This is a genomic window from Paenibacillus sp. 1_12 (genome assembly GCF_900114475.1).
Lineage (GTDB): Bacteria > Bacillota > Bacilli > Paenibacillales > NBRC-103111 > Paenibacillus_S.
Map to the genome: position 1 here is coordinate 659,333 of NZ_FOTE01000001.1, position 115,343 is coordinate 774,675.

At 44.8% G+C, this 115,343-nt stretch carries 101 protein-coding genes, 1 pseudogene and 1 other annotated feature (2 of these 103 running past the window's edge); of the genes and pseudogenes, 34 read left to right on the forward strand and 68 right to left on the reverse strand.

The annotated features are described in order from the left end of the window. The 7 genes from BM210_RS02910 to BM210_RS02940 form a co-directional block, all read right to left on the reverse strand. Nucleotides 1-303, reverse strand: partial view of an aldo/keto reductase gene (locus BM210_RS02910; protein WP_091164227.1) — the start only. 588 nt of this gene lie to the left of the window's left edge; the window shows 303 of its 891 coding nt (coding positions 1-303); the start codon lies at nucleotides 301-303; its stop codon lies off the left edge, out of view. A 47-nt stretch (nucleotides 304-350) separates the two neighbouring features. After that, nucleotides 351-1,847, reverse strand: coding sequence for an extracellular solute-binding protein (locus BM210_RS02915; RefSeq protein ID WP_091164229.1), 1,497 nt, complete (start codon nucleotides 1,845-1,847; stop codon nucleotides 351-353). 45 nt (nucleotides 1,848-1,892) lie between these two features. Beyond that, nucleotides 1,893-2,774, reverse strand: a complete 882-nt coding sequence (locus BM210_RS02920; RefSeq protein ID WP_091164230.1) for a carbohydrate ABC transporter permease — start codon at nucleotides 2,772-2,774, stop codon at nucleotides 1,893-1,895. Between the two features lie 30 nt (nucleotides 2,775-2,804). Next, nucleotides 2,805-3,719 (reverse strand): ABC transporter permease, encoded by a 915-nt coding sequence (locus tag BM210_RS02925; protein ID WP_256223210.1) that lies wholly within the window; start codon nucleotides 3,717-3,719, stop codon nucleotides 2,805-2,807. A 171-nt stretch (nucleotides 3,720-3,890) separates the two neighbouring features. Beyond that, nucleotides 3,891-6,221, reverse strand: a complete 2,331-nt coding sequence (locus BM210_RS02930) for a response regulator transcription factor (RefSeq protein ID WP_091164232.1) — start codon at nucleotides 6,219-6,221, stop codon at nucleotides 3,891-3,893. A gap of 125 nt (nucleotides 6,222-6,346) precedes the next feature. Next, entirely contained in the window at nucleotides 6,347-7,174 is an 828-nt protein-coding gene (locus BM210_RS02935) for a phytanoyl-CoA dioxygenase family protein (protein ID WP_091164234.1), read from the reverse strand. 23 nt (nucleotides 7,175-7,197) lie between these two features. Then, the gene (locus tag BM210_RS02940; protein ID WP_256223211.1) at nucleotides 7,198-8,769 is read right to left on the reverse strand and encodes an extracellular solute-binding protein; all 1,572 of its coding nucleotides are present in this window, start codon (nucleotides 8,767-8,769) and stop codon (nucleotides 7,198-7,200) included. 136 nt (nucleotides 8,770-8,905) lie between these two features. On the opposite strand from BM210_RS02940, the gene BM210_RS02945 reads away from it, so the two are divergent. Then, nucleotides 8,906-9,739 carry a helix-turn-helix domain-containing protein gene (locus BM210_RS02945; RefSeq protein ID WP_091164235.1) on the forward strand — a complete coding sequence of 278 codons (834 nt, stop codon included), beginning with the start codon at nucleotides 8,906-8,908 and terminating at the stop codon, nucleotides 9,737-9,739. A gap of 80 nt (nucleotides 9,740-9,819) precedes the next feature. Then, on the forward strand, nucleotides 9,820-10,758 hold the full coding sequence (locus BM210_RS02950; RefSeq protein WP_091164236.1) for a hypothetical protein: 939 nt from the start codon (nucleotides 9,820-9,822) through the stop codon (nucleotides 10,756-10,758). A gap of 164 nt (nucleotides 10,759-10,922) precedes the next feature. On the opposite strand, the gene BM210_RS02955 is transcribed toward BM210_RS02950, so the two are convergent. The 3 genes from BM210_RS02955 to BM210_RS02965 all read right to left on the reverse strand — a co-directional run bounded on the left by BM210_RS02955 (nucleotide 10,923) and on the right by BM210_RS02965 (nucleotide 15,293). Next, the gene (locus tag BM210_RS02955; RefSeq protein ID WP_091164238.1) at nucleotides 10,923-13,037 is read right to left on the reverse strand and encodes an ABC transporter ATP-binding protein; all 2,115 of its coding nucleotides are present in this window, start codon (nucleotides 13,035-13,037) and stop codon (nucleotides 10,923-10,925) included. After that, nucleotides 13,034-14,842, reverse strand: coding sequence for an ABC transporter ATP-binding protein (locus tag BM210_RS02960; protein ID WP_091164240.1), 1,809 nt, complete (start codon nucleotides 14,840-14,842; stop codon nucleotides 13,034-13,036). Before BM210_RS02960 ends, BM210_RS02955 begins: the two co-directional genes overlap by 4 nt. A 121-nt stretch (nucleotides 14,843-14,963) precedes the next feature. Continuing rightward, nucleotides 14,964-15,293 (reverse strand): hypothetical protein, encoded by a 330-nt coding sequence (locus BM210_RS02965; protein ID WP_091164242.1) that lies wholly within the window; start codon nucleotides 15,291-15,293, stop codon nucleotides 14,964-14,966. A 176-nt stretch (nucleotides 15,294-15,469) separates the two neighbouring features. On the opposite strand from BM210_RS02965, the gene BM210_RS02970 reads away from it, so the two are divergent. Then, on the forward strand, nucleotides 15,470-16,450 hold the full coding sequence (locus BM210_RS02970; RefSeq protein WP_091164244.1) for a metal-dependent hydrolase: 981 nt from the start codon (nucleotides 15,470-15,472) through the stop codon (nucleotides 16,448-16,450). Between the two features lie 167 nt (nucleotides 16,451-16,617). On the opposite strand, the gene BM210_RS02975 is transcribed toward BM210_RS02970, so the two are convergent. After that, nucleotides 16,618-16,848, reverse strand: a complete 231-nt coding sequence (locus BM210_RS02975; RefSeq protein ID WP_076236572.1) for an alpha/beta-type small acid-soluble spore protein — start codon at nucleotides 16,846-16,848, stop codon at nucleotides 16,618-16,620. Nucleotides 16,849-17,001: 153 nt separating this feature from the next. On the opposite strand from BM210_RS02975, the gene BM210_RS02980 reads away from it, so the two are divergent. Next, nucleotides 17,002-17,181, forward strand: a complete 180-nt coding sequence (locus BM210_RS02980) for a DUF5325 family protein (RefSeq protein WP_091164721.1) — start codon at nucleotides 17,002-17,004, stop codon at nucleotides 17,179-17,181. Between the two features lie 63 nt (nucleotides 17,182-17,244). Here the strand turns inward: BM210_RS02980 and trpS are convergent, their stop codons facing one another. Beyond that, nucleotides 17,245-18,228 carry a tryptophan--tRNA ligase gene (gene trpS, locus BM210_RS02985; RefSeq protein WP_091164246.1) on the reverse strand — a complete coding sequence of 328 codons (984 nt, stop codon included), beginning with the start codon at nucleotides 18,226-18,228 and terminating at the stop codon, nucleotides 17,245-17,247. A gap of 65 nt (nucleotides 18,229-18,293) precedes the next feature. After that, nucleotides 18,294-18,570, reverse strand: a binding site (T-box leader). 197 nt (nucleotides 18,571-18,767) lie between these two features. On the opposite strand from trpS, the gene BM210_RS02990 reads away from it, so the two are divergent. The 5 genes from BM210_RS02990 (at nucleotide 18,768) to BM210_RS03010 (ending at nucleotide 23,872) form a co-directional block, all read left to right on the forward strand. Next, entirely contained in the window at nucleotides 18,768-19,931 is a 1,164-nt protein-coding gene (locus tag BM210_RS02990) for a permease (RefSeq protein WP_256223212.1), read from the forward strand. A gap of 12 nt (nucleotides 19,932-19,943) precedes the next feature. Next, nucleotides 19,944-20,888, forward strand: coding sequence for a TIGR03943 family putative permease subunit (locus BM210_RS02995; protein WP_091164248.1), 945 nt, complete (start codon nucleotides 19,944-19,946; stop codon nucleotides 20,886-20,888). Between the two features lie 131 nt (nucleotides 20,889-21,019). Then, nucleotides 21,020-21,973: an aldose 1-epimerase gene (locus BM210_RS03000; protein ID WP_091164250.1), complete on the forward strand. Its 954-nt coding sequence runs from the start codon at nucleotides 21,020-21,022 to the stop codon at nucleotides 21,971-21,973. 169 nt (nucleotides 21,974-22,142) lie between these two features. Further along, a complete protein-coding gene (locus BM210_RS03005; RefSeq protein WP_091164252.1) occupies nucleotides 22,143-22,901 on the forward strand; it encodes an IclR family transcriptional regulator in 759 nt (252 codons plus the stop codon). Between the two features lie 206 nt (nucleotides 22,902-23,107). Then, nucleotides 23,108-23,872, forward strand: coding sequence for a fumarylacetoacetate hydrolase family protein (locus BM210_RS03010; RefSeq protein ID WP_091164254.1), 765 nt, complete (start codon nucleotides 23,108-23,110; stop codon nucleotides 23,870-23,872). Nucleotides 23,873-24,002: 130 nt separating this feature from the next. Here the strand turns inward: BM210_RS03010 and BM210_RS03015 are convergent, their stop codons facing one another. Beyond that, a complete protein-coding gene (locus tag BM210_RS03015) occupies nucleotides 24,003-24,554 on the reverse strand; it encodes a DUF420 domain-containing protein (protein ID WP_091164255.1) in 552 nt (183 codons plus the stop codon). Between the two features lie 133 nt (nucleotides 24,555-24,687). Beyond that, nucleotides 24,688-25,170 carry a hypothetical protein gene (locus BM210_RS03020; protein ID WP_256223213.1) on the reverse strand — a complete coding sequence of 161 codons (483 nt, stop codon included), beginning with the start codon at nucleotides 25,168-25,170 and terminating at the stop codon, nucleotides 24,688-24,690. Between the two features lie 158 nt (nucleotides 25,171-25,328). Here BM210_RS03020 and BM210_RS03025 point away from each other — a divergent pair, with 158 nt between their 5' ends. The 5 genes from BM210_RS03025 (at nucleotide 25,329) to BM210_RS03040 (ending at nucleotide 30,241) form a co-directional block, all read left to right on the forward strand. Beyond that, the gene (locus BM210_RS03025) at nucleotides 25,329-26,801 is read left to right on the forward strand and encodes a stalk domain-containing protein (RefSeq protein WP_091164259.1); all 1,473 of its coding nucleotides are present in this window, start codon (nucleotides 25,329-25,331) and stop codon (nucleotides 26,799-26,801) included. A 71-nt stretch (nucleotides 26,802-26,872) separates the two neighbouring features. Beyond that, a complete protein-coding gene (locus BM210_RS03030; RefSeq protein ID WP_076236594.1) occupies nucleotides 26,873-27,100 on the forward strand; it encodes an alpha/beta-type small acid-soluble spore protein in 228 nt (75 codons plus the stop codon). Nucleotides 27,101-27,274: 174 nt separating this feature from the next. Then, nucleotides 27,275-28,885: a catalase gene (locus tag BM210_RS03035; protein ID WP_091164260.1), complete on the forward strand. Its 1,611-nt coding sequence runs from the start codon at nucleotides 27,275-27,277 to the stop codon at nucleotides 28,883-28,885. Between the two features lie 148 nt (nucleotides 28,886-29,033). Beyond that, nucleotides 29,034-29,150: a sporulation protein YjcZ gene (locus BM210_RS35315; RefSeq protein ID WP_218184886.1), complete on the forward strand. Its 117-nt coding sequence runs from the start codon at nucleotides 29,034-29,036 to the stop codon at nucleotides 29,148-29,150. Between the two features lie 191 nt (nucleotides 29,151-29,341). Next, complete coding sequence (locus BM210_RS03040; protein WP_091164726.1) at nucleotides 29,342-30,241, forward strand: SDR family oxidoreductase; 900 nt, start codon at nucleotides 29,342-29,344, stop codon at nucleotides 30,239-30,241. 93 nt (nucleotides 30,242-30,334) lie between these two features. Here BM210_RS03040 and BM210_RS03045 read toward each other — a convergent pair whose 3' ends face one another. Beyond that, on the reverse strand, nucleotides 30,335-30,586 hold the full coding sequence (locus BM210_RS03045) for a DUF7667 family protein (protein WP_091164261.1): 252 nt from the start codon (nucleotides 30,584-30,586) through the stop codon (nucleotides 30,335-30,337). Nucleotides 30,587-31,010: 424 nt separating this feature from the next. Here BM210_RS03045 and BM210_RS03050 point away from each other — a divergent pair, with 424 nt between their 5' ends. Further along, on the forward strand, nucleotides 31,011-31,376 hold the full coding sequence (locus BM210_RS03050) for a hypothetical protein (RefSeq protein ID WP_091164262.1): 366 nt from the start codon (nucleotides 31,011-31,013) through the stop codon (nucleotides 31,374-31,376). A 375-nt stretch (nucleotides 31,377-31,751) separates the two neighbouring features. On the opposite strand, the gene BM210_RS03055 is transcribed toward BM210_RS03050, so the two are convergent. The 4 genes from BM210_RS03055 to BM210_RS03070 form a co-directional block, all read right to left on the reverse strand. Further along, nucleotides 31,752-32,069, reverse strand: coding sequence for a nucleoside triphosphate pyrophosphohydrolase (locus BM210_RS03055; protein ID WP_091164264.1), 318 nt, complete (start codon nucleotides 32,067-32,069; stop codon nucleotides 31,752-31,754). Between the two features lie 19 nt (nucleotides 32,070-32,088). Then, entirely contained in the window at nucleotides 32,089-32,811 is a 723-nt protein-coding gene (locus BM210_RS03060) for a peptidylprolyl isomerase (RefSeq protein ID WP_256223214.1), read from the reverse strand. 346 nt (nucleotides 32,812-33,157) lie between these two features. Further along, complete coding sequence (locus tag BM210_RS03065) at nucleotides 33,158-33,541, reverse strand: O-methyltransferase (RefSeq protein ID WP_091164267.1); 384 nt, start codon at nucleotides 33,539-33,541, stop codon at nucleotides 33,158-33,160. A gap of 170 nt (nucleotides 33,542-33,711) precedes the next feature. After that, on the reverse strand, nucleotides 33,712-34,101 hold the full coding sequence (locus BM210_RS03070; RefSeq protein ID WP_091164269.1) for a VOC family protein: 390 nt from the start codon (nucleotides 34,099-34,101) through the stop codon (nucleotides 33,712-33,714). Nucleotides 34,102-34,305: 204 nt separating this feature from the next. On the opposite strand from BM210_RS03070, the gene BM210_RS03075 reads away from it, so the two are divergent. After that, nucleotides 34,306-35,565 (forward strand): methyl-accepting chemotaxis protein, encoded by a 1,260-nt coding sequence (locus BM210_RS03075; RefSeq protein ID WP_091164271.1) that lies wholly within the window; start codon nucleotides 34,306-34,308, stop codon nucleotides 35,563-35,565. A 120-nt stretch (nucleotides 35,566-35,685) separates the two neighbouring features. Here the strand turns inward: BM210_RS03075 and BM210_RS03080 are convergent, their stop codons facing one another. Then, a complete protein-coding gene (locus BM210_RS03080; protein WP_091164273.1) occupies nucleotides 35,686-37,476 on the reverse strand; it encodes a M3 family oligoendopeptidase in 1,791 nt (596 codons plus the stop codon). Between the two features lie 157 nt (nucleotides 37,477-37,633). Here BM210_RS03080 and BM210_RS03085 point away from each other — a divergent pair, with 157 nt between their 5' ends. Genes BM210_RS03085 through BM210_RS03095 form a run of 3 tightly spaced genes read left to right on the forward strand, consistent with a single transcriptional unit; the run spans nucleotide 37,634 to nucleotide 39,204 of the window. Continuing rightward, nucleotides 37,634-37,822: a YycC family protein gene (locus BM210_RS03085; RefSeq protein ID WP_091164275.1), complete on the forward strand. Its 189-nt coding sequence runs from the start codon at nucleotides 37,634-37,636 to the stop codon at nucleotides 37,820-37,822. After that, nucleotides 37,819-38,058, forward strand: a complete 240-nt coding sequence (locus BM210_RS03090; RefSeq protein ID WP_091164277.1) for a hypothetical protein — start codon at nucleotides 37,819-37,821, stop codon at nucleotides 38,056-38,058. Before BM210_RS03085 ends, BM210_RS03090 begins: the two co-directional genes overlap by 4 nt. 48 nt (nucleotides 38,059-38,106) lie before the next feature. Further along, nucleotides 38,107-39,204 carry a GGDEF domain-containing protein gene (locus BM210_RS03095; RefSeq protein WP_091164279.1) on the forward strand — a complete coding sequence of 366 codons (1,098 nt, stop codon included), beginning with the start codon at nucleotides 38,107-38,109 and terminating at the stop codon, nucleotides 39,202-39,204. Nucleotides 39,205-39,261: 57 nt separating this feature from the next. Here the strand turns inward: BM210_RS03095 and BM210_RS03100 are convergent, their stop codons facing one another. Together BM210_RS03100 and BM210_RS03105 are read right to left on the reverse strand one after the other, a co-directional pair. Next, nucleotides 39,262-39,960, reverse strand: a complete 699-nt coding sequence (locus BM210_RS03100; protein WP_091164281.1) for a DUF2225 domain-containing protein — start codon at nucleotides 39,958-39,960, stop codon at nucleotides 39,262-39,264. Nucleotides 39,961-39,971: 11 nt separating this feature from the next. Continuing rightward, entirely contained in the window at nucleotides 39,972-40,370 is a 399-nt protein-coding gene (locus BM210_RS03105; protein WP_091164282.1) for a globin domain-containing protein, read from the reverse strand. Nucleotides 40,371-40,750: 380 nt separating this feature from the next. Here BM210_RS03105 and ylbJ point away from each other — a divergent pair, with 380 nt between their 5' ends. The 4 genes from ylbJ (at nucleotide 40,751) to BM210_RS03125 (ending at nucleotide 46,379) form a co-directional block, all read left to right on the forward strand. After that, the gene (gene ylbJ / locus BM210_RS03110) at nucleotides 40,751-41,998 is read left to right on the forward strand and encodes a sporulation integral membrane protein YlbJ (protein ID WP_091164284.1); all 1,248 of its coding nucleotides are present in this window, start codon (nucleotides 40,751-40,753) and stop codon (nucleotides 41,996-41,998) included. Nucleotides 41,999-42,032: 34 nt separating this feature from the next. After that, nucleotides 42,033-44,591 carry an alpha-glucan family phosphorylase gene (gene glgP / locus BM210_RS03115; protein WP_256223215.1) on the forward strand — a complete coding sequence of 853 codons (2,559 nt, stop codon included), beginning with the start codon at nucleotides 42,033-42,035 and terminating at the stop codon, nucleotides 44,589-44,591. A gap of 162 nt (nucleotides 44,592-44,753) precedes the next feature. Next, nucleotides 44,754-45,431, forward strand: coding sequence for a PilZ domain-containing protein (locus BM210_RS03120; RefSeq protein WP_091164287.1), 678 nt, complete (start codon nucleotides 44,754-44,756; stop codon nucleotides 45,429-45,431). 120 nt (nucleotides 45,432-45,551) lie between these two features. Beyond that, a complete protein-coding gene (locus BM210_RS03125) occupies nucleotides 45,552-46,379 on the forward strand; it encodes an NAD kinase (RefSeq protein ID WP_091164289.1) in 828 nt (275 codons plus the stop codon). A 157-nt stretch (nucleotides 46,380-46,536) separates the two neighbouring features. Here BM210_RS03125 and BM210_RS35535 read toward each other — a convergent pair whose 3' ends face one another. Both BM210_RS35535 and lipA read right to left on the reverse strand, forming a co-directional pair. Further along, nucleotides 46,537-47,046 (reverse strand): YutD family protein, encoded by a 510-nt coding sequence (locus tag BM210_RS35535; RefSeq protein WP_256223216.1) that lies wholly within the window; start codon nucleotides 47,044-47,046, stop codon nucleotides 46,537-46,539. Between the two features lie 105 nt (nucleotides 47,047-47,151). Then, a pseudogene (lipA, locus tag BM210_RS03135) lies at nucleotides 47,152-48,030 on the reverse strand (lipoyl synthase); the annotation flags it as partial. Between the two features lie 153 nt (nucleotides 48,031-48,183). Here lipA and larB point away from each other — a divergent pair. Both larB and larC (BM210_RS36100) read left to right on the forward strand, forming a co-directional pair. Then, on the forward strand, nucleotides 48,184-48,975 hold the full coding sequence (gene larB, locus BM210_RS03140; RefSeq protein WP_091164291.1) for a nickel pincer cofactor biosynthesis protein LarB: 792 nt from the start codon (nucleotides 48,184-48,186) through the stop codon (nucleotides 48,973-48,975). 2 nt (nucleotides 48,976-48,977) lie between these two features. Then, on the forward strand, nucleotides 48,978-50,147 hold the full coding sequence (gene larC, locus BM210_RS36100; RefSeq protein ID WP_091164292.1) for a nickel pincer cofactor biosynthesis protein LarC: 1,170 nt from the start codon (nucleotides 48,978-48,980) through the stop codon (nucleotides 50,145-50,147). Between the two features lie 169 nt (nucleotides 50,148-50,316). Here the strand turns inward: larC (BM210_RS36100) and larC (BM210_RS03150) are convergent, their stop codons facing one another. Continuing rightward, nucleotides 50,317-50,790 carry a nickel pincer cofactor biosynthesis protein LarC2 gene (gene larC, locus BM210_RS03150; RefSeq protein ID WP_091164293.1) on the reverse strand — a complete coding sequence of 158 codons (474 nt, stop codon included), beginning with the start codon at nucleotides 50,788-50,790 and terminating at the stop codon, nucleotides 50,317-50,319. Between the two features lie 186 nt (nucleotides 50,791-50,976). Here larC (BM210_RS03150) and BM210_RS03155 point away from each other — a divergent pair, with 186 nt between their 5' ends. Beyond that, nucleotides 50,977-52,014, forward strand: coding sequence for a M23 family metallopeptidase (locus BM210_RS03155; RefSeq protein ID WP_091164294.1), 1,038 nt, complete (start codon nucleotides 50,977-50,979; stop codon nucleotides 52,012-52,014). A gap of 21 nt (nucleotides 52,015-52,035) precedes the next feature. Here BM210_RS03155 and yunB read toward each other — a convergent pair whose 3' ends face one another. The 20 genes from yunB to BM210_RS03255 form a co-directional block, all read right to left on the reverse strand. Beyond that, nucleotides 52,036-52,824 carry a sporulation protein YunB gene (gene yunB / locus BM210_RS03160; RefSeq protein ID WP_256223217.1) on the reverse strand — a complete coding sequence of 263 codons (789 nt, stop codon included), beginning with the start codon at nucleotides 52,822-52,824 and terminating at the stop codon, nucleotides 52,036-52,038. A gap of 243 nt (nucleotides 52,825-53,067) precedes the next feature. Then, nucleotides 53,068-53,880 carry a sugar phosphate isomerase/epimerase family protein gene (locus BM210_RS03165; RefSeq protein ID WP_091164295.1) on the reverse strand — a complete coding sequence of 271 codons (813 nt, stop codon included), beginning with the start codon at nucleotides 53,878-53,880 and terminating at the stop codon, nucleotides 53,068-53,070. 411 nt (nucleotides 53,881-54,291) lie between these two features. Beyond that, nucleotides 54,292-55,164, reverse strand: a complete 873-nt coding sequence (locus tag BM210_RS03170) for a carbohydrate ABC transporter permease (protein ID WP_091164296.1) — start codon at nucleotides 55,162-55,164, stop codon at nucleotides 54,292-54,294. Between the two features lie 34 nt (nucleotides 55,165-55,198). Next, nucleotides 55,199-56,131: an ABC transporter permease gene (locus tag BM210_RS03175; RefSeq protein ID WP_256223235.1), complete on the reverse strand. Its 933-nt coding sequence runs from the start codon at nucleotides 56,129-56,131 to the stop codon at nucleotides 55,199-55,201. 343 nt (nucleotides 56,132-56,474) lie between these two features. Next, nucleotides 56,475-57,644 (reverse strand): mandelate racemase/muconate lactonizing enzyme family protein, encoded by a 1,170-nt coding sequence (locus tag BM210_RS03180; RefSeq protein WP_091164298.1) that lies wholly within the window; start codon nucleotides 57,642-57,644, stop codon nucleotides 56,475-56,477. 32 nt (nucleotides 57,645-57,676) lie between these two features. After that, nucleotides 57,677-58,579: a dihydrodipicolinate synthase family protein gene (locus BM210_RS03185; RefSeq protein ID WP_091164299.1), complete on the reverse strand. Its 903-nt coding sequence runs from the start codon at nucleotides 58,577-58,579 to the stop codon at nucleotides 57,677-57,679. A gap of 68 nt (nucleotides 58,580-58,647) precedes the next feature. Beyond that, nucleotides 58,648-59,328 carry a GntR family transcriptional regulator gene (locus BM210_RS03190; protein ID WP_091164300.1) on the reverse strand — a complete coding sequence of 227 codons (681 nt, stop codon included), beginning with the start codon at nucleotides 59,326-59,328 and terminating at the stop codon, nucleotides 58,648-58,650. A gap of 174 nt (nucleotides 59,329-59,502) precedes the next feature. Further along, the gene (locus tag BM210_RS03195; protein ID WP_091164301.1) at nucleotides 59,503-61,818 is read right to left on the reverse strand and encodes a helix-turn-helix domain-containing protein; all 2,316 of its coding nucleotides are present in this window, start codon (nucleotides 61,816-61,818) and stop codon (nucleotides 59,503-59,505) included. Nucleotides 61,819-61,972: 154 nt separating this feature from the next. After that, complete coding sequence (locus BM210_RS03200; RefSeq protein WP_091164302.1) at nucleotides 61,973-63,499, reverse strand: extracellular solute-binding protein; 1,527 nt, start codon at nucleotides 63,497-63,499, stop codon at nucleotides 61,973-61,975. Between the two features lie 328 nt (nucleotides 63,500-63,827). Continuing rightward, nucleotides 63,828-64,904 carry a lactonase family protein gene (locus BM210_RS03205; RefSeq protein WP_177237594.1) on the reverse strand — a complete coding sequence of 359 codons (1,077 nt, stop codon included), beginning with the start codon at nucleotides 64,902-64,904 and terminating at the stop codon, nucleotides 63,828-63,830. Nucleotides 64,905-65,053: 149 nt separating this feature from the next. After that, nucleotides 65,054-66,502, reverse strand: a complete 1,449-nt coding sequence (locus BM210_RS03210; protein WP_177237595.1) for a DUF5605 domain-containing protein — start codon at nucleotides 66,500-66,502, stop codon at nucleotides 65,054-65,056. A gap of 26 nt (nucleotides 66,503-66,528) precedes the next feature. Further along, nucleotides 66,529-68,010, reverse strand: a complete 1,482-nt coding sequence (locus BM210_RS03215; protein WP_091164304.1) for a DUF5605 domain-containing protein — start codon at nucleotides 68,008-68,010, stop codon at nucleotides 66,529-66,531. Nucleotides 68,011-68,052: 42 nt separating this feature from the next. Continuing rightward, complete coding sequence (glpK, locus tag BM210_RS03220; RefSeq protein ID WP_091164305.1) at nucleotides 68,053-69,600, reverse strand: glycerol kinase GlpK; 1,548 nt, start codon at nucleotides 69,598-69,600, stop codon at nucleotides 68,053-68,055. A 12-nt stretch (nucleotides 69,601-69,612) separates the two neighbouring features. After that, nucleotides 69,613-70,551 carry a transketolase family protein gene (locus tag BM210_RS03225; protein WP_091164306.1) on the reverse strand — a complete coding sequence of 313 codons (939 nt, stop codon included), beginning with the start codon at nucleotides 70,549-70,551 and terminating at the stop codon, nucleotides 69,613-69,615. Then, nucleotides 70,544-71,407, reverse strand: coding sequence for a transketolase (locus BM210_RS03230; protein WP_091164307.1), 864 nt, complete (start codon nucleotides 71,405-71,407; stop codon nucleotides 70,544-70,546). Before BM210_RS03230 ends, BM210_RS03225 begins: the two co-directional genes overlap by 8 nt. Before the next feature lie 16 nt (nucleotides 71,408-71,423). After that, a complete protein-coding gene (locus BM210_RS03235) occupies nucleotides 71,424-72,860 on the reverse strand; it encodes an L-fucose/L-arabinose isomerase family protein (RefSeq protein ID WP_091164308.1) in 1,437 nt (478 codons plus the stop codon). Between the two features lie 3 nt (nucleotides 72,861-72,863). Beyond that, nucleotides 72,864-74,360: a DUF5605 domain-containing protein gene (locus BM210_RS03240; protein ID WP_091164309.1), complete on the reverse strand. Its 1,497-nt coding sequence runs from the start codon at nucleotides 74,358-74,360 to the stop codon at nucleotides 72,864-72,866. A gap of 54 nt (nucleotides 74,361-74,414) precedes the next feature. Further along, nucleotides 74,415-75,257: a carbohydrate ABC transporter permease gene (locus BM210_RS03245; protein ID WP_091164310.1), complete on the reverse strand. Its 843-nt coding sequence runs from the start codon at nucleotides 75,255-75,257 to the stop codon at nucleotides 74,415-74,417. Between the two features lies 1 nt (nucleotide 75,258). Next, nucleotides 75,259-76,206 (reverse strand): carbohydrate ABC transporter permease, encoded by a 948-nt coding sequence (locus BM210_RS03250; RefSeq protein WP_091164311.1) that lies wholly within the window; start codon nucleotides 76,204-76,206, stop codon nucleotides 75,259-75,261. Between the two features lie 258 nt (nucleotides 76,207-76,464). Further along, on the reverse strand, nucleotides 76,465-77,796 hold the full coding sequence (locus tag BM210_RS03255; RefSeq protein WP_091164312.1) for an ABC transporter substrate-binding protein: 1,332 nt from the start codon (nucleotides 77,794-77,796) through the stop codon (nucleotides 76,465-76,467). Nucleotides 77,797-78,159: 363 nt separating this feature from the next. On the opposite strand from BM210_RS03255, the gene BM210_RS03260 reads away from it, so the two are divergent. Then, nucleotides 78,160-79,218 (forward strand): LacI family DNA-binding transcriptional regulator, encoded by a 1,059-nt coding sequence (locus BM210_RS03260; RefSeq protein ID WP_091164313.1) that lies wholly within the window; start codon nucleotides 78,160-78,162, stop codon nucleotides 79,216-79,218. Nucleotides 79,219-79,325: 107 nt separating this feature from the next. On the opposite strand, the gene BM210_RS03265 is transcribed toward BM210_RS03260, so the two are convergent. From BM210_RS03265 to BM210_RS03370, 22 genes are all read right to left on the reverse strand, one after another. Then, on the reverse strand, nucleotides 79,326-80,489 hold the full coding sequence (locus BM210_RS03265; protein WP_091164732.1) for an SAM-dependent methyltransferase: 1,164 nt from the start codon (nucleotides 80,487-80,489) through the stop codon (nucleotides 79,326-79,328). Nucleotides 80,490-80,770: 281 nt separating this feature from the next. Then, nucleotides 80,771-81,949 carry an S-layer homology domain-containing protein gene (locus BM210_RS03270; protein WP_091164314.1) on the reverse strand — a complete coding sequence of 393 codons (1,179 nt, stop codon included), beginning with the start codon at nucleotides 81,947-81,949 and terminating at the stop codon, nucleotides 80,771-80,773. Nucleotides 81,950-82,051: 102 nt separating this feature from the next. Next, complete coding sequence (locus BM210_RS03275; RefSeq protein ID WP_091164315.1) at nucleotides 82,052-83,554, reverse strand: sulfatase; 1,503 nt, start codon at nucleotides 83,552-83,554, stop codon at nucleotides 82,052-82,054. Nucleotides 83,555-83,582: 28 nt separating this feature from the next. Next, nucleotides 83,583-85,949 carry an AraC family transcriptional regulator gene (locus tag BM210_RS03280; protein WP_091164316.1) on the reverse strand — a complete coding sequence of 789 codons (2,367 nt, stop codon included), beginning with the start codon at nucleotides 85,947-85,949 and terminating at the stop codon, nucleotides 83,583-83,585. Nucleotides 85,950-86,076: 127 nt separating this feature from the next. Continuing rightward, nucleotides 86,077-87,594, reverse strand: coding sequence for an extracellular solute-binding protein (locus BM210_RS03285; RefSeq protein ID WP_091164317.1), 1,518 nt, complete (start codon nucleotides 87,592-87,594; stop codon nucleotides 86,077-86,079). A 38-nt stretch (nucleotides 87,595-87,632) separates the two neighbouring features. Continuing rightward, entirely contained in the window at nucleotides 87,633-88,505 is an 873-nt protein-coding gene (locus BM210_RS03290) for a carbohydrate ABC transporter permease (protein ID WP_091164318.1), read from the reverse strand. A 1-nt stretch (nucleotide 88,506) separates the two neighbouring features. Further along, on the reverse strand, nucleotides 88,507-89,481 hold the full coding sequence (locus BM210_RS03295) for an ABC transporter permease (protein ID WP_091164319.1): 975 nt from the start codon (nucleotides 89,479-89,481) through the stop codon (nucleotides 88,507-88,509). Nucleotides 89,482-89,776: 295 nt separating this feature from the next. Further along, complete coding sequence (locus tag BM210_RS03300; RefSeq protein WP_091164320.1) at nucleotides 89,777-90,601, reverse strand: metallophosphoesterase family protein; 825 nt, start codon at nucleotides 90,599-90,601, stop codon at nucleotides 89,777-89,779. Between the two features lie 98 nt (nucleotides 90,602-90,699). Continuing rightward, on the reverse strand, nucleotides 90,700-91,509 hold the full coding sequence (locus tag BM210_RS03305; protein WP_091164321.1) for a histidinol-phosphatase: 810 nt from the start codon (nucleotides 91,507-91,509) through the stop codon (nucleotides 90,700-90,702). Nucleotides 91,510-91,840: 331 nt separating this feature from the next. Continuing rightward, nucleotides 91,841-93,166, reverse strand: a complete 1,326-nt coding sequence (locus tag BM210_RS03310; RefSeq protein WP_091164322.1) for a sulfatase-like hydrolase/transferase — start codon at nucleotides 93,164-93,166, stop codon at nucleotides 91,841-91,843. Continuing rightward, complete coding sequence (gene uidA, locus BM210_RS03315; protein ID WP_091164323.1) at nucleotides 93,163-94,911, reverse strand: beta-glucuronidase; 1,749 nt, start codon at nucleotides 94,909-94,911, stop codon at nucleotides 93,163-93,165. Before uidA ends, BM210_RS03310 begins: the two co-directional genes overlap by 4 nt. Nucleotides 94,912-94,962: 51 nt before the next feature. Further along, entirely contained in the window at nucleotides 94,963-96,531 is a 1,569-nt protein-coding gene (locus BM210_RS03320) for a response regulator transcription factor (protein ID WP_091164325.1), read from the reverse strand. Then, entirely contained in the window at nucleotides 96,531-98,291 is a 1,761-nt protein-coding gene (locus BM210_RS03325) for a cache domain-containing sensor histidine kinase (RefSeq protein WP_091164326.1), read from the reverse strand. The genes BM210_RS03320 and BM210_RS03325 overlap by 1 nt, the downstream gene beginning before the upstream one ends. Nucleotides 98,292-98,396: 105 nt before the next feature. Next, on the reverse strand, nucleotides 98,397-99,719 hold the full coding sequence (locus tag BM210_RS03330; protein ID WP_091164327.1) for an ABC transporter substrate-binding protein: 1,323 nt from the start codon (nucleotides 99,717-99,719) through the stop codon (nucleotides 98,397-98,399). Nucleotides 99,720-99,816: 97 nt separating this feature from the next. After that, entirely contained in the window at nucleotides 99,817-100,653 is an 837-nt protein-coding gene (locus BM210_RS03335; RefSeq protein ID WP_091164328.1) for a carbohydrate ABC transporter permease, read from the reverse strand. Between the two features lie 26 nt (nucleotides 100,654-100,679). Continuing rightward, complete coding sequence (locus BM210_RS03340) at nucleotides 100,680-101,621, reverse strand: carbohydrate ABC transporter permease (RefSeq protein WP_256223218.1); 942 nt, start codon at nucleotides 101,619-101,621, stop codon at nucleotides 100,680-100,682. 208 nt (nucleotides 101,622-101,829) lie between these two features. Then, the gene (locus BM210_RS03345; RefSeq protein WP_091164330.1) at nucleotides 101,830-102,804 is read right to left on the reverse strand and encodes a diaminopimelate dehydrogenase; all 975 of its coding nucleotides are present in this window, start codon (nucleotides 102,802-102,804) and stop codon (nucleotides 101,830-101,832) included. Nucleotides 102,805-102,949: 145 nt separating this feature from the next. Then, nucleotides 102,950-104,440 (reverse strand): L-arabinose isomerase, encoded by a 1,491-nt coding sequence (araA, locus tag BM210_RS03350; protein ID WP_091164332.1) that lies wholly within the window; start codon nucleotides 104,438-104,440, stop codon nucleotides 102,950-102,952. A gap of 417 nt (nucleotides 104,441-104,857) precedes the next feature. Further along, nucleotides 104,858-106,528 carry a ribulokinase gene (locus BM210_RS03355; RefSeq protein WP_091164334.1) on the reverse strand — a complete coding sequence of 557 codons (1,671 nt, stop codon included), beginning with the start codon at nucleotides 106,526-106,528 and terminating at the stop codon, nucleotides 104,858-104,860. Between the two features lie 19 nt (nucleotides 106,529-106,547). Continuing rightward, on the reverse strand, nucleotides 106,548-107,243 hold the full coding sequence (araD, locus tag BM210_RS03360) for an L-ribulose-5-phosphate 4-epimerase (protein WP_091164335.1): 696 nt from the start codon (nucleotides 107,241-107,243) through the stop codon (nucleotides 106,548-106,550). A gap of 327 nt (nucleotides 107,244-107,570) precedes the next feature. Further along, complete coding sequence (locus BM210_RS03365; RefSeq protein WP_091164337.1) at nucleotides 107,571-108,662, reverse strand: GntR family transcriptional regulator; 1,092 nt, start codon at nucleotides 108,660-108,662, stop codon at nucleotides 107,571-107,573. Between the two features lie 199 nt (nucleotides 108,663-108,861). Further along, entirely contained in the window at nucleotides 108,862-110,031 is a 1,170-nt protein-coding gene (locus tag BM210_RS03370; RefSeq protein WP_091164338.1) for a hypothetical protein, read from the reverse strand. Between the two features lie 330 nt (nucleotides 110,032-110,361). On the opposite strand from BM210_RS03370, the gene BM210_RS03375 reads away from it, so the two are divergent. Next, nucleotides 110,362-111,183 carry a DUF975 family protein gene (locus BM210_RS03375; protein WP_091164344.1) on the forward strand — a complete coding sequence of 274 codons (822 nt, stop codon included), beginning with the start codon at nucleotides 110,362-110,364 and terminating at the stop codon, nucleotides 111,181-111,183. A 128-nt stretch (nucleotides 111,184-111,311) separates the two neighbouring features. On the opposite strand, the gene BM210_RS03380 is transcribed toward BM210_RS03375, so the two are convergent. Continuing rightward, entirely contained in the window at nucleotides 111,312-111,653 is a 342-nt protein-coding gene (locus BM210_RS03380; protein ID WP_091164346.1) for a DUF3992 domain-containing protein, read from the reverse strand. A gap of 321 nt (nucleotides 111,654-111,974) precedes the next feature. Between BM210_RS03380 and BM210_RS36160 the strand changes: the two genes are divergently transcribed. The 6 genes from BM210_RS36160 to BM210_RS35320 all read left to right on the forward strand — a co-directional run. Next, nucleotides 111,975-112,151 (forward strand): hypothetical protein, encoded by a 177-nt coding sequence (locus tag BM210_RS36160; protein ID WP_371263405.1) that lies wholly within the window; start codon nucleotides 111,975-111,977, stop codon nucleotides 112,149-112,151. Further along, on the forward strand, nucleotides 112,118-112,381 hold the full coding sequence (locus BM210_RS36165; protein WP_371263406.1) for an S-Ena type endospore appendage: 264 nt from the start codon (nucleotides 112,118-112,120) through the stop codon (nucleotides 112,379-112,381). The genes BM210_RS36160 and BM210_RS36165 overlap by 34 nt, the downstream gene beginning before the upstream one ends. Before the next feature lie 83 nt (nucleotides 112,382-112,464). Further along, the gene (locus BM210_RS03390) at nucleotides 112,465-112,731 is read left to right on the forward strand and encodes a hypothetical protein (RefSeq protein WP_091164349.1); all 267 of its coding nucleotides are present in this window, start codon (nucleotides 112,465-112,467) and stop codon (nucleotides 112,729-112,731) included. After that, entirely contained in the window at nucleotides 112,721-113,020 is a 300-nt protein-coding gene (locus BM210_RS03395) for a hypothetical protein (RefSeq protein WP_091164350.1), read from the forward strand. The genes BM210_RS03390 and BM210_RS03395 overlap by 11 nt, the downstream gene beginning before the upstream one ends. Next, on the forward strand, nucleotides 113,001-114,920 hold the full coding sequence (locus BM210_RS03400; RefSeq protein WP_091164352.1) for a motility associated factor glycosyltransferase family protein: 1,920 nt from the start codon (nucleotides 113,001-113,003) through the stop codon (nucleotides 114,918-114,920). The genes BM210_RS03395 and BM210_RS03400 overlap by 20 nt, the downstream gene beginning before the upstream one ends. A 117-nt stretch (nucleotides 114,921-115,037) precedes the next feature. After that, nucleotides 115,038-115,343, forward strand: the 5' portion of a protein-coding gene (locus BM210_RS35320; RefSeq protein ID WP_143100983.1) for an S-Ena type endospore appendage. The gene runs 39 nt beyond the window's last position; only the first 306 of its 345 coding nucleotides appear in the window; its start codon is at nucleotides 115,038-115,040; its stop codon lies off the right edge, out of view.

The following is a 115,343-nucleotide window of genomic DNA, read 5'->3' on the forward strand; positions in this document are numbered from 1 at the left end:
GACTGCAGCCATATCCATGTCTCCTCGATATGAGACCTTAGTAGCCACATAACAATCCTGACGTCTCGTTTTCAATACGTCCCCAATAATACCTTCGCTGTGTCCGCTGCCATAACCAGCGGCTGTATCGATATAATTGATGCCTGAATCCAATGCTGTATGAATTGTGCGAATTGCCTTCGCTCTTCCATCCGGGCTGTAAGGGTCCCAGCCTTGCGCTTTATTAACGCCTGAGAACGGATAGCCTCCTACGGCAATACGGCTCACTTTCAATCCTGTATTTCCTAATACGGCATATTTCATTGTAAAACACTCCTTATAGTTGGATATAAATCAACATCAATGCCCGCTTATTTCTTTTTCTCTTGATAAGCCTTATTCATTTCCATAACTATTTTTTGATACTGAGCATCCTCCTTAAGCTTACTGACAAAGGAATCCCACGCTTCTATCGTTTCTTTCCCCATGATGACCTTTATTTTCATGTCGCTAATTTTTTTATTATATTCTCCACCTACCTGAATCCCGGTTTGCGATATTAACCCGATAGAAGGATCGGCAATGCTGACCTTGGATCTCTCATCCACAATCTTTTTGTTGCGCTCAAAAATTTCCTTCGGCATGCCCGGCGCATAGGCCCACAAGTATTTATCAAATCTTTCAAAAACTTTTCCAAAGGAGCTAACCGAAATGCTGTCCACATCCGCCTGCTTCATAGCGACCTTGAATCCATCCACCTCCTTGTAATGAACATCCTTGATACCGTTTATGGCCAGTGAAGCTCCCTCCTCGGACGCTCCAAAATCCATCAATGCCAAAATCTTTTTCACCTTAGCTTCAGGAACCTTTTTCGGTATCAGATATACGCCCAAAAATCCGGGAGATTGCAGGGCCACTCCGTTCAGTGTAGTAAGAGCCAAAAAGTCAGCACTTGGATTGGTTTTCATTGGAATGTCAATCTGTCTCCACAAGCCAAGAATGGTGTCACTTGTAAAACCCGATTTACTCGATGTCGCCAATTCTTCAGCTTGTGAGGTTTTCATGACTGAAAAATCTCTCGGTATTAATTCATCCTTGTAAGCCTTGTTTAAATAAACCAGCATTTCACGTGTGCCCGGTTCTGAAGCGACATCGACAAGCTTGCCGTCCTTCAGCTTCCATTTTCCGTTGCTTTTATTAAAAATGTTGTCCATCATGGGTGACCAGTCCCTCATGTTGTAGCCAAATGTATCCTTCTTTCCGTTCCCATCAGGGTCACTGTCCGTAAAAGCTTGCCATACTTTATACATCTCATCAGTAGTTGTAGGCACCTGCAAGTGTAATTTGTCTAACCAATCCTTTCGTACAGCTGGAAAGCCTCCCCCTTCAATCGGGCGTACGGAGTGTATAGCGAAATTTTTATCGTTTATTCGAGTCGACTCCCATACACTTTTGGGGTATTCCATCAAGTGAGGATAATTTTGAATATAAGGCGTCAAATCCCAGAATGCCCCTTGATTAACCATTTGCTGCATAAGCGGGTTCGTAATATCCGAGATTTTCATTAAATCCGGTATATCGCCCGAAGCCAGGGTGACACTTTGTTTCTCATCCCAGTTATTGGGTGAAACCCAGATCATATTGATTTTGGTGTTCGTGCGTTTCTCAATCTCTTTTAATACAGGATTATCTGGCCCTGGCGGCTCAGGAGTATGGAATTCGGTTATGATGCTGATTTCCGTCGGAGGACCATTCTCTGCTTTTCCTGACGCTGGAGCAGATGAAGATGAGCCTCCTGACGAGCAGGCCGCTGTTACGAGGGACATCACACACAAAGCCGATATGGCCCCACACCTTTTGCTTTTCATTACTTTAAACCTCCTTTATATTGAGAAGCTTGTTAACGGCAGCAGTTAGCCTTTTACCGACCCAAGCATGACTCCTTTATTAAAATGCTTTTGCAAAAACGGATATACCAGTAGAATCGGGAAGGTCGCGATCACGACAGCCGCCATTTTCAAGGTCTGTGCCGGGATTTGTGCTTCAGACATCATCTCGGCCGCAACCGCGCCTCCAACAGCCGTAGAGGACTCAATCAGCATATTGCGAAGAACAAGCTGCAAAGGCCATTTCGTATAATCATTGATGTAAAGAACGGCATTAAAGAACGTGTTCCAATACGACACGGCATAGAACAGGCCAAACGCAGCAAGTGCTGGCAAGGACAGAGGAAGAATAATTCGGCAGAAGATCGCTGCATCATTGCACCCGTCAATCATCCCTGCTTCCTCTAATTCAACCGGTATACTGTCAAAAAAACTTTTCATCAATAACACGTACCAGCCGCTGGTGAGGATCGGAAATATTAGAGACCATACGCTGTTGATCAGCCCCAAATCCCGAACGAGCAAATACGGAGGAATAATGCCAGGGTTAAACAGAATCGTAAACAAGATGAGCACCAAGAAGGCTTTTCGACCCTGCAGCCTTTTTCTGGATAGTCCATAAGCCAAAGCAGCTGTGACGATTAAACTTAATCCGGTTCCCACCGTTGACAGAAACAAACTGACCCATGTCGCATTTTTAAAAGAAGGCGTTGATAACAAATATTCGTAGGAACGAATCGTCCAATGCTCAGGGAATACAACAAACCCTTGCTTCTGTGCATATTCGATCGGGTCGGTAAAAGAAATCACAAAAACGTAATATAAAGGGAAAATCGTCACCACGCATACCAAAGCCAATATTGTAATATTGATCCAATTAAAAAACCGATCACCTAAGCTTTCACGCATTCTTTACAAGCCTCCCTGACCCATGCCATGTTAATAAACGCCTTCTTCTCCGAATTGCTTGGCAAGCCGATTGACAAGAATGACCAGGAACAAGCCGACAAACGATTTAAACAAGCCGACTGCTGTACTGTAGCTGAACTGACCGCTTTGAATACCGACTCGATAAACATAAGTTTCAAACACATCGGCCACCTCGGAAACCGCTCCATTCATCATAAGAAATACTTGTTCAAAGCCAACATCCATAATTTGACCGATCCGAAGGATGAACAGAACTATAATGACGCTGCGGATAGCGGGAAGCGTGATATGCCACGATTGACGGAGTCGATTAGCCCCATCTATTTTGGCTGCTTCATACAGCTGAGGGTCTATGCCCGCTATGGCAGCCAGAAAAATAATCGTGCCCCAGCCCGTTTCTTTCCAAATGTTTTGCGCAGTCAGCATGCCCCAAAAAATATTTGCATTCGACAAGAAGTCAAATTTGGAAAACCCCATATACGCCAACAGCATATTAACGATACCGGATGATTGGGAAAATAAGAGAAAGGTGATTCCAACCACAACTACCCATGATAAAAAGTGAGGTAAATAAACAATCGATTGTACGACTTGTTTAAAAACAGGATGACGAATTTCACTTAATAACAAGGCTAAAGCAATAGGAATAGGAAAAAAAAAGCACAAATTCAATAAACTGATCATCATCGTATTGCGAAAAAGAATGAAAAAATCAGGGTTCATGAATAAACGTTCAAAATGCATCCATCCCACCCATTGGCTATGCAGTACACCCATATATGGAGAATAGTCCTGAAAAGCGATGATAATCCCCCACATCGGGATATATTTAAAAACAAGGAAAAATATAATGCCCGGACCCATGATCAGGTATAGAAACCGGTCTCGTTTGATTCCGTGCCAAACTCTAGAAATTGACGCCATCCATAAGTTCCTCCTCATCCAGCTCTGCTCATCTGCAACTTTACCGAGCAGCTTCATTTCCGGCAATAGTAACCTTTTCAACTGCTATTCAGATGAAGATTAGCTTATATAACAAGTGAATTTCCTTGCATAATACTTTTTTGACTTGCACATAAACTGCTTATTTGCCGCTTAAATGCTGCTGGTATATTTCTCGCGATACTGCCCGGGGGTCATTTTTTCACTCTTTTTGAAAATCCGGATTAAATACGAGGGCTGGTAGCTCAGCACATCAGAAATTTCATTAATTTTTAGATCGGAATGGATAAGCAGTTCCTTACAATGCTCCAGCTTGAGCCTGACGATGTAATCGATAAAGTTCTCCCCTGTGAATTGTTTAAATACCTTGCTCAGCCTGGAAGGGCTCATCTCTAGCTTTTCCGCGCAAGCATCCAAAGAAATATTGGATAAATATTGATCCTTCAATTCGGACAAAAGCTGTTCAATTTTCGTTCGCAGGTTGGCGTCATACGTGATTGATAATGTTTTGACAAACGGATGAATCAGCTTATGTTGAAACCAGTGCAGCATTTCATTAGGTTCATGGATATGCATAAGCTGCTCATACAAATGAACACCATCGTAAATATCATATAGATTCATGTCATAGCGAATAATCAGATCCTGGATAGTACCCAGCAGCTTCATCATTCCTTGATGTACGATAACCTCCGTTCCATTGCTTTGCTCCACCAAGGCCGTCAAAAACTGCTTGATCAAATCCATTGCTTCATCCTCTAGCCCGCTGCTTATCGCATGTACAATTCCTCTTTCCAGCTCAAAAGAATATTTCATTTTATGATGATGGTTATGGATCAAAAAGTGATTCATGTCCAAAATTTGATTCGAGTTGTCCAAGTCACGAAACCTCAGCGCTTTGCGTGATTGCTCAAGCAGCTTAGGCGCTTCCATAATGGACTCTGTGATTTGGCTAATGACAACCGTTGCTTTCATTCGTATAACGTTGTTGACCGTGGATATGAACGCAGAGCCTTGTTTGTTCAATTCCTGATGAAGCTGCTCCCGATTGTCATTTTCCTCTGTTATGAAAAAAGCTCCTACCGATAAGTCCTGAAAATTGATCACGTGCACCATCTTCGTGTTTTGGGAACACAGCTCTAATAAGATGTTGGAAGCGGCAAAGGTAAGCAGCTGTGTATCTCTGTCCGAATACATCCCACCTCGATCATTGATGCCGTGCAGCTGTGCCACCAGAAAAGCACAATGTTGATTTTGAACATCCCACTCCAAACGGCCAAGCTGGTCTATGATTTCAAGCTCACTGTGAAAATATAGATTGCCCTGCAAAAACTGAAGCAAAAAGCTGTCACGCAGCATAGGTATCGATTGCTTCATTCGCAGCTGAAGAGCCTCCTGCTCATCCAGATGCCGTCTCCATTGATTTTCGATATATACGATTTCATCTTTTTCATCGTCTTTCTCTTGTTTGCCTGACTCAAATATATTTTTCACTCTCAAAATGGGGGCATATATTTTATGGGAAGCGAACCATGACATTAATAATCCGATCACCAAACAAACAACGCTAATTAAAATAATAAGCCGCGAAATAAAGGTTACCGGCGCAGCGATTTGCGAATCGGGTGTAGCGGATATAACAGTCCACTTTCCACCTAATTTGGCGATGCTTCCATAGGATACCGAATACGACTGCTGCTCCCATTCCATTTTAAAGGTGCTTTCACCTTGATGTTTTTCATTCATGTGTTTGACTAAAGCTTGCTTAAAGGGCAGCTGGTCATTAGACTCATTCGAGAGAAATGTCGTTAAGTCCTGATCGTTTTCATTGATAAGAAATGAGATTCCTTTTCCTGTAGCCAGCTTTTGAACCATCGAATTCAGCTTGTTTTGATCGAGATAAATAAGAAAGGCGCCGAAGGAATCGTTTAGCCTGCCACCAGGGAGCTTGACTACCACCGTTTTATAGGAAGAATCAGGCTTATTAATTTGTTTTAAAGAGTAATGCAAATAAATGTTTTGGTCTTTGTCCAGAAGCGAATTAAAGAGCTTGCGGTCCGATTCCGTTTGAATAGACCGAATCCCTGACTCATCACTTATCAACTTATCAGCCTCACGCAAATATAAGGTTACGCTGCTGATCAAAGAATTGGACTCCTTCATCAAGGAAAGAGATTTAATCAGATCATTAGTTTTCTCAAATTCCCAGGCCAAATCCATTTGGTTTAGCGATGGATCGAAGCTTGGATCCAGTGAGATTCTAACAACAAACTTTTCGAGTGCCGTTAAATAATCATCCATTTGCTGGATCGATTGATCCAAATGCGATTTGTGAGCTTTGGTTACCTCGGTTCCAATCACATCCGTGCCTAGATAAAATAAGATCACACCCACAATAATCAAGGGAATACAGGTAACCAGCATCACGATTCCGGTGGTTTTCCAAAATACGGTTCCACGAATTCGCATTTTTCTTTTGGACATTTTTCATTGCCCCCCTTACTCCTCCACTATCCTTTTGAAACACACTCTATGAGTTGAACGAAAATAGGCGGCCGGAGAAATATACCGGCAGCCTAAATCGCTTTTTACATTCTTTTTGTCTCCCGCTATACGGTCAAGCCCTGCTTTTCCAACCAAATTTTTAAAGGAACGTCTCCATCCGTAGGTGTATAATATCCGTTGCAGTTTAAACCGTCCCCAAGCATCTGACGAGCGATCGGATCGGATTTTTCCAACAAACCGTCCATCGTCATATCGTCTTTTCTGCGAATCCACCGATATCCGTAACCGTAGAAAAGCACCTTCCGGGTCACATCAGACCAGTTCGTACTGGCCGCATGCCACAACCGGCGATCAAAAAATACGGCTGTTCCCGGTTTTACGCAAACCGGAATGGCTCCCTCAGGCTGACCTATCTTATCCTCGGATAGAGGCATCGTGTCCATCAGATGACTGTTGGGTACGATCCAGAAATTGCCTCGACCCGCTTCGGACAAATCTGACAAGAAATAAGCTACTTTTAAGGAAAGCCGTGGACGCGGATGAGACTCCATTTCCATATTCACTCGGCCGCTATCCTGATGCCAGCCAAAGGTCCGGTCACTCTGTTCCTGCCCTGATGGAGGCGTGACAATCATATGCGTATGATACATGTAAATATTCCAACCCAGAAGGCCCCATACCTTCGGAAGTGTTTTTTCATACGTGACCAGATCGAGGAACAACTGGTGGTCCTTTACGAAATCTGTATAAAATAAAGCTTTTTTCGTATCATGACCTTCGTTGTATTTAAGCTCGCTAATCCGGTCTACCTCCACCGTCAAGGCTTCTACCTGCTCTGGGGAAAGCGCATTTTCCACAATCAAATAACCTGTTTCATTAAAATGGCGACGTTCTTCCTCGGTTAAGCTGTATTGCAAGCATGATGTTTCCATGAATACCTCCTGAGTTATTATAGTTATTTATAAAAGCTGAAAGCTTTAGCAAATTCCTTATAGGCCTGTTTGAATTCCGGAAGATTATTTAGCTTGTTTACATAGGCCTTGTACTCATCCATGGAGATTTGCCCGACAATCGCCTTGGTCATCATGGCCGTCCATTCCGCAGAATATTTCGTCCATGTTTTGAGCCACGTATCAGAAACCAGCCAGGTGAAAATATTATAGATCCCTACCTTTTCATAATCCGCTACTTCTTTTCTTTTTTGTTCTACATATTCCTTAGGGGCTCCGGGGTTATCGACTTTTCCCCATTTCACATAGGCCAGTACGGCCGCTCCCAGGCTTGTTGTGTTGACCTCTTTCAAAGAAAGCTCTGTCGGCACCTTTAGTCCGTTGACTACGTTGTAGTGGACTCCCTCAATACCGCTGTAGGCAAAATCCGTAAGCTCCTGAGAAGCCGTTGCGTCAAAATATTTGAGCATTTGCTTTAATTTATCCTCAGGTACTTTCTTAGATATGAAGATGCCTCCGTTCACGCCAGTAGATAACTCGACTGCATAACCACCTGGACCCTTTAAAGGAGGCAGCGCGATGATTTTCGCATCAGGCTGAACTTTTTTGGCCTGCACTTCAAAATCATAGTGGTATCTGGTGCTTCGCATGTAAGTTGCCGCTCTTCCAGTCGAAATTGCTTCCTCCATCTGTGTTCTTTTCATCGCCATGTATTCCTTGGGCATGCTGCCTTCCTGATATAGCTGTCTAAACCAATCCACCATATCTGTATATTGATTAGTCAACTCATGCCATATGAGTCCCCCATCACTATCATAGTTCGGCGATAATGCGCCAAAAGCAGCCTCAAACGTACTAACACCCTCATTGGTTCCGACCAAACCCATCGTATCCTTTTTACCGTTGCCGTCCGGGTCCCCATTAGCCATCAACTTCAACGCATTCCGATACTCATCAATAGTGGTCGGGACAGCCAGACCCAGCTTATCCAGCCAATCCTTCCGAATATTGACGGAGCTGTCAATCAGGGACCTTGAACGTGGTAAGCCATAAATTTTGCCATCAATAGATAAATATTTGGTCCAGTTGGGAGGCGTGTTGTTTTTGAGGTTCGGATATTGGCTCATATCCCCTAGAAACGGAGTCAGATCCCAAAAGGCCCCGCTTCGGATGGCATTGATCATAGATGCAGTTAACCCCTGATTCGGATAAGCGATCACCTCGGGAATATCACCGGAAGCCAGAATCAGATCAAGTTTCGTGATTACGTCCCCGGAAGGAACCCAATTCGCATCAATCTTTACATTTAACCTTTTTTGATATTCCGTCCAAAAAGCATTATTCATATCCGGCATCTCATTGTACAGTCCACCAAATATTTGGATCGGGAGCGGTTTGCCTGTGTTAGCAGAAGCTTCATTGCTTTTATTTGGAGTTGTACCACTTCCACTTCCACTTCCACTTCCTTCTTGCATCGTATTGTTGTTTGCTGAACATCCGCTTGTCAGAACGGCCAACAAACAGCTAATCGTTACAACGAACCTTGTTCTTGACTGCCAATATGGTCTCAATATCACATCGAATTCCCCCCAAAGCGTTGTAAGCGCTTCATATATGGATATACGTCAATTTTAGAATATCCCTCTGTGATTTGCTATTAACAGATCAATGTTCTTTTGAACGATTCAATGATAATGAAAAGGATTGCAGTCGATGATGAAGAATATGGTTATGAAAGAAAATCAAATTCATGACAATGGCGGGGAGGGGCCCATGCTTAAACTGCATTCTTGTTACGAGCTCACTCTTGAAAATTGGCACATGGATCGTGCGGAATCACAATATAATGTTTTGGTGTTTATCACCTATGGCAAGATCTCATACTGGGTTAATAATGAAACCGTTTGCTTAGAGGGAGGAGATGCATTGCTTATACCTGTCGGATCCATACGAGGCGGATTTTCTGAACATTCTTCCACTCATCAGCGGTACGCTACCCATTTTAGCAGCACAGGCTCCGAGCATCTGCTTCCTCTTCTTGGGTGCAAGGATTATTCAAAAACAAAAATTCATAGTGCAGATTACTTTAAACAAAGATTCTCCTTATTAAGCCATCATTGGATGATGAAAAGTTCCTTTCAATCCTCTCTTTGCTTCTCCATACTTTTGGAAATGTTAAGTATTATGAATCATGATCTCAATCATGAACAATTCCCGTCAAAAAAAATAAAGTTAGTAGAAAATATAAAAAAATACATATTAGAGCATTATCAAGAACCGATTAAACTGCTTGATATTTCCGAATACCTGGAGAGAACTCCCACTTATATTACTAATATTTTCAAAGAAGTTACCGGATTTTCACCTATTGAATATTTACATCATGTTCGTATCGATAAATCCAAGGACCTTATGTTCTATACCTCAATGTCTATTAGAGAAATAGCCGATCATACGGGATTTTGCGATCAGGCTTACTTTAACCGGGTGTTCAAAAAGGTAACCGGATATTCGCCCACCTCTTTTTTAGGTGATAAAAGAAACTGATCAGCTGTGAAAAGTAGAAATAAACATGCAATATATGATACCATTATATGGATAATTTTATTTGGAATAGGAGAAGCTTTATGACCTCAAAAAAAATTTATGCCATCCTGATAGCCGGTCTCATTAGTTTAGCCCCACAGCTTCAGCTCACTGCCTCTGCACAATCCCTAACAGAGATGACCCCAACCCAGATTAGTCATATAGAAGACGTTCACGTTGAAAAATACGAGAAAATGCGTGACCTCCCTAGTCCTTACTCTGACGAGGGAAAAGAGTGGATGAAGAAAATGCTCACGCCCAAAACGGAAAAGAACGAAATTCAACTACTAGATTATGATTACAGAGCGGATATATATGAACAGCTCGTTCAATACGAAAAAGAACATCCTACTGCCCACCCACGGGACGTGTATGATTTTTTTATTCAGCTATGCAAATCATACAATCGTCAATACATGCAGCATCCCGTAAAGCAGGCTGATCCGATTAAGTCTGATTGGTTCTATCCCGTAGATAATGGCAGGGTAAAGCTGGATGCGGATTTAACCCGTTTTTACAATAGTGACCCGGTTGCAGGATTCAAATCGCTGTTAGCCCGCGAGGAAGCTGTGAAGACTACGGTTTCGCTATTCAAGCAAATCGGACATCATGATCATTCCGAGGCTTTTCTGGAAATGGCAACCAACGTTTATTTGGTTCATTATACGAACAGCTACTCGTGGTCGAGATATTGGGCTATTTATCCGGCATCGTCTATAGACGAGACTAATTCGGAGCACCGAAGCCAGCAGATTAATGCGATGAATTTCAATAATGCAGTTGTTGGAAGATTGGCTGCTGCGAATAACAATATTACAACCAAAAGCTCCCTCAATGAGATCAAAATTTTGCTGTTCCGAGTTTACTACGGTGGGCAACTAATGAAGCTTTATAAAAGCAACATAGACAGCCAAGATTATACCAAAATTTTTACCGGACATTTTGAAGATTTTTCGGTCACACAAATTACTTCCAATTAATGTAAATTACATTTCGACCATAGAACATATATAAAATCATATCATTTAGTGAGAATGACAAAGGAGCTGCAGCAGCAGCTCCTTTGTATTTGTATAAAGTCCATTATAAGAACGTATCCAGCGGACAGTTTTGCTCAGGAAAGGTATCCAATACTTAATACCCACTATCTTGCGGTCAGCAAAGGCTTGGTCTCTTTAAATTGAAGCTCATACAAACGGTGATAATAGCCACGCTGCGCCAATAATTGATAATGATTGCCGATTTCCCGCAGCTTACCCTTATGCATCACGATAATTTGATCTGCATGCTGAATCGTGGACAATCGGTGCGCAACAATTACGGTTGTACGGCCAGCAGAAATATTATGCAGTGCATCCTGTACAACCAGCTCAGTCTCCGTATCAATATTGGAGGTTGCCTCGTCGAGGATCAAAATTTGCGGCTTGAAGGCAATAGCCCGAGCGAACGATAACAGCTGCCGCTGTCCGAGCGATAGATTGATACCCCGCTCACCCAATATCGTCTGATAGCCATTAGGCAGAGTTCGAATATAATCATCCATATGAACCATCTTCGCTGCTTGGACAACCTGATCTTCTGTAATATCCTTATTGTTCAAGCGGATGTTGGAAGAAATATCTCCGGTGAACAAAAATACATCCTGCTGTACAATACTAATACAATGACGAAGCTCATCCAACGGGATATCGCGAATGTCAATGCCATCCAGACGAATGCTGCCCTTTTGAATATCGTAGAAACGATTGATGAGCTGAATTATCGAGCTTTTGCCCGCTCCTGTCGCACCTACGAAGGCAATTGTTTGTCCAGGATGAATGGTGAAGCTGACGTCTTTCAGTACCCAATCCTCATTATTGTAGGCGAACCATACATGCTCGAACGTAATTTCACCGCGTACCGATGTCGGCAAGCTAGTAGGTTTCACGGCATCAACGATGGATGGTTTTTCATCCAGCATCTCGAAGATCCGCTCCGCACCTACCATAGCGGTCTGGATTTGGTTGTATTTCTCGGCGAGACTTAACAGCGGCTGGAAGAACTGTCGGACATAATGTGTAAAAGCATACACGATACCAAACGTAATACTGCCGTCGATCACGCTGCCGCCTCCGTACCATAGAAGCAGGGCGATCGATAAGTTGCCCATAAACCCAATGGTGGGCTGAAATATGGAGTTAATTACCGTTCCGCGCATACCCGCACGATAGTAATCATTATTATGTTTATCGAACTGCTCCCCTTGCCGCTCCTCACGGATAAACAGCTGGGTAATGCGGATACCGGACAGGTTCTCCGCCAGAAATGAATTCAGTCTGGACAAAATGACCCGGCTTGTTCGCTGCGCTTCCCTCATCATACGACGGAACCAGAAAGTCATAACAGCCAGCACAGGTATGACGGCAAAGGAAAGCATCGCCAGCTTCATGCTCATCTGCATCATAATCAAGACAATTCCGAGCAATGTAATAACATCTTTAATCAGATTTACGATAACCTGTGAGTAAAGCTGGTTTAATGCCTCCGTATCCTGAGTAACCCTTACTACAAGCCGACCCACTGGATTCCGGTCAAAATAGGACATCGACATCCGGCTCAAATGCTTGAACAGCATATCGCGGATATTAAAAATAATTCGCTGGCCCGTATACTGGAGCAGGTTGCTTTGCAAATAGCTGAGCAAAGCCGCAGCAGTGACCGTGAGCAAAAACAAAACTCCTATTTTGGCAAAGCCGATATAATCCTGCTTGCGGAACAACCCCATCGTAGCTTCATCGAGCAGAACCGCTTCGTGGATTTGGTTTTCGGCCGAAACCTTGACTTTACCGCTTCCATCATCAGGAAGAAGCTTGACTTCACTCTCTTGGGTCGTCTTCCACCCCTCAATCATATAATCCTTATTGTCCACACTTACAATCTGAGCCTTCGCTGCCCCCTGCGGGAAGCTTCCTGCTTCAACCGCTGAAGGCTCCATTCTTACATAATCCCGCCCGTTCCATGTCGTGACAGTATCGAATACCTGCAGTTGCTGCCCTTGTGAACTTTCCATGGATATCATCGGCTTATTTAAACCATTAATATGTCCATCAATCGCTATTTTCATCAAGTAAGGCCTTGCCAAATCGGAGACGACAATCAAAAAAGCAAGTATGATACAAAACACAATCATTTTCCAGTAAGGCTTAGCGTATGACATCAGTCTGGACAAAAGCTGGCTGTCCTTCGTATTCTTGAGATCTTGCTCTGCATGGATATTCATAGGCTGGCCCCTTCCTGTATGGCGGCTTGCAGCCGTTCAATATCCTGTCCATCTTGACGTTCTGCTTCCTGATCAAGCTGCTGCTTATGATGTAAATCCGCATATAGTCCATTGCGACGGAGCAACTGCTCATGCGTACCCCGCTCAACTATTTTCCCATCATCCATGACGACAATCTGATCAGCTCCCTGTACCGACGATATCCGGTGTCCGATAATAATCGTTGTCCGTTTGTTCATCACTGATTTCAAGCCTTCTAGGATCAGATCCTCTGTGATCGTATCGACGGCCGACAAGCTGTCATCGAATATGAGGATCGACGGTTTTTTAATAATCGCCCTAGCGATACTCACCCGCTGACGCTGTCCTCCTGACAGCGAAACGCCACGCTCCCCAAGGGTCGTATCAAACTGATCCGGAAACTCCACAATATTCTCATATACTTGAGCTATCTTGGACGCTTCCACAACCTGCTCGTCCGTGTACGGTTTGGGGTCAAATCCGATATTATCGCGAATTGTCGAGGAAAACAGGAATTGATCCTGCGGTACAATACCGATCTGTCCGCGAAGCGTTGTTAATGGAATTTCATGAATGTCATGGCCATCTATGAACAAGGTCCCCACAGGTGGATTATGCAATCTGACTAATAAATTGGTAAGCGTACTTTTACCGCTTCCGACTCGGCCTACGATGGCGAGACTGCTTCCTTTGGGCACCTTTAATGATATATTTTTCAGCATTGGTCGGTCTTCTTCCTCTGGATAAGCAAAGGTCAAATTACGAAATTCAATTTCACCTTCTATATGCTGAATCTCTTGATTAGCAACCATATCATCAATAACCTGCGGCTGTGTATTAAAAATCTCCATGATGCGGATTTCCGAAGCTTTACCCCGCTGCATCAGGTTCACGACCTTGCCTAAATTCTCAATAGGTCCCATCAGCAGTGAAAGATAGGTGTTGAAGGCTACGAATTGACCGAGCGTAATCACATGATTGAGCACCATCACTCCACCCATTACGACCGATACCAGAAAGCTAAAGCCAACAATACCCGTACTCAAGGAGCCAAATAAAGAGTTCGTCCGGACAAAAACACGGTTCATTTTGACAGCGTGTTCATTATCCTTTTCAAACAGTTTATGCTCCTCCCTTTCTTGGACATAAGCCTTGACGACTCGGATACCTGCTGTAAACTCCTGAACACGACTCGTCAAATCGGAGATCGCGCTTTGCATATCCGCTGATTGCTTTTGAATGCGGCCATTAAACCGATAAGCGAGAATACTAAGCAGCGGCAAAGGAAGCATCGTTACCAGTGTCAACCAAGGATTAACTGTCGTAACCATAGCAACAACCGAGACAACAATCAGCAAAATCGCTTCCATAATATTAAAGTATCCCTGCATCGTTACCTCACGAATCACGCCGACATCACTGATAGCATGTGACATCAGGTCGCCGATTCGCTGATTATTAAAATACTGTGCCGACAGCTTTTCCCAATGCTTGAACAAATCACCACGGACACGTGTCTCCAGCATTCGGGATAAACGGAACAAATAAATACGGCTCGTTGAACGAAAGAAGGCAATTCCAAGTCCAATCACGACCATCCAGACAGCAAATTGAATCGTTTCTTGGACATTTAAAAGCGAGCTCTGCAGCTTATCCGTAAATTGCCCCAAAAGCACAGGTATTAACAATTGCAGCAAGCTTGAAATGGACAATAATGCAAATCCAATCAGGTAGGACCACCGATAATTCTTAATATGATTCCAAAAAATACTTGTTCTCTCCATCTGTATCCCCCCGCGAGTTCCCACCATTATCAGCTACTTTAACCGATCCATTAATTGACTATAGTAAGATTACCGCGATTAATATAAAGTTACCATGGATTTATTGATCTCATATTATGGACTATCTAACTTTTTCAAAATGCCAAATATTTATTTTGGAAACACCCCCTTGAATCCAAGGATCCATCGATTGCCATTCAATCGCGCGATATCGGGCTATCGCCTCGTTCTCCGACCCTGCCAATGAATTCGTGCCACTCCTTCTCATTTGCTTCATTTGCAAATAGGTTTCACGTGACCACCCACTCCAAACCTCGATAAACAAGCCCGGCTGGTCCACACCCTCGAGCAGCTCCAGCTCAGGGCATTTGTCACTGACAATTTGAATCCAATGTGAATAAACTGACCTATGTTGGGGTAATATGTGATATTCAACAAATACTTTAGACATTTTTTTCACCTCTATAGCTTTATTTTAAAGTAAAAAATGATACACTAAAATGAAATTGTGCTTACGAAGTCAGTGTTCCTGAAGGAACACTCGAAGTCAGTTTTGCCTACGCAAAACTCAAGCTTATGCTTACGAAGTCAGTGTTCCTGAAGGAACACTCATAGGAGGAAAACCCCATGGATAGTGGAACACATCTAGTGATCGGATTCGGGTTGGCCGGATTGGCTCATATTGATCCTGTTGTAGCGGCTAATCCTATGCTTTCCACAGCCATTCTTATTGGGACTGTAGTCGGGTCGCAAGCACCCGATATGGACACGCTTTTGCGTTTCAAGAGCAATGCCGCTTACATCAAAAACCACCGCGGACGCTCACACTCCATCCCTGCTGTGCTCATTTGGACGGCTCTTATTACGCTGGTGTTGATGCGTATATTCAATGGCTTGCCCTTAGCACATGTTGCCCTTTGGGTATTCATCGCTGTTGCTTTTCATGTATTTACAGATTTATTCAATACATATGGGACGCAGGCATTCAGGCCATTTACGGAAAAATGGATCGCTTGGAACATTATCCATATATTTGATCCTTTCATTTTCTTCTCTCACATCGTAGCGATTTTAATGTGGGCTGTCCAACTCGCAGCGCCTGAGAAAATTTTTCCTATTTTATATGCGTGTCTAGCAGTGTATTATATATGGAGATCGTGGTGGCATCATCGTTTGGAATCCAATCTGTTTCACAAGGATCCTATTTACGAAATAGGCGATCGGTACATGTTGATTCCATCCTTTAACCTCAATTTTTGGCAGATAGTCAAAACAAAGTCCGATGGACGGTATGTACTAGGCGAATACAAAAACAATCGGATCAAATGGATCGATGAAGTTTCCTGCACCTCACATCCAGCTGTTGAAGCATCCAGGCAGCATAGTGACATCGCCGCGTTTTTATACTTCACTTCGTTCGCCTGCTCAGATTTGCGCAGTCATGACTGGGGCTACGAAGTACGATGGGCCGATGTCCGCTACCGTCACCGCAAGCAGTACCCCTTCGTCGCTGTATTGCTGTTGGACAATGAACTGAAGCCGATTGATTCCTATGTCGGTTGGGTCAACGATACACGCCTGGAGAAGAAGCTGCGGGTTAACACCTGATTTCTTGTTCTTAGCTACTTCTGTATGTTACTCTCACCAGGACTTTATGACTTCTGGGCTGCTGCGGCAGCCCTTTCGTTATGATGTCTCGGCTCACAACTTCTCAAGAAACGATAAAAAGCCCAAGGATACAAGATCCTTGAGCTTCTATTGAAATGAGATACTGACTATGAGCGAGATTGTCCGCCTGCCAAAGATTGCTCTGCAATTTGTACCAGACGGCGAGTAATATGGCCACCAATAGCGCCTGTATCACGAGTTGCCATGTAACCGTAGTAGCCATCCTGAGGAATTTGGATACCCAACTCTTGCGCAACCTCATACTTTAATTGCTCCAGTGCAGAAGATGCCTGCGGTACCACCAATACATTACTGTTACGGGATTGTCCTTGTGCCATGATAATCAGCACTCCTCTCAAATCTGAATGAATAGCTTTGATGTATTTGCAAGCTTGCAAACTTATTATGTGATTTCTAATAAAAAGTATACGCACCTGCTGAAAAATGTTTTTAGATTTTCAAATATTCATAAAAGAGGCGGAATTTTAACCATGAACAAAGGCTTGGCACTCGTTTTTGCTGTAATCGGCACCCTGCTACTAACTGCAATCAGCTACGCTATGAGTACAGGTAACCTCTGGCTTGTAGGATTGTTCTCCATCCTCTCACTCGGATTTATCGGTTTTGGCTTTATTGTGAAGGCCAAATTAAGAAAACGAAATGGCGGCTGAACTTCAGCACCATTTCGTTTTCTTTTTTGAGCTTGCTATGCATAGCGCACCTGCGCAAATTACTTAGAGTACAAGAAATCCCATTTTTTCTTTGGCGACTCGTAATACTTTCTCAGCCTGCTCAGCCGCCCGGTCTGAGCCTTGTCGAAGAATATCATACAGCTCGCCGGATTCGCGAATTTCGCGGTAACGCTGCTGCAGAGGCTCCAACAAAGCAACTACACGCTCAGCCAACTCTTTTTTGAAGGGACCGTAGCCCTGCCCCTCATACATCGCTTCAATCTCGGCTATTGTCAGATCAGAGCAATTCGCATAAATACTCATTAAATTACTGACCTCTGGCTTGGCCTGAGGATCAAATTTCACTTCACGGCCGGAGTCGGTAACCGCTCGGCTGATTTTTTTGCGAATCACATCAGGCGAATCCAATAGAGTAATAAAACTGCCCGCGTTCGGACTGCTTTTACTCATCTTTTTGGATGCATCGTCCAGTGACATAATCCGTGCTCCTACTTGAGGTATATACGGCTCTGGTATTGTGAACGTATCGCCAAAGCGCTGATTAAAGCGCTGGGCCAGATCACGCGTCAGCTCCAAATGCTGCTTCTGATCATCACCAACAGGCACCAAATCCGCATTGTACAGCAGAATGTCTGCAGCCATTAGAGAAGGATACGTAAGCAAACCGGCTCCCACGGAATCCTTGCCTTCCGATTTGTCTTTGAACTGCGTCATCCGCTCCAGCTCACCCATATACGTTAATGTGGTAAACAACCAGCCCAGCTCAGCGTGCTGTCTTACGTGTGACTGCATAAACACCGTGGCCTTCGCCGGATCAATACCCGCCGCGATATACAAAGCCGTCACCGATTCACTTTGCTCCTTTAACGCTGCCGGCTCCTGAGGGACCGTAATTGCATGCAAATCTACTACCATAAAGTAACAATCGTGAGTGTGCTGTAGTGTCACATAATTTTTCAAAGCCCCAATATAGTTGCCCAATGTCAATTGACCGCTGGGCTGCATACCCGATAATACACGTTTCATTTGATTTCCTCCTCCATGAACTGCCTGATTCAACACATATTCCTGAAACGCAAAAAAGCCCCATTGTCAGGGACGGAAAACCGTGGTGCCACCCTATTTCGCTGATGAACGACCAAAGAATCACATTCGTCTCGTCATCAAGCCTTTATCTTCTGTAACGGGAAGTGCCCGGACCAGCGTTGGACTCCGTATGGCACACCCGCATCACACAGGTTTTCCGTCCGAGTCGTTCAGCCGTCAGCTCAAGGATCCATTCAACGCAAGCTATCTACCGGTTCACAGCAGCCACCGGCTTTCTGAAAGATATCACTCTCGTTTACTTGTTCCTGTCATTGCCTGTACCCTCATTTGCTAACCATCAGGAATGCTTTGAAATGAGGCAACATACTTTTGTACAGTATAAGATTTCAGTATGGGAATGTCAACAAGCCTATAATTTATGTAATTATGAAGATTTTTTGTGCGCGGCATGTCCTATATACGTGTATCGCCTCATAAGTTATAATAATAATTACGATTTAGAAAGGGAGATATGTCCATTGCAAACGCCATTACTTCGATGGAGCACCAATGTGCTCACGCTCATTTGCCTGGTTATGCTGTTTCTCATTTTTACGCAAAAACAAACGCCAGATCTCTCCTTCCTGGACAGCACGACCGCGCAAAGCTTCAAGACGATATTTTTAAGTATTATTCTGGAAGCCTTCCCTTTTGTTCTGCTCGGGGTGCTCGTTTCCGGATTACTCCAAATGTTTGTCAGCGAGCAGACGATCCGCCGTATGATCCCCAAAAATCCAGTGCTTGGCATTCTGTTTGCCTGCCTGGTCGGTATTATTTTTCCATTATGTGAATGCGGCATGATTCCGGTTATCCGTCGTTTAATGCGTAAAGGAATGCCTGTGTATGTGGCAATCGTCTTTATACTGGTCGGTCCGATTATCAATCCGGTCGTCTATGCTTCCACGTATATGGCCTTTCGCAGTCGTCCGGAAATCGCATATTCCCGTATGGCATTGGCATTTATTGTGGCACTGGTCATCGGCTTGATCATTTATAAGTTTTTCACAAGCAATCCGCTTCGCGACCTGTCCTACCTGAAAGCTTCTACCGTAACGCATCAGCATGATCATAAGCATAACCATAACCATAATAACCATGAGCATAATCATGAACATGATCGCCACGTCGCCAATTCTAGCCATGCACATAATACTATCCTTCACGACAACAACCATGATCACAGTCATCATGAGCATAATCACGATCATATCCATCCCGTTCCCACAACGATTGTCGGCCGTATTTTCGGTGTGCTGGGTCATGCATCAGACGAGTTTTTTGATATGGGTAAATATTTGTTGTTTGGTGCAATCATAACAGCTATTATTCAGACACTCGTAAACAGGGACAGCCTGGTTTCCATTGGTCAAGGTGAATTCACCTCACATTTGTTTATGATGGCCTTAGGTTTCGTGCTCTCGTTGTGCTCTACATCCGATGCATTTGTCGCTTCATCCTTCACTACAACCTTTTCCACAGGCTCGTTATTAACGTTTCTCGTTTTTGGACCTATGCTGGATATAAAAAGTCTGCTGATGCTGCTGTCTGCATTTCGTACACGCTTTGTTCTGGCTTTATCTGTCCTGATTATCGTTGTTGTGCTTGTATGCTCGCTTATTTTCGAAAAAATCGTATTTCCATAGGAGTGTGCTGTCGTGAGTACAAAGTGGTTAAGCGTGCATCATTTTATTAAAGCGTTGATTCTATTCGGGTTTGCGATGTACATTGCTTATCTAGTCAAAACTGACAACATTTTATATTATATCGCCCCTCGCATGGTGGATTATGTGAAATGGTCCGCCGTTGGCTTCTATGCGATTGCTGTTTATCAAATTTATCAAGCCATTCGCAGTCTCTGGGGCTCAGTCGCTGCATGCGATTGCGATCATGATCATACCCCCTCATCCTCTGTATTGAAAAATACTATGATCTACGGGTTGTTCTGCTTCCCTCTGCTGCTTGGCTTCTTACTTCCTGACACCTCTATGGGAAGCAGTCTTGCTGCTAAAAAAGGGATGAATCTGAGCAGCGCGACAGCTGTCAAGAAGGACACAACGTCAACTCAGGCTGCGACTCCTGCGCCACTTTCACCTCCTGCGGCTGCTCCAGCACCAGATCCAAGTCCTAAACCCAGCACCGCTCCAACCGATAAGCAGGATGAAATGTTCCCATCCGATAAATTCACCAAGCACTATGCCGCTTATGCCAAGGAGTTGTATGGGGAAAGTGTAATTCCGGTCAAAGAGGATTTGTATATGGAAACACTGACTACCGTGGATTTGTACCTCGACAAATTTATCGGCAAAAAAATGCAGCTCACCGGCTTCGTTTACCGTCAGGACGATATGAAAGCCAGTCAATTCGTTGTCGGACGTTTTGCCATTCAGTGCTGCTCCGCCGATGCTGCTCCTTACGGGGTGCTCGTCGATTATGAGCGTGCCCAGCAATTTCCGAGTGATTCGTGGGTAACCGTAACTGGGACGATTCAACAAACCAAATTCAATGACATGGAAATTATGCTTTTAAAGGTCGAAAAAATTACCAAAGCAGAGCCTGCAAAGGCACAATATGTGTATCCGAATTTTGATTTTGGAACTTAAAAACAGCCAACGGGCTTCTTCTTAACTTCATCGTCGCACTTTATGCTACAATATAGCTGCAATAAGGCAGCAATATTTGCCGTCATTACCTGATAATTATTTAAATCCACCCCCAGTAAGGAGCTGATCCAATGATCAAGCAAATCGACTGGCAGGGTACTCCTGCCTATGTACTTGAAAATGAACAACTGATCGTCTCCATCTGTCCCGGAATTGGCAACAATGTGTACAGTATATGGGACAAGAAGCTGCAGCGCGAAATGCTGCGTACCCCTGAAGGTCCAGCTGCCTTGTCCGAGCAGTTCGTTCAATTTGGAACACCGATCCTAATGCCGCCTAACCGTATCGACAAGGGACGGTTTACATTCGAAGGCCGCGACTATCAGTTTGACATCACCCATCCGGCAACAGGCAATCATATTCACGGTCTAGTCCGTCAGCAGCCTTGGGTCGTAAAGCAAGCAGGAGAAAAGGAAAACGGGCAATTATTCATTACATCTTCCATCAATTTGGCTGAGGATGAAAATGTACAGCGCCAATATCCACATGCATTAGAGCTGGAAGTAACCTATGTATTGGATGGCAGCCGACTTACCCAAACGCTCAAGGCTGCGAATACAGGAAATAATACTGCACCATTTGGCTACGGCTTACATACATGGTTCCTGCTAGATGGCAAACCCGAAAGCTGGAAGCTTCAGCTGCCCGTTGAAGGCATCTGGGAGCTGAATGAAGTCAATATCCCTACTGGTCATGTGGGTCCGCTAGGTCGCTATGAAGCACTGATTGAAGGCGAAACGCTAGCAGGCCACAATATGGATACCGTTTTTCAGATTGGCAGCAATCCGTGTACGGCTATCTTATCCAACGATCAGGTAGAAATTCGCTACAGCGGCTCCGAATCATTCAAGCAATGGGTCATTTTCACCAAAGGAGAAGCCCATGACTTTATTTGTCTGGAGCCTTACACTTGGGTTACCAATGCGCCTAATATTGATCAGCCTGCTGAAGTGACAGGGCTACAGGGCATCAAGCCCGGAGCCACGCTGCAATTGGAAGTTACCCTGGAAATTAATCACCGTTAAAGCTGCAACCGTCCAAACCTCCTGAAGCTGTGCAGCAGCTCTGGAGGTTTTGCTGTTTACAGAAAGAACTCCGATTGACTCCTTCATACCCCGATGCTAAGATAGCCTCATACTAACGTAACCTTATGAACTTATTTCCATATACGATATACGCAGGAATGGAGTAATTATGGACAAAAAATATTGGGTACCCGCTCTTGAAAAAGCACATGCCGTCATTCGGCTTGTCGCCGAGGAGCCCTCAAAATTAAAGCTGACCGAGCTATGCAAACGTTTGGAAATCAGCAAAAGCTCTATGTTTTCTTTATTGCAAACGATGGAAGCCTTGCAATGGATTACTCGTGATCGTTCGGATGCTTACACACTAGGTATGCATTTTGGACGAATGGGTCATGCATTTTTTAGTCAGTATGATTTAATCGATGCTTTTCGGGCGGAGGCGCCCGCCTTTATGCATGAAATTAATGAATCCATTCAGCTCGCCAACCGGGATGGCAGCGAGGTCGTATATCTCGCCAAGGAAGCAGCACCGTCACTTGTTCAAATGGTTTCCGGTCCAGGCACCCGGCTGCCTGCTCATGCGACCGGGCTTGGCAAGTTACTGCTATCAGCTCTGGAGGATTCAGAGCTGCAGTTGCTTTATACCGAAGAGAACTTATCCAGCCTGACCCCTTTTACCCTTCGAACCAAACGTGATTTGTTCGAGCAATTGGACCTTATACGCAAGCAAGGTTATGCTATCGATCTGCAGGAAGGTGTGATGGGCTTCAATTGCCTTGCAGCGCCAATCTATCACAGTGGCGGCCATATGATTGCCGCGGTCAGCTTCTCTATGCCTCTACACCACTGGGAGGAAAAACGTGAGAAAGCCCTGATCGGTGTTCTTAATCTGGCTAACAAGCTATCCTTCAGCTCTCCCAAATCATAAACAGACTGTAAGATAGCAAGCCCTTTTGTTCCTTAATTGGAATGGAGGGCTTTCTTTTTTGGACTGCACTGCTTATTTAGGCGTACGCATTTATGCATTGACCGATTTTTTATGAGGTGCTACAATTGGATTATATTTGTTGAACTCAGTTCATTATATTGAACTTTTATTTAAATACCCTATAACCGATAAGGAGTCCATTACCGATGAAATTTGCACGTTTTGCCTTAAAAGCCGACGGTTCCATTAAGCAAGCTGTCCTAAGAGAGCAAACCCTTTACGTTATCGAAGGGGATATGTTCGGTCTTTGGAAATACAAAGGCTCGTCTTACGATCTAAGCGAAGTGACACTGCTTGCCCCCTTAGAACCGCACTCCATCATCGGAGTCGGCAAGAATTACATCGCCGCTGGAGAAACTAAACCTGAGCAGCTGCCGAAGATCCCTGTTTTATTTTATAAGCCTGTTACCTCTGTCATTGGTCCTGAAGCCGATATTGTGATTCCGGCGGGGATCACTGAAGTCAAATTTGAATCCGAGCTGGCCGTAGTCATAGGCAAAGAAGCCTACAACATTCAGGAGCAGGAAGCAATGGATTATGTGTTTGGTTATACCATTGCCAATGATGTGACTGCATCGCAGTTTAATCACCCTGACGGTCATTGGATGGTCAGCAAATCCTTCAATACGTTTACACCACTTGGACCTTTTCTGGAAACCGAGCTGGATCTGCAGCAGGTAAGGGTTCAAGCCCAGCATAAAGGGCAACGTAAGCAGGACAGCGGGCTGGAATTGATGATTCTTTCCATTCCGTTTCTAATTTCCTACTTATCCCGCGTACTGACTTTGCTGCCTGGCGACGTGATTTTATCCGGTTCACCTGCAGGGGCTGACTTTATGTCGGCTGGAGAGTTGATTGAATGCCAGATCGACGGAATCGGTATTTTAAGGAATTCAACGGTAAGCCCATAACCCTTTTGAAACTAGCTGTTCTAACAGAACTACCTAAAGAACCGTCCGGAGATCCGGACGGTTCTTTGTGCTTTCGATCATCTAGACAGGCTGCTGAACAAACGAAGTTGACCAGGCCTGTCCTTTGCTTTTAATAATAAGGGGAAATCAATAAGTACACGATAACACCAGTCAGACTCACATACAACCAGATCGGCATGGTCCAACGGGCAATTTTGCGGTGACGTTCAATTTGCATATTCAATCCGCGTGTTACAGATAAAAGCGCAAGCGGCACATTCACAATCGCCAGGCTCACATGCGTTATTAATATGAAGAAGTACACATAACGCATCACTTCACTGCCACCAAACCGTGCAGGCTCAGTTAGAAAATGATATGTTACATAAGAGATCAAAAAAAGCGTAGTTGATCCAAAGGCCGCCATAATAAAGCTTTTATGCAGCGGAATATTTCTTTTTTTGATAGCAACCAAAGCCAACACCAAAACAATGAACGTGAAGCAATTGAAGATGGCATTCAGTAATGGGAAAATCGTAACATCAAAATCAAGATGCCCGTCATACCCTGGCAAGAAAAACAATAAGGCTATAATCGACACCAGAACAATCGAAAAAATCAGAATAAAAGGTGTATAGTTTCGCTCCTTTACGAGCTTATTGCGATTGTATTCCTCGCTCATTAATGAACCTCCAGCTGCTGTATTTTGGATGAGTGAAACTTATCCAACGCGGTCTAGCTATACCATAAAGGATACGGAAGTCGACAACAAGTAGCTGAGGTTTATTTTTATAACAATATTCCGAACTATTTGATCAAGTCTCCATCTGCTGCAACAGCCGTTCAACTACCTGAACCGTACCCGCATAGTATGGCCGATAATCCAGTCCCTTAATATGGGAAAGAAACTGCTTAGCTATGAAGGCAACCTCAGTCTGATATTGTTGTAATGCAATAATGTAAGAATGATGCTCCCTCGGTTCCCCATGCTCCCTTTCCTCAAGCTCTGTTAGCTCCAGGCTCTGCTCATGGGTATGTCGGACACGGAAGGAAAAAGCCCTGCATTCCGGATCACCGCATCCACAGCAAAAAAATGGCATCCGCTCCCACTCATCCGCCTTCCCCCAGCGGTTTGGCTCCACATCGTGGGTCACACTAAATAATAAAGCCGGAAGCCCTACATCCACACAAAGCGGCTCGTCGATCAGCACTTCCCCATCTATCTTCATCAGCACATCCGCATGAATAATTTGCAAATCGGCATCCCAGGACCAGTTGATACAGCTTAAGGTAAACAAAATACTCCCCCCTACTTCCCCTGTGAATCTGTTTCATGCTTTAATTATAAGGATTCTGCGATGAGATGTATAGAAACATAGACTTGCCCTAAGCGCCCCTTTTCATTGGAAGGTTAGGGCTGCACGATCAATTAAAAGAATGGATAGGTGACTCTACATTGAAACTACAGTTCGGTATGCCATTTTCAAAATATCAGTTTGCTGTCAAATTAGGTCTGGCTTCAACACTGCTATGGGCGGTTGGCGCAGGAAGCCATGTCTTCGCTAATGATCAAGCCATTGTGCATGAGAAACGGAATGTTAAGTACGAAAGCAGTACATACACACTGGAACTTATTCGGATCAACCTGTTGGATCCAAAAATTCAAGTTAAGGCAATAGCAGCAAATCATCAGGTTGGCAGTGTACAGCCCTTCGTCGATATGATGAATGATAACGAGGCTGTAGTCGGTATTAACGGCACTTATTTCGACGCATTTACTGAAGATATCGACTATAGGACCCCTTATGGTATTTTAATGAACAATAATGACCTGTTCTACCGTGGAGATAAAGAGACTTCCATTACAGTTTCCAAAGATAAGGAAGCTTCGATACAACGGCTTTCTGTCAGCAGCTCCGTTCGTGCGGGCAGGCTTGGCTTCCCTTTAATTGCTGTGGACAGCTATCATGGCGATCGCCCCAATAGCGCATGGGTCTTCACAAAGGATTATGGAGATGTCATCGATTACTCAGGCGTTAAAATGGCCATCGCAGCCGATATGAAGGTTACTGCGCTTACTACGGATCCGTTGAATATTCCGGCTGGCGGAAAGGTGCTGCTGCTCTCCTCCGAACAGACACTTGATTCTGCAGCCAAATCAGTCAAAATGGGTGATCTCTTCAGCATGGACCAAACCATTTTGAATCTCGATTCAAAATGGAGTACCCCCATCAACCAGCTGCAGATGGCAATTGGTGCGGGACCGAAGCTGCTTACAGGCGGCAGCGTTGATATTGATGTGGAACGCGATCGTTTTAATGATCCACTTGTCACCTCACAGGCTAATGTTCGCAGCTTTGCGGGAGTGGATGACAACCAACTGCTCGTGGTGGGTACCGTTTCTTATTCCACTCTCGATCAAATGGCCAATGCCTTACTGCAGGCAGGTATCACCGATGCGATTAATTTGGATGGCGGAGCAAGCTCAGCTCTTTACTATCAAGGAAAGCTGCTTCGCAAGCCAGGGCGTCTGTTGAGCAATGCGCTCATCGTCCAACAGACTGACAAGCCTCAGGTACAGCTCAGTGTCAACGGTCAGTTAACTGGAAATCGGGACGGCTATATCGAGCAAGATGTCACGATGGTCCCTTTTCGTGTATTGCTGAATCGCATCCAGGCTGATTACAGCTGGAATCCTGCAGATGCCAGTCTTCATCTTAGTAAAGGACAGCTGAGCGCTGTACTCACACCGGGAAGTACAACAGGTCTCCTGAATGGACAACCCGTCGAGCTTGATGCAGCACCTCAGGTTGTTGATGGGCTAATGTATGTTCCGCTGCGTTTTGTAGCAGAATCACTCGGTGCCGAACTGGAGTGGAACGACAGCTTATATCGAGTCAATATCGTTGTGCCGATTGTAACTCCATAAATTCCCAACTGGATACAGGTGTAGTATTTTACAAATGTCACATACTACCTGTATGAACGGAGGTGATATCAATGGCACAAGGACAATCCAGCAATAGCAATACCTTAGTGGTTCCCCAAGCCTCTCAAGCTTTAGAGCAATTAAAGTACGAAGTGGCTCAAGAATTAGGTATTCAAATTCCTCAGGATGGTTATTACGGTTTCATGGCATCTCGCGACACCGGAGCAATCGGGGGACACATCACGCGCCGTCTGGTTCAAATCGCTGAGCAGCAGCTAGCAGGCAAATTTTCCAGATAATGAGTCGCTCCATATACTTAGATTAAGGTGATTCCTTGAGGAATCGCCTTTTTATTTGGACTGAAAAAAATAGGAATATTTTATGAGGAAACGCGGAAATATATGCTTTGGACAACCTGCTGGCAATAGCTGCCAATGAGTAGCATCATTCTATTAAATTATGGGGGGATAAGCATGACAAATGATCCGTCTTATCGTGATCGTGAAAATCAGAAAGCGAATACCGAAGACAATAATACACTGACAAACCGACAAGGTCATCCTGTTACCAATAATCAAAACATAAGAACGGTAGGAAATCGGGGTCCAGCCACTTTAGAAAATTACGATTTCGTAGAAAAAATCAGCCACTTTGATCGAGAGCGGATTCCAGAACGTGTTGTTCATGCACGCGGTGCTGGAGCACATGGTTATTTTGAAGCCTATGGTACAGTAGGAGATGAGCCTGTATCGAAATATACGCGCGCTAAATTGTTTCAGGAAAAAGGCAAACAGACCCCTGTTTTCGTCCGTTTCTCTTCCGTAATCCATGGCGGCCACTCCCCGGAAACTTTGCGTGATCCCCGTGGGTTTGCTGTGAAATTTTATACGGAGGATGGAAATTGGGATTTGGTTGGAAACAATCTGAAGATTTTCTTTATCCGCGATGCGATTAAATTCCCTGACATGATTCACGCGTTTAAGCCTGATCCTGTAACGAACATTCAAGACGCGGAACGTTTTTTCGACTTTTGTGCCAGCTCTCCTGAAACATTCCATATGGTTACCTTTGTTTATTCGCCTTGGGGCATTCCAGCGAACTACCGCATGATGCAGGGCTCTGGCGTTAATACATATAAATGGGTGAACCATGCAGGTGAAGCAGTCCTGGTTAAATATCATTGGGAGCCGAAGCAGGGCATCAAAAATTTAACGCAAAAAGAAGCTAGCGAGATTCAGGGAACCAATTTCAATCACGCAACCCAGGACTTACATCAAGCTATAGAACGCAGTGAATATCCGGAATGGGAGCTGCTCGTCCAAATTATCAGTGACGATGAGCATCCTGAGTTGGATTTCGACCCCCTGGATGATACCAAGCTGTGGCCCGAAGATCAGTTCCCATGGCGGCCAGTTGGCAAAATGATTTTAAACCGAAATCCGGTCAATTATTTTACGGAAGTGGAGCAGGTAGCCTTCGGTACAGGAGTTCTGGTCGATGGACTCGATTTCTCAGATGACAAAATGCTTCAAGGTCGAACATTTTCTTATTCAGATACACAGCGTCATCGGGTAGGCGCAAACTATTTGCAATTGCCTATTAACGCTCCCAAAAAACGGGTTGCAACCAATCAAAGCGGCGGTCAAATGGAATATTATGTGGATCGATCACCAAGCCACAACCCTCATATCAACTACGAGCCTTCCCTTCTGGGCGGATTGGTTGAAGCACAACAATCGGGGAAGGAATATACGCCACTCATTGAAGGGAGACTGGTACGCGAATCCATTGACCGATCTAACAATACACAACAAGCGGGTGATACGTATCGACGTTTCCAGGATTGGGAGCGTGATGAATTAATATTGAATCTTGTTAACGATCTTTCGCGTTGTGATGTACGAATCCGTGATGCCATGGTGGCTCTTGCAGCTGAAGCAGACGAAGAATACGGACGTCGATTAAGGGAAGGTCTGCAAAACTCGTCCAAAGGCGGATCCAGCCAAAAACCGCTTGGCAACAAAAACGGCGATCAGGCACCTGATCAAGCTGTAAACATAAGTCACAAGGCAAAGCCTTATTAAGTCTCGTAATATTACTTAGGGCAGCTGGATACACAGCTTGTTTGAGCGCATCGCGGATTCTCCTTTAAAAAAAGTCTAGTTATCCGTCCAATCACATGGCACATGAACTACATATCATAACCCATGCAAGGCGGAAGGAGGGATAAACATGGGTGCTCTCGGAGTTGGTGGCAGTTGTGCAGGTTATGGTCTTGGCACTAGTACAGGTGCGATTCTTGTACTGTTTATTTTGTTAGTAATCATTACTGGAGCTTTTCTTTATTAGAATGGTCAGACCGCCTTCAGATTGATTGGAGGCGGTATTTTATTGCAATAATGCATAGCTATCATTTAAAAATCATTCAGCTTGAATCCCCTAATTGTATGAATTTACATATAAATTGCTTCCTAATTGGTACCCATCTGGAACTGGGCGAATATCCTGCTTTTAACCATAAGAGCAATGGAGGTTCGGTTATGATTCCCATGTATCCTTATTACAGCTATGAGACACGTTGCAAACTGGTGCCCATCACATTTCCACCGCAGCATCAGGACGTACAGCCCGGGTTGGAGTATGTAATGAACCCGATTCCAATATCCGACAACCCCGAATACAGGGGAAGCGGCAAATTGGCGGGTAAAATCGCCATTATAACTGGAGGCGACAGCGGGATCGGACGTGCCGTTGCCATAGGCTTCGCCAAAGAAGGGGCGGATATGGCGATCGTCTATCTGTATGAGCGTGAGGATGCTGAAGCAACCAAACAGATGGTTGAGCGTTACGGACGTCGCTGTTTGCTGATCGAGGGAGATTTGCGTAAGCCTGCTTTTTCCACCGAAGTTGTGAAAAGGACACTCGAATGCTTTGGGAAGCTGGACGTGCTTATTTTGAACCAAGGTGTCCAGTTTCCACAAGAGAGCATATTGGACATATCCGACGAACAGCTCGAGAATACGTATCGAACCAACATTTTCCCCCATTTCTACATGACGAAGGCCACACTTCCTCACCTGAAGCAAGGCAGCTCCATCGTATCGACAGCATCCGTAACTGCTTATGCAGGTGCCCCGCTGCTTGTCGATTATTCTTCAACAAAAGGTGCCATAGTATCATTTACCCGTTCGCTATCACTCCAATTGGTAAGCAAGGGAATCCGGGTCAACGCTGTTGCGCCTGGGCCGATTTGGACCCCTCTCATCGTATCCAGCTATTCGGCTGAATATGTAAAAACGTTCGGCTTAGAAACACCGATGAAACGCGCCGGACAGCCATTCGAACTTGCGCCGACCTACATTTATTTGGCGTCCAACGATTCTTCCTTCGTAACGGGACAGGTGCTTCACGTCAACGGTGGCATTATTACAGAAACATGATAGGGCACAGACATCAGACAGAACATATAATAATTGGATTTCAAAGCAACGTTCGTTCAAAGCCTATCAATCATACGAAAACAAGCCGTGGGATTATCTCCCCGGCTTTTTATCTTGTCCCAGCTGTAGCGATTCGATCTCTTGACATATTTCATGCTGCCATTCAACATCTGCTGTTATCGATGCCATCAGCGAAATATTTTCCAAGTACGCCATATCCCAGCAAAGCTTGGCATTGAGCTTTAGGCACTGGTCCATCTCAGTCTTTTCATTGTCCGTAAGTTGTCGTCGCTGCATTACAGTCCACAACTCTGCAAGCCTCTGATACATAGGCAAGAACGCCATAGCTGCCACCACCCTATATCCGCCAGTATAGCCAAGTTGTTAACGAACCCATACGCTTATTCAAATTCACTACATTCCGCATAATCGCAAAAGGGATGCTCTTGGCCAAAGCATTTTAAATATTTTTAATAAGACCATAGTCTTAGCTAAGGGGAAAGATATATAATCGGACTATATAAGATGAACCAAACATCCGGACAGCAGGGAGACGCTGCGAAAGCAGACCCTTCTTCCAATCGTTGTTGCAGCCAGATTCTTTGTATACTTAGCCCTATAGGGGTAAGTATCCGTCTGCAAAGGCGAACACTTCGTTTCTCCAGAAGGGTCCGCTTTCTCCGCTTGGGCTGTATGTTTCTTTGGTTCACCTTATATAGAAGTAAATGTGCTATTCTGCTAGAGTATTAATACACAGGGGGGATTTGTCGTGTCGTCAACTAAAATTTTGGATGATAATGAAAAAATAATTGAGATCGTTTGGGATTCCAAGGCTACACCTGAAGAAATCGATAGTATCACTAAGGAAATACAGACTTACGCTCAAGAACTTGGCGGATACTTTGACGTTATAGTTGATATGAGAACAGTAAAAGTATTTGCGCCAGAGTCTCAAGCAAAACTTGTTGAGCACCAAAAGTCGCTAAAGGAATTTGGAATGAAGCGCGCTGCTGTCGTAGTCACAGGAACAATTGCAAAAATGCAGCTGAACCGGACTGCTAGAAACTCCGTACATACGACTGAAACCCAGTGGGATAATTATGAAGAGGCTTTAGTATTCTTAAAAAAATCGTAATGAGCTACTGCATTGGCCAAATTTTGCTGCAGCTGACGGTATTTTAACTGTCAGATCATTAGCCTACGCTTGTAGTTCAAGCTCTTGTCCATCCAACTTCAGCATTACTTTACTTGAGAGTAACATGGGTAAATAGTCCATCTTTTCGCGAACAGGCGTTTCTGTTATAATTAATACGAGAGCTCTTAGTCGTTTCTCAAAACCGACACTCCCCCTTCCCGGTGAGTGTTTTTCCTATGCATAGCCTTCTCACTACATGTCCTCGACCATCACATCTATTAGTTCATAACTTCATGGAAATAATTGATCTTCACTATCGCGCTGGCAAGAGAATTCTCTACCCGTGCATTCATCTAAATCCTGCTTGTACGATTATTAATTTGTTGATAAAAGCAGCAATTTCTTAGAGAATGCACCACGATCCTCTTTCTTCTTAAGTCTAACTTTCTCAAACTCCTCAACTGAAACGCCCTTGTTATCAAGTATGGCGTAGACCAATTCAACCAGATCTGCCAACTCTTCGACCTGATCTATCGATTCAGCAGCAATGTACTCATCCAGCTCTTCTTGAAGCTTTTCGTTTAGTTTCTCGACATACTCTCTGTCACTAAGTTCCCTAATCGAATAAGCAACGCCCTTTGCATCCATGACTTGAGGAATCTTATCACGGATGAGCTTGTTATACATCTTCATTATTATTCCCCTTTTAACCTTATTGAGCTTCGTGGTCCTTCTCAATAATACTCACAGAGTTAATTACTATTTTTTCTGTGGGATGACTGACTTCACCGCTTTGCTGAGCTGTAACCTTAGTTCCAGCTATTTTCAGAACCGTATCCATTCCACTTGTCACTTTTCCGAAGATGGTGTAATTGGGCACTTTATTTAATGAACGACTGTCCTCACCCGTACATATGAAAATTTGGCTGCCATTCGTATTGCGACCTGCATTAGCCATCGCAACGATTCCTGGTTCATATTGAAATTTTGAATTCAGCTCATCCTCAAACTTGTACCCTGGTCCCCCACTCCCTGTTCCTGTGGGATCGCCAGTTTGTATCATGAAGGACTGTATAATCCGATGGAAAACAATATCATCGTAAAAGCCCTCTCTCGCAAGAAAGACAAAGTTATTTACGGTTTTAGGTGCTGCATCTGCAAAAAGATCAATTGTAAAATCACCTTTGTTCGTTTTCACTAAGGCTTGATAAGATTTCGTTGTATCAATTTTCATTTCCGGAGGCGCATTATATATTTTCTTTTCTGACGCAGACTCCTGTTTAACTGGAGCAACTTGATTCACCGGCGGATTTTGTTTCTGGTGATCATCACTCGTGCTGGCCATATGAATTCCGGCTGTGAAAAATAAAAAAAGTGCTAGTAAACTTTGCATCATAGCTTTTTTTCCTCCTATTGTGTAAGTTTTTTTACTCATCCAATCAAGACACTCGTGCTCAGTAGCAGCCTGAACTCCACATGACTCTCAGTCACTTATACGATACTCATTTATAAATATATTTTTATAATAGTAATCCTTTGGGTAATTTTCTTATTGTTAAAATAACAAAATACCCCAAAAAAGTATATCTAAACTTTACCTTATGAAATTCAGTGTATTTCCTTTGAGATCCCCTATTAGGATATTACTAAAAAAACCACCGACAGCAGCTGTCAGCGGTTCAACGATTTCTAAGGAAAATCCGAATCAAGAAAAAGTATAAATAATAAGTGCGATAAATGAAAACGAAATCGTAGCCAAGCCTTCTGTTTAAGGTGCATGATTAATCTTTTTTCTTGTTGGGATTCAGTTCTTCCATCAAGCTGGACATGTTGTAATTTGATTCAAACGCTACACTCGTGCACAGCTTGTTTTGGCGCATGGCAAATTCAAACGAAATTTCACCATGCGTCCAGCGCTTGAGCTTTAATGATTCCATTGCCGTATGTCGAAATGTTTGAAGTTCTTGCTCCGACAAGCCCATCTCCATCTTCTGCAATTGGTTGCCCTTGCTCTCTAATGGGAATGCCCTAACTCCAAATTTTCCTACGACATTGTTGCGAATTTGGACAAAGACCGTTCCTGAAGTGAGGAGCGCCAATTCCTCCTTAATTTCCCGAAACACGATATCAATCTGCCTTGCCAAAGTCACATTTTCTAATATCATTAACATCCTCCTACCTAATAGGTGTTGTCAGCGTGGTGCTGCAGTCCTATTATATGAATGTTTCATGAATTAATCAACAATATTTTACATTTATATAATCATTATCCATACATCGTCATGATACAACAGCAAAAGACATGTTAACTGTCGAAAACTTGTCTCTTATTCCACTATCCGTCATAAACCTCTGCATTCAGCTCAATAATGTTGCAATCTGGGTCCAGAACATAGATTTGTGGAAACCCCGCCTTGGCATGAGGCCGAAGATCACAGTGAATTCCCTTCTCCTCCAGCCATTTTCTTGTATGCTCATAGCTGCTGACCCGTAAGGCAAAATGCCCATCTCTGGAGTCAATATTTCCATCCCGCAGCGTTTGTCCTTCATGAACAATCAGATGCAGCTGCTGACTGCCTCCGGCAATTGCAAACCATGCGCCCTCAAAGTCAAAAGGTGGCCGATCCATTTCTTTTAGACCTAGAATCTCTGTATAAAAAGCTTTGGAACGCTCTAAATCTCGTACAACCAGACTAACATGATGAATCCCTTCAAAAACAATCATTTCATCGTCTCCTTTTTCCAATCGAGGTTTTATTATTCCCGTTACCCTTGCAGTTTTGTAACAATTCATCGCTACAAAAGACCTATTTTCGACAGTTATCTCTATTTTTTTACTTTAGAATCGATTTGAAGTATAGACCCTGCTACTTTTGGATGATATAATTTGCTCGTAAGTAAGTTATTAACATCTGAAGGAGATATGCTCATGAATTGGATACAAGGCCTATCGTTTAAAAAGAAGCTTCAGTTCGGCTGCTACCTGTTGGTGGCTGTTTACTCCATTGCACTTTTGATCATTAGCTTGGAATCAGAAAGAGCTATGATTCTGGGTATTATCTTCTTAATCATCATGATCGGGCTAAGCTTTCCTTTTATCAACTGGTTTGAGAGAACGCTTACAGAACCGATTAACAACATCTCACGCGTTGCACTAAGTATTTCCAAAGGTGATTTTTCTCAAAAAGTTGATGTACAATCCGATGATGCGCTCGGCGAACTTGGGATGGCTTTCAACAAAATGATGGATCGGCTTCGCGAAATTTTACAGGATACTGGAAGTATGTCCAAGCATGTGTTTGATTCCAGTCGTGATATTTTTTTCAAAAATGAAAACTTGAAAAACGTCCTCGAGCAAGTCGCAGTTTCCTCCAATGAGCTGGCATCCGGTGCTAACCAAATATCCGAAGAAATTTCTGATATTTCCGTATCCACCAAAGATATCGAGAATAAAGTAACTACCTTCACGGCTTCCACCCAAGAAATGAATTCAAGGTCCGGACATATGTTAACCTTGGTTCAAAATGGTTTGCAAGCAGTTGAAACACAGAGCGCAGGCATGAAACGCAACGTTGAAGCTACCGCGAATGTGTCAAGAACGATCGATCAGCTAGCTGAGCAGGCTAATGGCATTTCCCAGATAACACGGACAATTTCCGAAATTGCCGAGCAGACCAACCTGCTGTCCTTGAATGCATCCATTGAAGCCGCACGTGCGGGTGAGCATGGCAAAGGTTTTGCTGTAGTTGCCCAAGAGGTTCGCAAGCTGGCTGAAGAATCTACTACGTCCACGAAAGAAGTATTCCATCTCGTCAAATCGATTGAAGGCGGCATTCACCAAGCACTGACGCACATTGCACAAAATGAGGAAATTGTTAACAAGCAAACACAGCTGATCACGGAAACAGAAAAAATATTTGCCGACATCGTCAGCAGTGTTACCTTTATTTCCGAGCAGATTGCTACCTTTGCAAGCGACAGCCAAATGATGCTGGACAGCGCTCAACGTATATCCGGCACGATGGAAAGTATCTCCGCAATTACACAGCAATCCGCTGCAGGAACGGAGCAGGTATCCGCCTCTATGAACGAACAAATTGATGCCGTTCAGGAAATCGTTGACAAGTCGGAGGAAATGACCAAGCTGGTTTCTAAATTGCAGCAAACGATGCAGCTGTTCAAGCTGTAGGCTGTACGATTCTTACATACTGGCATCCATGCCAAGCTTAACCTATATAGGTGTACCTGATGGGTTCATAAAGAGCCGGATTGACGCACAACATCGTGCAGACATCCGGCTTTTTGCTGTTTATTCAGTCAGTTGTAGAAACTCACGTACATCCTGAACGGATAAATCCATCGCATTTTGCCAAAAATCAGCTTGACGCAAATCAACCCCAAGGTGCTTTTCTGCTAGCTCCTCCACCGTCATCCTACCGGTATCCCGCAGCAGCGCCACATATTTATCCTCGAAGGCAGCCCCTTGTCGAACCGCTTCCGCATAGATGCCTGCGCTAAACATATAGCCGAAAGTGTAAGGGAAATTATAGAACGGTACCTCTGTGATATAAAAATGCAGCTTGGAAGCCCAAAAATGAGGATGGTACTCCGATAGTGAATCCCTGAAGCCCTGCTTTTGCGCTTCCACCATAAGCTCATTAAGCCGCTCAACGCTGACCAAGCCCTTGCTGCGTTCCTCATAAAACTTCGTTTCAAACAGAAAGCGCGCATGAATATTCATATAAAAAGCTACCGAGCGTTGAATTTTGTCCTCCAATAGAGTTAGACGCTCCTCAGCACTAACAGCGCTTTTCATAGCTGCATCTGACACAATCAGCTCGGCAAACGTTGAAGCCGTCTCCGCCACATTCATTGCGTAATCCTGTGCCAGCGCAGGCAAATCATTCATCACATGCTGATGATAGCCATGACCGAGCTCATGCGCGAGCGTTGACACATTGGAGGCTGTGCCTGCATACGTCATGAAAATCCGGGTTTGCTCGGCAATCGGGAAAGAAGTGCAAAACCCACCTGGCCTTTTGCCTGGACGGTCCTCCGCTTCAATCCATCCCTTTTCAAATGCCTGGACTGAGAAATCAGAGAGCTTTGGGCTGAAGCGTCGAAATTGATCCACAATCAGCTGTGCCCCTTCGTCATAGGTGAAATGCTTGCTGCCTTGACCCACAGGAGCCTCTACGTCGTACCAGCTTAGACGTTCTACACCGAGCAGCTTCGCTTTGCGCTGTAAATACTCGACAAAAACATCCTTGCTCTTATCAATCACGCCCCACATGGCATCCAGTGTCTCCTTCGACATCCGATTGATGGACAGGGGTTCTTTATGTATGCCTTCCCAGCCGCGGCGCTCATACAGCTTTAAACGGAATCCGGCCAAATGATTAAGGGCATCAGCGCAATAGTCAGCATGCTCAGCCCACTGATTCTCCCATAGACTGAACAACTGCTGACGTACAGCACGTTCTGGATGATGCATTTTATTCGCCGCCTGACCCGCAGACAGCTCCTGGATTTCTCCGTTTTCCTCGAACTTGATGCGAAATTTACTTACCGTTGTGTTATAAGCTTCTCCCCAGCCATGATAGCCGTCTATCGCCAGATCATTGACTAGTGCCTCTTGCTCGGGCGGAAGCTTCTCGGCAGCAAGTGCCCTGCGCTCTGTCAAAGGATAGGCGATTTCCTGCAGTTCAGGATTAGTCAGAAGCTTTTCCCATTGCACATCGCTGATTTCCGCCAAATATTGATCGAATTGCGTCATGACCGAGGAGTAGGCCGCGTACGATGTTTTCACACGGTCTGCCAAGCCAATCGCAGCCTTATCCGCCTGATTCTCTGCCGCCAGACAAGCTACGAACGAATCGGATTCCCGCAATTTTTTGGCAATCGATTGCAGCAGATTCAGGACAGGCAGTAAAGCCGCTGCATCCAAGATTTCCTGATTCGACTTTAATCCAGCAAGCTGAGCCTCCAATTCGGTTATCTCCGTACGCATTCCTTCCAAGAAAGCCATAAAAGCCGTTGAGCTGCTGCCTCCACTGAAAAATGTTTCCAAATCCCATGTTTGCTGTAACGGTTTCAGCATATAAACATCGCACCTTCCCTAAAAATTAAGTATCTTTATTATTAAACCATATTTATGGCCGCAGCCAAAATAGTCCGTCCCCAGATTTTGGTTGAATTGTTACGTACGTTATGTTTAAATGATGACTATAGATCTATTGACAGGAGTTGACCGCAGCATGAAACCTTTACAGATCTCAGCCGAAACGGCACAAAAACTTGCCAAACAATTAAATATTCCATTGGAGCACCTGATGCATATGCCACAGCATATTTTATTACAAAAGATGGCCGAGCTTGCCAAACAGACACCAGACCCAGCAGCTGATACCGCAGTAGACAGCACAAAGCAGGAACCCAAGTCATGATTCCCTTTCTTAATACTTGGCCTTACGAGTTGATCCAGCAGGATGTATATTTTCATGACTGTCCGCTTTGCGGCAAATCACAGGTGCTGCTGCCTTTAAGAAGAAAGGACCTTCCCGATCTCATCAGTGGTGTCAAAAGACTTCTGGTGCTCCCTTGCTGCCTGAACAAGCTCACTATTGTGGGAGCGGATCGTGATTACTTACTTGCCAACCAACCTTTAAGAAATCTACGCTGACAAGCCCCTCAAAGCGATTGCCGGCTCTGTTCAGGAGTGTAAATAAGCATGAACCCTATCGCCTTCACCGATGCTTGCGTATTGATTGCATTAAGCTATGCGGCTTTAAAATTAAAGCATCGTTTATTTATGGAGCGCTATGAGCTGTGGAGCGCTCCATTGTTGACGGGGCTAGCCTGTATCATTATCATGCTTCAACCTCACTTTGGTGATCCTTTTGCAGCTGTTCTTTACTGTATTCCGATTATTATGGCGGGTCTTCGCTTTGGATGGGTAATCTCTTTGCTTTCTACCCTCCCACCGAGCCTTTTTCTACTCATTCATGAGCCTGTGGAGATAAGCAGCTTCCTTCAAATTGTGCAGGAGCTGTTAGCTCCAGCGCTTGTGAGCTCCTGGTTTCACAAAAAAGAGAGCGCTTCCGCGTATGCGGAAATTTCCTTTATGGACGGTCTCAAGATATGTGGAATGCTCGGATTGTCCCGTTTTCTGTTTGGAGGTTACATCTATACGAATACGACTATAGTTGACTATTTCAGCCAACTGCTGCTGCTGCTCCTGTTCGCACTCGTTATTATCGTCTTGATTGCTATGTATAACGAGGATAATCGGACTTGGGTATTTCAGCACCGATTGGAAATTCAAGCCAATCAGGATCGACTTACAGGACTACCCAATCTCCGCAGCTTTATGAACATCGCTCAAAACACAGCCCGACGCCGACCTCTTTCCATCATGATGGTTGATATTGATAATTTTAAGCTTTATAACGATACATATGGGCACCTGCAGGGTGATCTGCTGTTGTATGAGGTTGGACAGCTGCTAAGCTCTACCATCCATGAGCATGACTACGCAGCCCGCTATGGAGGGGAAGAGTTTATTGTATTAAGCCATTTGACTGAAGATTCTCAGTTGTCCGCTTACGCCCACAAGCTATGCCATGCCGTAGCCTCCCATCACTCGAGCTGTGTGGAGCGGACAGGAGTAACCGTTTCCATCGGAATTTCGGTATCTTTCAATGCACAAGCAGATTTGCTGCGAACTATTTCCGAAGCCGATGAAGCGCTGTATGCTTCCAAGCATAGCGGCAAAAACCGGTTTACCCTGTACCACTCAATCAATAGAATTATAGCAAAAAACGCTTAGCGCCGACTCCCAAACTGGACTCGTGCACTAAGCGTTTTGTTGCTCCTTCGTTATCACTTATTCCATACTTCCGAGCTCGGCAAGCTCCACTTTATCAGCCAGCATGTCCTCTCTCGTAACAATCCATTGCTCACGTGACGCCCGGATCATCCCTGCATCCATAATCTTTTTATCATTAATAACTCTCCCGAACCATTTAACAGCATCATTATAATGCTTCATTCTGCGGTTTAATTCTCCAATCAAATACATAAGCCGGGCATTATTCAACTCGTCACTTTCTGTTTCCAATACGCTGGTATACGCATCTAAAGCAAATTGCAAAAATCGTTTCTCCTGCGGCTCGTCATTCTTGTAACGGTATAACCAAGCAATATGATGCAGCAAGCCTGCAATCACACGTCCCTTTTCATTCCGCAGCTGCGCACACACCAAAGCCAGCTTGTACGTGTACATCGCATCTTCCCAGCTGCGCTCAGTACCATAATCCTTGTAAGACCAATTATGAACAATCCGCTCCTCCAAAGCCTGGCGCTGCTCGGCAGTAAACCTTGTGCTGGAATTTTCCGTACTCGCATATCCGCAAAATGGACAAACACGAACGACATAGTAGTCCGGGTTCGTTTCTTTGTAATGAATACAAAAATCGGTATCCGTTTTGGTCGCCTTTTTGAAGCTCGGTCTTACTCTTGAAGTTTGGAATGAGTTCTCACAATAAGCACAATCCACTTTGATCTGAAATAAAGGCTCAACCACACAAACACTCCTTATGGATTCGAATTTACAAAATGATGGGCAGGTCCTTGCAGCCGCTCCAGCATAAATGATTGTAATTCCGGCTCTAAACCCGTTTGTTCCATAGCCAGCTTCATACAGCCAAGCCAAGCCTCTGCCCGCTGCGGTGTAATTTCAAAAGGCAAATGCCGAGCACGCATCATCGGATGGCCGTATTGATCTGAATACAGCGACGGGCCTCCAAAAAATTGTGTCAAAAACATAATTTGCTTTTCCATGACCGGTTCAATATTTACTGGAAATAACGGTCCAAGCAAAGGATGTGCCTGCACCAACGGATAAAAAGCTTCCACAAGACGGCGAATGGCTGCCTCCCCCCCGATAGCTTGATAGGGCGACATTGGTTTCTGTGAATCTTGTTGTTCTGACATAGCGTTCCTCACCTATCTATCTGTGTCATTATATACAAACCAAAAAGATGCTAATGCCCATGCATTAGCACCCGTTACCTAAGAAGGAACCGCTGCGTAAAGTAGGCTAGCTTTCCAAATCCTCTTCGTTGGAAGACATTAAGGTTTCCTTAATTACAAAAGTAAACGCACATACGAGAATTCCAGCAATAATGCTCATCATGAGGATCAGCTCCCAATCTCATAGTAGTACAATTGTACCATATTTTTTTTGAAAATTCAGCTATTTAGCAGCAATCCGTATTTTTTTTATGATAGTTTGTCCCCATATTGCAGGCATGTCTATGTATGGTGATACATAAGGATAAGAGATGCAGCCTCATATGCGGGAGGGTTATTAAATGAAGGTTAACAATTTCGCGTTCACTTACGGGATTGGTTTATTAGCAGTTGGATTACTGGTCTCCATGCTATTCTTTCCTGCGCAAGCTCTTCACGCCTCTTTGAAAGGTTTAGCCATATGGTGGGACGTTTTATTTCCAGCATTATTTCCTTTTTTAGTCATTTCTGAGCTTATGCTTGGCCTTGGCATCGTCCATTTTTTTGGCATGCTGCTGGACCCGGTCATGCGCCCCGTATTTCGTATTCCCGGTACTGGCGGTTTTGTGATGGCGATGGGCTTCGCTGCTGGTTACCCGGTTGCTGCCAAGCTCACCTCGCAGCTATGGGAGCAGCGGCTGATTAATCGTGAAGAGGGAGAACGGCTTGTGGCTTTTACTACCACATCAGATCCCATCTTCCTGATTGGGGCGGTTTCAGTCGGTTTTTTCCACGATGTAAGCCTCGCTGGTATTTTGGCTGCTGCCCACTACGGTACCGCTATCCTTGTTGGCTTCATGATGCGTTTCCATGGAGGCGCAGCTGGGACGGCAACTCCATCTACGACTCAGGCTTCCAGCAATAAGTCTGCTCGCAGCCTCTTATCCCGCGCCTTTAGAGCGATGCATCGGGCAAGATTGCTCGACGGAAGAAGTCTTGGTGAGATGCTGAGACAGGCCATTCAAACTTCGCTGCAGCTGGTTATGGTTATTGGCGGTCTTGTGGTGTTTTTTGCTGTGGTCATAGAAATTATGTCCTCCACACAGGTGATGCCAATTGTATATAACGGTATTGAGGCGGTGCTTCAATTATTCGGATTGCCAAAAGAGTTATCGGAAGCGATCGCCGGTGGTATATTCGAGGTCACACTTGGAGCCAAGGCCGCCGGTAGTGCTCCCGCTCCCATCAGTCTGATGCACAAAGCGGCAATAGCCGCCTTTATCCTCTCCTGGGCTGGTTTGTCGGTGCATGCTCAAATCATCTCGATTCTGCATCACACGAATCTGCGTTATTTTCCATTTGTTGTTGCAAGGCTGGTGCACGCCCTATTAGCCGCTTCTGCCGTACTACTTTTATGGGAGCCTATGCAGTCGTATCGTGGAGCAACGGCCCTCACACTGCCTGTGATGAATTTTACGGCTCAATTACCTGACAAACCCAATTATGTGCTACCATGGATGATGACAGCTTGTATAGGCCTGCTTTTCGGTCTGTTCATGTTTTATGCCTTGCCTCTTGCGGTTAAACAATGGTTGAAGTGGTTAAAATGACCAATACAAACGAAAATATCGGAAGGTGGGCTAAATGATGAGTACCAACAATCCTTATCCAACTTTTGGGCTGCCGCAGGAAATCGAGCGCTTAAGTGAGCTTGCTTATAATTTGTGGTTTAGTTGGAATGACGAGGCCAAAGCGCTATTTTCCCTAATTGATCCTAAACGATGGGAGCAGACTCTGCATAATCCGGTACGCCTGCTGTTGGATACTGATTCCAAGGTATGGAGTGATCTTACCAGTTCCCCTTCTTTTCTCGAGCAATATGATCGCGTATGCCAGCAATGGGATGCGTACCGCAGTGACACTACCTGGTTTCAAAAAAACTACCCCGAACATCTTCAGCACCGTATTGCTTACTTTTCCGCCGAGTTCGGTTTTCATGAATCCTTACAGATTTACTCCGGGGGTCTTGGCATATTGGCCGGAGATCATTGTAAATCGGCAAGCGATTTAGGCATTCCTTTGGTCGGTATAGGACTTTTATATAAACGTGGTTACTTTTTGCAAAAAATCAATCAGGATGGCCAGCAGCAAGCCGAACAGATCGTCTATGAATTTGACCAACTGCCCATCCTTCCGGTATTGGATAAGAATGATGAACAGCTCGTTATATCCATTTCGATTGCCGACCGTACGGTTCAGCTGCGAATCTGGCAAGCCCGGATTGGACGCATCTCCGTATATTTGCTCGATTCCAATGTGGAGGTCAACAGCCCATGGGATCGCGAGTTAACCGCTCAGCTGTATGGAGGCGATCAGGATATTCGCATCGCGCAGGAGCTGCTGCTCGGTATGGGTGGCGTTAAGGCACTGCGGGCGCTCGAGCTGCCTACAGCTGTTTATCATATTAATGAGGGCCATGCTGCCTTTCAGGCTTTTGAACGAATTCGGGAACAGCTCGAATCCGGTATTCCCTTCCATATTGCCCTGGAGATAATTCGCTCAAGCTCCGTTTTCACAACACATACGCCTGTCCCAGCAGGCCACGACGCATTTAAACAAAGTATGGTTGAATATTATTGCAGCAGCCTGCTGGAGCGTTGGAACGATCACAGACATGAAATCCTGCAGCTCGGTATGGATGACGCCAACCAGTTGTTCAATATGACACACTTGGCTCTGAATACAGCTGCGATGCGCAACGGTGTCAGTAAGCTGCACGGTGAAGTGTCGCGGGATATGTTCCGCTCATTTCACAACAACATAGGCGTCCAGGAGGTTCCAATCCGTCATATTACTAACGGTGTCCATATGCCTACCTGGCTCGCGCCCGAGCTAAAGGAGCTGTACAGCCGGTTTTTGCCTGGAAGATGGTTGGAGGATCAAACAAGCAGCAACCTCTGGAAGTCCTTAGAGCTCATTCCTGCCGAATCCTTGTGGGAGGCTCATAGGGTGCTCAAGGAGCGTATGATCCGGTTTGCTCGGAACAACCTCCGTGAACAGTATGCCAGAAACGGCCAGCCTGCCGAAAAAATCGAAGGCATACAGCGCTATTTATCTGCTAGTGCTCTCACTATCGGATTCGCACGCCGTTTTGCTACGTACAAGCGGGCTAACCTCATATTTAGTGATTTGGATCGACTGGACAGACTGGTTAATGATCCGGATCGTCCGGTGCAATTTCTGTTTGCAGGTAAAGCACACCCCGCCGATCAGCCCGGACAAGAGATGATTCGCGATATTTACCGAGTATCCCAAATGAATCGTTTTCGCGGCAAAATCATCTTGCTCGAAAATTACGATATGAATATGGCGCGTCATTTGGTTCAAGGTGTAGATGTTTGGCTCAATAATCCGCGCCGTCCTTATGAAGCAAGCGGCACCAGCGGTCAGAAAGCAGCCATGAACGGTGCCATCAATTTCAGTATCCTGGACGGCTGGTGGGAGGAAGGCTTCAATGGGAGCAATGGTTGGAGCATAGAGGGCGATAATCAAGCGGACTGGCATACTCAGGAGCTTGAAAACACCGAATCCATCTATCGCCAGCTTGAGCAGGAAATTGTTCCTCTCTATTACAATCAAGGCAAACTGCCTGCGCAATGGGTAGATAAGATGAAACAGTCCATTCAGACCCTTGCCCCTGTGTACAACACTGACCGCATGGTGATGGACTACACGAACAAAGCTTACATGCCTTCTTTAAAGAGAACGCTGCAGTTTTTGGACAACGATTATGATCTGGTTACTAAAGTCGCCGATTATAAGAGGTTTATCATTTCCAATTGGCACCATGTGCGATTTATTGAAATTCGAGATGATGTAAATGGACAATCTGCTGCATTTGCAGCAAATGCCTCCAATCACAATCTGCAAGGATTGAAGGAAGTGACTGCTACGATCTCGTTCGGTCCGATCTGGTATAAGGATACGGTTGTTGAAATCGTGTACTATGAGCATCGCGGTGAGGAATGGCAACCCGTTGTTATTCAGATGGAGCCCAGTAGAGAGCTTGATAACCGTGTTGTCCAGTTTCAGGCAGCCATCGCGTCCCACCTGCAGCACCTTACCCATTACACCATACGAATCAGGCCTATCAGCCCGAGCTTTGTCAGCTCCTTTGAACTACCATTGGTTACAACAACATAAACAACCCGACATGATCATCATTGTCCATTCAGCTCCTCTTTCGGCATTTGTATGCGGATTGAGGGGCTTTTGTACTTACATAGCTTGCTGCCATTGTGTTATCTGTCAATATTGATTATGATGGAACTATCGTTTCACAAATAACTGATTAATGGTGATTACATGAAGTGGGATCAAGCTTTAGCGCTGGAGATCGTTGTCCCTAAAATGAGCTTAAGCCTTATTATTGTTGGTAAGACCAAGGAAGGCCTACCCTTCTTTTTTGAGGACAATTTCATTTTACAAAAAGTAAATGCTGAGCAAATGGTCACCACTATCGAGTTTCAAACTCGGAACCCTCTAGAAGATCTGCATGATATTGGTTTTATTGAAATCTCGTTCCGTGAACGAGGTATTTTGTACTATGCTTTTGTTGAAATGCTCCAGCTATCCGCAACCCAAACTGTTTGCTCACTGACCTTATCTGTCCCTCATGAATTCCGTACCTTTGAGAATCGCAGAGCTAACCGGATTCAGCTGGATGTCCCTACGTCCCTTACCTGTAGAGTCATCGGGGTACGCAAAACTGCTTCATATCAAGGAGAAGCCTTTTTCGGATTGATTCACGATATATCCGCAGGTGGTCTTTCTTTTGTAACGAATACACGTATTTTTTATCCTTTGTTACTTGAGCTTAGCTTTGTACTTCCTAATGATCCACATACCTACATACTACACGGTGAAATCGTCCGGGTAACCAATTGTGCTGATGACTCGTACCGGCTTGCCGTTGAATTCCGTAATATTCCCGAGAGCACAGCACAGCTTCTTTACGAATATTGCTCTCAATCCCCGCTATAACGGCTTGTCTGTCGGATATGCCTGTAGCACATGCTTACGAAGTTGGCTTTCATTCAGAAAGCCTATAGCGCATGCTTACGATGTTGGCTTTCTAAATGAAAGCCTATAGGAGGAAAAGATTTGAAATATAATGTTGTACATCGCGGTGATGATATATCGTTCCGCCTCATGCAGACCTTTCATAAACTGGTCGAAAAATACGATCTGATTCATGATCAAGAGAATCCAGATCTGGTGCTTTCTATAGGAGGCGACGGTACCCTGCTGCATGCTTTTCATCAATATAAGGATCAACTGGAAAGCACTGCATTCGTCGGCATTCATACGGGGCGTTTAGGTTTTTTTGCAGACTGGAAGCCTGATGAGGTTGAATTGCTGGCAGAATTAATGGGTGAAAGCGCGCGGCAAAATGACCTGCGCATCGTTAAGTATCCCTTGGTGGAAATTCAAATTACAACACCACTTGGAATCGAGACCCAGCTTGCGCTTAATGAGTTCACTCTAAAAGGCATTGACGCCACGCTGACAGCTCAATTACATATTAATGATGAGCCCTTGGAAACCTTCCGTGGGGACGGCATCTGTATTTCTACGCCTGCAGGCAGCACGGCGTATAACAAAAGCCTGGGCGGCGCCATTGTGCATCCTTCCCTGGATGCGATTCAGATCGCTGAAATCGCCTCAATCAACAATCGTGTATTCCGTACCCTCGGTTCACCGATTATACTGCCAAAGCACCACCATTGCGATATTTATCCGCGAGCCAGTCAAAATATTTTACTCTCTCTCGACCATGTGTATAACCAGCGTAACGATATTTTATCTATTCGAAGCATGGTCGCTGCCGGCAAAAAAGTGAAATTTGCGCGTTTCCGCCCGTTTCCATTTTGGAGCCGTGTGCGTGAAGCGTTTATCGGATATGAGATTCCAATTGAAAACAAGCCTTGAATATCAAGCCATCACCCTACCACGGTGTTAATTGATAATCTCGTTGCAAACGGCAATGAGCGATTCAATCGCTTCAACTGCTTGGCATAAAAACAGGGTCAACTCTGCTTGCGAGTTGACCCTGTTTGTTTGTTATAGATGAATGGCTACTAGCTGGTTACGTTTTGGCAGGACTGTGATTTTGATTCTGACGTTTACTGGATTGATGCTGTTTACGTTGATGATGATGCGGTCGCTGATGACGATTATGCTGCTGCTGTGGAGCTGCCGACAATTCATCTTGAGCCTGCTGAACTTCCTGCTGCTGTTCTTGTACAGCTGTATCAAGTATTTCTGCTTCCTCATGCTCATTATCATCGTTGGAAGGCTGAAGTTGCTCTATGGGTTGATGTTTGGAAGGTACCTTCTCAATAATAAAATAAGCACAGCCAAAATTACAATATTCATTCAAATAGTCCTGAAAGGTGGCGATCATGGATTCCTTGGTAGCTTTCGGATGGTTGTCCTTAAAAAAACCACGCATACGCAGCTGATTGTAGCCCCAATCCCCAACTATATAGTCATAGCGTTCAAGCACTTCGCTGAATCGCTCTTTAAAGGCATCAGGCTTCCAGCCATTTTTGTGGTCAACGACGACCTCGTAGGTTTTGTTGGCTATAAAGATCACTTATTTTCCCCTCCTCAGAGTTTTGCCGTAGGCAAAACTTACTTCGTAAGCATTCACTTTGAGTTTTGCCGTAGGCAAAACTTACTTCGTAAGCATGTACCATTACTATATTTGCTGTGCCGATTTAACCTGCTCATGCGCATGATAAGAGCTGCGTACTAGTGGTCCCGATTCGACATGACTGAAGCCGCGCTTCATGCCTTCAGCTTTTAGCTCAGCGAATTGCTCCGGTGTATAATATTTTTTTACCTTTAAGTGTTTAACTGATGGCTGTAAGTATTGACCGATTGTCATGATATTGCAGCCTACTGCACGCAAATCGTCCATCGTCTGGAGAATCTCGGACCATTCTTCTCCAAGTCCTAGCATAATACTAGCCTTCGTCGGGATTTCCGGTGCGATTTTCTTGCTTCTGGCGAGCAGTTCCAGAGTCCGGCTGTATTTGGCCTTGGACCGTACTTTATCGGATAAACGTTCTACGGTTTCGATATTATGGTTCAAAATGTCCGGCTTTGCGGCCAGCACTGTCCGAAGTGAATCCTCATTGCCCAAGAAATCGGGAATCAGCACTTCGACACCACACATCGGAAGCCGTTTACGAATAGCTCTAATGGTAGCGGCAAATATCGAAGATCCTCCATCAGCCAAATCGTCTCTTGCTACCGAAGTAACTACAACGTGCTTCAGACCCATCTGCTCCGATGCTTCGGCCACACGCTCTGGCTCTTGAAGATCAAGCTCGGTCGGCAAACCTGAATTTACGGCACAAAACCGGCAGGCCCGTGTGCAAATATCACCGAGTATCATAAAAGTGGCGGTTCGATTAGCCCAGCACTCATGAATATTCGGACATTTAGCTTCTTCACAAACGGTATGCAACGTTTTGTCGCGCATCATATTTTTTAATTCTTTAAAGTTTTCACCTGTAGTCAGTTTAATTTTCAACCAATCGGGCTTACGTTCTAGTGGTGTAGACATCGTGTCATTCCTGCTTTCCGTGGCATAATTCCAAGCTTATGAAGCTATTATATCACGAAAGAGCTAACAATCCACTTTCCCTTTTATTTATGTTAAACTGGATATGATAACAATTTAACGGGCAGAGCTCAACTGTCACTATGGAGGCAATAGCTTTATATGATAAATCTTGAATCTATTCTTAAACACGTTCGTTCAGGCGATTTGGACGTTGCAGAAGCACAAAAGCATCTTGAGGAATTCATAAGTAAACAAAGTCAGACAAGTGATCGTATCGAGGATCTTGGCTATGCACAGCTGGATATTGATAGGGAACGCAGGACAGGATTCCCTGAGGTTATTTATGGAGAAAGTAAATCAGCTGAGCAAATCTCAGCGATCTTTCAAAATATGATGGTACATTCAGACCGCGTGCTGGCAACTCGTGTAAGCAAGGAAAAAGCGGATTTTGTGCAACAAGCGATTGCAGGGGTTACCTATCATGAGGAGGCTCGTGTGCTGACATGGTTTAAGGATCAAGCTGCACGTTTGCCCAAGAGCGACGGTTATATTGCTGTTGTATGCGCTGGAACCTCCGATCTCTACGTTGCCGAGGAAGCCGCTTTGACAGCTGAAAATATGGGCTGTCGTGTGGAGCGGGTATATGATGTAGGCGTTGCCGGTATACATAGACTATTTCGTAAGCTTGATGTTATTCGTGGAGCCAATGCAATCGTCGTTGCTGCAGGCATGGAAGGTGCTCTTGTCAGCGTTCTTGGCGGACTCGTTTCGAAGCCTGTCATTGCCGTTCCAACCAGTGTGGGCTACGGTGCAAGCTTTCATGGCGTGGCTGCGCTTCTGGCTATGCTCAATTCCTGTGCGCCAGGTGTGTCCGTAGTCAATATCGATAACGGCTTTGGCGCCGGTTATAACGCCGCATTAATTCATAAAAACACGACAAAGAGGGATTAACGATGAAAATAGCGTTTTTTGATTGCTTTTCGGGTATTAGTGGAGACATGAGCCTGGCGGCTCTTGTCGATGCGGGTGCTGATCGTCATTACATTGAGGAGGAACTGAGCAAGATTCAGATCGAGCCTTTTTCTCTGGAGTGGAAACGTGTTAATAAAAAAGGGATTTCCGCGTTAAAAATGGACGTTATACTTGATCCACACTCCCCCCCTACCCACCATCGGCATTATTCCGAAATTGTAAAAATCATTAACAGCTGCGGCTTTAATGACCGAGTAGTCGCATTAAGCACGGCTATCTTTGAGAAAATTGCTATTGCTGAAGCCAAAATTCATAATATCCCTATCGAAACCGTTCATTTTCACGAGGTCGGTGCCATCGATTCTATTGTTGATGTAATCGGCGTTGCACTTGCTTTGGATTCGTTAGAGGTCGAGAAAATCTGGTCCTCTCCAGTACCCCTTGGCTCTGGAACGGTTCGCTGCGACCATGGGATTTATCCTGTACCCGCGCCTGCAACCTTGGAAATGATGCGTGGTCTGCCTATCGCTCCAACCTCCTATAGCATGGAAATGACGACACCAACAGGTGCTGGGATCATTGCTGGTGTAGTTGATGAATTCTCCAAGGGTTTTCCGTCGATGATCGTTGAAACAATCGGATATGGCGCCGGAACTCGTGACTTGCCGAACCAGCCGAATGTACTTCGTGTCGTTATCGGAAAAACAGACCCTTTTATTCCCAAATATCAAGTTCAGCAGCAAGAAATTCAAAGCCATGGACAAATGCAAGAGCACGAGCATCATCACAAAGAGCATGGTCATGATCATAGTCATGGTCACGATCACGGCCATAGCCACGATCACGAGCATGATCACGATCATAGCCATGGTCACGACCACAGCCACGATCACGGTCATAGTCATGATCATAGTCACGAGCATAGTCACGGGCATTCCCATGGACACGAGCATACTCATGAGCAGGAACATAGTCACTTGCGCAATCTGGATCAAGGACGTTTTCGTATGATTGAGCAGCCTCATAGCCATAGCCATTCCCACGCTCACTCTCATACGGATGATCACGATGCTGATCACGATCATCATCACAAGCACGATCCTTCCCTTCATGGACAGTGCACAGATATTCCTCCAGATTTGAAACAGTAGCTCCAATCCACTCAAACAGAGAAGGACACCCACAGGAAGATAACTCTTCTACGGTGTCCTTTTCGTTCATAGTATTTCCTTGTTGAGTTTCCATCCACTGCTTTTTTATGAATCTGTGGAGCCCTCGATACGTTGCTTCTTGCAGCTTATCTCCCTATTCCTGCCAGCACTACCTGCCCTTATTCGCAAATTGGCGTTTCACCTCTTCATAAACCTGCTTCAAAGGGACACCATGCTCTAGCGCTGCCTGCTCACATTCCTTGAATTCCGGAGCAAATTGAACCATTTCGCCGCGGTGATAGCCGATTTTCACATTGATCATTCCCCAAGGTGTAGAAACCTGCTCAAAAGAGCGTCCCAGCCTATGGCAGGATGCCCGCAAATACCGAAGGCCAATAGTTGTCGTTTCGCTAAAGATCACTTCTTCTATCGACTGTAGTTTCCGTTCATCAATCAACACGTTCAACATCATGCCGGGCCTTCCTTTTTTCATAATTATCGGAATCCAGTACACATCATTTGCTCCAGCATCAAACAACCGATCTGTAACATAAGGACAAATCTCCGGATTCATATCGTCAATATTGGCCTGAATGAGCAGCATATCCTCATCAATGTGCTCTTCACGATGTTCAAAACCCATCCTACATCCCTCTTTCCCATTCCCTTGTCCCTGTTTCAACCTTGATTTTACCAAAAATAAACTTCGTTGAGAATCTGTACCGCAAGTTTCTATCCGTGGATAAAAGCAGCACTTCCAACATAACCTACTAACACCAATTTGAGCGGACGTACAAAGCCATCATGTCCGGATATGGAGGATAACATCATGAAAGCAATCGGGATACGTTGGTTCTTTAAGGTTTTTTTATGCGTAAACATGCTGATAGGAGCGTCTTATCCGATACATGCAGCTTCAGCAAATCAACTGTCACAGCCTGCCGCAGATTCAAAAAGCTTAAGTGTTATTTTCGCTGAGCGAAAAGATTTATTCGATAAAATCAGTACGGTGACCGGAATACCTTGGTACATATTCGCAGGTATTGATCAATATGAACGCACGATTCAACTCGCGCGTAAACGCTCAAGCAGTGACGGATTGATTGCCCTATCCTTTACCGAGCTGCAATGGTGCGGCATGATGAATCCGGACCACTCAGACACCAATGAATTCAGTATCTCTTTGTTTGACGGAATTGGCAAGGATGGGTCAGGGGATGGCAAAGCAGACCGCTTGAACGAACTGGACAGGCTGTACGCAATGGCTAACTATTTATTGAAGCAAGGATCGGGAGAAGAGGACCTGAGGATCGGTTTGTGGGAGTATTATCAAAATACACGCAGTGTAGAGCGCATTGAGCAGTTTGCAAGACTGTATGCTGAGTTCGAAACGCTTGAACTTCATGAGCATACCTTCGTGCTGCCACTGAATGCTGACTATTCGTATCGCAGCACATGGGGAGCCAGCCGCGGCTGGGGAGGTTATCGTATTCATGAAGGGACGGACCTCTTTGCAAGCTATGGAGTCCCTGTGCGCAGCGCTGCATATGGCATTATTGAGGTAATGGGCTGGAATGCATACGGGGGCTGGAGAGTCGGTATCCGTGATTTAAATAATGTTTATCATTACTATGCGCATTTATCAGGCTTTAATAAAACAGTCAAAGAAGGGGATATCGTCAAAGCAGGTCAACTCATAGGATGGGTAGGCAGCTCAGGATACGGCAAGCCAGGCACTTCCGGTAAATTCCCGTCGCATTTACATTATGGACTTTACCGCGATAACGGCTTGACGGATTGGTCGTTTGACCCCTACTCTCATCTACGTAAATGGGAGCGCGAAGAGCGGATTCGTAAAAAGAAATGAAGCTATCCTGATGTGCCTATGTTATGGTTTTACAACGCTGCCAGCTTCTCCTGTTCCATGAGGAGCAGACTCCTTTGAAGGGATCAATGGCAGCTTGGGAATCGACAAGCCTGAAGGCAGCGCTGGAGTCTGACTGCTGTTTACCGGATTCCCTTTACCGTCAAAATAATATGTCGGTACATCACCCACTACAAGCGCATAGGATATCGGCACCTCAGTCTCAACCACTTCCGGTACTGTGTCCATTGGAATAATAATGGTCACCTCGGCGATAATACGAAGATACACCTCTACAAGCAGCATGTTGATGCCTGCGTTCTGATAGCGCGTGCTTAAATCAACCTTGACGGCTCCCGCAGGTACAAACTTAATAGGAATATTAGGGCCAAACGAAGCAAGAATCGGGCTGTTTAATGCTTGCCCTAAAGGGATGTGTTCAGGAAATGCCTGCAGATTGCTGAGCTGATTTTGAACGGTTTTGATCGTATCTGCTGTTATTTTCATATGCTCGGAATAGTTTAGCATGAACCCGGTAATTTTACCGTTATTATCTGTTCGCCAATCGATCAGTTTTTCAAAATTGGTGCTTTGCGCAATCCTGTCGGAAATAACAGAATTGATTGCTTGCGTAGCGATCTGTTTGACACGGATTTTTGCCAGGCTGGCTAATGGCGGCTTTAAATTTTTCTCAATATAAATAAACATTTGTAATGAAAACAGCAATAGAATGAGTGCGATCACGATCAGATTGCGTTTTAATTTTTTGGTGCCAACGGGTTTGCTTTTCCACTTACGCTTCAGCACTAGCATGGATGGGGCACCTCCTAAGCTGATTTCACTTCTTTTGTAACAGGCAGCTCTCCAAATCTGCAATTAGCATGTACTCCTTAAAGCCTATGCCAATCCCAAATGAAAAAGAAGAAAAGAAATATACAACAAAAAGAGCCGCTATAGTGAACTGCCCCACTTGTTAGACACAGCTTAACAAAGGGTGGAGAAGTTCGTAGTTACACGGCTCTTTCTTAGTTCATGATCACACAGGAAATTTACAATCTACCCCCGCTGCTTAAGGACAAAATCACGCGCATCGCTGGTGTAGGGCTCCTGTGCATTTTCTAAGGTTACATATGATAGCGGCTTATATTGGTTCAGCAGTTCAATAAACATCGGATAGTTCAATATGCCTTGACCCGAAGATACGACTTGAAGTATGCCGTTCGCATCCAGCTTAATATCCTTGGAATGTGCGCTGACTACCCGATTACCCAGCAGACGGAACGCCTCCTGCATAATCTCATGCTGCTGTTCATAATTTTCCTGAGTCATTAGATTACACGGGTCCATCACAACTCCGATATTGGAAGACGGAACCTCATCAATCAGCTGCGCCAATGCACCCGCTGTACCTATAATGTGACGTGATGCGACCTCTAGGCCGACCATAATGCCGAATTTTTCCGCTTCCTCCGCCATTTCCTCAACCGCTGAGCGCAAACGACGCCAATTCCGATCATGATCATCGATTACAGGCACGCCCGTTTCGGTTGCAACAATCGACGCACCGAACTGACGAGCATAACGCAAATGCTCCTTGAAGCGGTCTACATTATGCCGCCACTTGGCATCGTCAAGTTCAATTAGATCCATATAACAGCCCAGTACAGGAATGCCTACTCCCTGTTTGTCAAAAGCCTCACCAATTGCGTTAGCCAAGCCGGGACTTAGCTTACCCAGACTGCAATCGACATCTGTAATGGCTTTGGACAGCGCCAGCTGTACATAGTTAAAGCGATAGGATGCGACCTTGGCCGCGAGCTGTGCGAAGGGCTGAGGACCTACATTATGTGCCAATATTCCAACTGACATGACTAAACACTCCATTTCCATATATCGTACCTATCCTCTTACCTGCGGATCACGAACCGCTGCAAAGTGCAGCCGCCTTTAAAAACACCTAAGTAATCATGTGCTTCTGCTTCACATAATACCAGCTTTTCAGACAGCAATAAAGCGCAAACAATCCCTTGATGGTACAAGAGATTGTTTACATATGTCATTCTGAGTGTGAGACCTTGATAAGATTAGGCTGCCCTTGTACAAAGGTAAACTTCTTTTCTCGTAATCGGCTTTTCGAAATTCAGGGTCAGCGCTGGATTAGCAATCGAATTTCGTATTTTTCTCACCGATAGGGATGTCCATCAGCAGCAAGCTATTGTAGCCATCGAAGAAATGCTAACAGGTTCCTGACTTCGGCTTCGGTTTTTACGGTTGGATATATTACCCCTTAACTGAACCCAGCATAACACCCTTAGAAAAATGCTTTTGCAGAAATGGATAAACAGCTAGTATGGGCAGGGTTGCAAACACGATAACCGCCATACGAATCGTTAAAGGTTGAATTTCGGCTTCGTCGAAGCCTGTATCCCCAATCCGACTTTGAGCCAAAATAACGATCTCGCGCAGCAGCACCTGGACTGGCCATTTGTTGTTATCGTTAATGTACATGATAGCATTAAAAAATTGATTCCAATGTGTTACCGCGTAGAACATCCCAAAGGTAGCCATCGCAGGCATCGACAAAGGCAATACGATCCTGAACAAGACACCCACATCGCTACACCCGTCGATTCGTGCAGAATCCTCAAGCCCATCTGGAATTTGCTGAAAAAAGTTTTTCAAAACAATCAGATTAAATGCGCTAATCGCATTGGGAATCATCAACGACCATAAGGAATTCGTTAAACCCATTGCTTTAACAACAAAATACGTAGGAATCAAACCGCCGCTGAATAGCATCGTAAACAGGACACCCATCAAAATAATTTGACGACCACGAAGCGTCTGCCTTGCTAATGGATAAGCCATTAATGAAGTCAGCAGAAGGTTGATGAAGGTTCCCACAACTGTAATGTAAATGGATACCATCAAGCTGCGTAGTAAAGTGTCTGTAGAGAAAATATACTTGTAAGCAGACAGGGAAAATTCCTTCGGAAACAGGATAAAGCCGCCTTTAGCTACCTCATGTGGACTTGTAAACGATACTGCTAAAATATAAATGAAAGGAAGTATAGTTGCAAGGCTGATCAGTGCGAGAAGCACATAATTCACGCTGTCGAAAATTTTATTACCCACCGTACGATCATGATTCATCGGGTTGTTCCTCCTAAGCATCTGTATGGTTCAATTAATATACGCCTTCTTGCCCGAATTTCTTAGCCATCCAGTTAGCTCCCATGACCAACACCAAACCAATCGCTGATTTGAATAAGCCGACTGCAGCGCTGTAGCTAAACTGTGATTGTGTTAAGCCCTTCACATAAACATAGGTATCAAATACTTCCCCAACCTCGCGGTTCGTTGACGTCAACATCAGAAAAATATGCTCGAAGCCGGAATCCATAAAAGTACCTAGACGCAAAATAAGCAAAATAACAATCGTTCCACGGATAGCAGGCAGCGTAATGTGCCATACTTGTCTCCAGCGGTTAGCTCCGTCCATACGAGCAGCTTCATATAATTGCAGATCGACACCAGACAGCGCAGCAAGGAAAATAATCGTCCCCCAGCCTACCTCTTTCCATATCGATTGTGTAACAATCATCGTCCTAAACCATTCAGGCTCTAGCAAAAATGCGATTTTAACACCAGTTACGTAGAACAGCAGTTCATTAATGATACCGCCCTCTGTCGTAAGCAGCATATAGAATACGCCTACTACAACAACCCACGAGACAAAATGCGGCACGTAGATTAAAGTCTGCACCCATCTTTTAAAGCGCTCTCTTCTTACTTCATTCATCATTAAAGATAACACTATGGGCAGCGGGAAAAAGAAAACCAGATTGTATATCGCTAGCAGCGAGGTATTTCGAAATAACTCCCAAAACTGAGGCTCACTGAAAAAACGATTAAAATGCTTCATGCCCACCCAACTGCTATTTAACATACCGAGATGCGGCTTATAATCCTGAAAAGCAATAATGACTCCATACATGGGTACATATCTGAAAATAATAAAGTAAATCACACCCGGCAGTAGCATAAAGTACATCCATTTGTCCCTAATTAAATCTTTCATTAGAGGACTGCGTTGAATCACTTTCTTTTGGCCTCTCATTGCATTTGCTTCAATCTGCGTATTCATGAGTTGTCCTCCTGACTAATATCGTTAAGCCTTTTTCTATTTCTAATTATGTTTGGGTTTGCCATAACATGCTATAGTTTGAATTTAACTTGTTGTCTGGAAGCGAGGAAATGCTTGATATATAACGTTTTTTTACTCTAAAAGGCGATTTCAACCGGTATTGTATAGATGTATTGAAAGTAATAAAAGCAGCCGGCTTTTTGAGCTGACTGCTTTTATTTTAATAACCTGTTTATCACTCACTCATTCGTATATGGCTTACTGCGTAAAATTCGGTTGCTGCTTAACATCTGTTCCTGATTTAGATTACAGGTTTCTACGATTTGGTTTGTGCGGTACGATCCTGCAATTGGTGGACAGATATCGTTCCCCAGCTCAGATCATCTACACGGTATTGCTCGATCAGGTTCCAATCCAGCTCCATCCCGAGTCCTGGTAAATCCCGGCCAGGAACTATTAAGTAACCGTTCTCATATTTCACCGGATTTTTCACAATATCTCCGATATACAATTCAGGACCGGTAGGGTCCGATGTATAGTTCAAATTAATTAAGGAGCTTCCCAGATGGGCCATCGCTGCGGTTCCAATCGATAATTCTTGTGTCGTTCCCATCAGGCAGCCTTTTCCAGCTACCTCTGCTGCTGCAGCTGCCTTCCTAGCACTCGTCAGTCCACCAATAAAAATAGGTGAAATATTAAATATATCTACGGAATCATGGCGAATCATTTCGTATTGCTGACGAAAGCTCCATACATGCTCACTAACCAAGTGGTCCGATTTCATCCGAAAATGGTGCAGTCCATCGAAATCATTTTGTACGGCTGGGCTTTCCACCATTTGAAAATCATACTTGGATAAACGTTTAAGCGCCTGCAGCGCCACCTTCCAATCCAGCAAATGGCTAAAATCGAGCGACTTGATCGTCACCTTGGAGCCAAATTCACTTTTCACACCATCGAGAAAAGCTTCATCCGCATCCAAATTTTTACCGACATATAAGCGGTATGTATCAAACCCTTGGGCCAGACGCTCCCGGACAACCGCAAGGTTCTCTTCAACCTCCTCCATAAATCGATGCCTAAAGATCGGGAAACAAACCTTGATCCGTTCCTGAAGGCGACCGCCTATAAAATCAGCTACGGATATATTCAAAGCTTTGGCGCAAAGATCATGCAAAGCTGCATCGACGCCGTTGCGAATAAAATTACCTTTTTCATAATAAAACATCGCTTCCGGGAAGTTAGCCGTCAGTTCTTTATTAATTAACGAGATATCAAATGGATTTTTGCCCACTACAATGTCCCTTAGAGAATGCCTTAAATCATCGACATTCAGCGAATAGTGGGGAAGATGTGAGAAGTCCGACATTTCCCCGATTCCCGTTACTCCTTCATCTGTCATCAGCTCAACAATTACATGCTTACTCACGAATCCTGTTGTTCTTGGTATGCCGACTACCGTTAAACGAATATCTGAAATTTTCATCCTGCTGGCTCCTTTTTGATCCATATTATGATTTACTTTAATCCCCATAACTTCAAAATTTCTGTTACTCTGCTTTTCTCGCTGTCCGTAAGTAATGCGATCGGCGGTCTAACCGCACTGCTAGAAATCAAACCCAATTGATACATAGCTTCCTTTACTACACTGACATTGTTGCCGTTTTTGTTGCTTTCACGCAGCTCCTCAAAGGGTAAAATATCTGTCCACACTTTCATTGCCCGCGGATAATCGCCAGATTGAAGCGCTTCCAACATAGTAAAAGAACGCAATACATCGACATTGACCATTCCGGATGTAAATCCTTCGGCTCCAGCCGCATAAAAGGAAGGTGCCCACATTTCTGCTGTACCGCAGATCCAGACGATATCCTTTTTCACAGCTTCAACAGCTTTTCTAAAGGCTGGAGGATTATTTACGGCATATTTGACAGCTATCACATTGGGTAGCTCTGACACCTCAGCCAATACCTCCGGGGTAATCTGCTCGCTGCGTACATACAAGATCAACGGCAGCTTGGTTGATGCTGCAATTTGTTTATAGTAAGCGATTAAGCCCGCTGGCAGCAGATATGGATGTACTGGTTGGTGAACCATAATCCCGTCTGCCCCGACCTGCTCGGCATTCGCGGCCAACTCGCTGGCAGTTCTTGCATCATAACCAACTCCAGCGATAACAAGACTGCGCTTAGCTATGGTCTCTGTAACGAAGCGGGTTACTTCCTTTGCTTCACTCACCGTTAACGCGTAAAATTCACCCGTATTACCACAAGGATAAATCGCCTGAATACCTCGATCCAGCAAAAAATCCACATTACGTTTTAGTGAGTCCCAGTCGATCTCCAGCTGATTGTCAAACGGGGTGACATTGATTGCATTAATTCCTTTAAGCTTGGATTGAATAGAATGATAATTGCTCATAGACATTTCGCCTTCTTTCTTATATGTGTAAGCATGCTGTTGCTATATGTAAAAGCTAGCTGCTTATCTTATTGGATAGTGTCCCCGCTTTCTTTAATAAATACGATCGTACGCCGAATATGAGAGATCATCGCGTGCTCGGCGCCATCCGCATTTCTTGCACAGATTTGCTTATAAATCTGCACATGCTCCCGAAAGCCTCTCTCCAGCTCATCTTCATGAGACAATGCCTTTTCGCGGAAAGATCGATCGAACGAGTGAATAGCTTCAATCTGTTGAAAAATGTAGTTGTTCTTTGCGTAAGCGCGAATCCTTTTGTGGAAATCCGCATTAAGACTTAGCAGCTGTTCGACGTTTTTTTGCTCGGTGTACAACTTCATTTGATCGACAACGACACCAAGCTGGACAATTTCCTCATCAGATATTTTTAAAGCAGCCAGCCTTGCTGCCACTCCCTCTAATGCTGACCGTGCCCAGTTAATTTCTTCCACGGAATTCATGATGTCACTGGAAACGAAAGTCCCTCGTCTTGCACTGGTCGTAACGAGGCCTTCCTGTTCCAAGCGGCGAAGCGCCTCCTTCAGCGGTGTCGTGCTGATTCCATACAGCTTGGCCAATTCCCGTTCCTTCAGGTGATGGCCTGGCTTGTATTGCTCGGATATGATAGCATCCTTCAGTCTTTCATAAACAACATCGCGAATCGATTTCGTTTGTATGGCATTCTCTTCTACCGTCGGGTGGGATTCCATTGCTGTAAGCCTCCTTCCATTGTTTAAAGTATATCTAATATCTGATATATCAGATATTAGATTAATATCGGAAACTCGTCAACCTTTTTTCTTCATTTCACGCACAAAAAACCGGTCTATAGGTTATAGACCGGTCTTGTCGGATAAAAAAATGAATTTTCAGCACATCCATCTTCATAAATCCTTGTTATACTGATCCCGATATTGCCCCGGAGTCATATCGACGATTTTACGAAAAGTACGAATAAATGCCGTTGTATTGGTATAATTTAGCTTCTCAGCAATTTCAGAAATTTTCCAGGATGTATTTTCCAGCCAATTTTTAGCTATTGTCATTCGATATTCGGCCAAATATTCACTAAAATTGACATTCATTTCCTTTTTGAACACCCGACTTAAATAGACCGGATGGAAACTCAATATAGACGCGCATGCCTCCAAAGAAATCTCCTGGTCATAACGTTCATGAACCAGCTTGATCATCTGATTGGCAATATTCATGTATTGCGACTCCGCCTGTTGATTGGAGAAGCTGATAATCGGCTCGAACAGCTCAGCCTTAAACCACTGTATAATCGACTCTAGTGTAGTCAGCTTGAGGAAATGCTCTATCGTTGCTTTTTTGCCAAGCACATGCTTAACCGAGCCACCCTGCTCCTGCACCAAATGAAATACTTTGGCAATGAGCTGCATCATCAGTACTGGATATTCATTAAAATGAATCCCTTTTTCGACAATCGCTGCGATATATTTATCAAAAATCCCATCCACGGCTGCTCGATCACCAGATTTCAAAGCGTTACCCAACTGATCCTCCATCAGCTTCAGCTGTGTATACACCGTGACCTCCATCATTTTCTTGCCGGCATCGATGTCCTCATAATGGATGATAATCTCCTGTCCCAAACTCATTCGGCACTTCAACGCCTCTAGACATTCTCCATAAGCCAAAACTGACTGCGTCACACGCTCAAAGGGCCGACTAATCCCGATGCTAACGGGAAGCTGCAGAAATTCATGCACCTTGGCTTTAATTTGCTCTGCGATTTCATAAAACTGCTGCTTCAGCTGAGCGTCATTATCATAGGAACTTAGCAGCAGCGTTACCTGCGATTGATTCAGCAAAATGGGGCTGAATCGATCCTCCTTGGAAATAATCTCACCTACAATATTATTAATCGCAAACAGCAGAAGCTCCTTATCGTGCTCCTGATAACGCGTTTCCTGCAAGGAATCAATCTGTACGGCCAATACACCGAGCCGTTTCCATTCAGTAGGAAATCCAAAAATTTGCGAACGGTAAGCAAATTCACTATCAGATAGCTGTCCTGCAAATAACTTCAGCATAAAAAATTCCTTCAGTTGACTGAATTGCCCAATAACCTGCTGCTGCAGCATTTTCTCTGTGCTGAACAGGGTGGTGAACCTTTTTTCAATGGACAAGAATTCATCTTTGTTATCCTGGCCTTCGATCTCAATTGCCTTCGTAAACTCAAACAACCGCTTAATCGGCGAATACATTTTTCGGCTACCATACAAAGCGAACAAGCCAACCAGCACAAAAATGATCGAACACGCGATAAACGTGATCCAGGCGATTTTGCGTGATTGCTGGGTGATGTCCTTGATCGATACGGCAGATACATACATCCAGCCGTTAAAAGGCGAAGACCGGAATGTAATACCAAGCATTTTATCGTTTACTTCCGCATTAAAAAAACCGCTTTCTTCATTGGTCTCAGCTATATGCTGGGCTACCATAGTATGAATTTCACGATTTCTGCCAATCATGCTACCTTCTGCAAGAAAATCGTTTCCATTTCTATCGAGTAAGAACACTTCCCCCAGTTTGTTATTGGAGGACAGCAGCTCTCTGAGCTCACTGTTGCCAATTTCTACAATTAACAGCCCCTTCGGCTGTCCCTTTGTTGGAATAGGGATCTTGTAGATCATCCTGATAACCTTGGAACCAATGCTTGCATCCTCGGAGAATACCTCTGTAGTGCTGGCTCGTGTATCATTATTCATAAGATTACCGGTCACCCAAAATAAGCTGTTTGGGTACTGAGCATACGAAGCCATTCGAGCGTTATCTGCAAATGTACTGAATTTGCGAAAAATGGAGAAACTGACAAGCCAATCGTTCTGCAGATTGACTAGATAAGCTTCACGTATGCCTGTATACGTTTGCAAACTAAACAGGCCCTTGGATAAATCTCTGATTTCAATAAAGTCGTCTGTGCTCAGATCTTTGTTCATGGATTCCACAACTAGCGGAGAATTTAAATATTGCAGGGAAGTAAACTCCAGTGTCTTCAAAACTTGCTCTATGCGCATTTGCGTTTGCAAAAGCACCTGCATATTGCCTTCCTTGACCTTTTCCTCAATATCGCCAGAAGCAATATAATAAGAAATCAGACCGATCGAGATGACAGATATTGCTGCGAGTATAAAGCTGAAGCCAAGAAGACGCAGCAAAAATTTGGGCATCGGACGACCATCTCCCTTTCTTCGTAATTACTTCCTATAATAACACATTATGAGCTTAGCACGCCCAAAAAACCTTACCAAAGGCAAGGTTTTTTGGGCGAAATCACTCTAATGCTGCCTCATTTTTTAACCTGCTTCTACCGTTGTACCACAATTATTTCTTGTTTTTGGCAAAAGCTTCCTCATATTCTTTTATCAGGGAGTCGCCGCCAGCTTTGCGCCATTTGGCAACCTCATCAGCCCAGCCAGCATCGTCAATTTTACCTACAATGTATTTGGTCTGTGCATCTGCAATTTGGGTATCCAGTTCTTTTCCACGTTCAGAATAAGTTTTGGATGATAATGTCAATGCCGGGTTGGCTATTGCATACTTCAGACCTTCAGGCTCCATTTTATAACCCTTCATGGCTAGTTCTGTATCCTTAAGTGGTGGTACATTATATGTTTCAAAGTTGATCAGATTATCGCGGTAAGGCTTCACTTCACGGTTAAAGGCTGTAAGATCGGTCCATTCGACAAAGCCATTGTCAGCTTTCTTGTGGTGAACGCCTTCAATACCGCGTTTTTGCAGGAGAGACATGTCTTTATCCAATAATTTATCCAGGAATGACAACAGTTGTCTCACTTCAGCTTCATTTTTCACTGTTGATTTAGGGAATGCAAGGAATCCGTTGTTACCAGACTGACCGGAAATTCTTGGACCTGATGGTCCTTCCCATGAAGTAATATCCATCTGTGCAGTGCTCACTACTTTTACAATACGGTCTTGAATATTCGCTGCGTTGGTAGCTACGCCGTTGATCTTGATAACGGCACGACCGGATTCGAATTGTTTATCCATTTCCGTGGCATCCAAAGCCGGGAAGTCCTGATTGATCAGCTTTTCCGAATAAAGCTTTCTAAACAGCTTCAAAGTATCGACAAATTGTGGAGTCAAAAATTCAGGTGTGAATTTCCCACTTCCATCTACGCCCCACTTATTAACTCCGCCTTGGCTTACTGATAGCCTACTCAGGACGGAGTTCGCACCGTCATTATACTTTTTGTCCAGCATGAATCCGTACGTATCTTTTCCGTTCTTTTCTGATAGCGTTTTCACAACATTGTACCATTCATCCAATGTTTTCGGCATTTTCAAGCCCGCAGCATCCATCAAATCCTTGCGGTAAATAACAGCCGGACGGCCAATTTCACGATAGTTCGGTATTCCGTAAAGCTTACCGTCGATTTTAATATTTTCATAATATTGTGCATTTTGTGCAGCCAAATTTTTGTAGTCTTTTAAATAAGAGCCAATTTCCCAGAATTGATCGGACTGAGCCGTATTGATAATAGTCGGAACATAATTGACCTTCAAAATCTTCGGTAATTCATTAGAAGCAATCATTACATTGATTTTTTCATCATACGTCGAGTTGGGTACCCATTGAATACTTAATTTAGTATTCGTATATTTCTCAATCGCTTGTTCAATCGTATTACCCTTAGCCGGTATGTCACCAACTTGAGGCATCACAATCGATATTTCTACAGGTTTGGTATCTGCCGGTTTAGTATCTGCAGGCTTAGCCGCATCTGTCTTCTTACTTGCAGGTTGATCTCCTCCACAACCTGCCAATACCCCCATCGCCATCGTAATCGTACCGACTGCTGCAAACCATTGCCTAGGTGTCCTGTTCATTAAACCATTACCCCTTTTCCTACTATAGTTTTGCAAATATGCCTACCTCATAATCGGATGAAACTACAAGTTCCCGCCCGATATAAGCTGAGTATATCGTCATGCTCCATTACAAACAATCCTCTTTATTTAACTTGTTGCGATCCGTGTCTAATCCCAGTCTTATCAAGGGTTTGCGAGTGCATAAACCAATCTAATGAGTATTGTTGTTTCTCTATAATAGCAGATTCGTGTGGGAAAACCCCTATTAATGAAAAAAGCTGACTCCCTTTTTAACAAAGGAAACCAGCTTTTATTCAAAATTAACATCCTAAGCTGCATCAATAAACTATGGCAGTTTATAAAAGCGCACGCAGGTCGGTTGAGGCATCGTAATTTGCTGTCCAGTTGGCGTCAGCTTGCCGCTGTCCGGGTCTACCCGGAACCAGTACACCGAGTCTGAGTCTTTGTTGGCTGCAATCAAGAATCGTCCACTTGGCGTCAAGCTGAAATGCCGAGGATGCTTGCCCAGGGTGGACGTATGCTGAAGCAGGCTCAGCTTGCCGCTTAACGGATCGATCGCGAATACGACGATGCTGTCATGTCCACGATTCGAACCATACAAATAACGTCCACAAGGAGATATCTGAACTTCAGCCGTAGAGCTCGTTCCTACAAAGTCTTCAGGCAGCGTGTTTACCGTTTGGATGGACAGCAGCTTGCCAATCAGTCGCTCATAAGAGAATACCGTGATCGTGGAGCTAAGCTCTTCGATCACATAAGCAAAATTGCCGGATGGATGAAAAGCAAAATGGCGCGGGCCTGCACCAGGGTTAACAGCAACCTCGTCGTGAAGCACCAATTTAGCACCTTGGCGATCTAAACGGTACACCATAATTTTATCCAGCCCTAGATCAGGAACAATTACAAACTGATCGGACGGATCCGGAAAAATCGAATGTGGATGAGCAGAGCCCTGACGATCGGCTACAACACCGCTTCCCCCGTTGTGATGCATGCTGCCGCAGAGCTCGCCAATATTCCCATCATCTTGCAGCTTGAATAAGGAAACATTGCCTTCTCCATAGCTGACAGTCATCAGAAATTGCTCGCCAATATCCGTATTGATATGAGTGGCAGACTTGTCTGCCCCATCCTGGCTGCTCGCCAATGTCAGCTTACCTGTAGTCTCGTCGATCTGGTAAGCATAAATAACTGATGTTGGTTGCCCTTCATAAGCCTGCGTAAAGGAATAGAGCTTCTTATGCTTATCACTGACTTTAATGAAGGTGGGATCCTTCAGACCTGAAACAGATTCAATAAAAGTTAACTGCTCCGTGTCCTCATCAAACTGGTACGAAAAAATACCAGGTAGTTCCTTTCCTGTATAGGAACCCAAATAAATCACATAGTTTGAGCTTTCCAAAAGACCCACTCCATTCCATGGTAGAATTGTTCTTCACTATTGTAACCTAATTTCCTTGTGAAGTCCTCTCCAAGCATGGCAAGAGGGAACAACTCGCTTCAGCCATCACATTGTGGGTATTTGCACTCAGGCGAAATGTTTTACAAGCTTTAAACAACAGTAATCCGCAAAGCTAAATACGATTTACCCGGGAGAGCAACCTTGCAGCTTCCCTGGTATGTATGCGTAAGCCGTTCAATTCGCATCTCCCACGTATCAATAAGATCAATATGGAAACAACGATGCTCTGGAAGCTGTAGTTCCCAATAGCTTGGTTGGCTGCGCCCAAAATAAATCCAGAAGCAGTTGCGCTCTCTCTCAGCTTCCCATAAGTCTGCCTGCCCTGCTTCCATCAATTCGCGTAAAAATTGAATTCGCTTCGGACTATCCCCAACCAACCTACCACCACGGGAAATCCACGTTCCGCCGCCTTCACTTTCATAAGCTTCGCCATGTGACGCATATCCGCCCCGGACCTGACTTTCCCAAATTCTCCGCAGCATCTCCTCACCCGAGATATTGCCCCACCTGCGAATGGCATTTCCTTCATAACAGCATTCATCGACAACGACAGGTTTGCCGTATGTATCAAGCCAGCTGGTCGTCCATGAAGTTTCCCAATGCTGAATACTTTGATGCGTTACCCAAGGCTTGGAATAATCATAAGTGGCCGTCCGTTCATAATCGTACATCTTCGTTCCATTATGGATGGAGCGCAAATGGCCATAGGGATCCAGACGCTGCACAGTTTGCAGTAACCGATCCCAGTCATTCATCGATTTATGAATATTAAAATCAAATTCGTTAGCAATCGACCACCATACGTTTCGGAACGACGACAGCCGGGCTATTACATATTTCAAATAAGCTGCTTCCACCTCTATATCAAGCTGTTCAAAACCCCAAACGCCTTGATCATAGGGATGAAATAAAATAATATCAGCTTCAATGCCAAGCCGCTGCAAATCCTCAAGCCTTTGTTCCATATGCGCAAAAAAATCCGGGTTAAACCGCTGTATATCGACACCAAACTCCCTGCTGCCAGCAAAAGCAAGCATAGAAGGATTCATTTCCCCAGTGGGCAGTATACACATTCGAACCTTATTAAACGGCGAAGCAGCGAGTACAGTTAAGGTTGTCTGCTCTTGTGCTTCATCCCCGTGATGAAACCAATGATACAACGTCGTACCAAATGGCAAATAAGGTGTGCCATCCCTATAGATGAACCTATATTTATCTTTTACGCTTACAGGACCATGGTTATTTCCAATGGGAGCTGTAACCTGAAGTTGTCCATGCTGGGCATCCAGCTCCTTACAATTACTAAAAGTCACATAGCTCCAAGACCCTATCGCATCTGGCATAAAACGAAGCTTATATATACCGCCGCCATCGTAAAAACCATCTGTTTTCACCACACGGTTGTGATGCCTGAATTCGGCGTGGAACATAATCTCCCGAAAGGGATTACCGGTGTCCGGACCGTGAAAGCTGCGTTCATAACGCGCCCAGCATTCCAGCGTATCTGAAGCAGCTCCGATTGTATTCTTATTGTACATTTTATCAACTCCGATCTACCCTCTGTTTACCTTTTGGAATGATCCTTCGTATAATTGTCTTTCTGTTCAGCATGCTGGATCACTGAACTCAGCTTCTTATTGTAGGACGATGATTCTGTAAAAGCTTCAATACCCGCGCCTTTTAAGGATAGGTCGTATTTCCTTTTGGACATGATTTCTTGCGGGTACCATCTGCTTATGCGTAAAGCATGAAAAGGAAGCGTCGGCAGATTCACCGCAATATTTTGGTCAAAAATACCCACCACAGCAGTAACGGTCATATTCCATACATCGATGATTTCTACTGTATAACGGCCTTCAGGCAATTGAAGCTGTCTGGAAGGAAACCTATGAATGCCAAAATATTGCAAATAATACTCTCCTTCACAACCAACTGTTGCTGCATCATAAAAAATCGGCATATATCGAAGCCCGAGTGGAGCCTCCTCCAGAATTCTGCGCAGAAAAGCAATTCGCGTTACAGCCGAGCCCTGCAGACAGCCGCCATCATTGTGCCAGCTGCTCCCATCCGGCAGAAGAAACATTTCGCCATACCCAGCATATCCGCCTCTGCAAACACTTTCCCAGATACGGTTGGTCATTTCTTCACCTGGTAAGCTTCCCCACAGCGTGGAAGCATCCCCTTCACAGCCGCACGCCTCCATCAGTATGGGCTTCCTATGCAATCCCGCATAATAGGATACTTGGCTTGGGTCCATGCCCTGCAGGCTGACATGAGTCAAACCTCTGTTTCCATAATCGCTCAAAGGATTCGTACTATGGATAGTCACAAGATGATGGTAAGGATCCCGATCCTCCAGAATGCGAAGAAGCTTCAGCTTATTGAGCTCCACTGAAGCTTGCTCTCCTCGAATAAGCAGTGACCACCAAACATTGCGATAGGCAGCCAGCCTTGTTACGGTCTGCTGTACAAAAGCCGCAGCCTGCGGCTCTTCAATCCCGCAATCCAGCAATAGCTCAGCTTCCACACCCAAACTCATGAGTCGGACTAGCACTTCCTCAATCACGGTGAAATCGTCAATACTATTGTCCAAACAAAATCGAATTTTATTAAATGGAGCTTGAGCAATGGAAGCTATCGTCGATTCAACTTGAGCTTGCCCAAACCCGTTCAGGCAGGTCGTACTGAATGGATAATATGGTGTGCCGTCGGCATAGCAAAAATCCTTGTCGCCGATAATGCCAACAGGTCCTGAATTGCCCTCTCGTGGCGCGGTACAAAAAATTTTCCCAGTACTCCTCCCACTAATCAAGTCCATTGATCCAATGCTTACTTCATACAACCATTCACCCGGTTCATCCGGCATAAAACGAACCCGATACTCGCCTGAGCTATCGATAAAGGCAGTAACTTCCCTGACTCGGCTGCCTTTTGAAAAAATGACCTTACCTTCAAGCATTCCTCCAAGCTCTCCATGCTTACCCACTATAGTAGGCAGGATCAGCTCCAAGATGTCCCAGCACTCAACGTGTTGTATCTGTTCCATATCCCGCTTCGTTCACTTCCTTTGCTATGTTGCCTTACCGGTTTAGGAAATAACGGCCTGCACTGCTTTTTGCCAACCCTCATGAAACGCATCACTCACTCGTTTATCCATCGTTGGGGTATACCCGATTGAGGCCCTAACCAGTCCATGCAGCTCATCTATGCTGTTCCAATAACCGATACACAGCCCGCCAAGAAATGCCGATCCGATAGCAGATAACTCAGCAGCGGACGGTTTCACGATTTCAGCCTGCAGCATATCAGCCTGAAACTGCATTAATAGTCGATTTCCGGCAGCACCTCCATCCACTCGCAGCTGCACGATGGGAACACCGGACTCTGCCTCCATTAATGCTACTGTATCACGAACCTGGTAAGCGATGCTTTCCATCGCCGCTCTGATGATATGGCTCTTGCCGCTGCTTCGGCTCATGCCGACAATGGCGGCTCGAGCATGGGGAACCCAATACGGTGCGCCAAGCCCTACAAATGCAGGTATCAAATATACGCCTTCATTATCTGAAAGTGCCTCAGCCTGCGCTTCAGCTTCCGAATAATCAGTAAACAGCCCGAGTTGATCACGCACCCACTTCATGCAATCGCCTGTACAGTGAATAATCCCCTCCAATGCATAATTCACCTTGCCATCCATACCCCAAGCTATCGCGGTAACCAGTCCATTCACCGATGCAACAGGCTTCTCGCCAATATTCATCATCACCGAGGTACCCGTTCCATAGGTAGCTTTGGCCATGCCGGGCTGGTGGCACAGCTGCCCGAACAGTGCAGCTTGCGAATCTCCGATAACCCCCGAGATCGGAATGGAATCCGCGAATAGTTCCGGATCTGCTGTGTAGCCGTAAATCTCATTACTGGATTTGACCTGCGGAAGTCCAAGATTCCCAACACCAAAGATCTCGATTAATTCCTCATCCCATTGAAGCGTATGAATATTAAACAAGGAGGTCCGGCTTGCATTCGTATAATCTGTTGCATGAACAGCTCCACCTGTCAGCTTCCAAATCAACCAGCTGTCGATTGTACCTGCGAGCAGACGATCTGTATGGATGTTCCCCTTACCCATTGCTTTCATCTGCTGCACATGATCGCAAATCCACCGGAATTTGCTGGCAGAGAAATAGGGGTCAAGCACAAGGCCTGTTTTGGCATTAATCTGAATCTCATAGCCTTGATCGTTCAATACTGCGCATAGATCCGTTGTTCTGCGGCATTGCCACACAATTGCATTATATACCGGAAGCCCTGTTGCCGAATCCCAGACTACCGCTGTTTCCCGTTGATTCGTTAGTGTGATGACAGCAATTTGCTGCGTAGCAATCCCGCTTCCCTTTACAATCTCCTTGATTGCATGAATTACATTGCGGTAAATTTCCATCGGATCGTGCTCGACCCAACCAGGCTGCGGATAGATTTGAGCATGCTCAATGGCATACTTGCTAATGATATTGCCAGACTTGTCAATTAATAAGGTTTTGGTGCCCGAGGTGCTTTGATCGACAGCCAATATATAAGCTTGATCATGCTGCTTATAGGAAGCTGCTGAATGCTGCGATGCCGTGTTATTCTCCATGGCGTAAGCTCCTCATGTCGGCTTAACTATCCCAACAGCAATGGCGCGGATAGAGTCCACGTCAATACCGTAATGTTTGAACACTTCAGCTGTATTGCCTGTAATGGCCGGTTCATCCGGTATGCCCAGTATTTTCATCGGAACCACACAATTCTGCACCACGACCTCGGCAACCGCCGCACCCAATCCACCGAATATGCTGTGTTCTTCAACTGTTATGATATGTCCTGTCTCCTTGGCTGCCTTGATTACGGCTTCCGTATCCAGCGGTTTGATCGTATGCATATTAAGAACCCGGCAGCGAATGCTCTCCTGGGCGAGTGCATCAGAGGTATCCAACGCTACACGAACCGTTTCTCCGGTCGCAATGATCGTAAGATCCGTACCTTCTCGAAGTGTAACCGCCTTGCCTATTTCAAAAGGATAATCGTCCGACTCGTAGCAATCCTGCACAGGATTGCGTCCAATTCGCACATAAACCCCGCCTTCATGCACCGCGAGAGCCTCCGTCATTTTCTTCGTCTCGTGACGGTCAGCAGGCAGAATGATCGTCAAGCCCGGAATGGCGCGTGTTACCGCAATATCCTGAAGGGAATGATGAGACATGCCCAGTGCGCCATAGCTAACCCCACCGCTGATCCCAATCAGCTTAACGTTCGTGCCGGAGTAAGCGACGTCAACCTTTACCTGCTCAATAGCACGCATGCTAAGAAAGCATGCCGGAGAGGTGACCCAAGGCTTTTTGCCGCTCGCGGCCAAGCCTGCAGCGATACCGACAATATTTTGTTCGGCAATTCCGGTTTCCACGAATTGCTCGGGCAGCTCTTTAACAAAAGGCGCCATGGAAGCGGAGCCCCTTGAATCACTGGCGAGCAGCACGATATGACGATCCTGTCTGGCCTGTTCCAATAAGGTTTCACATAGGATTTGCCGATTAGCGATTTTATTCATGTCCGATCACCTTCAATTCTTCCGTTAATCCTGCCAAAGCCAGCGCTAGCTCCGAATCGCTTGGTACATGGTGATGCCAATGCGGTACATTTTCGGCAAAGGAAACCCCTTTTCCCTTGGTTGTGTTGGCCATTATGAGCGTTGGTTTACCGACCACCCGTGGTTTTTGATGAAGAACCTCGCACAGCTCTGCGATATCGTTGCCGTTCACTGTGATAACGTCCCATCCGAAGCTGCTCCATTTCTCATCCAATGGCTCTAGCCCCATAACCTCCTCTGTACTTCCACTGATTTGCAGCTTGTTGCGGTCGATAAAGCCGACCAAATTATCCAGCTTGTAGTGAGCTGCAGCCATCGCTGCTTCCCAGATTGAGCCTTCGGCCTGCTCCCCGTCACCCATTAAAGTGAATACGCGATAAGCTTTACCATCCATCTTGGCCGCCTTTGCCATCCCGACCGATATCGATAATCCATGCCCGAGAGCGCCTGTATTCATTTCCACGCCAGGTACTTTATTGTTTGGATGGCCAATTAACCGCGAGCCAAAGCGGCTGAACGTCTTTAGCTCCTCTTTTGAAAAAAAACCTTTGTCCGCCAAAATGCAATACAACGACTCAACAGCATGGCCCTTGCTTGCTATAAAACGGTCACGCTCTTCCCATTTGGGGCGCGCCGCGTCCACATTCATTACATCATAATAAAGAACTGTCAAAATGTCCGCATTACATAAAGATGAACCGGTATGACCTGTCTTCGCGTCGTACACCATTTGCAGCAAATCCATGCGAATTTGAACGGCTTTTCGCTTTAAATCGTTGATACTCATTTTACTTGTACTCGTAGGGTTGAAGCTCATTTTCTCCGCACTCCTTTCACTTCCACTCGTTACCACGCAACCAAGACTGAATCTCACTTATTGTCGGATCAACCGGATCTGCGATCAAACCCGGAATATACGTACAGGCCTCGAATAGAGCGGGAATCACATCCTGATGAATACCGACGGAATGATGCACATAGGGCCCTTTTACCAGCTTTTCCTCCCATAACGGCCAATCGTTCACTTCTACCCATACATAGGAGCCTCTCGTAAATGGACCTGGAATCCCTTTGGCTCTGCCGAGAAAAATCGAGTATTCCCCATGATCCCCATCAAACCGTGCTAGTGTCATCGTGCCGCCTTTTATTTCCCCTTCATGAGTGCCGGGAGAGTGATCATCGAACAGAAAATGCTTGCGCAGCTTCGGCTTTTCTTCCACACTTAAAGAAACTGGAAAGTTCCCGCAGTGGAACAACAGCTCACCGTTCGGATTCTCAGGATGGCGTATCGTCAAATCAGCGAAAAATGTAGGTGCCGTATTCATTGAAGCCGCCTGTACCATAATGGAAGTAATCGCTCCATGGATGTCCGTTTCACAGGTAACCGGTATTTGTTCATCCGTTAAAATAGCGTTAGCGAGGCAAGGCATAATCCCAATAGCGTCCTGCAGCGAGGACCAGCATTGGATCGCAATCGCAGTGGAGTTTGATTGAATCGCGTAGCTTTTCATGGCGACCTTTAATGCAGCAATTTTGCGAACGGCCTCATCGCCAACCTCAGAATAATCGAGGGTATCTTTAATGTATTGAATAGCTTCCAATAATTCGGGACTATCCTTGGCTGCCGCCTTCAAGGAGGCGCGTTTGATATCTTCAAGCGTGATCGGATAAATCTCGATTCCGAAGCGCTCCAACAGCTCGCCCTCATTGCACATCATCGTCCAAAACGAAGTCGGTCTCGGTCCAATTTGCAAAATCCGCATACTACGGAAATGTTTGACCACATTGGCCGCAGCGACGAAATTCCGAAAGCCCCTTTTAAAAACCGGATCGTCAACATGACTGTTCGTAATATAGGTGAACGGTACATTGAAGCGGCGCAAAATCTTACCTGTAGCGAATAAACCACACTGCGTATCCCGCAAACGCATCCCATCAGCAAGCGGAGCTTCATCACGTGGTCCCCAGAGCAGTACTGGCTTACCGAGCGCTTTGGCTACACGTCCGACCATATCTTCCGTCCCAAAATTACAGTGCGGGAAAAAGACGGCATCTACTTCATGCTGTTGAAAATGCTTAATAATCTCTTCTGCATTATAAAGATCATCATAAAGCAGCCCTTCCTTATTCAAGCCCTCCAAATCGACAATTTCGATGGGAAGCCCGAAGCTTTCCATTTTTTCACGAATCAAGATTTTATATTTAAAAGCGTCCTCTGCACTGAATACAAATCTTCTTGTCGGCGCATAGCCCAGTTTAAATGTTTTCATATTTTAGCTCTCCATCCGTTCTACTCGATGTGCCCGCAAGGCAATATACGGTATTGCCGGCATATCAACACGAGTCAGGCCCGAGTATACGCCATCTAAAGTGGTCACAGTCATATTCCACGTGTCGATAATCTCGATTTGAAAGCTCTGCTCCTCCGGCAGCGGAAGCTCCCGATAGGCAGGTCGATGGACACCGAAATATTGTAAGTAGTACTCGCTCTCTATCCCAAGAGTCGGAGCATCGCGGAAGCTCTCGATGGGAGCGATCCCTTCAGGTGAAGCCTCGAAAATTTGCCTTAAGAATGCAATGCGTGCCGGGCTGTCTCCATGCAGCAGCCCGCCTTTGGACCACCATACCACATCCTCGGGATGCAAAAAGGTTTCTCCATGCCCCACATATCCACCGCGCATAAAGCCATCCCACATGCGTGCCGTCATATCTTCTCCGGTAATATTGCCCCACCGCTGTGGCAGGTTCCCTTCATAACAGCATTCATCCACAACAATCGGCTTCCTATACAGCTTTCGCCAGACCGTGGTTGGTGTCAGCTCCCAATACTGCATACTAACGTGCGTAACCCAAGGCTTCGTATGATCATAAATAGTTAAATTCGTTGGGTCGTACATTTTCGTCCCATTATGAATCGAACGCAGATGCTGATAAGGATCGCTTTCCTGAACGATGCGGAAGAAACGGTCCCAGTCGTTCATCTGCTTCTCTTTCATAAAGTCGAATTCGTTGGCTAGTGACCACCAAATATTGCGGAACGATCCCAATCGGGCGATCACGTAGCGCAAGTAAAACTCATCCGTTTCTTCGTTCATTCGATCAAAGCCCCACTGGCCATTATCGTAGGGGTGAAACAGGATCAAATCCGACTCGATTTGAAGCCTTTGCAGCTCGCCAATTCTTTTCTCCAGTTTTGCAAAATAAAGAGGATTAAAGCGCGTCCAGTCAAATCCGTCCGCTTTGGAGCCTTCGAACGGGAAGCAATCCGGCTCATTCGTATTGAAGCTGTAACGCTTCGGAAACACACACATGCGAATTTTATTGAAAGGCGAGCTGCTCAAGCTTTGCAGCGTTTGCTCCTGCAGCTCTTCATCTTGATGTGTCCACACATAGCAGGTCGTACCGTATGGACGATATGTTGTTCCATCTTCGTAGGCAAACCGATCAGCATCAACGACACGCACAGGACCATGATTACCGGCAGATGCCGAAGTACATATGAAGCTTCCTACAACTCCATTTAAATCAGCTGTCCTGCTGTTCACCGCATATGTCCACGTTCCCTCGGTATCCGGCATGAACCGAATCTTATAAACCCCATTCCCATCGTAAAAGCCATCCACATGGACCACGCGTTGTTTATGCTGAAATTGTGCCAGCAGTTGAACATCCTTAAACGGATTGCCTTCCATAGGCCCATCCAGGGATAGCTCAAACAAGCTCCAACGTTCGACTTCATGGGTAGATGAATCAGGTTGATCCTTTTTCATTAATAATCACTCCTATACGCAGTAGTTACTATCTCTAAACATCATGATACAAAGCTAGCCTTTAATCCCCGAAGTCGAAATACCCTCAACAAAATACTTTTGACTGCTGAAGAATATGATCAGGCTCGGTATGAGCGACAACACCGACATCGCGAACAGCACACCCCAAGCTGATTCCCCCGATGAATCCATAAATAATCGCAAGCCGAGCGGAATCGTATATAACTTGGCTGTATTTAAGTAAAGCAGCTGACTAAAGAAATCATCCCATGTCCAGATGAAGGTGAAAATCGCCGTCGTAATCAGTGCTGGAGTGGCTAGCGGTAAAATAATCCGCCAATAAATTTGCGTTCGTCCACAGCCGTCAATTGTAGCGGATTCATCAAGCTCTTTAGGCAGTCCGCGAATAAACTGCACCATCAGGAAAATAAAAAATGCATCTGTAGCCAACCATTTTGGCACCGTCAATGGATAATACGTATCAATCCAATTCAGCTCTTTAAACAAAATATACTGTGGAATAATCGTCACATGATGCGGCAGCATAATCGTTACCAGCATGAGCGAAAACCATATTTTTTTCCAGGAAAAATCAAGTCTGCCAAACGAATACGCCGCCATCGAACAGGACAGCACGTTACCGACCACACAAAAAGCCGAGATAATGAATGAATTCGTAAAAAAGGTCAAAAAGCTTACACGGGCAATACCCGCCCATCCTTTAAGGTAATTATCAAAAGTGACTTCCTTCGGCCACAGACTCATATCCGTAAAAATCAAATTTGCAGGCTTTAAGGAGCTGCTGATTAACCATAAAATCGGATACAGCATAATCAGACCCAATAAGAGAATGACGCCATGGAGCAGGTAACGATTTAATCGTCTGGTAGCTGCCATTTTATTTCCCCCCGTCCGCATAATGCACCCAATACTTCGATGAACCAAATAATACAGCTGTCACAATACCTATAATAACGAGCAGTACCCAAGCCATAGCCGAAGCATAACCCATTTCGTAGAATGCAAAGCCTTTCATATACAAATACAATGTGTAAAACAATGTCGAGTCCATCGGACCTCCAAGACCACCGCTTATAATGAAGGATTGTGTGAAAGCTTGAAACGAGCCAATCAATTGAATGACCAAATTGAAAAATATAACCGGTGTCAGCAATGGAATGGTGATGTACATAAATTGCTTGGTTTTGCCTGCCCCATCGATCTGCGAAGCCTCGTAAAAATCGTGCGGGATTTGTTTCAGTCCAGCCAGAAAAATAATCATCGACGACCCGAACTGCCAGACAGAAAGCGCAACGATGGAGTACAGCGCATAGGAAGGATTAGACACCCAGTCCGGAGCATGGATATCAAAGATTAGCAGGAATTGATTAACGACACCAGAGCCGCCAAATATTTTGCGCCACAATACCGCTATCGCCACACTGCCTCCAAGCAAGGTAGGCAAATAATACAGCGTACGGTAAAATCCGAGGCCACGCAGCCCTTTGTTCATCAGAGCTGCAACCATTAGAGCGAAGGCCAGCTTCAGAGGCACCGACAAAAACACATAAGTAAATGTAACTTTCAATGAAGTGATGAAGCGCGGGTCTGCCGTGAACATCGTTATGTAGTTCTCAAACCCGATAAATTGCGGCGGTGAAATCACATCGAACTTCGTTAAAGAATAATAGAAGGAATTTATCATAGGACCGATCGTTAAAGCGAACAAACCTAGAAACCACGGCAATAGAAACATATATGGCACATTGTTTTTTCTCCAGAGCTTCACCCAATATGTGCGAGCGGTTCTAGAAGCACTCTTATTCGTGACAGTAACCTGATTCATGCTTTCACCTCTTAAAAGTTTTGCGCAGCAAAACTGACTTCGCAAGCATTAACTGAGTTTTGCGCAGCAGTAGTACTTTGCAAGTACTCGCTGTACTGCAGGCTGTGCTAGTTTTATGGACTCGGATCATTCATTTGCTTATCCGAGTCCGTACATCAAGTTATAGAAGATGAACAAGAGAAGTACACAGATACACAGCCGAGCTGAGCAAGCGGACCCTTCGGAAGAAAAGAAGTGTTCGCGTTCATCTTCTATCGCTTACTTTTTACCTATGGCTTTCTCCGCTGCGGCAAATACTTCTTGAGCCGCATTCGCAATCGTTTCCTTGGCAAAGCCGACTTTTTGGCTCATATTAATAAGCGTTGTTTCAAATTCTTTGCCATTTGGAATTTCCCTGTCCGGCACTCGCGAATTTTTCGAGGCAATATCGATGTAATCATAAACTTTTTTATCAACAGGTGTTGCACTCGCTTTTAAAGCATCACGAGCTTTGGATGAACCCGGAACGCCACGCTCACTGCCGAGAATCGCTGTAGCTTCAGGGTCGTTAACCATAAAGCTGATGAACATCGCTGCTTCCTTCGGATTCTTTGATTTTGCATTAATCGTCATAAACTGGCTAGGCTGCAGCCATAACCCTTGTGCTGAACCTCCTGTTGGTGGAAGCACAACATTGATTTCATCCTTCATCAGCTTTTGGTAAGCCGTTATTTGATTGGACCAGATCAAGTGCATCGCCGTTTTTCCTTCAACGAACGAAGAATTTTCTGGTGCTTCCGTATACGCAGCCGTCATTTCTGCCGGAGGTGTACTGCCTGCTTTACGATAGTTATCCCACAACGTAAACCAGTTGGCTATTTCCTCCTTTCCGAGTCCAGCCTTTCCATCCTTATACAAGGTTTTATTCGTTTGTCTGGCAAAATAGTTCAGATATAAAGGAAATCTCGATTCATCAACAGCTCCGTAGTAGCCTTTACCCAGTGCTTTTGTCAAGTCTTGAGCATATTTACCGAACTCATCCCAGGTCCATTTGCCTGTTGGTGGTTGAAGTCCGGCTTTTTTGATTAGCTCTGTATTATAAGCGATACCAAATGCGTTAGAGCCTAAAATAACACCATACTGTTTACCATCCATCGCTCCAGATTCAATGTTTCCCTTGTCGAAATTTTCCACGTTGATCTCTTTACCCATGTAAGGATTAATATCCAAAAGCGCAGCGCGGGACACATAATCCGGGTAGTTGTTGCCAAGCTGGATTAAATCCGGTGCGTTGCCTCCTGCTACTTGCGTATTTAATTTGTCAAAATAACCGTCACTTCCCATGTATTCGCCATTAATTTTGATATTCGGATTCTTTTTCTCAAATAGATCTATCACTTTTAAGGTAGCATCGTGTCGAGCTTGAGAGCCCCACCACATCATACGCAGCTCAACTTTTTTATTACTGTCCTCTGTGGGTGCAGCTCCTACTGCCGTTGGCTGTTTAGTCTCTACAGGTGCAGATGTACCACCCCCCGGTGTACATGCTGCAAGCAAAGAGACTATAGTGGTCAGCATGACGATTAAGGACGTGCTCTTTTTAACATTCATTGAATACCCTCCCCTATTTCCATTACTAAATTTGTTTAATTCATATTTCCCATTTTATTTATAAATTGAAAGCGTTATCATCAATTCCATAACAACCTCCTTATTTTCTAATTAACGTCCCATTTCACTGATTTAAGCAAATTTAGCTCATTTTTTACGATCTGTCTAGCTGTCTAGCTCACTGGAATCATACCATCGGTCGCCTAAATCAGTCAATAAGGATTAGTAAACTTTTTTATAAAAATGAATCATATAACTAAATTAATATATATGGAAAATTGAACTTGTCTAATAAACAAACCCATAGTAAACTAAAATAGTTTAGTAATTCCTTATTTGATTTAGAAGGAGTGCTGGTACAGCATGAAAATGGACGATATCGCCAAACTGGCCAATGTTTCTAAATCAGCCGTTTCAATCGCGCTTAGCGGTAAACCAGGCATTAGTGAAGATACACGGACCCGAATTTTGAAGATTGTCAAGGATAGTGGGTATTTACCAAGATCCATGATCAAGGCTGACAAGTTTTACGGCCTGACCAAGACATTGCGCTTTGTCGCCTGCACCAATTCCGGCATCGTACTGGAACAGTATTACAAGCAGCCGTTTTTTATGGAATTGATTCATCATATTGAGGAACAGTGCCGCATACGTGGATACTCTTTGTTTTTCTCCTCCGTGACCACCGACCATCTGGAAGATGCGATGGAAACGATGGAAACCGAGCATGAATCGAATGGGATGATTTTGCTGGGTACGAATCTGACTCAGGAGCAAATTCAACTGATCGCCACAAAACAGCCGAATCTGGTTGTTCTCGATACTTGTCTGGAAACGCTGAACATGAATTTTATCGTGATGAATAACGTAATGGGAGCCTATCAGGCAGGCCGTTATTTACTGGAGCTTGGTCATAATAACATTGGATACGTTCAATCGAATTCGCGGATGTACAATTTCGATTCCCGTAAGAGAGGTTTTTTGCAGGCCTTGGAGGAGGACAAACTAACCGTTGATAAGGCTCACTATTTCGGGGTATCACCGACTGTCGTCACTGCACAGGATGAGTTTATGCACAAAATAAAAGAGCTGAGGGATGATCTGCCGACCGCACTATTTTGCGAATGTGATTATATCGCCATAAGTGTGATTAAAGCTTTGAACGAGCTTGGAATTCGGGTACCTCAGGATATATCCATCGTCGGCTTCGATAACATTCAGGAATCCACGATCATTACGCCGGAATTGACCACCGTTCACGTGGAGAAGGGTACTATCGCTGAGCTTGCAGTCTCTAAACTGCTCGATATGATTGAGCAAGGGGATACGGTGAAGATCAAATCTTTGATTGATACGCAATTGGTAGTTCGTAAATCGTGCAGTCCGATTACTGTCAAAGAAACTGACGCAGCCTTACTGTGAGCGGATAATAAGAAAGCCAGCATTGCATAGAAAAAGCTTGATGCGTTTGGGTAAGTCTTGACCTAATATCGTCGCAGCGCACCAAGCTTACTAGGCATAAGCACACTCTAATCGTAAATATGCTCGCGGGTTAGTGATAAGTTATTGTTAAAACCCTTAGAAAACAAAACCTGATGAATATTCAAGTTACCCGAGCGGAAGAAAGCTGCGCAGGACTGCAGATAAAGCTCCCACATCCGGACAAACCGTTCATCGAACATTGTCCTTACTTCCTCTAGTGAATTCGCATAGCGAGTTGACCAATGCTCAAGGGTCATGGCGTAGTGCAGACGAAGATTTTCGAGATCTAAGGTGTTGAAATCATAATCAGGAAGCAGGCTCACAATTTCCCGCAAAGAAGGAATGTAGCCCCCAGGGAAAATATATTTTTGAATCCAAGGGTCTGTGGGCTCTTCCTTGGCATGGGTTATGGTGTGCAGCAGCATTAAGCCTTTATCCCTCAGCAGCGTCTGGATTGCTTGCATAAATGAAGGGTAATGGGCTTGACCTACATGCTCGAACATGCCCACAGAGGCTATTTTATCAAATTGCTCACCTCTGACCGCCAAATCACGGTAGTCGATGAGTTCAACCTTCACTTGATCCTGCAAGCCTTGCTCCGCAATGCGCTCTAACGTTTTTTTGTATTGCTCCTCACTTAATGTAATCCCTTTCGCTTCGACCCCATACTGCTGGGCCGCCCGAATAATGAGCCATCCCCAGCCGCTGCCAATATCCAGAAGAGTCTCGCCAGGCTTAAGCTGAAGCTTTTTAAGCACATGGTCTATTTTTTGCAGCTGTGCTTGCTCGAGGGTATCATCAGGGGTGCGAAAATAAGCACATGAATAGCTCATCGTCTCATCCAGCCAAAGTGAATAAAACTCATTGCTAATATCGTAGTGATGCTGGACATCGTCCTTTTGTTTGCGCTTTGAAGTAAGCTTAGACAGGATAGGTAAAGTTCGGCTCCAGAGCTGTTCACGGTTGCCTGTAGCTAATTGAATAACGTCTTCGATTTTTCCATCGATTTCAATGACCCCATCCATATAGCCCTCGCCAAAGGACATAACTGGATTTTTCACAAAATCTTTGATCGACACCTTCTCCTTGAAAGTCAGAGCAAATCGCGGCACATCCTCTCCATACGCAGTAGAAGTACCATCCCAATAATGAACTTGAAATGGTACCGACCTCATGCCCGCGAAAAATTTATCCATAATATATCTCTGCATCGTATCCGGTCCTTCCTTTCCATTCAAATGAAAATAGTGAAGTGTGCTGTAACCCCTTATCCAATGACATATATGAATGACCAGCTGAATTTAGGTATGGATTTAGGAAATTTACAAAAGAGCTACTAGACAATATTCCCTTTCTGTAGGTAGTGTAGACCTGATTACAGTGTAAAACCTGGGCAAAGTTGATTGCTTTATTGGATTGATCTTTTGCCTATGAAAAAAGCGCCCGATTAAAGGCGCTTCTTGTTTGAAAACTATGTTGTTTTACGCCGATTTCAGTTCATAAATTGTAAATATTGAAGCGTCCGTTTTAACATGGCTGCCGATTGAGCACGGGTTGCATGATCCTGAGGAGCAAATACATGACTCGAAACTCCTCGGACAATTCCAGTTTGTACCAATCGTGCCACCGCTTCCTGCGACCATTCCGAGATTTCGTTATGATCCGTGAATTTACTTAGAACCGACGTGTCTGTATTTTCGATTTTCCCGACAAAGCTTAATGCTCTAGCGATCATGGTAACCATTTGTTCCCGGGTAATCAAGTCATTAGGTTTAAAATTACCAAACTCATCGCCGTTAATTAATTCAGCCTCTTGGGCCGCTCCTATTGAACCCGAGTACCACTCTGTCAAACCCACATCTTTATAGCCTTTTTTAACATTTTCGGTAAGAGCTAGTGAGCGAACAAGAAGTGCGGCAAACTCAGCACGAGTAATTGATTTATCCGGAGCAAAGTTTTTATCATCGATGCCCTTTACGATCAGTTTGCTTGCTAACAGCTCGACATCCTCTTTCGCCCAATGTGTAGATACATCACTGAAAATCTTCTGGTGATTAAGTACCGTATAGATACTGTTCCCTTTTCTCAACATTGTTGCTTCAGATCCGTTAAATAAAGTAGGTACCGGCATATACGTTTTACTCACTGGATTAAACCAAACGCCTACTGCGGCATTTGATTTTACCTCATGAGAAAGATGAAGGGTCCGAGCCACATAATGACTGTAAGAGTTCACATCTTGTGCTCTATTATCTTTTGTGACAACTCCGACTGTAAACTCAACCGGATTGGCAAGAATCTGCGCTCCGATTTGGGAGGCTGCTGCCGTAAGCTCAGCCGCTTTATTACCTTGTACTTTTTCAATTCCGATAATAATCTTAAGTTCTTTTACATCAACACTCAGCTGTTTTGCTATGGAATTAACATCTACATCCGCTATCGGAAGTTGATAATCTCCTGCTCCCGTTTTGATCTGCAGAACAGCTGATGGATTGTTATTGGTTAACAGATTTAGCACATCAGGACTTAATTCAACCTTCACAACTTCCCCGCTATTCCTTACTTCAATCGTATACACTTTACTATTAGATGAATCATTCTTAACAATGGCTGCCAATTTGGCAGCATCCATTTCAACCGTCACAATTCCATTGGAGATCGATTCCTTCACGGCATCGGAGATTAGAATACTTCAAATCATTGCATTGTGACCTGCTTTAACAACAAAAACGGCCATCCTCGGGATGACCGTCTTCGATCTTTTTTAAAATGTTCACTCTAACTTATAAGCAACAGCAGAAGTTTCGTCCATCACAATACCAAGACGTTCAAATTGCTCCGCTGGAGCATTGTGCTCACGCATCAACTGTGACATAAGACGAAGCATTTGCGCTTCAATCTGAGGATCTTCCAGATTGGATTCCTGCTTCGGATCCTGATGAAGATCGAATAATAGGTTGCCGTATTGATAGGGATTCAGATAGGTTTTACCTTTAATCTTCATAACCTGCGCTCCCTTGGTGAAGGAGAAGGGACCCGCCAGCTCCATCCCTGCAAATTCCCGGGGATCGAACATTTTGTGCATATGCGATGGCATCAGCGTATATTCGTACAACGGCTCATTGTTTTCATGCTTCGGAGCCCTCATATACACATAGCGACCATCCGTGCAATTGACATGGCCGCCATGAGTCCCAAACAGCACGGCCTCGCGGGGATTGCCTCCGTCTGGATCGGTGAGCGTCTTCAATGGCTTACCTTGCATATCCGGCGGAATGTTCACTTCAAAAAATTCAAGCAGTGTCGGACCCATATCAATCATTTGTACCAAAGTCTCGGACCGACCGCCGCAGATTTGATTTCTTGGGTCCCAAACAAACAGCGGAATGTTTGCAATTTGGTTATAAAACGGCTGAATGTTTTTGCCCCACCAGTGATGCTCACCAAGCAGGAACCCATGGTCTGTATTCACAATCAGCAGGGTATCCTTCCATAGATCATAACGATCAAAAGTATCCATAATGCGTCCAAGATAGGCATCACACATGCTAACAAGCGCAGCATACTCATAGATGACATGCTGTACCTCTTCAGGCTGCTGCTTCACGATCCCATAATCAGGCCAATCAAAATGCTTACCTTCGTATGAGTGTGGGTACAGATCCTTATATTTGCGTTGAGTGAAAAAGGGCTCATGCGGATCAAACGCCTCGATTTGCAAAAACCAGCGGTCCTGATCGTGATTTCGTTTCATAAATTCGATGCCACGGCCAACCGTGACAGCCAAAGGCTGCTTCTCCTCCGTATCCAGATGTTCGCGGTTTACCCAGTCCTGCCTCCATAAATCACCTAGCTTTGGGCCGCTTAATGTTTCTGGAATGATCGGTTCCTGAACGCTTCCCTTCCAAGGATCACCCTCCTGACCTCTAGCAAACTCCCATGAGTTGTAGCGGGTGTGATAGGTGGCTCCGCCGTCCTCAAAGTAATGATTGTGGTCGGTAGTCAAATGCGTGTAAACTCCGTTGGCTCTGAGTACATCAACCATCGAATCATCGAATGGCTCCAGCGGTCCCCAGCTTCTATGCAGGAAATTATATCTGCCCGTATGCAAATCCCTACGCGCCGGCATACAAGGTAGACTTCCCGCGTAGCAGTTGTCGAAGGTGACAGATCGATCAGCCAGTCGTTGAAAATTCGGTGCATGTACCCAGTTGCAGCCGTACGGGGGGAGCATATGTTTATTCAAGGAATCGAACATAACCATAACAGCCTTCACGTTGCTCACTCTCCTTCAATGATATGTTCTATTCATCCTGCTGCGACGGCGTCCCGAACTTGGATTCGCGGTATTGACTCGGTGTAATACCCTCATTTTTTTTGAAAATACGGTTAAAATAGGTCGGCTGATAGCCGACCATTTCGGCGATATCGTTAATTTTGTAATCCGTTTCCGAGAGCAGCTCCTTCGATTTGCGAATCCGCACATCGGTTAAGTAAATAATAAAATTGATGCCGGTCGTTTTCTTAAATGCTTTGCTTAGTGTAAGCGGCGTTAAATTATGCTCCTCAGCAAACAGGTCCAGCGATAAATCGGTCTCGTATTTGCTATGGATCGTCTCGATAATACGCTCGATCGCCTGCTTTAAACGAACATCCTGCCTTTCGGAGTCCTGCCTGATTTTATCAAAATAAGGTTGAATAACTCGTTTTTGAAGCAGGTTTGTGATGTCTGCAGGCTCAGTTAAATTCGCCAGCTCCTCCTGAATACTGAAGGGCGACGTTTCAAACGGATTATACCCCGCTTTAAGAAAACTGAACTGAAGGTTCCCATACAGCTGAAGCATCCCTTGTTGAAATAAGTACTCTTTTGTCGTGTTTGCTTTCAGCTCGCTGCCAAATTTACTCAAAGCGATTCTCGATTCTTCCTCATTCACATTGCGAATGGCCTGAAGGATTTCCGATTCTACTGCAAACGGATAATGAATGGAATCGGTCCCTTGCGATAAGTAATCGTCAGCATGAATCACCTGCCTCGATTCATTCATATCGCGATACCGGACGATTCGGCCAACCTCATCCCATGCTTGAGGAATGTCAACTACAGATGGAACCCATTTGCTGATGCATACGGTAACATTCATTTGGACAAAGCGGTTCAGCATCATGGACAGCTCTTCAGCAATTCGATAAAGCTCATCATTTCGTTCATCTGCCTCATAATAAAGCGGGCAGCCTATAAGAACACTAATCGAACGATCGTGAAAATTAATGATTTCCCCGTCCAAAAAGCTTTCCTTCATAATCTCTTCCGTAATGTTCACGGATGCAAAGGAGATCAGCTCCTGATCACCCTTATGAAACCTGCCTTTCGCTCGGGAAGCCCCGTGAAGCTGAATACTCAGTACGACAAAACCAATCGCGTCGGTGTCCCAGCCAAACAGCTGCATTCTTTCTTCCAATTCAGATTTATCCGATGAGCGAAAATGCCCTTGGAGCAATTGAAGCAGGAACCCTTCTTTCATCGTGGGCAGCTGCTGCTGCAGCCTCTGCTCCAACGTTCGGCTTTCGAGGTTCAAGCGTCTCCATTGCTCTCCGATAAATTCGATTTCATCCGCCGACTCTTTGCCCGTATTGTTGTTAGTTTTGAACATTTTCATCAGCTCAAGAATCGGCTGGTACAGCTTGCGAGAGACGACAATCGCCGTTATGATCCCAAACAGCAGCCCCGCAAGACCTACCATATAGACGAAATTAGAAGCGGCAATGACAGGTGAATTTAACTTATCCAAAGCATCCATCGAGACATAGGTCCAACTCTTGCCCAGCCGTTTAAATGAGGTATACGAAACCGAATAGGTGGACCCACCATAATCATAAACAAATGAGCCCTTCGTCTGCTCATGCCGTTTGATCATATGTGCAAGCTCCTGCTGCTGCTGAATCGAATCCGGCGTTTCGTTGGAGCTTCCTACAGTATCCCCGGCTTCGTTGAACAAAAAGGTCGCACCATTCTCAGCTAAAGTCACTCCACTTAACAGCTGCGCAACCTGCTTCTGCTTTAAGTAAATTAAAAGCACACCAAACGGCTCTGCGCTTTCATCTGATAGTAAATAAGCAAGCGTCAGCCGTCCTTTGCCGGATAAGGTATTCGGTGCCAGATAAGAGGGTATCCAAAAGGTTGAATGCTGATTATTAAGCAGCTCATGAAATCTTGGACGTTCCTGCTCACGCAATTGCATCGTCCCGTTGCTATCCGAGAATACTAGGCCGGGACGATCCAGAACGATATTAACCTGCTCGATTAACGGGTTGGATTCCTTCAATAGCAATAGATTCGTATACACATTTCGGATAAATTCATAATCATAGCTCGTTTCCTGGCTTTTTAATTTAGTGCCAAATTCAGGATTGAACGCCCACTGGGTCGCTGTTTTCTCCAGATATGAGAAATAATCGTCCACACGCTGGGCTGATTGATTCACCTGATGATTACGGGCAACCAGTACACTGTCCTCCAACTGCCGGGTGCCAATCCATTTAACACCGCTGCCTACAACAAGTGTCGGCAAGCAAATCGCTATTAAAATGATCATGAGACTTTTGCGGTAAAACCGTTTTTGTACCATGGAATAATTACCGATAGCACGAAATGAGGCTGCCCAGTTATTCAACGCAGTTCTGTACTCCCTTTCTATGATTGTATGGTCGCATACTAGTCATCTGCCATTTTATCATCCATAAGGAAAAGTCACCATGCTCGCGAACAAACATTCAGCCTCACTTCGCACATCCCAGCATTTATTTCCCTTGTCTTTTCTTGTAATCGTCATTAAATTCAGCTGCGATTTTTTGATACTGGGCATCAGCTTTCAAGCCTGCCGTGTACGAATCCCATGCTTCAATGGGCTCGCGTCCAAAAATGATTTTCACCTTTAAATCCTGCGTTCTTTTGTCATAGTCGATTCCGACTTTATTGTACGTATCAGAGTTTAATCCGATGGCCGGGTCCCCGGTAGCAATCTTGGCTTCTTCATCGATGATGGACATATTCCGTTTCAGGAAATCGGCTGGAATACCGGTTTGGTAAGCAAATGAATATTTATCAAGGCTTTGGAATATCGGAAAAATAACGCCGGTATAAGCTTTAGCCTTCTCCGTGAACAAATACATGCCATCCTGTTCATTGTAATGCTCGCCTTTAAACCCGTAGTTGGCCATGTCGCTTCCTTCCTTAGTGGCGCCATAATCCATGAAAGCAAGAATCTGCTTCATCTTCGCTTCTGGTACCGATTTGGGAATCACCCAGAAGCCAAAAGCGCCGCTACCCTTGGGTGCGAACTTGCCTTGAGGACCTTCCAGAGAAGAAAGCTGTAATAAATCGGCCTTCGGATTTGCCGCACGCATCTGTCCAGTCAACAGCCAGGTCGGTTTGAGCGCATCCGTGAAGATCCCTGCTTTATTGGTCGTGATGCTTTCTCTGACCTGGGAATTCTTTAAGGTCGGGAAGTCGGCTGCCAACAATCCTTCTTTATAGGCCTTGGTTAACCAAATTAACGCATCTCGGGTTCCCTTCTCGAAGGTCATGTCGATGAGCTTGCCATCCTTGTCCTTCCATTTGCCGTAATTTCCGTTCAATACGTTCTCTACCCACGAAAGGCTGCCCATATTGTTAGCGTTAACGGTTGCCGTTAAGCCGACCGTGTCTTTCTTGCCGTTGCCGTCAGGATCTTTCTCGGTAAAGGCCTGCATGACCGCATACATTTCATCCAGATTTTTAGGTGGCTGCATGCCCAACTGATCAAGCCAATCCTTCCGCAAAATCGGCATACCTTCCGTGCCATAGAGCGGGCGAGTAAATGGAATTCCATAGTTTTTGCCGTTTATGCTCGTATTTTTCCAGCTTTCCGCGGGAAAAGCGCTTAAATTTTTATAATCTTTAAGCAGCGGCGTCAAATCCCAAAAAGCTCCTTGATCGGCCATCTTCCTGATTTGAGCCTGAAACGGTTCGCGAATAAGCATTAGCTCCGGGATATCGCCGGAGGCCAGCGTGACATTCGTCTTGTCTCCATAATTGTTCGGAGATACCCAGGTAATGTTCAGCTTCGTATTCGTTTTTTTCTCTATTTCCTTACGAATCGGATCCTGATCACTCGGAGGCTCCGGACTGTAGAAATCCGACATAATGTTAATTTCTACCAGTTTATTGTCTTCTTTTGCAGTTGTACTGACCTCATTGCCGCTCTTGCTGCACGCAGCGAGCACCCCCGACATCCCAACCAAACATGATAATACAATTGCACTGCTTTTCTTCATCATTGAACAATTCCCCCTTTTTAGTATTAATTTATATGCTTTCATTCCTTGATGGAGCCGATCATGGCCCCTTTGGCAAAATGCTTTTGCAGGAATGGATATACCAGCAAAATTGGTACGGTGGCAACTACAACAGCAGCCATCTTGATCGTCTCCGAAGGAAGCTGCAAATCATTTCCCAGTGCCATGGAACCACCCATCGATGTCGAAGAATCGACGATCATATTGCGCAGCAGCATTTGCAGCGGCCATTTATGATGATCATTAATATACAGCATCGCATTAAAAAACGTATTCCAATAGCCAACTGCAAAGAAGAGGCCGAACGCTACCATGGAAGGAACCGAAAGCGGAAGAATGATTCGAACCCATACCCCGATTTCATTACACCCATCTATGGTTGCCGCTTCCTGCAGCGCATCCGGGATTCCGTCATAAAACCCTTTCATCAATAAAATATACCAGCCGCTAGACATGACGGGTATAATTAACGCCCACAAGCTGTTCATCAATCCCAACTGCTTGATCAGCAAATAATCCGGAATAATTCCTGCCTGGAACAAGGTTGTCAGCAGAACCAGCAGCATCAAAATCTTGCGGCCCTTTAATCTTTTGCGCGATAAGGTGTAGGCAAAGCTGGACGTAATTAATAAAGAGACCACAGTGCCTGCCAGAGCCAGAAAGCCGCTGACGCCAATCGCATTCACGAACGCTTGTGTTGAAAAAATATATTGATACGACAACAAGCTCCATGATTCAGGAAAAAGCACAAAACCCTTGCTGATATATTCCTCCGGCTTCGTGAACGATACCGTAAACACATAATAGAGCGGGAATAAGGTGACCAAGCCGACAATCGATAACAGCATCACATTGGATGTAATAAATGAACGCTCACCCATAGACAACCTCATATTAATAGACTCCTTCCTCGCCCAGCTTCTTAGCCAATTTGTTGGCAATGACGACCAGGATCAAGCCAATCACAGATTTAAATATACCAATCGCGGTGCTGTAGCTGAATTCGCCCTGCTGGATCCCCACGCGGAACACGTAGGTATCAAATACATCCGCCACATCGGAAACCGCTCCATTTGCCATCAGCAGCACCTGCTCAAAGCCTACATCCATCATATGTCCGATCCGTAAAATAAGGAGAATCACGATCACGTTGCGAATCGAGGGGAGCGTAATATGCCAGATTTGACGAAAGCGGCCCGCACCGTCCATCTTAGCTGCTTCATACAGCTGTGGGTCGATGCCCGCAATGGCTGCAAGGAACAGGATCGTCCCCCAACCCGCATCCTTCCATATCGTTTGCAAGGTAAGGATTGGCCAGAATAAAGTCGGACTTGTTAAAAAATCAATTTTGTGCAGCCCTGCAGCAATCAGCATTTTGTTAACGACACCTTCGGACTGGGAAAGCAGCAGGAATGTAATTCCCGCAATAATTACCCACGATAAAAAGTGAGGCATATAAATAATGGTCTGAATCGTTTTTTTGAATACCTCGTTTTTCAATTCCGTCAGTAAAATGGAGAGCAGGATCGGAAGCGGAAAATAGAAAAAAAGATTCATTAAACTGATAGCGATCGTATTGCGAAAAAGATGGAAAAAATCAGGATTGGCAAAAAAACGATTAAAGTTGTCCAAGCCTACCCATGGACTTTTGAAAAATCCCTGATACGGTGAATAATCCTGAAAGGCGATGCTGATTCCCCACAAAGGTACGTATTTAAATAGTAGGAAAAACAAAATTCCCGGGACTGCCAATAAATATAAATATTTATCGCGTTTCCATACATACAGCCAGACGCTCTTTTTTTTATGTCTGCTGTCCAAGCCCCTCCCTCTTATCAAAGCGGGTTCTTCAGTTTTGTTAACTGCCATGCTGTGCCTCCTTATTGCTCGATAGCGCAATCATAGACGGTGTTGACCATTGCCGACAATAACACATTTCTCCCCTGCTGCTGGGCGCCTGTTGCACTTTTTATCCGATTGCACTTTTTATCCTTGATGGCAAACAATAATAGGTACAAGCAGTAAATTCAATAGTATTAGTCAACTTTGCCTCAAAGAAGTCTTTAACTATTCGTAAGCCATGCAACGCAAAAAAAGAGCCCGCTACCCTATTCGAGTAGCAAAGCTCTTAATCGATTTTAGTAAATTTAGCAAGGTACGAGATCTATACCATCGACTCCCAGTTACGATCACTTTCTTCGCCTGCTGCATATTGGGTCGGTCTAAAGTAGCCCATAACGTCTACAATCGATACAGCTGCTTCAAGACGCTGCGGATTCATTAAATCGATCATGGAAATAGATAGTTTGCCTTCGTTTAATTCGATCATTCGAAAACCTAGAATGTCGAGACATGCAGCCGTCTGTATGAAGCACCATTGCTCCTTTTGAACAATGGAATTGATGTGATTATGCCCACATATATAGGCTCCGATGCCTCTTTTGGCAGATAAAACGGACCACATGTCAAATTCCGGATGAATTGCGTGCATCGGCTTATCCGATAATTGAGTAGTTCCATCTAAAGGATGATGACCGAATACAATCATCGTTTTTTCACCGGATTGTTGGATCAGCTTTTTCAGCCATACCATCTGCTCTTCATCTATTTCACCACCAAAATCTTCCATATTCATCTCTTTGGTCGTATCCAGAAATACGAGTATGGCATCTTCTGTATCGATGGCACTAAAACGCTGCTGGCCTGTAATTCCCAAAATTTCATGCTTAGGCAGTGATACGGTGTCATGATTGCCCAGTACGTGAACAAATCTCCTATTTGCGGAATGGTTATGGATAGCTTTATAAACAAATTGCAATTCATCTGCCCGGCCTTCATTGGTAAAATCACCAATTGAAATATGGTAATCCGCGTCAACATCCAAAAACTCTTCCAGTAAACCTCCAAAGAATTGATCACGAACCGTATGCAGCTCCGCTTTGTTTTGCATGCAAGGGTAATGGAAATCTCCCATAATTGCCAGTTTCATCGTATAGCCTCCAATTTTATATGATAAAATGGTAGTTCGGACAACTAATGAATGACGTTAAGGCATCTGTAGGACCCCAGTTGATGATATTTTTTTAGCTATAGGAGAACTTTCTGCATCTGCTTCTTTTTGTAATAAACCCAATGCTTGAATCCAATTTCCTTTAACTTATGGCTTACCTGATCCCAATCATCGGCAACCCGCTCCGGAATATGTGCGTCCGAACCAAATGTCACATCAACCCCATAAAACAAGGCACGTTCCAGAATCGAATCGGATGGATACCAGCCGCCGCAATCTTTTGTTTTTCCGGAGGTATTGATTTCAATAGCAACCCCGCATTCGGCAATGACCTGCAGTGTGGTGTCAACAGCAGCTGTAGGAATATCGGAAAATTCGGGATAAAAACCTTTCATCGCATCGATATGCCCGAGAATTTGAAATATGCCGCTGCGCGCAGATTGACTTATCAAATCGTAGTAAATATTTTTATGAGATACTTGAACTTCGTGGGTAAGCCCGTCCCAGCGTCCTTTATGAAAAATGCTCACACCGTCGGTCCAGTGAACCGAGCCTATAATATAGTCGAACGGGTATTGCGCATACACATTCCGATACAAATCTGCATATTGAGGGAAAAAGTCAGATTCGACGCCGAGCAGTACATCGATTTTGTCCTTATATTCTTCCTGTAATCGAAGTACCTCTTCAATATAATTAGGAAATTCACTTTTGGGCATCGCGATGGTCGGATATTCATGATCGACAGCGCTTCCGAAGAATGGGGAATGATCGGATATACCTACAACGGATAATCCTCGATTAATGGCGGATTCAATATAATCACGGATTACACCTTGAGCATGTCCGCATCTTTCATGATGCATATGTAAATCGAATTTTGTCATCTGTCATTCACTCCATCTATGCATGATTTTCAACAATTGATTTAACAAGTTCCAAATGGTCTGTCGTTAGGTATTAAGACAATATGATCTAAAGCAAGCAGCTTGATTAGAAGTTAATGTGTTTTCGATGTACTTTTGCGGATATCCTTTGTGAGCTATTCCTCTTATTTTCAAGTCATCAACACCTCCCGATATAATGGACATATGCTCAAAAATGATTAAATTGACCATTTTATTTTAACATGGTTCCAACATGATGACAACGTAATTTACTAATGATTACAGCAAAAAAGAGCCTACCACCCTACTTCAGTGGTAAGCTCCCTAGACCTTATTCGAACTTCAATTCCTTAGCCCGCAAACGAAACTGCTCCACTTGTGATGCATACAGTGGATCTTCGATATAATTGACAGTTTCCTCCGGGTTGCGCTGCAGATCGAATAACACCTCCGGCAGATCAGAGCCGTAGAACTGGTATTTCAAATGATCCCGTTTGATCATTAGGTTACATCCGTTAAATTGCGAGATCGTCTCGTTATCCCAACTTTCTGCTTCACCGGATAGCAGCGGAACGAGACTGCGGCTGTCCAGGCCATTAGGTGCAGGAATACCGGACAGCTCGCATAGTGTTGCGAATAGATCGCATAGATTAACGTTTTCCTCTACAATCTTGCCACCGCCGAACGAGTTCGGATAGCGAATAATAAGCGGTACCTTTACGCTCGCATCGAAGAACTTTTGTTTTTCCCAAATCCCATGTTGGCCGAGCATTTCTCCGTGATCTGAAGTATAGATAATAATCCAGTCATCCAACTGCTGACCGACATGCTCAAGCGCACGCAATACTTGACCATACTGATCATCGATCGTTTCAATCATCCCGTAATAAGCTGCTGTTGCCCTCAACAGCTCACGCTCCGATACATCCTCTCCAGGCTTAACTGTACGCTGACCTAAGAAAGGATGCTTGAACACCTCTTCATTTACATAAGACTTTACCCTATTTAAATAATAGGTGAATTTCTCTTCGCTTGTAAAATACGGGTAATGAGGCTGCAGCAGGCTAACCTTTAACAGCAGCGGCATCTTTTGTTCACGGTCGTAGTACGAGCTGCAGAAATAATTTTCGATGAATTGCACCGCACACTGCACGGACATTTCATCGTGAGTGACACACGGCCCTCGCCCTACTCCAGAGCGGTAAATTTCTTTGGCATCCGTCCACTTGAAGCCCGATTGTACATACCGATTATGTTCCGACTGTACTTTGTCGTCTAGAAACGATGGGGAAATTTCCATATCCCCATAAAGACGGTTCGTCCATCCCTGCATTTGATCCGTCCCCATATGATGCAGCTTTCCGCTGACTACGGTCTTGTAACCATATTGAGCAAGTCTGCGGGAGAATGTCATATGTCCTGGAGCCAAGTCCTGTCCATATATTTCACAGCCGGTAGTTCTTGGAAGCTGTCCTGCCATCATGCTTTGTCTGGATGGGATGCAGATGGGAGCGGGGGCATATGCATTACGGAATACGGTACCGGTTTGTGCTAACGCATCTAGATTCGGAGTCCGAATGACTTCATTTCCAGCAAATCCGGTTACATCGGCACGATGCTCGTCGCTCATCAAGAATAAGATGTTGGGTCTTTTCATTGCTTCCAAAGCTCTTTCAGCTTATGCGCCGCAAGCTTCGGCTGACGATCACGGGTAAAAATCCCCTTGCGGTTCACTACAACTCTTGAAGGAGTCTGACTCGTCTTGAAATCGGCGAAGGACCATACATGAGCCCCAATTGTATACGGCTTGCTTCTAATGATCTCATATTGGCGGCAGGTCATCTCCGCCTGATATTCCTCAGAGAACAGCTCCGGCGGGTCCACATGCACACCAGCCACCGCATCTGCGCCGAATTCCGTTATCATGACAGGTTTGCCCAGCAGTTCATAGCAACGATCCAGTTTGGCGTCTAATACGCGGCAGCCTTCATCCAGACGGCCTGCCTGCTCATACCAGCCGTAATATCGGTTAATGCTTACGAAGTCATAATGCTTGAGCGCCACATCCTCCTCCACATCAAGGCAATTTATAATTGTAATTGGTCGTGAATCATCCAAAGACTTAGCATGGTCATAGAGAGACTTATAGAAAGCATCCGCCTCTGGAACGAATGTATCGCCTTCATTAGCCAAGCTCCACGCGATAATGCACGGATGGTTGATGTCACGTTCCACCATTTCTGTAATAACCCTCTGGGCCTTATCCCGTATTGCGTTCCCTTGATAGTGACTGCGTACAAATCCTACGAAAGGGGTTTCTCCGATAACGAGCAGCCCTTTCCGGTCAGCATAGTGCAGAAACTCATCGCTATATGGGTAATGGGATGTACGGATCGAATTGGCTCCAATCCAATCCAGTAAATTAAAATCCTTCGTTAGAACAGCAGGATGAACTCCCTTACCAAGAACTGGGAAATCCTCATGCATCCCGAATCCGGTTAGAAACAGCGGTTTACCGTTAAGTAATAGCTTCGTTCCCTCAATCACAACGGTTCGTATACCAAACTTTTGCACATATTGGTCTACCATGGCTCCCTGGTCATCCATCAACTGAACTTCCAATTCATACAAGAAAGGATCCTCCGGACACCACAATCTGGCTTGGGACACTCTGAGGCAGCCCTCGATCTCCACATCAGCTTCATTTGCTGTAAGCTTACGGTTTAAGCTGGAGTCTGTCCCTCTAATGCTGACACGGCACGTTCCGCTAATCTTATTTTTCATCGTAATGCGAACGTTAACCTCTCCATCGCTGCCTGATAGTTTCGTAGATGTGTGAATGTTCTGGATGTAGGAGTCTGGAGTCGTAAACAAAAGAACAGGGCGATTAATGCCTCCATATGGAAAAAAGTCATAATAATTACTAGGATATTGCCCTTTAAAGCCTATAATCATCTCATCCTCTGGAACAGCGCCTGGAGGAAGACGATCCGGCATAATTCTGGCGTCAACACGAATGGTAATGCGGTTTGGTCGATCAAATTTAATAAACTCCGTAATTTCAAACACAAAGGGAAGATGTCCGCCTTCATGCTGACCAACCTCAATGCCATTCACCCATAAGGTAGATAAGTAGTTAGCCGCGCCTACTCGCAGCCATATTTTTTCAGATTGAGCATGTTGGGGAATCTCAACCTCCCTCTCGTACCAGCCTGTCTCGAAGAAGTACATCAGGTCCTGGTACTGCTCGTTCCAACTAGCCGGAACCGCGATTTCACGGTCGCTCTGTAATCCCGTATGCCATCCCTGCTCTTCACCATCATTATGATGATCGGCAGCAAATTGCCAAAACCCATCTAAAGAAATAAGCATCCTCGATGCTGTTAATTGCGGATAAAGCATGTTCTTTTCCTCCAACTTTTACAGCTCGTTTATGAGCCTTATTAGCTTGTCCTACCTATAGTCCTTGGGGCTTACGCCAACATATTTCTTAAATACTTTAGAGAAATACGTTCGTTCCAAATATCCCAGCTTAAAAGCGACCAATTCGATATTTTCATGATGATTTTTAAGCATATGACAGGCGATTTTCATCTTGTAGCGATGTACATAATCGGTTAAATTCATTCCTGTCTCTTGTTTGAAATACCTGGATAAATAGCTTGGATTCAAAAACAAGTAATCGGCGATATCGACCAAGGAAATATTATCCGTTATGTGTTCGGCAATGTATTGATCAATCTGCAGCAGCTTCGGCTTTCTATCATAAACTACATGTTCTTTGGCCTCATAGAGCTGATTCATTTTTTTCTCTAATAAAAGCAATGCCTCATCGAGCCTTTTACATTTCATTAAAAAGTGGTGAAAACTATCATCGCTCTTATGGTTTCCCTCAAGTTCGAGCACACGAACCCACTGTGAGCATTTAGCGACCAGCTCTCTGGGTTCCAATAGCTGCTTTCGTGCCTTATCCTTCATAACCTTCAGGGCCTGAACAATGCTTTTTTTATCCTTGTCCTTAAAGGCCTGAACGATTTTGTTCCATTCATTTCCGATTGCACTCGTAACATCTACAGACCAGAAATCAGCGCCCAACGCGGGCGTCGTTCCAGAAGAATTATCATTGTAAAAAGCATTGCCGTTCAACTGCTTTAATTTCTTTACTTCCCATTTGATGCTTTCGACACCTTTAACCGGCTGCTCCACCATAATTGAAATATCTATTTTCAAAAATTGTTTGACTCTATCTTTTAGCAAATCCAGATACTGATGAAACATCTCTACCGTATTCAGGCTTAAATTGGGTTGGTAGTTGGCTATACATATAAAATACGACTCAGAGTCCGTAAACGTTGTTGTTTCTATCGAACCGACGGATAGCTCCTGCGCAATATTGCTGATCGCATACAATAGCAGAGACACATCAGAATAACGGTAATCCTCTGGAAAGGAAGAAAAATTCAAGTAACCAACAGAAACTAGAAATTGGGACCCACCCCATTCAAATCCAAGCCTTTTCCCAAAATTGAGTGTTTCTTCGGCAGACGATTCGGACATCACCTGCTGGAAGAAGCGCTCCTTTAGCACATCTTTATTTTTGATCAAATCCTGCTTATAGGATTGCTCGCCAAGCTGCTTCAGCAGCTCTTTCATTTCCAAGGCAGCTTTTTGTAAAGCCTCCTCCAATTGCTCCCGGGTCAGCTCATCCTTAATGAGATAGTCATCAGCGTCAAGCTGAACTGCTTTTCTCGCATAATGGAACTCCTCATGGCACGTAAGGAAAAAGAGCCTGATCTCCGGCTTAATCCGTTTCAGTTCCGCAGCAAGCTCTAATCCATCCATTTGCGGCATACCAATATCCGTTATAACCAGATCCGGATTCGTTTCGCGGAATAGCTGAAGAGCTTTTTTGCCGGAATTGGCCATAGCCGTGATCTCCATACCTAAATCACTCCACGAGACGAGCTTCTTTAAATATTTCATCATGGGAACATCGTCATCGACCAACATGACTTTCAGCATCAATGCCCCTCCTCGCCAAGCAGACTCATCGAATCTTCCGGATTTGCTTGTGTCTGCACAGGGAATCTCACCAGTACGGTTACCCCACCATGTTCGTTGGACTCCAAGCTCATCGAGGAAGTTGGACCATACGTCATTCGCAGCCGCTGAAGTACATTCATCAGGCCTATACTTTTATAAGAGCTAAAGACTTCTTCCTTTGGCCGCTGCAGCCATTCGTTCATTTGATGCATGCGTTCTTCCTCAAGTCCCATTCCGTTATCGGAGATGCTGACGAGCAGCTCTTGATCCTTCAACTTTGTAAAAACCTTTATCCATGGATGCTCAACAGCCTCTTCAAAGCCGTGTACGAACGCATTCTCCACCAAAGGTTGAAGCAGCAGCTTAGGTATTATGAAATCTTCAGTTTCCTTTGCTACATGAACACTAAACTCCAATTGGATGTCGTTTCTCATTTGCATAATATCCGCATAATGGGCAAGCAGCTTGCATTCACTTTTCAGTGTGGTCGGTTCATTAAATTTCATATAAGCTCTTAATAAGCTCATCAAGGAATCAATCTTTTGACTATGATACGTATCGTTATCCAGTATTAAATTACACTTAATCGAGTTCAATGTATTTAACAAAAAATGCGGCCGTATTTGCGAAAACAACGCTTGCAGCTCCATCACTTTGTTCTGCTCTTGCTCCTGCTCAATGTCGGTAATCAACTTGTTAATTTGATCGAGCATCGTATTGAGCGTACTTCCTAAATGACTGATTTCATCCTGCCCCTGTGCTTGGAACTTAATGCTTCGATTGCCGTTACCAAACTCCTTTACACCCTTTTCGAGCTCACGAATCGGCCGATAAAGCCTTCCTGCAACGAAGATCGATATGAGAATAAATAAGATAAAGCACGGTATGATAAGCAATAGCGAAATGTAAAAGGTTCGGGAAATCTCCCCGACAACCTCCTTCTTGGGTGTCTCATAAATGAGCTTCCATCCCGTCTTCTCAATATTGATTTCATTACGGATATTATCATTCAAAGGGTCATCGGCATCTAATGACACTGCTGCATTACCAGCAATCCGGTCTCCCTGTATATCGTAAAGCGCCAACATTCCGGAGTGAATCTGTTGAAATAACTTGTTGAAATATTTATCAGGAATGACCATAACCAGAGTGGCCAGTTCCCGGTGGTTGGCTGGATCCTGAAGCACCCTGGACACAATGTATTCCTGTCGTCCATTAGACCCGCTCTCTACAGTTCCTAACCATTGAAGCAGATTCGGCTTCTCCGGGTGAATCCGTGCTTTGACACTCTCCCATTGCTGCAAAATTTCAACAGGATTGATATCAATGCTTTCCGAAGACTGCACGATAAATCCCTCATTATTGACTAAATACATGAGAATATCCGTATTCATGCTGTTCGCAACTGCGAGACTTAGGAAGTTTTTAATCTGCTGATAAGTAAAATACTCGGCTGAAGTCCCGATCTGTTTCATACTTATGAATTGGCGCAGTTCATTTCTGACAGTTGCATCCTGCACAAAAAAATTGGAAGCATACGTTAACCCATCAATCATTTTCGTGATATCCTTGGCCACAAGCGCGATCACTGACTCGTTACTGAGTCTGATTTTATCCTTAACATTGCTCTGAGTGACCATGTAGTTAATGTAAGTAACAGCGATAGTAGGCAGCAATATCAGCAGCAGAAACGAGATCTGAATTCTTCGATAATACGTAAAGCGTATGATACTGCTCATGTCCGCTTCTCACTCCTCATCATGCTATGCCTCTATCGTAATCCTGTTTACTGCTTACCACAAGCATATAGGACCCCTTTACGGCGTCCTATACGAGGTGTTTCCTTATTTCTTGTTTTGTTGGATAATTTTATCCGCTTGCTGAACCATCCATTTTTGAGCGTCTTCAGCAGAGGTATTGTCGAGCATAAATTTACTGAAGCCATCTTCCATTACTTTCTTCAATTGAGAACCGTAAGGAATGGCGATGTCGCCAGATATGGCTGTTTTAATCCTTTTATCGCTCAGCACGGCATTCAGTGATTCTACATCGACCAAGTTTTTATTGCTTCCATACAAGCTTTCGATCAATGCTTTGGAATCGCCTTTTTTCCAACCTGACATATCAATTCTTCCGTCCTGTACAGTTGTCATATAACGGATAAATTTATAGGCTTCATCCTTGTTTTTGGAGCCGTTGGCAATCGCAAGATAATCGCCTCCGATGTTCGTCAAGCCCGGTTCAACTTGTTTCGAAGAACGTGGCAGCGGCGCAAACACGGTTTTGAAAGTATGCGGATATTTCTCCACATTGCTTACATCACTTAACATGAAGTTTGCACTCATCAGCATAGCCGCTTTGCCTGTAAAAAATTCATTTCGGTAGTTCAATTTTGCACCGATTACGTCCGCCAATGGCTTAGCCGACTTGTCTTCCTTTTCCATCACTCTGCGCAGATCGAAGAAATATTTGAAGGATGCATCATCAAACAACGGCTTTAAATCTTCTTTCACATAAGGATTCGGCTTGTCCGTGTAAGCAATCGGATTCGTATATTCGCCCCAGCTGTGGAAATACGTACCATAACGATCGCCTTTAGTCAGCTTCTTTGCATATTCGCGGTAATCATCCCATGTCCAATCAAATCCCGGAACAGGAAGATTGGCTTCTTTCAATGCATCCTCATTCAGAAGCACAAACCAGTTATTGGAGGTAATCATAGAAGCATAATATTTGCCTTGATATTTCGGATTTACATAATATTCTTCTTCAGGCTTGATGTTATCCTTTGCGTATAGCTCGTCCAACGGAGCAAGTACGCCTAAAGCCGATCTTGCCATCACTTCTTCAATGCTCGGCATTTTTACGACGTCCACCTGTTCACCGGAAGACATCGTAATATCCAGCTTTCTCAAGGTGTCTGAAGCATTGCCGGGAACAAGAGTTATCGGTTCAATTTTTATATTCGGATTCATGCTTTCGTATTTCTCGATCTGTTTCTTCGTAGCCGCAGACAGCACATCTGTATCATAGTTATAATATTTCAGAGTAACGCTAGCTTTTCCTTGGCCGCTTGTGTTTTCTTTCGAATCTTGTGCTCCACAGCCGCTCAATACCGCTACGGCTGCAATAACGCCGCTTAATACAACCATACTTTGCTTTTTCATATGAACTCCCCTTATTTTCGTAAGTATAAACAAATTGTACATCGAGTCCTTATGAATTGATGTGTATTATCTTGTGTATTATGTGCCATTTGTTGACCTAGCCCTTCACTCCGCCGAGTGAAATTCCCTTGATGACATGTTTTTGCAAAATGATAAAAATAAGGATCAGCGGCACAATGGCAGCAAGAGAAGCCATCATAATAACCGAGTAGTTATCTGCATAATCATTACGGAACAACTGCAGCCCGAGTGGAATTGGGTACAATTCTTGCTTGATCAAGAAGATGAGCGGGTTTTGATAATCGTTCCACGACCAGATAAACTTGATAATTCCTACCGTAGCCAAAATCGGTTTCGACAACGGAAGGACGATTTTCCAAAAAATCGTAAAGTAACCTGCCCCATCAATTTTTGCCGCTTCAATATATTCGCTGTGAATAGACAGCATAAACTGACGCAATAAAAACGTAAAGTATACCGAGAAGGCGTTCATTAAAATGAGTCCCTCATGTGTGTTGTACAGGTGCAGCCACTTGAGCAGCATGTACCGAGGTACCAAGGTAGCTTCCGCTGGGATAATCATAAAGGATAAGAGGAGACCGAAAGCGACATTCCTGCCGCGGAATTCCATCTTCGTAAATGCGAATGCCGCCATTGAAGAAAAAATAAGTGTACACAGCGTCATAATGATCGCAAGCTTTAACGAGTTAAAGTAGAACAACGAAAATGGCACTTTCCCGAACCAAACTTCCTTGAAGTTCCCGATAAAATTCCATGATGTCGGTATCCATTGAATTGGATAACTCATCACATCCTGCTCAAATTTTGATGCAGCGGACATCATCCATATCAAGGGTACCAGAAACACAACGGATATGACGGCAAGAATCGCCGTTAAAAGCAGCTTAGATGCGTTCATTCTTTTGGTAAGCATTTTTATCACCTTCTTCTATATGGTTTCTAGGTATTGGATTTATTTTGGATTTTCCATGTAATCATAGTGATCACTCCGACAATAAGGAACAGAACCCAGGATATCGCGGAGGCATAACCCATTCTGAAATTACGGAAGCCTTCATCATAAATTAAATAGACAAGAACCGTGGAAGAATCATTAGGTCCGCCATTGGTCAAAAATGCAATCAAATCAAACACCTTGAACGACGACATCAATAACGTAATAAACAGAAAGGATATCGTAGGTCCGAGCAGAGGCAAGGTTATCTTGAAAAACTGCTGGGTCCGAGACGCTCCATCGATGTCCGCTGCTTCGTACATATCATCAGGAATATTCGATAATCCGGCGATATAAATAATGATTTGGTAACCAATCCCTGCCCAAATCGTAATGATCATGATTGAAATTAAAGAGAAATTAGTGTCAGCCAACCATTTTGGTGGCTCCGTGATACCCATGCTGATCAGAAATCGGTTGATCGGCCCTTGGGAAGGGTGATATAAGGCACTCCATACCGCTCCCAACGCGACGATAGAAGAAATGTACGGAATGAAAAAGGCAACTTTAAAATATTCCTTTCCATACACTTTAGAGTGAATAATGACTGACAGGATTAGCGCCAGGATCATCCCGACCGGCACCGTAACAATCGTAAAGATCGCATTATTCTTGAGAGCCATGTAAAACTTTTCATCTGTAAACAGCGTTTTGAAGTTATCCAGTCCGACGAAATTAATGGAAGATAATCCCCCGACCAGATTCCAATCTGTAAAGCTCAAATATAACGAAAAAACCAGCGGAAATAAGCTTAGCACCAAGATGCCAATAAATTCCGGGGTAAGAAACAACCAGCCAATTAAGGCATCTTTACGACTGTTGTTCCAAAATTTCTTGGGCTGTACAGCTCCCGCTGCTCCAGTGATGTCCCCTTTATGATTAGTCAAATTGCTCACCTCAACTATGGATTGTCTTTGTGTTATAAATATAAGAGGTTCTAGCATATATAGCCGCTTATTATTTTTACCTGTTTGTGCAATATGTTTACTTTTAAATGATATAAAAACAAAATTCCTTGAACTCCGCAAACCTGTCTGTAACGCAAAAAAGAGCTTTACCACCAGGAAGTGGAAAAGCCCTTCTATATTTTGTATGCTACAACAATTCGCTTCTAAGTTGTTCCGCAGATTTGGGAGATAAATATCCATAGGGGATATCAAACACCGTTTTCGCTCCTACAAAACCTTCCTTAGCAAACTTATGGATGGCTCTGGCATAAGCTACCAGCACACTGCCCGTAAATTCAGGATTGCTATCCAGATTGAGTCCAAATTCTATAATCTGCTTGCTGTCGACTCCTGTCTTACCACTTCTAAAAACAAGTCCGCCATGCGGCATCAAAGAATGCTTTTCCTGCAATTCCTCGGCGCTAATAAAATGAACCTGTGTATCATAATCAGCAAAATAATTAGGCATGGTTGTAATCTCAGTTTCGATACGGGACAAATCTTCTCCAGGCTCCGCCACAACAAAGCACTCTCTAAGATGCTTATCTCTCGTGGACAATACCGGATCTTCCCCGTTTCTTACTTTACTTACTGCTTCCTCATTCGGGATCGTATACTGCACCCCGTTCTTTACACCCTTAATGCGACGAATCGCATCCGAATGGCCTTGACTTACTCCTTTTCCCCAGAACGTATACTCTTTCCCCTCTGGCAATACCACTTCAGCCAGTAAACGATTCAATGAAAACAATCCTGGATCCCAACCAGTCGAAATGACACTGGCATGTCCAGTTTTTTTGGCTGCAGCATCTACAGCATCAAAATATTCAGGGATTTTGGCATGCCTGTCGAAACTATCAACCGTATTGAACAGTGACGTGATAGAAGGACCTTGCTCCGGTAGATCCGTTGCCGAACCCCCACATAATATCATCACATCAATTTTACCTATATATGTTTCGATTTCCGAAATATGAACCATTTTAACAGTTGAATTCATACCCTCGGGTTGACGTCTTGTAAATATGGCAACGAGCTCCATGTCTGCATTCTGCTGAATGGACGATTGAACACCCCGGCCCAAATTACCGTAACCCACTATACCTACTTTTATCTTGTTCATGACGAGAACCTCCACATTAGATTAACGAATCTATCCGTTTTAATATAACATGAAGTGTAAGCATTATACAAAATTTTTTGTATAAAAAAGGAGCTTGCCTCCCATTATGGGACGAAGCTCCTCTTCAGCTGGATGGCCGCAGCTTCTAACGAAGACGCCAGAACAGCTCATTCCACTTCAGTTCATTGCGGAATCCCCGCAGGTTGGTATCCTTATTAATAATGACACTTTCGATACCTGTCATTTCTGCCCAATCGAGTAGTTGATCGACCGTAACCACATAGGAGAAAACGGTATGATGAGCACCACCGGCATAAATCCAAGCTTCAGCTGCTTCTTGCAGGGAAGGCTGAGACTTCCATAGAACTCTCGCTACAGGCAGCTTAGGCATCGATTTATGAGGAGCCACAGCATCCACCTGACTGATGATCAAACGGAACCGTCCTCCCATATCAACCAAAGATGCATTCACGGCTGCACCGGCACGGCCATCAAAGATCATACGTGCAGGATCTGCTTTGCCGCCAATGGAAAGTGGATGCACCTCGATTTTGGGACGAGTCGCCGCAATCGTCGGACAAACCTCCAGCATATGCGAGCCCAGCACCAATTCATTACCCGGCTCCAGATGGTATGTATAGTCCTCCATAAAGGAAGTCCCTTCATTACCCGCAATAATCTTCATCATCCGTGTCAAAGCTGCTGTTTTCCAATCGCCTTCTCCACCGAAGCCATAGCCTTGACTCATCAGCCGCTGTACCGCCAGACCCGGCAGCTGCTTGATTCCATGCAAATCCTCAAAGCTGGTCGTGAAGGCGCTAAATCCACCCTCTTGTAAAAAAGCTTTCATCCCGATTTCAATGCGCGCTTGTTCCAGGATCGAATCCTTTAATGAGCCAGGCGCAAGTCCTTCAGCTGAAATCTCATACAGCTCTGCATATTCATCGAATAACGCATGAATCTGGCTGTTGGATACATCGTTTATCCGCTGTACCAGATCACCCACACCATAACCATTAATTGACCAACCGAATTTAATTTGTGCTTCTACTTTATCGCCTTCGGTAACCGCTACCTGACGCATGTTGTCGCCAAAACGTGCCAGCTTCAGATTACGGCTTTCGATCACCGCAGCAGCTGTACGCATCCAGCCTCCGATCCGTTCACGAACCTGAGCTTCCTCCCAATATCCGACCACCACTTTACGGACAATGCCCATGCGGCTGCCGATAAAGCCGTATTCCCGATCTCCATGAGCCGATTGATTCGTGTTCATAAAATCCATATCGATCGTGTCCCACGGAATATCCCGATTGTATTGCGTGTGCAGATGCAGCAGCGGCTTGCGCAGCTCTGTTAAGCCTGCGATCCACATTTTGGCTGGCGAAAAGGTGTGCATCCAGGTGATAATCCCTGCGCAGGCTGCATCTGCATTGGCATCGATACAAAGCTGAAGAATCGCATCTGGTGTGGTCAGAACGCTTTTGAATACGATTTTGAAGGGAATTGCGTTATCACGATCCAAACCTTCGGTGATCTCGCGGGAATGCTTCTCGACTTCTAATAACGTTTCAGGGCCGTATAAGTGTTGACTTCCGGTAACGAACCAAAATTCGTAGGGTTTTATTAATAGCACAGTGTTAATCTCCTTTTTTTCACCCTCCCAAACCCTCCCTATAGGGAGGGCCCCAAAGGGCGCTGCCCTCTGGACTCCCCTGGCTGTATGCCGACTGGGGTGTTCTCGGGGCGCTTATCGTCCCTTGCGGGACACGCTTGGCTTTGGGTGCTGAGGTCCGGGTGCATAATTTTTGTGTATTAGGTCGCTTTTCGTCCCTATGGGACACGCTTAACTTGAGTATGTGGAAATAATTTTAGGGATAAGGGCACTTCGTTCCTGGCGGAACATCAGCAGGGCTACAACATTAGTGCAAGATCGGTAGAGCGACATCAGTGCGACATCAGTGCGACATCAGCAGGGCACTTCGTTCCTATCGGAACATCAGCAGGGCTACAATAATGCGACATTAGTGCAAGATCGATTGTGCGACTTCCATTAATTGATTTCTTCTTTGATGGCTTTCAGGCGCTTCATCACGTCGTTCGCGCCGCGACCGAAATAATCATGGAGCTTGCTGTATTCCTGATACAGCTTCTCGTAGACCTCGACGTTAGCCGGGATCGGCTTGAACGTTTCCTCGCGGATGCGGGCCATTTGCTGTGCAGCTTCGACGATGGTATCATAGCCGCCGTTAGCAGCACCAGCGGCAACAGCGCCGAACATAGCAGCGCCAAGCGCTGGTGTTTGTTTGGAAGCGGCGATTTTGATTTCGCGGTTGGTTACATCCGCGTAAATTTGCATCAGCAGCTTGTTCTTTTGCGGCAATCCACCGCAAGCATACAGTTCTTGAACTTCAACGCCGTTATTGTGGAAAGCGTCGATGATTTTGCGTGTGCCATATGCAGTCGATTCAAGCAGAGCACGATAAATTTCCTCAGGCTTAGTCAGCAGCGTGCAGCCGACCAGCAGACCCGTTAGGTCCGTATCAACCAGCACAGAACGATTGCCATTCCACCAATCCAAAGCAAGCAGACCGGATTGTCCCGGCTGGTAGGTGGAAGCTTGGCGTTCAAGCCATTCGTGTACGGAAAGGTTAGCGCTTGCGGCGGCTTCGTGTACATAAGCTGGGACAGCTTGCTCTACGTACCAGGCGAAGATATCACCTACAGCAGACTGACCGGCCTCATAGCCCATATAACCTGGGATGATTCCGTCCTCGACAAAACCGCACATGCCTTCGACCTGTTTTTCATTGTCGCCGAGCAGCATATGGCAAATCGATGTGCCCATCGCCATTACGAGCTTACCCGGAGTAACGACGCCAACAGCAGGAACTGCGGCATGTGCATCCACATTGCCTACGGCTATTGCTGTACCCGCTTTGAGACCCGTTACTGCGGCCATCGCTTCAGTAAGCCCACCTGCTTTGGTGCCAAGAGGCAGGACCTCGCCACGCAGCTTAGTATCCGTTAAATGCTCAAGTCTTGGATCCAGTGCTTTGAAAAAATCCTTACTCGGGTATCCATCCTGCTTATGCCAAATCGATTTGTAGCCTGCCGTGCAGCTGTTGCGAACGGTATTCCCTGTCATTTGCGCGATTACCCAATCAGTCGCTTCCAGGAACAGATCCGTACGCTCGTAAATATGCGGCGCTTCGTTCAGGATTTGCCAAATCTTTGCGATCATCCATTCGGAGGATATTTTGCCGCCGTAACGGGGCAGGAAAGCTTCTCCACGCTGCTCAGCGATCTCATTGAGCAGGTTCGCTTCATCTTGAGCCGCATGATGCTTCCACAGCTTCAGCCAGCTATGAGGCTGATCCTTCAGCTCGGGATCGAAGCATAACGGCACACCATTTGCATCAACGGGGAGCATCGTACACGCAGTAAAATCGATCCCCAAACCAATCACATCGGCAGGATCGATACCAGATTGCTTCAGCACGGCCGGAATCGATTGCTTAAGTACTGTAATATAATCGGCTGGATGCTGCAGTGCCCAATCCATCTCCAGCTTTACGCCGGATTCCGGCAGCTGCTCGTCAATAACATTATGTGGATATGGCGTAACATGGTCCGCCAACTCCGTTCCATTACTTAAATCTACCAGCACGGCCCGACCGGATTCGGTTCCGTAGTCAACACCGATTGCATATTTGTTGCCCAAACTGTTCGCCTCCATGATTTTAATTTTGTCCGTAATATGCGTTTGCCCCATGCTTTCTCAAAAAATGCCGATCCAGCAGCGCTTGATCCATCGGAGCTATTTGCGGATTCAGCTGGAACGTATGGTAAGACATTTTGGCGACTTCCTCCAGCACGACTGCATTATGAACAGCATCATGAGCATCCTTGCCCCAAGCGAACGGAGCGTGACAATTAACCAGCACACCCGGGATTTGTCTTGGTTTCAGATTTAGATGGTGAAAGGTTTCAATAATTACGTTCCCAGTCTCCAGCTCGTAAGCGCCTTCAATTTCTTCCTTCGTCATATTGCGTGTGCAGGGCACTTCTCCATAAAAATAATCCGCTTGCGTCGTACCCAGTGCCGGAATGGCTCTGCCTGCCTGTGCCCAGCTAGTCGCCCATGGCGAATGCGTATGTACGATCCCACCGATATCTTCAAAAGCACGGTACAATGCCAAATGCGTAGGCGTATCGGAAGAAGGCCGATAGCTGCCTTCTACTATATTTCCTTGCAAATCTACAACGACCAAATCGTTTGCCTGTAATTCGTCGTAAGGGACACCACTTGGCTTAATGACCACCAGTCCGCGTTCGCGGTCAATTCCGCTGACGTTTCCCCAAGTAAAGGTAACCAAGCCATACTTCGGCAAATCCAGATTCGCCTGCAGCACTTCCTGCTTTAATTTTTTTAACAACCATTTCCACACCTTTCCTGAATCATGTAACCCAAGCTTTTTTGAAATTCGTCGTACACATGTACTTTGTATCACTATCCTCATTATATATTTGTACGTACAAATTTTCCACTTCTATTTTTTAAAATAAGGTGAATAGGGCTACTATAGCTAATTCCGAAAAGCATGGCCATTTTACTACTGATATAACTATAATTACTGTTCATCCTTAGGCTGTGCAGCACATTCTTACTACTCTTCACAGCCTGATTTCAACTCATCCAGCATACTCATTTTTTCCGGGCACTGTATTGAACTTTTACAGCACTCTGTATATGTTTTGCACGCTTATATAGCCCTCGTCGACTCACGAATAATCAGCTCCGGCTTCCATATTTTCGTTCGATCTGCGGCTTTAAACTCTTTTTGCTCAATCATATCCATTAAAGTTTCGGCTGCTTGAATACCCAGATCCAGCTTCGGGTGCGCCATAGTCGTCAGCTTCACCTCCATCGCGGTAGCTAGAGTAGAATCATCATAGCCAATAACCGATATATCTCCAGGAACACTCAGTCCCGCCTCACGAATCGCGGCAATCAGGTGTACAGCCAGCTCATCGTTATAGCACACAAAGGCTGTGGGCCGTTCCTCATTCTGCCTTAGCATAGCTAAAGCTGCCTCATAGGGCTTCGTCTTCTTTTCCTCGGTTGCATAATGTATCACCGCGTGGGGCAGCAGCGGCACCTTCAATTCATGATGCGCACGAATAAAGCCCTTCATCCGGTTCACTCCCTGCAAATCATCCATTTTGAAAAAACCTGCAATTCGCCGGTGCCCCAGCTTGATCAAATGTTCAACTGCTGTAAATCCGCCGGCCTCGTCGTCCATTTTTATACAAGGGCAGTCCATCTCCATATACCGTTCATTGATCATTAGGAAGGGGATGCTTCTGTACTCCAACGATAAATAAAAATCGAGATTCGGATTCCCTTCGGCGCTTTTTGTCGGCTCGATGATGATCCCGGCCAGCGGGTGGGTCAGCAGCATTTGCAGACTTTCACGCTCTCTTGCCTTATCATTGTCCGTGCTGGAGAGCAGCATGCGATAGCCCCTCGACCGAAGCACACTTTCCACGCCTCGGACGATCGAAGGAAATATATAATCGGATATATAGGTCGTCAGTACACCGATGGTTTGTATTTCCTGCTTCGGCTTCGGCGCTGGCGCCACATACGTACCGCTTCCCTGCACACGATACAGCCAACCCTCCAGCTCCAGCTCACCCAGCGCCTGTCGGACGGTTTGTCTGCTCATGCCAAATTGGTCAGCAATTTCGTGCTCGGTTGGCATCCGCTCATTCGGCTTAATCTTTGCGGTATGCAGCCAGCCCATAATTTCCTGCTTCAGCTGAATATATTTTGGTAAAGGCTTTTTACTCATCATACACCTCTGTTGTTCTTGATTGATCAGAATATCTTGGTTTCTATTATACTTTTGTACGTACCAATAATCTATGCAAATGTATAAATCAGCAGCAGGCAACAAAAAAGACCGGACCTCAGATCTTTTCAGACCTGCGGAGCAGCCTCTTCGTGTGTCATTATTTTTAATTTGCAAACCTCTTGATTGGACAATGTCCCTATTCCACCATGGTTTCCTGGCTTTTTTGTGAAAAGACCGGCACCAGTAATGCGCATCCGAGGGAAAATGCAAGCAGTATTATGAATGTCATTCCCTGCAGCTCCTTTACAAACAAAATAAGAATCAGCATCGCGATCCGCGAAATATTGAGGAACCATTCACGCCACAGTAAAATCCGTGCCTGCTCTATCGAGGTATGACGGCTAATAATTCGGAATTGCCCACTGTTCCAGATCGTGCTGAAGTAAAATAGCCCCACCGTCGTTAAAATATTCGAAATCACAAGGAATATCGAATGCTGGAGCAGCGCGATCAGAAAGCCAACCGAGATTGCCGCCATCCCCACCTTCAACCAAATCCCGCTGCTCACTGTAAGCTTTCTGTGCAGCACCATCGCAATGATCGAGGAAACGGCATAGAGCACATTGAGTAGAGCTATGACCAGCTTGTCATTCGAGACGGAAAACGTAAATATCAAGGCAAACAAGCCCTGGAATTGCAAAAATATACCCGCTGCCAAACAAGAAGGCACCATCCAGCGAATGGCTGGATAAGAAAACACTGTCGAGAATCGCATATGCTGGAACAGCGGTTTCTTTTCCTCAGCCAGAGTAATAGGAGAAATGAAGAACGATACCACCATTAACACCGTAATAAACACAAACATCATAATAAACGAACCGTAGTAACCAATCCATTTGATAATGAAGGCAAATACGATCGGATTCACAATGGAAATAGTCTGTCCAATGATCGTCGCATATGAGAAATATTCTTCAAATTCACCGCCCTTGCCGATCGCGGTCAATGTAATATTTTGCGAAGCCGCATACAAGCCCCACATGATGCCGACCGGTATGGCAATAATCGTTATCCACAGCAGTCGGTTGTCCAAAGTGAGCGTAGTTAGGAGTATGAACGTGATAGCACCGCATATTGCCGTCGTTCGAATCAACGCACGTGTCGTATATTTGGTTAACAGTCGTGAACCCACAGCAAAAGCAAGGCTCCACGTGATGAACATAATCAGATTAAACCAAGTGACGTCAAAAATACTGTGATTCTTTTCCCAAATAAACAGATTCACAAAAATACCAATGTAATTAAAAATAATCGTTGAGGCTGCGTTCATGATCAGCACTTTGCGGATAGAAGCCGCGATGCGCAAATTGTCCATCTCCTTAAAATTTTGCTTTAGCAAAATTAACTTCGTAAGCTTGCTTTTACCTTTAAAATATTGCTTTTACTCATTTGACTTCGTAAGCTTTCATCAATCATTGTACTGCTTCATCACTGCATAATATGCTTGTTCAGTTTTCGCAGGATGCGCAGCAGCCTTATATGCATGATGACATCATACCCCATTCTACAGATCCTGCAACCATAATTTTTTGGGCTTATCCATAACTTGACAAAAACGAGTAATCCGCACATAATCAACTGCAGCAGTTGGGTATATATAGTTGAAGGACATATCAAATTGCAAAGGATTGATTACATGTGGACTCGTATGGCTCTTAAGACAAGAGCAAAGGATGTGTTGAGGACCTCCTATTGGAAAGCCTTTTTGGTTAGCTTGATTATTGGCTTTGTAGGCGGGAACGGGGGCAGCAGCGGTAGCAGTATTCCATCCAATCTCATGAACGGGGTGAATCCCAATACATGGAACTTTGGTGGCAGCAGCTCTCACAATTGGAACTTTGGCACCAACCCATCAGAAAGCTTCTCTGAACTATTCAAGGAGATATCGGGTAATGATTACCTACCAATGGTAGTGCTTATTTTCGTATTTGTGTTTGCTGGTATTATGCTATTTGCAATCGCATTTCGGATTTTTCTGTGTTATTCGCTGGAGGTCGGTGGAAGACGTTACTTTATAAGAAATGCACAAGGCGATAATAATTTGAATCATATTGAGTATGGTTTTCGCAAACAGAAATATCTCGCCATTGTTAAATCGATGTTATGGAGAGATTTTCTTAATTTTCTATGGTTCCTGCTGCTGATTATTCCTGGAATCGTGAAATCGTATGCGTATCGCATGGTGCCTTATATTTTGGCTGACAATGCTAATATTGGCTACAAGCGAGCGGTCGAATTGAGCAACCAGATGACGGACGGACACAAGTTCCGAATGTGGGTGCTGGATCTTTCGTTTATCGGATGGTATTTGCTCGGGTGCATTGCGTTGTTCGTCGGTGTGCTGTTTGTTATGCCCTATGAAAATGCCACGAAAGCAGAATTATACCTGGTATTGCGGCAAAATATGCTTGATAATCAAGAATGCAGCTATGAGGAGCTCGATCTGAGCCAGACATAAGTCAATAGTCAAACCTTTAACAGATTCGGTATAAAAAGGTGTACACGCAGCGGGAGAAGACATTTCCAGTCATATGGAAAGGCTTCTCCCGCTGTTATGTTGTGCTTGTCACAAGCGCTAACCCACCTTTAAAAATGGTTAAATCCATACCTGCAGCAGCAGTTTCCAGATGCATTCGCCCCTTCTGAACCTACGATTTGAATGCCATCAAAGCCTGTTACTGCAAAAGCTACGGTTTGCCCCCCCGTCAATACAAACGACTTCACCACAACCTGACGAAACAAAAATTGTACCTGCACCTGATGCGTTGAACCCACATCTGAGCTGACCGTTCCATAGGCCGATATCACCTCGTTGGTCGTATAGAGCATAGTCACTTCAGAATCGTGAACAAACCAGGGAAACTCTATACAGTTCTGTACAAGGCCATGCTTAGGATCACAATTCATTAAGTCCCTGTTGAATGACATATGCTCCCTCCTTCATCTGTTTATTATATCCCAGACCTATTTTTGCGGACTCCGCTAATGGTATATACCTCCGTCTATTTTTCATTAAAAGCAGGATGAACTCACAGGGGACAAATGACCATTTACCTCACAATGTGCGAATGTCTACGACATCTGTCACGCTGCTTCCATATCCTACTAGGAGAAAATACGCAGCCAATCTTGCTCAAGCTAAAACAAAACACAGTGATGCTTACGATGCAAGTTTTATTAACGCAAAACTCAGTGATGCTTACGATGCAAGTTTTGCTAACGCAAAACTCTTAGGAGGTTACCCATACCATGGGAAAATCAATTCCCAAGATTGTACAGTGTTTTAAGCAGGTTACGATGGTCAAAATGAACTGCGCTTCATCTAAAAAACGTCGATGCTGTAAAAAAAAAGCCGTATTCGGCGTGAACAAGTCTGCGGGCGGATATTCCAAGTGTGCGATGGCAAGCCGATCACTTATTTTGTAGCCTGCAGCCCACCCTCCTCTTCCATTATACGTATCGATAATAATACTCCATGCACCATGACTGCCATTATCGAATGGCATCATAACCGGGAAACCGTGGGTACCATTGAGCAAGGACAACAAATATCCTTTGCGGTCCCAGCACTTCGTAAACTGAAAATTGTATGTGACGGAGAAGGCGGTATAGGCAAGGGTACCTACCTCATCAAGCTGCGGAGAAGATATCGTTAGCCTTTTTCACACAGCAAGCATTGTGAGGGCGGTGAATCTTAATCGCAGCAGCCAAAAGCCTGTCCCGAACGAAAGGAGGCTTTATGTTGGAAGAACAGATCGTAGAGGAATCCCGTCAGCAGCTGCAAACGATAATCGAACGATGGTACGTATGGCTCTGTTCCAACCCCAGTGTTCTTTTTTCACAGAGGGATGAGGTTCGAATGAAAGATCCTGTAATCCATTATGCGCAGACCAATGAGTGGTTGAGCCGAAGCGCCGTCGCTTACACCGATTGGTTTTTGGATAAGGGCTCCCCTCTGATCTTGAGCCGCTTGGAAAAAGGAGATTATGACGCTTATGAACCTTGATGAACGTGGTTACGTGGCTTGTATACAGCAAGGCTACGACGCTTGGCAGACAGGCGACGACTATACTGGTTTATGCTGGTTTCAGCAAGCTTGTTTATTATGGCTCGACGAATTGGATCATGACGGTGTGTCCTTATCAGAAACTGCCTGCAGCTTGATTTTCTTGCAGATGACCCACTTGTTGGACACCTTGGAGCACGGCGATATCAGTTCCGCTACTGATCTGATTGGGCATACCTTGCTTCCTTCATTAAAAGGAGGCTTACTGCATGACCTTATCCATTCTTGAAAACAATATCGCCTACTTGCCGGAGTATTTGCAGCATGTGCTGCCCATGCCGATTCCAAGGCATGCGAATCCGGCTTCTATTCAAGTTGTTCAAGGGAGCGGCGACTGGCCAGTAGCTGCCATCATAAACAAGAACTCATTCATTCACACGAACAGCATGACGGATCCTTGGTTGGAGGCAGAGCGCTGGGCGCAGGCACTTGATTATGAAGACAACTTGATCAGCTTGATCTACGGCTGCGGATTTGGCTATCCGTTATTGGAATACGCCAAACGAAAAAAAACGTATACGGATATATACATCGTTGAACAAAATATTGATCTGTTCGTCACCTTGCTGCAAAGCATCGATATTCGCCCTTTATTACAGGACCCGACATTTCACTTTATCATCGGAAGCGTGGAGCAGATCCAATTACAGCTGCAGTCCTGTATGACAGGTGATTTTTTGTTGCGGTCCACCAAGCTTACATCCTGCTTCACCTGGCTAGCCCATCGAAATGAGAAGCAGTCTTATCTAGAGCTTCATGAGTGGATACTGAATACACTCAGCTTAATGGCAGGCAGTATCGGCAATTCAATTCATGATACGTTGATAGGCCTTTATAATACGTTGGATAACGTGGATGCCATCACACACAGTACTCCGTTATCAGAGATGAGAGACGCTTTTGCCGGAAAACCCGCATTTATCGTATCCAATGGACCTTCTTTGGATACTAATATTGAGCACCTGGCTAAAGCAGTTGGTAGGTCACTCATCCTTACCGCCGAATCCGCATTGCGACCCTGTTTGAGCCGAAATATTACACCTGACGCTATCTGTGTGACAGAACGCTCTCCGGATGTATACCACTACCATTTTGCCAATCAGAAGCTCCCCGAGAAACTTGTCATCGTTGGGCTCACTTTAATAGATCCAAGAATCACTAAATTAATGAAAGGCTCATGGATTCCTGTATTCCGCAGCCTGGAGCACTCAAGCAGATGGATACGCGAATCTATTACAGAAGAAGTCGCTGTTCTGAAGGGAGGCTCGTCCTCCGCTCATTTAGCTTTTGAATTTGCCCTGTGGACTGGTGCAAGCCCGATTATTTTCGTTGGTCAGGACCTCGCCTTTGGTGATAACAAGCAGACACACAGCATGCAGTCCGTCTACGCAGAGGATCGATTGGCTGCCCAAGTGCAATCACTCCGTCAACAACCCGAATATGTCGTTCCAGGCGTAGACGGCAACCCAGTGTTGACCACCAAACTATGGCACGAATTCAAAAGTTGGTTTGAGCAGCAAATCCGTCTGCACCCCCAGACCCGGTTTATCGATGCAACGGAGGGTGGCGCCTATATTCAAGGAACCGAGCTGATGACACTGCAAATGGCAGTTGCTGCCTTTTGTGCAGAGCCGTTAGTAACCACTTTATATCCATTTGTACAGAATCGGATACCCTCTGGACAGCAAATCAAGCTAAAGGAAACCTATGCCAGATTAATTGAGCGTACCCAGCAGATCCGGGACACCCTACGACAACTTATACCAGTCGCAAATAACGATCTCCGCAGCTGCCGGATTATTAATAATGCGTTGTTGTTGCATGATAAATACCCAAATACAGATATTCCATCCTACATTGAAGCGTTGGTTAATGCGAATGGAAAGCTTTATGAACATTATATGATCGAGCCGGTTATTACGTTTATCCAGCACATTATTTTTGCCTTCAACAAGCAAATGAACGATATCGGCGAAATCCATTCTAAGGATCGCTTGAAGCAGCTAACTGATTTGCAGAAGCAAATGATCGATTACCTCCGACAAACCTTTGAACGGCTCACAGCACATTTTGGTCAAGTGGAAGAAACGCTACAACAGCGGTTGGAACGCTGTCTTACTTCTCAATAAGACATTCTTTACAGCACATTTGGGCATTGGTTTAGCCATCCACCTATACAAACTATGAATAGATTCCATATGATATCCTGCAATTACCTTATAGTCCTACTAAGGAGGAATTTATTCATGAGTTGTTCAAGTTCAACATCCAATTGCTGTGAACGGCCTATCGTCAGTGTGTGTCTGGCAGATCAAAGTTATCCGATTCCTACGATAGCTAGCACCGTTTTTGGGCCCAACCCGAGTCCGGTAGCAGCGTCAGGAATTGTATCCAACAATTCCACCAACTCCGCTACACTGACATTTACCTTTCGCAGAGGCGCAGCAACGGTTGCTACTATAGGACCACTCACTCCCGGACAAACGAGATCTTTTGCCATTCCTGGATTCACTTCCATCAGTGCAACTGCCTCAATTGCCAGCTCCCTTGCC

Coding starts and splice junctions, on each gene's coding strand:
- BM210_RS02915 (WP_091164229.1), bottom strand. CDS start 1,847: ATGAAAAGCAAAAGGTGTGGGGCCATATCGGCTTTGTGTGTGATGTCC.
- BM210_RS02920 (WP_091164230.1), bottom strand. CDS start 2,774: ATGCGTGAAAGCTTAGGTGATCGGTTTTTTAATTGGATCAATATTACA.
- BM210_RS02925 (WP_256223210.1), bottom strand. CDS start 3,719: ATGGCGTCAATTTCTAGAGTTTGGCACGGAATCAAACGAGACCGGTTT.
- BM210_RS02930 (WP_091164232.1), bottom strand. CDS start 6,221: ATGTCCAAAAGAAAAATGCGAATTCGTGGAACCGTATTTTGGAAAACC.
- BM210_RS02935 (WP_091164234.1), bottom strand. CDS start 7,174: ATGGAAACATCATGCTTGCAATACAGCTTAACCGAGGAAGAACGTCGC.
- BM210_RS02945 (WP_091164235.1), top strand. CDS start 8,906: ATGATGAAGAATATGGTTATGAAAGAAAATCAAATTCATGACAATGGC.
- BM210_RS02950 (WP_091164236.1), top strand. CDS start 9,820: ATGACCTCAAAAAAAATTTATGCCATCCTGATAGCCGGTCTCATTAGT.
- BM210_RS02955 (WP_091164238.1), bottom strand. CDS start 13,037: ATGAATATCCATGCAGAGCAAGATCTCAAGAATACGAAGGACAGCCAG.
- BM210_RS02960 (WP_091164240.1), bottom strand. CDS start 14,842: ATGGAGAGAACAAGTATTTTTTGGAATCATATTAAGAATTATCGGTGG.
- BM210_RS02965 (WP_091164242.1), bottom strand. CDS start 15,293: ATGTCTAAAGTATTTGTTGAATATCACATATTACCCCAACATAGGTCA.
- BM210_RS02970 (WP_091164244.1), top strand. CDS start 15,470: ATGGATAGTGGAACACATCTAGTGATCGGATTCGGGTTGGCCGGATTG.
- BM210_RS02975 (WP_076236572.1), bottom strand. CDS start 16,848: ATGGCACAAGGACAATCCCGTAACAGTAATGTATTGGTGGTACCGCAG.
- BM210_RS02980 (WP_091164721.1), top strand. CDS start 17,002: ATGAACAAAGGCTTGGCACTCGTTTTTGCTGTAATCGGCACCCTGCTA.
- trpS (WP_091164246.1), bottom strand. CDS start 18,228: ATGAAACGTGTATTATCGGGTATGCAGCCCAGCGGTCAATTGACATTG.
- BM210_RS03000 (WP_091164250.1), top strand. CDS start 21,020: ATGATCAAGCAAATCGACTGGCAGGGTACTCCTGCCTATGTACTTGAA.
- BM210_RS03005 (WP_091164252.1), top strand. CDS start 22,143: ATGGACAAAAAATATTGGGTACCCGCTCTTGAAAAAGCACATGCCGTC.
- BM210_RS03010 (WP_091164254.1), top strand. CDS start 23,108: ATGAAATTTGCACGTTTTGCCTTAAAAGCCGACGGTTCCATTAAGCAA.
- BM210_RS03015 (WP_091164255.1), bottom strand. CDS start 24,554: ATGAGCGAGGAATACAATCGCAATAAGCTCGTAAAGGAGCGAAACTAT.
- BM210_RS03030 (WP_076236594.1), top strand. CDS start 26,873: ATGGCACAAGGACAATCCAGCAATAGCAATACCTTAGTGGTTCCCCAA.
- BM210_RS03035 (WP_091164260.1), top strand. CDS start 27,275: ATGACAAATGATCCGTCTTATCGTGATCGTGAAAATCAGAAAGCGAAT.
- BM210_RS35315 (WP_218184886.1), top strand. CDS start 29,034: ATGGGTGCTCTCGGAGTTGGTGGCAGTTGTGCAGGTTATGGTCTTGGC.
- BM210_RS03040 (WP_091164726.1), top strand. CDS start 29,342: ATGATTCCCATGTATCCTTATTACAGCTATGAGACACGTTGCAAACTG.
- BM210_RS03045 (WP_091164261.1), bottom strand. CDS start 30,586: ATGGCGTTCTTGCCTATGTATCAGAGGCTTGCAGAGTTGTGGACTGTA.
- BM210_RS03055 (WP_091164264.1), bottom strand. CDS start 32,069: ATGAAGATGTATAACAAGCTCATCCGTGATAAGATTCCTCAAGTCATG.
- BM210_RS03060 (WP_256223214.1), bottom strand. CDS start 32,811: ATGAGTAAAAAAACTTACACAATAGGAGGAAAAAAAGCTATGATGCAA.
- BM210_RS03065 (WP_091164267.1), bottom strand. CDS start 33,541: ATGATATTAGAAAATGTGACTTTGGCAAGGCAGATTGATATCGTGTTT.
- BM210_RS03070 (WP_091164269.1), bottom strand. CDS start 34,101: ATGATTGTTTTTGAAGGGATTCATCATGTTAGTCTGGTTGTACGAGAT.
- BM210_RS03075 (WP_091164271.1), top strand. CDS start 34,306: ATGAATTGGATACAAGGCCTATCGTTTAAAAAGAAGCTTCAGTTCGGC.
- BM210_RS03080 (WP_091164273.1), bottom strand. CDS start 37,476: ATGCTGAAACCGTTACAGCAAACATGGGATTTGGAAACATTTTTCAGT.
- BM210_RS03085 (WP_091164275.1), top strand. CDS start 37,634: ATGAAACCTTTACAGATCTCAGCCGAAACGGCACAAAAACTTGCCAAA.
- BM210_RS03090 (WP_091164277.1), top strand. CDS start 37,819: ATGATTCCCTTTCTTAATACTTGGCCTTACGAGTTGATCCAGCAGGAT.
- BM210_RS03095 (WP_091164279.1), top strand. CDS start 38,107: ATGAACCCTATCGCCTTCACCGATGCTTGCGTATTGATTGCATTAAGC.
- BM210_RS03105 (WP_091164282.1), bottom strand. CDS start 40,370: ATGTCAGAACAACAAGATTCACAGAAACCAATGTCGCCCTATCAAGCT.
- ylbJ (WP_091164284.1), top strand. CDS start 40,751: ATGAAGGTTAACAATTTCGCGTTCACTTACGGGATTGGTTTATTAGCA.
- glgP (WP_256223215.1), top strand. CDS start 42,033: ATGATGAGTACCAACAATCCTTATCCAACTTTTGGGCTGCCGCAGGAA.
- BM210_RS03120 (WP_091164287.1), top strand. CDS start 44,754: ATGAAGTGGGATCAAGCTTTAGCGCTGGAGATCGTTGTCCCTAAAATG.
- larB (WP_091164291.1), top strand. CDS start 48,184: ATGATAAATCTTGAATCTATTCTTAAACACGTTCGTTCAGGCGATTTG.
- larC (WP_091164292.1), top strand. CDS start 48,978: ATGAAAATAGCGTTTTTTGATTGCTTTTCGGGTATTAGTGGAGACATG.
- larC (WP_091164293.1), bottom strand. CDS start 50,790: ATGGGTTTTGAACATCGTGAAGAGCACATTGATGAGGATATGCTGCTC.
- BM210_RS03155 (WP_091164294.1), top strand. CDS start 50,977: ATGAAAGCAATCGGGATACGTTGGTTCTTTAAGGTTTTTTTATGCGTA.
- yunB (WP_256223217.1), bottom strand. CDS start 52,824: ATGCTAGTGCTGAAGCGTAAGTGGAAAAGCAAACCCGTTGGCACCAAA.
- BM210_RS03165 (WP_091164295.1), bottom strand. CDS start 53,880: ATGTCAGTTGGAATATTGGCACATAATGTAGGTCCTCAGCCCTTCGCA.
- BM210_RS03170 (WP_091164296.1), bottom strand. CDS start 55,164: ATGAATCATGATCGTACGGTGGGTAATAAAATTTTCGACAGCGTGAAT.
- BM210_RS03175 (WP_256223235.1), bottom strand. CDS start 56,131: ATGAGAGGCCAAAAGAAAGTGATTCAACGCAGTCCTCTAATGAAAGAT.
- BM210_RS03180 (WP_091164298.1), bottom strand. CDS start 57,644: ATGAAAATTTCAGATATTCGTTTAACGGTAGTCGGCATACCAAGAACA.
- BM210_RS03185 (WP_091164299.1), bottom strand. CDS start 58,579: ATGAGCAATTATCATTCTATTCAATCCAAGCTTAAAGGAATTAATGCA.
- BM210_RS03190 (WP_091164300.1), bottom strand. CDS start 59,328: ATGGAATCCCACCCGACGGTAGAAGAGAATGCCATACAAACGAAATCG.
- BM210_RS03195 (WP_091164301.1), bottom strand. CDS start 61,818: ATGCCCAAATTTTTGCTGCGTCTTCTTGGCTTCAGCTTTATACTCGCA.
- BM210_RS03200 (WP_091164302.1), bottom strand. CDS start 63,499: ATGAACAGGACACCTAGGCAATGGTTTGCAGCAGTCGGTACGATTACG.
- BM210_RS03210 (WP_177237595.1), bottom strand. CDS start 66,502: ATGTACAATAAGAATACAATCGGAGCTGCTTCAGATACGCTGGAATGC.
- BM210_RS03215 (WP_091164304.1), bottom strand. CDS start 68,010: ATGGAACAGATACAACACGTTGAGTGCTGGGACATCTTGGAGCTGATC.
- glpK (WP_091164305.1), bottom strand. CDS start 69,600: ATGGAGAATAACACGGCATCGCAGCATTCAGCAGCTTCCTATAAGCAG.
- BM210_RS03225 (WP_091164306.1), bottom strand. CDS start 70,551: ATGAATAAAATCGCTAATCGGCAAATCCTATGTGAAACCTTATTGGAA.
- BM210_RS03230 (WP_091164307.1), bottom strand. CDS start 71,407: ATGAGCTTCAACCCTACGAGTACAAGTAAAATGAGTATCAACGATTTA.
- BM210_RS03235 (WP_091164308.1), bottom strand. CDS start 72,860: ATGAAAACATTTAAACTGGGCTATGCGCCGACAAGAAGATTTGTATTC.
- BM210_RS03240 (WP_091164309.1), bottom strand. CDS start 74,360: ATGAAAAAGGATCAACCTGATTCATCTACCCATGAAGTCGAACGTTGG.
- BM210_RS03245 (WP_091164310.1), bottom strand. CDS start 75,257: ATGGCAGCTACCAGACGATTAAATCGTTACCTGCTCCATGGCGTCATT.
- BM210_RS03250 (WP_091164311.1), bottom strand. CDS start 76,206: ATGAATCAGGTTACTGTCACGAATAAGAGTGCTTCTAGAACCGCTCGC.
- BM210_RS03255 (WP_091164312.1), bottom strand. CDS start 77,796: ATGAATGTTAAAAAGAGCACGTCCTTAATCGTCATGCTGACCACTATA.
- BM210_RS03260 (WP_091164313.1), top strand. CDS start 78,160: ATGAAAATGGACGATATCGCCAAACTGGCCAATGTTTCTAAATCAGCC.
- BM210_RS03265 (WP_091164732.1), bottom strand. CDS start 80,489: ATGCAGAGATATATTATGGATAAATTTTTCGCGGGCATGAGGTCGGTA.
- BM210_RS03285 (WP_091164317.1), bottom strand. CDS start 87,594: ATGATGAAGAAAAGCAGTGCAATTGTATTATCATGTTTGGTTGGGATG.
- BM210_RS03290 (WP_091164318.1), bottom strand. CDS start 88,505: ATGAGGTTGTCTATGGGTGAGCGTTCATTTATTACATCCAATGTGATG.
- BM210_RS03295 (WP_091164319.1), bottom strand. CDS start 89,481: ATGGCAGTTAACAAAACTGAAGAACCCGCTTTGATAAGAGGGAGGGGC.
- BM210_RS03300 (WP_091164320.1), bottom strand. CDS start 90,601: ATGAAACTGGCAATTATGGGAGATTTCCATTACCCTTGCATGCAAAAC.
- BM210_RS03305 (WP_091164321.1), bottom strand. CDS start 91,509: ATGACAAAATTCGATTTACATATGCATCATGAAAGATGCGGACATGCT.
- BM210_RS03310 (WP_091164322.1), bottom strand. CDS start 93,166: ATGAAAAGACCCAACATCTTATTCTTGATGAGCGACGAGCATCGTGCC.
- uidA (WP_091164323.1), bottom strand. CDS start 94,911: ATGCTTTATCCGCAATTAACAGCATCGAGGATGCTTATTTCTTTAGAT.
- BM210_RS03320 (WP_091164325.1), bottom strand. CDS start 96,531: ATGCTGAAAGTCATGTTGGTCGATGACGATGTTCCCATGATGAAATAT.
- BM210_RS03325 (WP_091164326.1), bottom strand. CDS start 98,291: ATGAGCAGTATCATACGCTTTACGTATTATCGAAGAATTCAGATCTCG.
- BM210_RS03330 (WP_091164327.1), bottom strand. CDS start 99,719: ATGAAAAAGCAAAGTATGGTTGTATTAAGCGGCGTTATTGCAGCCGTA.
- BM210_RS03335 (WP_091164328.1), bottom strand. CDS start 100,653: ATGCTTACCAAAAGAATGAACGCATCTAAGCTGCTTTTAACGGCGATT.
- BM210_RS03345 (WP_091164330.1), bottom strand. CDS start 102,804: ATGAACAAGATAAAAGTAGGTATAGTGGGTTACGGTAATTTGGGCCGG.
- BM210_RS03365 (WP_091164337.1), bottom strand. CDS start 108,662: ATGAGTAAAAAGCCTTTACCAAAATATATTCAGCTGAAGCAGGAAATT.
- BM210_RS03375 (WP_091164344.1), top strand. CDS start 110,362: ATGTGGACTCGTATGGCTCTTAAGACAAGAGCAAAGGATGTGTTGAGG.
- BM210_RS03380 (WP_091164346.1), bottom strand. CDS start 111,653: ATGTCATTCAACAGGGACTTAATGAATTGTGATCCTAAGCATGGCCTT.
- BM210_RS36160 (WP_371263405.1), top strand. CDS start 111,975: ATGGGAAAATCAATTCCCAAGATTGTACAGTGTTTTAAGCAGGTTACG.
- BM210_RS03390 (WP_091164349.1), top strand. CDS start 112,465: ATGTTGGAAGAACAGATCGTAGAGGAATCCCGTCAGCAGCTGCAAACG.
- BM210_RS03395 (WP_091164350.1), top strand. CDS start 112,721: ATGAACCTTGATGAACGTGGTTACGTGGCTTGTATACAGCAAGGCTAC.
- BM210_RS03400 (WP_091164352.1), top strand. CDS start 113,001: ATGACCTTATCCATTCTTGAAAACAATATCGCCTACTTGCCGGAGTAT.